Source organism: Arthrobacter sp. KNU-44, assembly GCF_051843155.1.
Classification (GTDB): Bacteria; Actinomycetota; Actinomycetes; order Actinomycetales; family Micrococcaceae; genus Arthrobacter.
Window position 1 is genome coordinate 2328487 of the sequence record NZ_JBPXNG010000002.1, and the last position, 110910, is coordinate 2439396.

Sequence of the window (110910 nt, forward strand, 5' to 3'; positions counted from 1 at the left end):
GCCCTGGTTCCGCTCGCCCTGCGCGGCGTCAAGTACCGCGCTGTCTCGGCAAACCAGGCGCTGGCCAGGAACCTGGCCATCTACGGCCTCGGCGGGCTCATAGCTCCCTTCATCGGGATCAAGCTCATCGACCTGCTCATTTCCCTCATCCCCGGCATCGGCTAGGAGCCACCATGAACACCCTTCCCGGCTATCTTCGGCAAGCAGGAACGGCCCTGCGGTTCCTGCTCCTCGCCACCGTTGTCCTCGGATTGATTTACCCACTGGCGATTTTCGGCATCGGGCAGGCCGTTGCGCCGTTCCAGGCCAACGGCTCCATCGTGAAAGACTCGGCTGGAAACCCGGCCGCCTCGGCGCTGATTGCGCAAGTTTCCGCCAACGACGCCGGCACCCAGAGCCCGCTGTGGTTCCACGCCCGCCCTTCGGCGGCCAAGTGGGACCCGGGGGCGTCAACCGCCAGCAACCTTGGACCTAACGATCCCAAACTGCTCGACGCCATCAAAGCCAACCGTGCCGCCGTGGCCGCCGCAGAGGGGGTCAAGGAGTCCGACGTCCCCACCGATGCCGTGACCGCGAGTGGCTCCGGGCTGGACCCGCAGATCTCGGTGGCCTACGCTCGGCTCCAGGTGCCGAGGGTGGCCAAGGCGCACGGGCTGAGTCCTGAGACGGTGCAGGCCATGGTGGACCGCCGCACGGTCACGGGACTCGAGGCCTTCCTGGCGCAGTCGTCCGTCAATGTTACGCAGTTGAACCTGGACGTAGCCGCAGCGGCCGCCAAGTGACGGAAACCGGGCAAGCGAGCGTGGCCTGCTCAGCGCGGGGAACCGCCGCGTTCAACAAGTGAAAGAATGACCACATGGCACGGGCAACGCTGCGCATTTTCCTCGGGGCAGCCCCGGGAGTAGGGAAGACCTACGCCATGCTTGAAGAGGCCCACCGGCTCCGCGGGCGCGGTGAAGATGTAGTGGTGGCCTTCGCCATGGATCATGGGCGCAGCGACACCCGGGCCTTGATGGATGGATTGGAAGTCATTCCACCGCACAGCATCGCGTACCGGGATACCAGCTTTGAAGAGATGGACGTCGACGCGGTCCTGGTACGTAAGCCGCGCACCGCCGTCGTCGATGAATACGCCCACTCGAATATCCCAGGAAGCCGAAATCCCAAGCGTTGGCAGGACGTCGAGGAACTGCTCGACGCCGGTATCAACGTCCTCTCCACCGTCAACGTGCAGCATCTGGCATCCCTCGGTGACGTCGTAAGTGCCATCACCGACGTCCGGCAGGCGGAGACAGTGCCCGACGACGTCGTGCGGCGTGCCGATCAAATACACCTTGTGGACATCTCCCCCGAGCTGCTGCGGCAACGGCTGGGCGACGGCAAAATCTACTCGGCGGACAAGATCGACGCAGCCCTTTCCAACTATTTCCGGATGGGCAACCTGACGGCATTACGGGAACTGGCCTTGCTGTGGCTGGCCGATCGCGTGGACGAAGGGCTCGCGAAGTACCGTTTGGAACAGGGGATCGAGGCGAGCTGGCCAGCCCGCGAACGCATAGTCGTCGGCCTCACAGGCGGCCCTGAAGGAGAAGTCCTCGTCCGCCGCGCCGCCCGGATCCTCAAGCGCGTCAACGGCGGCGACTTGCTCGCGGTGCATGTCCGCGCGGCCGATGGCGTGGCGTCGGAATCTCCGCAGGCGTTGGAATCCCAGCGCCTTTTGGTCCGGGATTTGGGCGGCAGTTACCACACGGTGGCGGGGGAGGATCCGGCAAAGGCCTTGCTGGACTTCGCCCGCAGCGTGAACGCGACGCAGATCGTCGTCGGGATTTCCCGACGCCGGAGCCTTGTCGCCCGGCTGACCGGCCGGGGGATCGGCAACCGGGTGGTCCGTGACTCCGGCGATATTGACGTGCACATGGTTTCGCATCCGCTGGGTGGCCGGGGCGTCGACCGTCGGCGGCAGCGGGACCTTGGCCGCACCAGGGTGATCGTCGGATTTGCCATGGCGGTGGTCCTTCCGGTTCTTTTGCAGCTCCTGCTGGCCGCGAGCCCTTCGCACAGCATTGCGACGGCCGTGCTCCTCCAGCTCACGGGCTCGGTTGCCGTGGCGCTGGTCGGCGGGTTGTGGCCTGCCCTGCTCGGTGCCCTGTGGAGCAGCCTGTTGGTGAACTTCTTCTCGATACCGCCCGTGGGAACCCTGACCATCAGCGACCCCGAGAACATCCTCGCGTTGCTCGTCTTCGTGGGTGTTTCAGCCGCAGTAGCCGCCGTCGTGGACGTATCGGCCAGGCGTTCCAAGGAGGCCGCCCGTGCCCGTGCAGAGGCCACCACCCTGGGTGACCTCACGCGGGGGGCATCGAGCGCCGAGGACACTGTCGAGGGACTCTTGAAGCAAGCGCTGGACGTGTTCCAGATGCGCGGTGCCGCGTTGTTCAGGGCGGGGGGCCCGGCTGGCGCGGCGACCGGCGGCTGGCGCCTCGTCGCCAAAGCGGGAGAGGCCGCACCACTACCGCCCGACGGCGGCGAAAACACCGAACAGATCGACGCCGGAACCCGGCTGGTCCTGTCCGGCCGCATCCTGCCGGCCAGCGACCGCCGGTTGCTCAGCGCCTTCGGCGCGCACCTTTCCGCCCAGCTCGAGCGGCGACAACTGGCAGCCAGCCGACGGGAGGTCATGCGCTTGGCCGAGAGCAACACCATGCGCACCTCCATCCTGCGCGCCGTCTCCCACGATTTGCGGACTCCGTTGGCCGGGATCAAGTTAGCCGTGGGCGGCTTGCGGCAAAGCAACGTCCATTACACACCCGAGGAGGAACAGGAACTGCTGGCAACCATCGAGGAATGCTCGGACAGGCTCGACGTCCTCGTGGGTAACCTTCTGGACATGTCCCGCATCACCTCGGACTCAGTGAACGCCCTCATTCGCCCGGTGCGCTGGTACGAGGTGATACCAACTGCGCTCCATGGCATACCGCCGGGACGGGTGCGCGTTGATCTGCCGGGAAACATGCCGGAGATCGACGCCGACTCCGGCATGCTGGAACGCGTCATTGCAAACATCGTGGAGAACGCCATCAAGTACGCTCCGGATTCCGATGTTGTGTTAGTGGGAGCCGCTGGTGGCTTCAGCTCGTCCACCCTGGACGGGAGGCCGTCGGGGGAACTGCGCATCATCGACCACGGCCAAGGCGTTCCCGCCGAAAGCGTGGTCAGGATGTTCCAGCCATTCCAGCGGCTCAACGACGTCCCTTCCACCACCGGAGTTGGCTTGGGGCTCGCAGTAGCGAAGGGATTCACGGAAGCGATGGGAGGAACGCTCACCGCGGAAGCGACTCCGGGCGGTGGCCTGACCATGGTCATTCGGCTTCCGCTGTCCACAGGGGTCGCGTTCCCGCACGAGGAAGCGCAAGCTCCCATGGAAGCGCAATCGGTGCTTTTGCAGCGCCGGCACGTGCCGCCGTCGGGCAGTCCGGATAGCGCCTCCGGGGAGGCGAGATGAGCAACGTCCTGGTAGTCGACGACGATCCCCATATCGTCAAGGCCCTGCGGATCACTCTCCAAGCCCACGGTTACACTGTGGCCACAGCGTCCGACGGCGAATCGGCCTTGCGCTCTGCAGCCCAGCACCCGGTGGGCGTCTTGATCCTCGACCTGGGCTTGCCGGACATCGACGGAACCACGGTCATCACCCGCTTGCGTGAGTGGAGCAGCGTGCCCATCCTGGTCCTCTCCGCCCGGCACGGCTCCGACGACAAGGTTGAAGCCCTGGACGCCGGCGCGGACGACTACATCACCAAGCCCTTCGGACTCGACGAGCTGCTGGCTCGTCTCCGGGCGATCCTGCGGCGGACGTCGGAACCGGGCGAAGAACAGCCGGTGCTGGTCACTGAATCATTCACTGCGGATTTGGCCATGAGACGCGTGACGCGCGACGGCGAAGACGTCCGGCTGACGCCGACAGAGTGGCGGATCCTGGATCTCTTCGTGCGGAATCCCGAGAAGCTGATCACCCAGCAGCAGCTCCTCAGCGAGGTCTGGGGCCCGGCCTACGCCAAGGAAGCCAATTACCTGCGTGTGTACATGGCGCAGCTCCGCCGGAAACTGGAACGGGAGCCCGGGAACCCGCGCCACCTGATCACCGAGGTAGGGATCGGGTACCGTTTCATGCCGTGAGGCGGGCCGCGGAGCCGGCAAACTCCACCGTCCCTCCGGCCTCGGTGAGCCGCGCATACGCGCCGCCGGCATTGCGAAGCTCGGCGGGCGTTCCGAGCTCCACGACCGCTCCGCCAGAGAGGACCGCCAGCTGATCGGCCTTCTCCACCGTCGAGAGCCTGTGGGCGATGGTCAGCGTAGTCCGGCCAACCGCCAGGCGGTCGAGCGCCGCCTGGACCTGGGCCTCCGTGGCGTTGTCCAGGGCGGAGGTGGCCTCGTCGAGGACCAGCACTTTGGGGTTGCGCAGGATGGTTCGGGCAATGGCCAGGCGCTGCTGTTCTCCGCCGGAGAACCGGTGGCCGCGGGCGCCGACCATGGTGTCCAGGCCGTCGGGCAAGCTCGCGATCAGGTCCGCGATCTGCGCGGAGGCCAGCGCGTTCCACAGCACCGCATCGTCCGCTCCGGGCGCCGCCAGCAGCAGGTTTTCCCGGATGGTGTCGTGAATCAAATACGTCTCCTGTGACACGACACCAACGATTTTCGTCAGGTCCTCCGGGGCGATGTCGCGGACGTCCACGCCGTCAACTGTGATCCTCCCGGCGGTGGCGTCATGCAGTCGCGGGACCAGCGAGCCCAGGGTCGATTTCCCGGAGCCCGTGGGTCCAACGATTGCGGTGCTGGTGCCGGCCGGAAGCGTAAGGTCGATGCCGTGCAGGACTTCAGCGCCGCCGTCGTACGCGAAACTGACACCCTCGAAGCGGACCTCGCCGCGTATTGCGGCCGGGTCCAGGGCAACGGGCTGCACCGGGGCAGTGATCTCGGGAGCCAAGTCCAGGTACTCAAAGATGCGGCTGAACAGGGCCATCGCGGTGACCCATTGGACGCCGAGGTCCAGCAGGCTCATGACGGGGCGGAAGATGGCGGACTGCAGGGCGGTGAACGCCACGAGCGTGCCGATGGTCATGCCTCCGCTGGTGACGGGCAATCCAGCGGCCAGGTAGATCAGCGCCGGAATGGCCGAGAAGATGATGCCCATGGTGGACATCCGCCAGCGGCCGGCCAACTGGGATCGCATCTCCAGGCCGATCAGCCGTTTGGAGCTTTCCGTGTAACGGCGGGCGTCGCGCTTGGTGGTCCCGAGGGTTTTGGAGAGCCGGACGCCGGAGACCGACAGGCCTTCCTCGACCTGGGTGTTCATGGTGGCCAGTTCACTCTGCAGCGTGGACGTGATGTTGCGCCGGAGCAAGGCCACGCGGCGGGTGAACCAGACCGCCGGCGGGATCACGATCAGGGACAGGAGCGAGAGCCCTGGCGAAATGGCCACCATGGCGATGGCGGTGGCAATGGCCGTGGTCAGATTGGACGCGACACCGGTGGCGGTGGAGGTGATGACTTGCTGCAGGCCGGAAATATCGTTGTTCAACCGCGACTGCACCTCGCCGCTGCGGGTCCGGGTAAAGAATCCGAGCGATTGCTTCTGCAAGTGGGTGAACAGTCGCGTGCGCAGGGTATGCATGATCTTCTGGCCCATGCCCGTGGTCATCCAGGTCTGTAGCACGCCAATGAGTGCGGTTGCGGCGGCCACCGCGATCAGTCCGGCGGCCAGCCACGCGAGAAGCGGCAGATCCTTTCCGGGCAGCGCGACGTCGATGATGTGGCGGACCAGGAACGGCTGCGCGAGGCCGATGATGCTGGAAGCGCTGATGAGAAGCACGACGGCGGCAATGGTCACTTTGTGCGGTGTGAACAGCCCCGCGATCCGTTTGAGGCGCACGGGATGCTGTTTCAGCTGGGTGCGGTCGGCAGGATTGAGGCGGGCGGGGCCGCGGCCGGGACTTCGGGCTCCAGCGCCCGGTCGATGGGGATTTTGGGTGAGGATGTTCTCCGTCATAAGCACCACCTCCAGTGGCGAGCGGGGCGCGGGAATCGCGCCTACTAATGCAGAGGTTACCTCACTATGTGGTTACTGGTCAAATTGCTAGACTGGCAGCATGCACTCACAGCCCCCTGATTCTGCCGACCTCGGGGATCTCTTCCATGCCGCTTTCCGGGGGCTGCGCCGGACCTGGGCCGAGCAGCTCTCGCCCTGGGAGCTGACGCCGCACCAGTGGCGGGCGCTCATGACACTGATGCGCCCGGCGCCCGGGGAGCCGATGCGACTGAAAGACCTGGCGGAACGGCTGCGCATTGCGCCGCGTTCGGCCACGGAAGTGGTGGATCAGCTGGAGGTCAAAGGCCTCGTCCGTCGTGATCCGGACCCCACAGACCGGCGGGCCACCCTTGTCGCCGCAACACAAACCGGGCAGCAGCTCTTCGCGAAGGTCAGCGCCGAACGGCGCGGCAAGTCCTCCGAGTACTTTGCCCGGCTGAGCGCAGAGGATCGCGCCGAGCTGGCCCGGATTCTGGGGCAGCTCGGGGATTGAGGCCAACGCCGCTTCCCTCCCAAGTTGCCGCGGAGTAGGTAGAGTCGAAGCCATGACTCGCCGGAAGGTTCCAGTTGCCCTCGTCGCGCTCCCTTTCGCGTTGTGCCTGATCGTACTTGCGCCGGCGGGGCCCGCAGGGGCCGCAAACTGCGATTCGCAAGGGCTTCTAGGGGTGGTCGGCATGTGCTCTCCCAGCAGCTCCCCGTCTCCTCGGCCGACGGGCAAAGCAACGCCGTCCGCCACGGCCAGCCCACCGGTCCAACCGCAACCCCTGCCGGATCCCGGCGTCGCAGTTCCTCCGGGTGGCGTTTCGACGCCCTCGCCGGCGGTGACGGCCGTACCGGCACCCACCCAGGTGGCGCCACCTGCCGCAACCGTCGCTGCAGGGCCTTCGCCGATCGTGTCCAGCCCGAGCCCCTCGACGCAAAATTCAGCCTCGGCGGTGGCCGCCGACCGGGTCGACTCCGGCTCGACCGCACAGAGCGACCATCCCGTCGCTCCAACCGTCTCAGTGGCTGGAATCCTGGTGGCCTTCGGTGGAACCCTGATCGCCGCGGGCGGAGTGGTGGGCCTCAGAAGATATCCGCCGCTCTGATCCCGGACCCCGGAGTTCATCGGGAAACAGGTAATAGCGGACCCTGCCTCATTCCGATGTGCGTTCCTAGGATTGAAAGCGAGTAGGCAAGCTTTCACGGAAGAGGGACACATCATGGGTACTGGACAAGGACGGGTTGCCGTCATTACTGGGGCGTCGTCGGGAATCGGGGCCGCCACGGCGCGGTCCCTCGCCGCAGACGGTTACCGTGTCGCCCTCCTCGCACGGAGGTCCGACCGGATCCAGGCGTTGGCTGATGAGCTCGGGGACGCTGCTATTGCCATTGAGGCAGATGTTACCGACCGCAGCTCCCTGGTGGCCGCCGCGGAGCGGGTCAAGGCAGAGTTCGGCGGGACCGACGTGTTGGTGAACAACGCGGGGATCATGCTGCTGGGTCCGTTCTCTTCGGATCAGCAGGAGGACTACCGCCAGATGATCGAAGTCAACCTGATCGGGGCGATCACAACGACGGAGGTCTTTTTGGACCAGCTCCGCGATGGTGGCGGGGACTTGGTCAACATCTCTTCTGTCGCCGGCAGGACGGCCAGGCCTGGCAATGGCGTCTACGCCGCGACGAAGTGGGGAATGAACGGTTGGTCCGAATCGCTCCGGCAGGAACTTCAGCCCGGGGTTCGGGTCACAGTCATCGAACCCGGGGCGGTTGCCACCGAGCTTCCGAGCCACATCACGCACGAGCAGACCCGGCAGGGCGCCGAGGCGTTGTACAGCCAGGTGACTGTAACGGCAGAGGACATCGCCGAAGTCATCGCGTTCGCCGTCAGCCGCCCGCGGCGCCTGACCATCAACGAGATCCTGCTCCGCCCCGCCGGCCAGGCCTGAATCAGCGGACCCGTGCGTCGCCGTCGTCGAAATTAAGGTAATGAAATGGACAACAGGACCGAGGTGCAGGACTTCCTGACGTCGCGTCGCGCCCGGGTTGCACCGGAACAAGCCGGGATTCCCGTCTATGGACGTAGCCGGCGCGTCAAGGGCCTTCGCCGGGAGGAAGTGGCGATGCTCGCCGGCGTGAGCGTTGACTACTATGTGCGCATGGAACGCGGCAACATCTCCGGTGTCTCTGAGAGTATTCTCGACGCAGTCGCGCGCACGCTCCAGCTGAGCGAGGTTGAGCACGCCCACCTCTACGATCTCGCCAACACAGCCAACAGCAGCGGGGCCCGCCGCGCACGTCCTGCGGCGCACCACGTACGTCCGGCTGTGCAGCGCATAATCGACTCGATCGCCGCACCGGCCTGGGTCAGAAACGGCAAAGCCGATTTCCTTGCCGGCAACCGTCTGGGACGGGCGCTCTACGCGCCGATCTTCGTCGATCCCCGACGGCCGGGAAACACCGCTCGATTCCTATTCCTGGACCCGCGCGCCGGAGACTTCTATCCCGATTGGCCGGAAATGGCCCGCGGCATGGTCGCAACCCTTCGCGCCGAGGCCGGCAAGCACCCCTACGACAAAGGCCTCACCGACCTCATCGGCGAACTCGCGACCCACAGCGAACCCTTCCGCCAGCTCTGGGCTTCACACGAAGTCCTCGTCCACCGAAACGGCACCAAGCGCCTTCGGCATCCCGTTGTTGGTGATTTGGAACTCACGTACGAGGCCATGCAACTGACCACGGATGAGGGCCTCACCCTCCTCATTTATGCCGCCGAACCGGGTTCCCGGTCCGAGGAAGGCCTCCGGCTGCTCAACAGCTGGGCACCCCAGGAGGACGCTGAGGAGGCTGAAGGCGGACCCTTCGCTCCCCTGAATGAACCACTAACAAGGAGAACCCAGTGACTGAACAATCCCGTGCCCAACAACTCGTCGGAGACATCTCGCCCAAACTTGCCTCCCTGACCGACGACGTTCTCTTCGCTGACGTCTGGGAACGGTCCGAACTGGCCAAGCGGGACCGGAGCCTCATTACCGTTGCCTGTCTCGTGACGAGCGGCAGCACCGAACAGCTTTTCGGGCACCTGCGTCTTGCGAAGGCCAACGGACTGAGCGAGGCCGAATTGAGCGAGGCGATTACGCACCTGGCGTTCTACGCGGGCTGGCCGAAAGCGATGTCCGCCATGGCAGTCGCCAAGCAGGTGTTTGCCGAGTAGCCAAGGTCTGAGGCGCTTGGCGCCCTTCTTTCCCTGTTGCTGCCGAAGTCAGGCCTCCGGGGCCTGCCCTTGGAGGGAGGCGATCTGTGCACGCGCGGCCGCGATGAGTTCCTCATTCGTGTTGGCGTGGCCCTTGAGGCCCCAGCCGCCGTCGGGGGCTTCCGTGAGGAGGACCCAGGTTCGATCGGGAAGTGTCGGATCAGCGGCCGCCGTCGCAACGAGCGCGGTGAGCTGTTCGACCAGAGCGAGCTGCTTTTCGCGGTTCAATGCGCCCGCGTTCGTGAGCACCTGGACGCGAACGTAGTTGCTGTCGCCGTCGACATTCGACAGATCCCCCTCGGGGAGTTCGTGGATGAATGCCGCAGTGTTCTTGCGGAACATCGGGATGTCCGGCACCTGCTCCACGCGCATCACCGTCGACGCCAGATCAATGGCGAGCTTGTGCTTGTCTGCAAAGGTCCCCGCCGTGGCGTAAACGTCGATCATGGGCATGATGCATCTCCTCTTCGGTGCAGGTCAATGGTCATTTGTTGTGCCATCCTCGCACCTTGCTGTCACCGTGTCTTCCTCTGGGCAATCATTTGCGGGTCGTCCGGCTTGACGTCCTTGGAAGTGCGGTTCTTCGGCCGGTGCGGCATGATCGGTTCGGACGCGAAGCGCCGTGGGCCACTCCACATTGATGGCGGGGCATCGATCGCGTAGGCAAGGGCGTATGCGACCTTTTCGTAGTTGACGCGCCAGCCCCTGAAATGAGGCCACGCTTGTTCGGCCGTCACCTCAACGGGGTAGTCGACTGTCCGCATGAGCTCCACGGCGGCTTGAAAGTCTTCGAATTTCACGTCGATTTCGGAATCGGGATCGGGGTCTTCATCGACCGGGATACGAATGGCCCGCGCCACCTGATTCAGGCAGGTGAACCCCATCCGGAGGGCCAACCGCGCGCGGGTGCTCGGGGCAGACCCCGGACTCAGGGATAGCTGCAACGCGGCCGCGTCCATGACGCTGAGGAGGGAGTTGAGCCAGTTGGATTGCGGCGAAGGTGAGCGGAACCACACCAAGGTGAGGTAGGTGCTGTGTGATTCGGCCACATCTGCGGCCCACCGCTCCCACGTGCGGTAGAGCTCGCTGAGTTCGCTGGTGCTGGTTTGGGCGGCCATACCAAACCGCGTGCGCACCAGAAGCTCCGGCCCCCATGAGGGCGAGCCTGCCCTCGAAACCAGGAGCGTTACCTCTGCTTCCCGCCTGTTGAAGGCTGCATAGAGCGTAGGCAAGTAACCGATCTGCAAAGCGATGACGATCAATCCGGTATACGCGGCAACGTAAACCAACACCGTGTTGCCGACATTCGACGGGGCAGCGTAGCCGAGGGTGAACATCGCGGAGCCGGCTTCGCTTGAGGCTTGCCAGAAGTCGCCGTCGACGAAGGGAAGGAGTAGGAGGCTGAACGACAAGTCGAACAGGATCACCCAAACCAGGAGGCGGACGAAGAGCGCCATCGGAGACTGCCAGGCAAGGATTCGATCACGCACTTCGTACGAGGTGACGGGTTTTGTGATGGCAAAGAAGATTTTCGCAGTGACCAAATGGGTCACCCGTGAAAGGTTGCTGTGCAGCGGACGTGGCACGATCAGCGTTCCGATCACACTCATCCAGTTCAGGAGCAACCCAAGCAACCCGACTGAAAAACACGCCCACACTATTACAGTCAATGCGCTCTTTCGACATTGTTGGACACCAATTCAGCTACTGACCACCGGTAGGGACAAAGCTGGTGAGGCTCGTATCATTCATTCCACCCTCGGATCTTGTCAAGGGTGACGAGCTGCGTCGTGTTTAAGTGCGACCCCACCAGCAAAGCATCGCCGAAGAGTTAAGGAGAAACCATCGTGGCACACCATCTCATCCTTGGCGCGGGACTCGTAGGCGGGACGCTCGCGAGGCAGCTCTCCGCCCGTGGAGACGAGGTAACACTCGGCACGCGCAGCGGCACTACGGTTCCTGGCGCGAGTCCAGTGAAGCTGGACGCCAGCAACCCGGCCGAGGTGACAAAGGCTGCGCGCGGAGCCGCCACGATCTTCGTTTGCACAAACCCGCCTTACACCAACTGGGTAGCCGACTGGCCGCCGATCTTCGACGCCGTGATCACTGCGGCCCGTGACTCCGGGTCCGCGCTTGTGCTCATGGGTAACCTCTATGCGTACGGGCAGCCGGCCGGCCCGATGACCGAGCACTCACAGCTCGCCACCACCGAGAAAAAGGGCCTGGTACGCAAGGCGGGTTGGGAGAAAGTGCTCGCCGCACACGAACGCGGTGAAATCCGGGCCGTGGAGGTTCGGGCCAGCGACTACTTCGGTCCTGGCGCTGCGGGGATGTCGACACACCTCGGCGGTGGTTTTTTCGAACCGCTCTTGGCCTCGAAGACGGCGCGCGTCGTTGGGGACCCGGCACTCGAGCACAGTTGGAGCTTCCTTCCCGATATCGCCGCGACGCTGATCGCTGCTGCAGACCACACGGGCGATTGGGGGCGTGCCTGGCATGTGCCGAGTGCGTCCGTCCCGCGCACGGAAATCGTGCGGCGGGTAAATGAGCGGTGGGGCGTGAATGGCCGGGTCGCCTCGATCCCGCAATGGTTTCTCAGCGCTCTCGGCGCAGTCGTTCCCATGATGCGCGAGATCTCAGCCTCAAGCTATCAATTCAGGATGCCATTCGTGGTCGACTCCACGGAGACGCAGAAGATGCTGGGTGTTACGGCAACGCCCTGGGACGAGGCTTTGGAGGCCACAGTGGACAGCTACCGAAAGCCCTCATCGAGACATTCAGCGCAATGACTAACCCCTCCGCTCAACCGCCGCAAGAATTGCTTTCCCGAGCTCTATCGGCTTGGTGAACTGGGGCCAGTGTCCGGTGGGCAGATCCATGAATTCGACGTCGTTGATGCGGGCGAGCTCGGCCACGAAGGGGTGGCCGGATTCGATCCATTCGCCGAGCAGGCTGGACGGGAACTCGCACGCGATGATGGTGGCGGGGACGTCGTAACGGCGAACATCGTGCAAGCGCTGCTTATCTGTGGTGACGTTCTTTGGTTCCGGGATGGCCCGTGCGCGGAAGGCGGCCCGCAGCTCCTCGTTGAGGTCCACGAGATCCTCATTTTCGAAAAGCTCCCATGGTGGCAAGGGCACGGCATCGCCCTCGACTGGCAGTTCGTCGTTGATGACACCGCCCTCGCCGAGCGGGCCGCTATCTACGTAGACCGCCCGGACCACGCGGTCCGGGCGGGCGTCGACGGCTCCGTGGATGATGGCACCTCCGCCGGAGTGGCCGACCAGTACTACGGGATTGCCAACGGCGTCGACCGCCGCCACTACTGCTTCGATGTGATCCCTGAGGCCGATCCCTGACCTCGGGGCGTCAACAGCTTCCAGCCCAGGCAGCGTGAGCGGGTGGACCGTATGCCCTGCAGCAACGAGCGGCGGGGTGACCTCCGACCATGAAGAAGCGTCCAACCAGAATCCGGGAACCATGATGATATCCATGCCGGTACCCTACGACGGGCCACCGACAGAATGAACCCTTGCGTTGGTCCCGCACGCCGGGACGCCAACAGCTCACACTGCCGCGGTCCGTCCCGATCGAAGGAGGGGCGCGAAGAACGCGGCGAGTTCCGCCGTCGCGGTCAAGGGCAACACGTTCGCCACGTACTGGTCCGGCCGCACCACCACCACGACGCCGCCGCGGTCGAGGCCGCGCAGCTCGAAGATGTCAGCCGAAGGATCGGTGCCGTAGACGTTCTCAAGGTACGTGAGCTTGAACGGTCCCACCTGCGGCTTGAATGCCTCCGGCACCGCCCCGATGTCGACGCTCGTGTGTTCCTGCTGGTAGATCACCTTCACGTCGAACCATGCGTCACGGTCGGCGCCCGACGGCGTTGCGGCCAGCGGCGAGTCCGGCGAGTTCGCGATCCACTCGGCAAAGTCGACGACCGGCGAGGTTCCCACTTTTGCCGTCCCGGCAGCTTCGCTTGCGTCCGCGAAGACGTAGATGCGCCACCGTCCGTCCGCCTTGGCCTGGTGACCGAGTTGCACCGGGTTGGTGTCGCAGACGCGCACTACCGGCGCGGACTTGAAGCGCTTGCCGATGGTGAATCCCGTGGCCAGGCCTTGGTGCGTGGGCTCGGCGATGAGCGGCGAGGGGGCGTAATGGGTCATGAAACCGGCAGGGAACTCTGCCGTGCTCACATAGAAGTTCTCGAGCTCAGTGGGATCCTCAAATTCCTCGGGCTTCTTCGCCATGAGCGTGGACCACTCTTTGTCGAAATCGATGAGGTTCTTGGCAACAACTTGGCGCTCGGCGGAGTATGTGGACAGCAAGCTCTCCGGGCTGCGGCCTTCGAGTACGTGCCCGAGCTTCCAGGCCAGGTTGAACCCGTCCTGCATGGAGACGTTCATGCCCTGGCCGGCCTTCGCGCTGTGGGTGTGGCAGGCATCGCCCGTAATGAAAACGCGTGGCGTGCGGGTGCCGCGCTCCTCCGGAAGGACGTCGTCGAACCTGTCCGTGAGGCGGTGGCCCACTTCGTACACGCTGTGCCAGGCGACGTTGCGCACATCGAGCGTGTAGGGGTGGAGGATGTCGTTGGCTTTGGCGATGATCTCCTCGATGGTGGTGTTGCGCACGGAGCGGTTGTCGTTCCGGTCCACCTCGCCGAGGTCGACGTACATGCGGAAAAGATGACCGCCTTCGCGCGGGATCAACAGGATGCTGCCACCGGTGCCGGACTGGATCGCGCACTTCGTGCGGATGTCGGGGAAGTCCGTGACGGCAAGGACGTCCATGACGCCCCACGCGTGGTTGGCCTGGTCGCCGGCGAGCGTGCAGCCGATCGACTCCCGCACCTTGCTCCGGGCGCCGTCCGCCCCCACGACGTACTTGGCCCGGACAACGCGCTCCTGGCCTTCGTTGGGTCCGGCGGTGTGGAGAAGGGTAACCGTGACGGGGTAGTCGCCCTCACCGCTGACCTCGAGGCCGCGGAATTCGTATCCGTAGTCGGGAGTCATGCGGGTAGGGGAGTTCGCCATGAATTCGGCGAAGTAGTCGAGCACGCGCGCCTGGTTGACGATGAGGTGCGGGAATTCGCTGATGTCTCCTGTCGGATCGTCGAGGGCGCGGGCGGTCCGGATGATTCGCGAGGGGTCCGCGGGGTCCGGCTTCCAGAACGCCATCTCGGTGATCCGGTACGCCTCGGCAATGATCCGCTCGGCGAATCCGAAGGCCTGGAAGGTCTCCACGCTTCGGGCCTGGATCCCGTCGGCCTGGCCGATCGCGAGCCGCCCGGGGCGGCGCTCCACGATACGGGTTGTGACGCCCGGGAACTGGGACAACTGCGCGGCGGCGAGCATGCCTGCCGGTCCGCTGCCCACGATGAGCACGTCGACCTCGTCGGGAAGTTCGGCGGGCCTGTCGATGCCGACGCCGGCGGCCGCTTGGACTCGGGGGTCACCGGACACATAACCGTGGTGGTGGAACTGCATGGGCTTTCCTCACTTCATCGTGTGGTTGTTCAATTATAGAACTGTGAATTCTTTATTTGAACCTTGAGTTTGGATTCACACTGTACGGCAGGCGTGGCGGGGGTTACAAGGTCGAGTGCGCCTAAAAAACAGGGGTTGACGTCCCGAAGCTCCGGGGCCATAGTTATCGTATACGATTTCGTACTCGATGAGGAGTGAAACTTGGAACAGGTCACCGACCACACCCTGGCCGCGGCCCGCAAGGTCATCGCGGTGCATATCAACTACCCCAGCCGGGCGGCCCAGCGCGGCCGTACGCCGGAGCAGCCGTCATACTTCCTGAAGCCACCGTCGTCCCTTGCTCTCAGCGGCTCGACAGTAGAACGTCCGGCAGGCTGTGAACTCCTCGGCTATGAGGGCGAGATCGCGCTTGTCATCGGCAAGGCTGCGCGCCGCGTCCGCATCGAGGACGCCTGGGACCACGTCGGGTGGGTCACGGCGAGCAACGACCTCGGCGTCTATGACCTGCGCTACGCGGACAAGGGCTCCAATCTCCGGTCCAAGGGCGGCGACGGCTTCACCCCGGTGGGCCCCGCGCTCATCCCGGCCGCCGACGTCGACCCTTCGGGACTGCGCATCCGCACGTGGCACAACGGCGAACTCGTCCAGGAGGACACCACCGAGGACCTGCTGTTTCCCTTCGCGCGCCTCGTTGCCGATCTTTCCCAGCTCCTCACGCTCGAAACCGGCGACATCATCCTGACCGGCACCCCGGCCGGCGCCTCCGTCGCCCAGCCCGGCGACGTCGTCGAGGTTGAAGTGACCGCCGGCGGGCTCAGCAGCGGCCGCCTGGCCACCACCGTGACGGAGGGTACGGCGCCGTTCGCGGACTTCGGTGCCCGGCCCAAGTCCGATGACACCCAGCGGGAGGAGGCATACGGTTCCCGTGAAGCGGCGGGCCTCGCCGTCGTCGTGCCTGTCCTGACCCCCGAGCTGAAGAAGAAGCTCGAAAGTGTCGCCACGGCCACCCTGTCCAGCCAGTTGCGCAAGCGCGGGCTGAACAACGTGAGCATCGACGGGTTGCAGGCCACGCGCCCGGACCGCCGCGTTGTCGGGCTCGCCCGGACGCTGCGTTATGTTCCCAACCGCGAGGACCTTTTCACGACCCACGGCGGCGGCTTCAACGCCCAGAAGCGGGCCATCGACTCCGTCAACGAAGGCGAGATCCTGGTCATGGAAGCCCGCGGCGAAAAGGGCACCGGGACGGTCGGGGACATCCTCGCACTACGTGCCCAGATGCGCGGCGCCGCGGCCATCATCACCGACGGCGGTGTCCGGGACTACTCCGCGGTGGCAGGACTGGACATGCCCACCTACTTCGCCAACCCGCACCCCGCCGTGCTGGGCCGGCGCCACATCCCGTGGGACACGGACATCACCATCGCTTGCGGCGGGGCCACTATCCAGCCCGGGGACATCATCGTGGCCGACTCGGACGGCATCCTGGTGATTCCGCCGGCGATCGCGGGGGAGCTCGTGGATGAGTGCATCGAGCAGGAGAAGGAAGAGGCCTTCATCTTCGAGATGGTCAAGCAGGGCAATAGCGTGGACGGTTTATACCCGATGAACGCGCAGTGGCGTGCCCGCTACGAACAGTGGGAAGGGGCCCAAGATGACTGAAACCGCCGTCGGGAGCAAGTCCGAGCAGGCCTATGCGGCCGTCAAGGCGCGGATCGTCGAAGGCACCTATTCGCCGGGTTACCGGCTGGTGCTGGCCAAGATCGCCGAGGACCTGGGCGTGAGCGTGGTCCCTGTCCGGGAGGCGATCCGCCGCCTGGAGGCCGAAGGGCTCGTGAAGTTCGAGCGCAACGTCGGCGCCACGGTCTCGGGGATCGATCCGACCGAGTACCTGTACACGATGCAGACTTTGAGCATCATCGAAGGAGCCGCGACGGCGTTGTCCGCACCGCTGATCGATTCCGTGGCGATTGCCCGGGCCCGTGCCGTGAATGGGGAGATGCGCGACTGCCTGGAGCATTTCGATCCGGTCCGCTTCACGGCGCTGAACCAGGATTTCCACAGCGTGCTCTTCGAACACTGCCCCAATCCGCACATCCTTGACCTCGTCCACCGGGGCTGGAACCGCCTCGCCTCGATCAGGGCCTCGACGTTCCGCTTCGTCCCCGGCCGCGCACAGGAATCCGTGAAAGAGCACGAGGCGCTGCTGCAGCTGATCGAAAGCAACGCCGACGCGGACACCATCGAACAAGCCGCCCGCCGGCACCGCAGCGCCACCCTCGACGCGTACCTCGCACAAAGCAACGCGGGGTCACTTAGCGCCCATTAGACGGCTCAACATGGGCCGTAAGTGACCCCGCGTTGCAATAGCAAAGGAGAAAACAATGACGTTCACTGCACCAGAAACCACCTCCCATTACGTCCCGGAGGACCTTCCGGCCCACATCCAGCACTTCATCAACGGCCGGTTCGTTGACTCGGTGGGCGGGAAGACCTTCGACGTACTGGACCCGGTATCAAACACCAACTACGCCACCGCCGCGGCCGGGCAGAAGGAAGACATCGACCTTGCCGTCGCCGCCGCCCGCGAAGCGTTCGTGAACGGCCCGTGGCCGAAGATGAAGCCGCGCGAACGTGCCCGCGTCCTGAACAAGATCGCCGACGCCGTTGAAGCCCAGGAAGAACGCCTCGCCGAGCTCGAAACCTTCGACACCGGCCTGCCGATCACCCAGGCCAAAGGCCAGGCGCTGCGTGCGGCGGAGAACTTCCGCTTCTTCGCGGACCTGATCGTGGCCCAGTTCGACGACGCCATGAAGGTCCCGGGCTCCCAGATCAACTACGTGAACCGTAAGCCGATCGGCGTCGCGGGCCTGATCACGCCGTGGAACACCCCGTTCATGCTCGAGTCCTGGAAGCTTGCCCCGGCCTTGGCCACCGGCAACACCGTGGTGCTCAAGCCGGCCGAGTTCACCCCGCTCTCTGCCTCGCTCTGGGCACAGATCTTCAAGGACGCAGGCCTGCCCGACGGCGTGTTCAACCTGGTCAACGGCCTCGGCGAAGAAGCCGGCGACGCGTTGGTCAAGCACCCGGACGTTCCCCTGATCTCCTTCACCGGGGAGACCACCACCGGCCAGACGATCTTCCGCAACGCCGCAGCCAACCTCAAGGGCCTGTCCATGGAGCTCGGCGGGAAGTCCCCGTGCGTCGTGTTCGCCGACGCCGACCTCGACGCCGCGATCGACTCGGCACTGTTCGGGGTCTTCTCCCTCAACGGAGAACGCTGCACCGCCGGCTCGCGGATCCTGGTAGAGCGCGCCATCTATGACGAGTTCTGCGAAAAGTACGCCGCCCGCGCGAAGAACATCGTCGTCGGCGACCCGCACGACCCCAAGACCCAGGTCGGCGCCCTCGTCCACCCCGAGCACTACGAAAAAGTCGCCTCCTACGTGGAAATCGGCAAGACCGAAGGCCGGCTGCTCGCCGGCGGCGGTCGCCCGGAAAACTTGCCCGCAGGGCTCAACAACAGCAACTACATCGCACCGACGGTGTTCGCCGACGTCGCGCCCGACGCGCGGATCTTCCAGGAGGAAATCTTCGGTCCCGTCGTCGCGATCACCCCGTTCGAGAACGACGACGAAGCCCTCGCCCTCGCGAACAACACCAAATACGGTCTGGCGGCCTACATCTGGACCCAGAACCTGACCCGCGCCCACAACTTCGCGCAGAACGTCGAAGCCGGCATGGTGTGGCTGAACAGCCACAACGTCCGGGACCTGCGCACCCCCTTCGGCGGCGTCAAAGCCTCCGGCCTGGGACACGAGGGCGGCTACCGCTCCATCGATTTCTACACCGACCAGCAAGCCGTCCACATCACCCTCGGCGCTGTTCATACTCCCAAGTTCGGCGCCTAAGCACCGGGCAGCCCAACCCGCCCCGCCCAGCCCAACTAACTCGCACTTGTTGTCGTTATGAGGCTCCAAAACGACACTTACTGCGAGTCAGTTGGGTGGCACTTTCAACACGGACACCCCTTTCAAAGAAGAGAGAACCCCATGACCAACTTCGTCCCCACCCCCACCGTCCCGGCCCCGGATATCGTCCGCTGCGCCTACCTCGAACTTGTCGTCACCGACCTCGCCAAGTCCCGCGAGTTCTACGTGGACCTGCTCGGCCTGCACGTGACCGAGGAAGACGAGGACACCATCTACCTGCGCTCCTTCGAGGAGTTCATCCACCACAACCTGGTCCTGCGCAAGGGACCGGTCGCCGCGGCCGCGGCGTTCGCGTACCGGGTGAAGTCCCCCGCCGAAGTCGACGCCGCCGAGGCCTACTACCGCGAGCTCGGCTGCCGGGTGGAGCGCCGCAAGGACGGCTTCACCAAGGGCGTCGGCGACTCCGTCCGCGTCGAGGACCCGCTGGGCTTCCCCTACGAATTCTTCTACGACGTCGAACACGTCGAACGCCTCACCCAGCGCTACGACCTCTACTCCGCCGGCGAACTGGTCCGCCTGGACCACTTCAACCAGGTCACCCCCGACGTCCCCCGGGGCCGGAAATACCTCGAGGACCTCGGCTTCCGCGTCTCGGAAGACATCAAGGACTCCGACGGCGTCACGTACGCCGCGTGGATGCACCGCAAGCAGACCGTGCACGACACCGCCCTGACCGGCGGCAACGGGCCCCGCCTGCACCACATCGCCTTCTCCACCCACGAGAAGCACAACATCATCCAGATCTGCGACAAGATGGGCGCCCTGCGCATCAGTGACCGGATCGAACGCGGCCCCGGCCGGCACGGCGTCTCCAACGCGTTCTACCTGTACATCCTGGACCCCGACGGGCACCGCATCGAGATCTACACCCAGGACTACTACACCGGGGACCCGGACAACCCCACCGTCACCTGGGACGTCCACGACAACCAGCGCCGCGACTGGTGGGGCAACCCCGTCGTCCCGTCCTGGTACACCGAGGCCTCCCTCGTCCTGGACTTGGACGGCAACCCCCAGCCCGTGATCATCCGCGAGGAAAAGAGCGAAATGGCCGTCACCGTCGGCGCCGACGGCTTCTCCTACACCCGCCAGCCCGACGGCGGCCCCGCAGGAGAAAAGATGGGTTTCAAGGTCGGCTCGCAGCTCTAGGCCCGCAGCCCTCAACGTATGCTGACCGCAGGATGGCCGAATGGAGTGTGGAGATGCTTGACCCGAAGACGATAGAAACCATTGCGGACGAACTGCTGGAAGCAGGCCGGTCCCGGACCCCGGTTCCACGCCTGACTGCCCGCTACCCCGGGATGACGGTGGAGGATTCCTACGCCGTCCAGCAATTGTGGCGCCGCCGTAACGAGGACGCCGGGCGCACGCTCGTGGGCCGCAAGATCGGGCTGACGTCCAAGGCCATGCAGGCTGCCACGGGCATCACCGAACCGGACTATGGCGCGATTTTCGATGACATGGTCCTGGACACCGGATGCTCCGTGCCGTGGGACCAGTACACCCACCCAAGGGTGGAGGTGGAACTGGCGTTCGTGCTCAAGAAGGATCTCTCCGGACCCGGTTGCACGATCTTCGACGTCCTGAACGCCACCGACTACGTGGTTCCGGCCCTTGAGATCTTGGATTCCCGGATCGAGATGGAGGGCCGGACCATCGTGGACACCATTTCGGACAACGCGGCGATGGGAGCCATGGTGGTGGGCGGGCGCCCGGTGCGCCCGGACGCCGTCGACCTCCGTTGGGTATCGGCGATCCTGTACAAAAACCAGACCGTGGAGGAGACCGGCGTCGCTGCCGGCGTCCTGGACCACCCGGCGAACGGCGTGCACTGGCTCGTTAACAAGATCGCCCCGCACGGTGACGGGCTGAAAGCCGGGGAGATCATCCTCGCCGGCTCCTTCACCCGACCGCTCTGGGTGTACAAAGGCGATACCGTCCACGCCGACTACGGACCCTTGGGAGTTGTCACATGCCGGTTCGAGTAGAACCAGACCGCACGTTCCGCGAAGCCTTGGCCATCGCGGACAGGCCCCTGGCCGGGATGTGGGTGTGCTCCGGCAGCCCGCTGATCGCCGAACTGTGCGCCGGGGCGGGTCTGGACTGGCTCCTGATCGACGCCGAACACAGCCCCAACGGCCTCGAATCCATCCTCGCCCAGCTCCAGGCCGTCCGCGGCTACCCCGTCCAGGCCGTGGTCCGACCGCCGGTCAACGACACCGTGCTCCTCAAGCAATACCTGGACCTGGGCGTGCAGGACCTGCTGATCCCCATGGTCAACTCCGCCGCGGAAGCCAAGGCCGCCGTCGCTGCGGTACGCTACCCGCCGCACGGCGTGCGGGGCGTAGGATCGGCCCTGGCCCGCGCCTCGCGCTGGAACCGCATCCCGGACTACCTCGCCCGGGCCTCGGAGACGGTCAGCGTCACGGTCCAGATCGAAACCGAGGCCGCCGTCGCCGCCGTGGAGGAGATCCTGGCGGTCGACGGCGTCGACGCCATCTTCCTCGGCCCCTCCGACCTCGCCGCGTCCATGGGCCTGCTCGGCGAGCAGGAACACCCCAAGGTGCGCGCCGCCGTCGAACACTGCCTCGCCGCGGCGAAGACCGCGGGCAAACCGGCCGGCGTCAACGCCTTCAACGAAGCCACAGCGCGTGCGTATCTGGACGCCGGGGCGAAGTTCGTGCTGGTCGGGGCGGATGTCGCACTCCTGGCGCGCGGCACGGAAGCCCTCGCGGACAAGTTCATTCCAACAGCCCCCGACGGCGGAACCCCCTTTGGCGGGACAGGTGACACGCCGTCGAGCTACTGAACTAGGTAGGTAGTCGGTACTCTTTCGGAGGTCCTTGGACGGAGCTACATTGGATATCCCGAGGCCACTCGGGGGCGGTCGAGGAGGGGGTCGACCGCAATTTCAATGGAGCATGCCGTGGTCCCGCAACCAGATCTCAATCCTCAACAAGCCGCAGCCATCGCCGAATCGCCGGCTGCAAGGCATCCAGGCCCCGTGGAGTACGATCTGCGGGCTGTTTACGTCCCGCAGTCCGGGCTGTTCCTGGATGACGAGGGGCGCGAATTCTTCGTAACCGCCGTGGAATTCTGGGAGCACGCGACGGTAGTCAGTCTGTGCTGGAAACGCAGGCCCATGGCAGGGCAGGGAAGTCCGCCCTTGGTTGCGACGGATGAGCATGACCGGGTGCTGGGCGTGAAGCGCATCTGGAACGTTGGCGCGCGGTCGATCCAACATTTTGAACCGATCTCTACGTCCGCCCGCGCATTGACGGTTCTCATCGCAAGGAAAACGGGAACACAGGAACTGTTTAGCTGCAGGACGCCCGCGGCCAAGAAAGAGCCAACGAAGTGAGCACTCCCAACTGACTCGCAGTTGTTGTCGTTTTGACGCCTCATAACGACAACAACTGTTAGTCAGTTGGGTTAGAGGCACCGTCTGGGCTGGCCCGCGGAGGCTAGGCGGAGCGTGCGGTCCCCCGCGTTGACCGGCGGATATGCTCGGGTGTGAGGCCGGTCAGCGAGGCAAGTTCAAGGTCATCGCAAGCTTGGGTGCGGAGCGCAGTGACAATCAACGCTTCCCGCTGATTAACGATCTGGTCGCGGTGCCTTTCGGCTGTTTTGAGTTGCTCGCTTTTCGCCCTCAGGCCATCCACATGTGCGCCTCGCGGAAGCCCACTCGGGTGAAGGTCGTCATAAGCCAAACCGATAGACCGGACGGCACGCATGTTCTCCCCGGTCACCGCGGAAATTGTGGCCAGGGTGAGCCCGTCTTCAAGGGCCTGGGCGATCATCTCGTTGCGGGCAGCGGTCAATGTCCGGATGGCGCTCGAAGCGTGGGACAGGAGTTGCCTGTGCGCCGCGAGGGCGTGCGTGAGCTTGGCACGCTCCCCTTTGGCCACGGTTTGGGGCCGGGCCGGAGCCTTGGCCCGGTAGGTGTACCTGTCGGTGGCTGACAGGCCCCCAAGGGAGCCGGATTGGGCTGGCAATGGATCCCTTTCTGACTCTTCGCGAACTTCTGATCTATGAAATCTAGGCGGCGTTCGCAGAGCTGCGGAAATACCAATACCGCGTGAACCCATAAGGAAAGTGCATAGAAGATTCCTATATAGCTTGGAAATGTCCCCAAACGAAGCCGGAGCTCCCAAATGGAGCAGGCGGTCATAAGGGTCTCTTATTGATCCACGCACATTAGGTCTTATCCACGGCGCCCGGCAGTGCCTAGTCTCGAAATTGGGGATTCGACACCCGAATCCTGAGTTTCACGATTCTGGAGAAGACAATGTCCGAGTACCTGCCGGCGTCGAGGGTCACACGCATCAAGTCCTCAGCGAGCGTTGCGGCCGCCGCCCGCGTCCGTGAACTACGAGCCGAAGGCATTCCGATCATCGACCTGACCGTCGGCGAGCCGGACTTCGACACCCCCGACCACATCAAGGCGGCCGCTATCGAAGCGATCAACGCCGGCCAGACCAAATACACCTCGGTGACGGGAACGCCCGAGCTGCAGACCGCCATCCTCCGCCGGATTGAAAGCCACACCGGCATGCACTACGAAGCGAACCAGTTGACCATCGGCGGCGGAGCCAAGCAAGTCATCTACGTCGCGCTCATGGCCTCGCTCAACGAGGGCGACGAGGTCATCGTCCCCGCACCGTACTGGGTCTCCTACCCGGACATGGTCCTCGCCAACGACGGCACGCCCGTGATCGTCGCTTGCGGCGAAGACACAGGCTTCAAGCTCACACCGGCCGCCCTCCGCGAAGCCATCACGCCCCAGACCAAATGGCTCATCCTCAACGCTCCGTCCAACCCGACGGGGGCCGTGTACTCCCGCGAAGAATTGCAGGCGCTGGGTGCCGTCCTTGAGGAATTCCCGCACGTCTTCACCCTCACCGACGAGATCTACGACGAAATCCACTTCGGCGACGGCCGGGTGACGAGCCTTGTCACGGCGGTTCCGTCCCTGCGCAGCCGCATCCTGCTGGTCAACGGCGTCTCCAAGGCCTACGCCATGACCGGTTGGCGCCTTGGCTACGGCGTGGGCCCGGCGCCTTTGATCGCAGCCATGAACAAGCTGCAGTCCCAGACGTCCTCCTGCCCGTCGTCGGTCAGCCAGGCAGCTGCGGCTGCCGCCCTGAACGGCGATCAGTCGTTCGTCCGGGACAGCGTGGAGGTGTACCGCAAGCGCCGTGACGTGGCCGTCGAAGGCCTCAACTTCATTGACGGACTGTCCGTCGCCCCGGCCGAGGGCGCCTTCTACGCCTACGTGAACTGCAGCGGCGTCATCGGCAAGACCGCTCCGGACGGCACCCTCATCGAAACCGACCAGGACTTCACGCTGTACCTCCTCAACGCGGCCGCTGTTGCCGTCATCCAGGGCTCGGCCTATGGCCTTGGCCCCTACTTCCGGATCTCCTTCGCCACGTCGCTGGAGACCATCAACGCCGGCGTGGACTCGATCCGCAAGGCAGTCAGCGCCCTCAACTAAGCCCACGGGCACCCCTAGCAGCCAGCCAAGAGAAAGATTCAGAAAATGATCCACGTCAAGACCAAGTTCCAGAGGCCGGACGCCGACGTCGTCAGCCGCCTCGCGGCGTTCTCCTCCGCGACCATCCACGAAGCCCAGGGCCGCCGCGGCGCCCTGAGCTCCAAGATCAAGCCTATCGATCGTTCGATGTCGTTCTGCGGCCCGGCCGTGACCGTGGCGTGCGCCCCGCAGGACAACCTCATGCTGCAGGTCGCCATCCACTACGCCCAAGCCGGCGACGTGGTCCTGGTCGGTGCGCAGGAATTCTCCGACGCCGGAACCTTCGGCGACGTCCTGGGCAACGCCATGAAAGCCAAGGGCATCGCGGCCATGGTGACGGACTCCGGTGTGCGCGACACCCAGGACCTCATCGAACTGGGTCTTCCGGTCTTCTCGGGCAGCGTCTGCATCAAGGGCACGGTCAAGGAAACCCTTGGGCCGATCAACCACCCGCTCGTCTTCGGCGATGAGATCATCTACCCCGGCGACATCCTCCGCGGTGACGCTGACGGCGTCGTGGTGGTCCGCCGTGAAGAAGCTGAAGAGGTCATTGCGCTCTCCCAGGCCCGGGACGACGCCGAACGCGAGCTCATCAAGGCCTACCACGCCGGCGGCACCACCATCGAGTTGTGCGGACTGACGGAAAAGCTGAAGGCCAAGGGACTCCTGGTCGAAGACTGAACCTGTTGCTGAGGGCCGGTCACCGAATGCGGTGACCGGCCCTTTGTGCGCCCGAGAACTCGTGCCCGTTTCCGGGCACGCAGAAGGCGCCTTGCCAGTGGCAGGGCGCCTTGAGTGGTGCGGTGGGATTGAGGAAGCCGACGACGGCGGGTTGCCCCCCAGCCGCTTCAGTCCAGCCCGGGGTGTCCTGACCGCGCGTCGACCAGGTACCACTCGATACTGTGTCCAGCGTGCGCCGGCATGAGGCTTCCTTCGAACACGAAGAGAGGTTCGCCCAGGCCGCCCAAAGGACGCCAGAAACCATTCCTCGGGCAGTGGAATCCGGTTCGCGCACTGATCGATCCACGAGTCGGATTCGAAATCCACTGGGTCTGGCTGATCTTTTTCACCGCTGTTCCTTTGATTGGGTTCACGGAATCCGCGAGCCGCTTTCGAATTACTTGCTAATTCGATAATAGGAAATAAAAATGCCGGTGAATAAGACCAAAGATGTCTGTCCGAATAAGGCAATGTTATGGATGGATCACGCTTCGGCTGGATCGGCCGCGTACTTGCTGATCAATTGTTGCTGGAGCATCTCCTTGACCAGGATGAGCACCGCGGAGGCGGCCTCGGACAGCGGCTCGTGGTCGGGGGTGCACAGGGCAATCTTGCTCTGCAGTGCCGGTTCGACGATCCGCAACACCTTGAAGTTCTCATCAGGGAAGAGCGCATCAGCGGCCGATTTCGGCAGCACGGTGGCGCCGAGGTTTGCGCGGATGAGTCGAACGAGTGACGGAACCGATTCCACTTCCCCTACAAGGCGCAGGGCCAACCCGTGGTCAGCCAGTCCCTTCTCGATGATCTGGCGCAGGGTGTGGTTTTTTTCGGGGAGGAATAGCCCAAGGCTGCTGGCTTCTTCGAGCGTGACCGTTGTTCGACCCTGGGCCACATCGGCGTCCTCATGGGTCACCAAGTGCAGGTCTTCCACGATCATGGTGGTGAACTGCACTCCGCGGATCTTCCCTGGCTCGTAGATCAGGGCCATGTCCAGGCGGCCGTTCTTGATTGCCTCGCTCAGCACGCCGCCGAAGATCTCCGTCAGGTGCACCACAATGTCCGGGTATCGCCTGCCGACCTCGCGGATGATCTGCGGCGTCAGGCTGGAAGCCATGCTGTACGGTGCGATGGCGATGGATACCCTGCCCGACGGCGCGGCCCCGGACGCCGCTACGTCCAGCCGGGCTTGTTCCACGAGCCGCAGGATGGTCTGGGCGTGGCGATAGAGGGTGTGTCCCGCGGCGGTCGGCTCGACTCCTTGCTTGCTGCGGATCAGCAGGCGCTGCTTCAAATCGGTCTCCAGCGCCGACACCTGCTGGCTGAGGGCAGGCTGGGCGACGTGGAGCGCTGCGGCGGCCTTGGTGATGCTCCCCGAATCGACGATCTTTACAAAATATGAGAGCTTCCGCGTATCCATGGGTCTGCCTTCCTCCAAGTCCTCATTGGGGCCTGGATGCCATAAGGAAATTCTATGTAGGGACACACAATCCGTCTTTGTGTGACCTGTCTCTCAGCGACTAATTTGAGATCCACATCCCCATGGTGGCGTTTCCCAACCATTTACTGACAGTTCGTTGACTCCCATCAACCAATTGTCCCGATACCCAAATATACCCCGCCACCAGCTTGTGTGCCGTAGGTCATAACCGGGAGCTATCCCGTGATAGCGAATAGGTCTTTGTGCCCGAACTTCTCTGGTGCGAGACTTCTATCACCAAAGAATTACCGACAGTTCGCCGGATTGAAGAATTTTAGCTAAACAGTTTCAATCGAAAAGGCGGCTGAGTTTACCGGATATTCCTGCCGTTCGTATGGAATATCCCGACCCTAATGCAGAACCGCGGAAAGAGAACCACGTGAACCCGATAATTGATCTTGTAGCGGATCTTGGAGAGGGATTCGGTGCCTACACCATAGGCAGCGACACCGATCTTCTGGAGATCGTTTCAAGCGCCAATATCGCTTGCGGGTTCCACTCGGGCGATCCCGACATCATGGACGCCACCGTCGCCGAATGCGTTCGCCGCGGGGTCGGTATTGGAGCCCACCCGAGCTTCCCGGACCTGCGTGGTTTCGGCCGCCGGGACATGGGCCTGACTGCCAACGAGGTGCGCGCCGATGTCCTGTACCAGCTGGGGGCCCTTAACGGTTTCGCAGCCTTCCACGGAACCAAAGTGACCCACATTGCGCCGCACGGCCGGCTGGGAAATCTCGTCGCCGTCCGTGCGGACTACGCTGCGGCCGTGGCTGAGGCCGCCGCCCGCGTGGACAACGAACTCATCGTGGTCGCACAGGAGGGCGAGTTGGCCTACGCGGCACGTTCGGCCGGTTTGGACGTGGCCATTGTGGGCATCGTCGACCGTGCCTACCAGGAGGATGGGACGCTGGTCCCGCGCAGCCAGCCGGGCGCCGTACTGCACGATCCCTCGGCCATTGTCGAGCGAACCGTCCGCATGGTGTGCGAGGGCAAGATCCGCTGCGCCAACGGCACTGACATTGACATCTCCACGGACACCGTCCTGCTTCACGGGGACAACCCTGGCGCCGTCGAACTCGCCCGGCTCATCCGCTCGGAGCTCATCTTGGCTGGCGTTCGCATCGCCCCGTTGGCAGAGGTCATGGATGCCAAGAGGAAGGCGGCCTGACATGTCCGTTCTCACTGCGGTTCCCACCGAGATCTACGAATCCGGAGACTCCGCATTGCGCGTTGTCGCACTTGCTGAAGCAAGCGAGGACAACTGGCTCACGGTCCACCGTCTTGCTGACTGGCTGGAGAGCTGTGGCGCCGAGGGCCTTCATGGCGCGGTCCCCACCTACGATTCCGTGCTGGTGGAATTCGACCCCGTCCTGGTGTCTGCCCGCCAGGTGCGCGCATTCGTCAAGCTGGGACTCCTCGAAATGGGCCGTTCCGCAGGCGCAGCAGCAGCACCCCTTGAGTTTGATGTCCCAGTGGTCTACGGCGGCGAATACGGTCCCGACCTGGAGAAAGTAGCCGAATACCAAGGCATCTCCGCCGAGGAAGTCATCCGCGTGCACACCGAGAAGACCTATACCGTCCGCTGCTTGGGTGCACCTGCCGGCTCGCCCATGATGGACGGTCCCGCGTTCCCCAAGCCGGTGCCGCGCCTCAAGGATCCCCGGCTCAGCGTTCCGGCGGGGGCAGTGGCAGTGGCCGGACGCCAAGCCGTCATCGCTCCCGCATCCGCGCCGGGTGGATGGTGCGTCATCGGTCAGACCCCTTTGACCGTCCTGAACATTCGTCGTGAACCACTGGTCCCTTACAAGCCAGGAGACATTCTCCGGTTCCATCGCATCGAGGCCGGAGAGTTCGACTCTTACGTCGGCAAGGAATTGGAACCAAGGCCATGAACGGGCACATCCTCATCCAGCAACCGGGCAACTCCGTGGTCACAGACCTTGGCCGTCTCCGCGGACCGCGCTTTGGACTGCCGGTCAACGGCGCCCTGGACCAGTATTCTGCCCGGGCCGCCAATATCCTGGCCGGCAACCTCGACAACGATCCCTTGGTGGAGATCACGGCACTCGACTTCAGGATGAAGGCGCAGTCCGACATCCTGATCGCAGTCACGGGAGCACCCCTGACACTCACCGTCGGAGGGCGTCCATGCAGCCAGTGGGAACCGGTTTCGGTCCGTGCGGGCGAGACGATTGCCATCCGGGGAATCAACCGGGGCCTCCGTGCCTACCTGGCCATCCACGGCTCCGTGGAGGCGCCGACGCTGCTGGGTAGTTGTGCTCCGGACACCGTTGTGGGCTTCGGCCTGCAGCTCAAGGAAGGAACCACGCTCCTCACCCGCCGCAGCGTGGGCCCTGTTCGCCAACCGTACTTCGACCTTCCGCTCTTCCGGCTTGGTCTTGAACGGCCGGACATGGGGCAGGAATTGATGGTCAATGTGACCGACGGTCCGGATGTCGCCGAGTTTGGCGATTCCGCCGAGTTGCTCTTCACTTCGGAATACGCCGTGAGTGGCCGGAGCAACCACATCGGCTTGAGGCTCGGCGGCGAGCTGCCGGAAAGAACCTCAAACGGTGAAGTGCTTTCACGCGGGGTCCCGGTGGGCGCCGTCGAAGTTCCCTCACGTGAAGAACTGCTGGTACTGCATCGGGGCCGCGGCGTTACCGCCGGATATCCAGTCCTCGCCGTCGTCACCAGTATTGGCCTGGATGTCCTTGCCCAAGCCCGCCCGGGCGACAAGGTCCGCTTCAGGAAATCGACGGTGGCAGAGGCAACCTCCGCCCATCGGCGCTCGCGGGCGCAACTTGAAACCCTCCGCGAATCCGTCAACACAGTCTTCGGACTCCTTGGCATTGGATGCCGACCCCAGTGGCAGGACTTACCAGTTGCAGTATGCAGCTAACGGCCTGTCGCCAATACCAGTAGCGGTTGCTACGCTCAACATCAAGAAGGAAATGTCATGACCGCAAACACCAACGCTGCGCAAGTGCAGCATGAACGGCTCACGGGCCGTCAAACGCGCAAGGTTGTCACCGCAGGCTGCGTTGGCATCTTCGTGGAACTCTATGACAACGGCATCTTCGCCTTTATGGCCGGAACGCTTGCCTTGGTGTTCCTTGCCCCGGGCAACCCGGACAACGCTCTGTTGTTCGTGTTCGCCGGCTACGCAGTGTCGTTCTTCGTCCGGCCCCTCGGCGCAGTTGTTTGTGGCTACTTGGGTGACCGGATAGGCAGGCAAAAACTACTGGTCTTCGTCATTCTGCTGATCAGCGTTGCCACTGCTGGTATCGGAATCCTGCCCACCTACGCGGCTATCGGCATCGCGGCGCCCATCCTGCTCGTCCTCCTGCGGCTCCTGCAGGGCTTCTCGGTTGGCGGCGAGGCCGCCGGCGCCATGACCTTCCTCGCTGAACACGCCCCCGAAGGCAAGCGCGGCATCATCACCTCCTACGCACAGATCGCTTCGTTCGCAGCACTGCTCACCGGCACCCTCGTGGCGTTCTCCATGTCTCCGTGGCTCACCCAGGCAGCCATCGACGGCGGTGGCTTCGGTTCCTTCGCATGGCGCATTCCTTTCCTGGTCGCCATTCCCATGGGCGTCATCGGTTGGTACATCCGAAAGGCCATCGCGGACACCCCCAACTTCACAAAGCTCAAGGAAGAGGGCGGCCTTTCCAAGAACCCGCTCAAGGAAGCCTTCCAGTCCGCTGAGCACCGCCGGGCCATGGTTCTGGCCCTCTTCATCCCGCTCATGAACGGTTCCGGCTACTACGTCCTGTTCTCCTACATGCCTACGTTCCTCAAGGGCAAGCAGCTCAACTTCACCATCGGCGAGGCACTGTTCATCACCGCCTGCAGCCTGGTTGTCATCTGCATCGCCATTCCTTTCATGGGTGCCCTGTCCGACCGCATCGGCCGCAAGAAGGTCATCGCCGGCTCCGCCATCGCCATGACCATCCTGGGTATCCCGTCCTACGCCCTCATCGCAACGGGAAACATGGGCTTGGCTATCCTTGGCGCCTCGATCATGGCCATCGTCTTCGCCGGCCACACGGCCGTCATCCACATCCTGATCGTTGAGCTCTTCCCCACCCGGGTTCGGTACTCCGCTTACGGCCTCGGCTACAACATCTCCTCCGCGCTCTTCGGCGGAACGGCCCCGTTGTTGATGACCTGGCTCATCAGCAGCACCGGCAACATCTACATGCCCGCCTTCTACGCAGTCATCACGGCACTTGGCACGCTTGCCGCCGTGAGCACGGTCAAGGACCGGGCCCACGAACCCCTGCGCGACGCTTAAGCGCCGCTGACCTCCGGCACACTTCGTGCCTTCCATTTCCACTCTTTGGAGAACCGATGTCTTTTTCCGACTACAACACCGCCCTCGTCACCGGAGCGTCAACCGGTATGGGTGCCGCGATCACGGAGCGACTGGCCAAAAGAGGCCTGACCGTTCACGCCGTGGCCCGCAACGAGGAACGCCTCAGCGAACTGGCCGATCGTACGGGTGCCATCCCGCACGTAGTTGACCTGACCGACACAGCGGCGCTGACCGCCGTCGTGAGCGAACTGAAGGTCGACGTCCTGGTCAACTGTGCCGGAGTTTCCCGGCCCGGCAACCTCCTGGACTCGTCCGAGCAGGACATCGACGAGCTCATCGACGTCAACCTTCGCGGCCTGCTTCAGCTCACGCGGCTGGTCCTGCCGGGCATGGTGGAGCGCGACCTCGGCCACATCATCAACATCAGCTCTATCGCAGGCGTGTACAACTTCTACGGCCACACGGTGTACCACGCCACCAAGGCAGCAGTGCACCAGATCTCCCGCCAGCTCAGGAATGACACGGTTGGCAAGCGCATCCGCGTAACGGAGATCTGCCCGGGCCGGGTGGAAACCGAGATCTTCGGCCGGAACATGGGCGGCACGCCTGAGGCCATGGAAGAAGCGTGGAAGACCTACTACGAAGGCTACGAGTCGCTGACCACTGATGACATCGTCAACGCCCTTGACTACGCCATCGAAACCCCACGCCACGTCAATGTGGGCATGCTGGAACTCATGCCGACGTTCCAGGTCCCCGGAGGCCTCACCTTCGACAGGCGCTGATCGCAGCAAGCTGGCGGCCGCGAAGTTCGCGGCCGCCAGCACCCGTTTCCGGGGGAAGGGTTTTGGACGGGCCCGCCAGTTAAGGCGGGCCCGACGCTTGCGGAGGGCCCGACGTCGGGCGCTCAGTCCTCGTGGAGTGCTTGCGTCAGGTGGTGCGTGGGGATGCGGTCACGGTCATAGGTGATTTCCGTGTAGCCGTGCGGTTCCGGCCGGCCGTCGTGCCCGAGATTGACGAACACGATTTCCTCGATGGTCAGGATGCTGTCGCGGGTGATCATGTTGCGCACCTCCGCGCGCATGGTCAGTGACGTCCGGCCGAAGCGGACTGCGGTCAGGCCCATCTCCACCAGATCGCCCTGGACGGCCGAGCTCACAAAGTTGATTTCGGAGATGTACTTGGTGACGGCGCGGCCGTTGCCAAGTTGGAGGATTGCGTAGATTGCCGCTTCCTCGTCGATCCATTTCAGCAGGCTTCCACCGAACAGCGTGCCGTTGGCGTTGAGGTCCTCCGGACGAATCCACTTGCGGGTCCGGAACGTGATGTCAGCCTTTTCCATAATGCGAGATTAGCCGAGGCTGGGCGCCTGCGTCTCCTGCGGCGTGCCATGCTCGGCGCGACTCCGTAACATGGATACGGTGCACCCGGTTCAGGGCACAACACGACACGCCGATTCGCGCACCATGCGGCACACCGGGGAACGCGCTGGAGGAACACCATGAAGATCGACAAAACCCACCGTAGCGCCGGGATGGGCGCCCGGCCTTCCGATATGGACCACTGACCATGCCACCCTTGAGCGCAGTGTTAGGCGCCTGGTCAATGAACTGGCCCGCCCTGATCATCCTAATTGCCGCGGTCGCCCTGTATTCAAGGGGCCTGATTGCCGCCAAGGGCCGGGATATCCGCTGGCCCTTGTGGAACTCGTTTGCCTTCTTCGTCCTTGGGCTTGGCAGTTTCGCGGCCCTGAGCTTTGGATTCCCGGGAACCTACAGCCACGATCTGCGGTGGGCATTCACCCTCAAAGTGACGTCCTACCTGTTTGTGGTCCCGCTGTTGATTGGCTTGGGCAAGCCGCTAACCCTTGCACGGCAGACCCTTGGCCCCGTGGGCGCCGCGAGGGTGGAAGCAGTCCTCGGGCACCGGCTCGTTCGCATGCTCAGCAACACGCTCGTGGCGGCACTTCTCGGACTCGCCATGTTCACACTGTTCCTGACCCCGTTCTTCTACGTACTCCGGACCAGTCCGGCCTCCGACGTCATCCTGACCTTGCTGGTGCCCGTCATGGGACTCCTCATGACCGTACCGATCATGGAAGACGGCGCAGGGCGCACCTCATCGCTCATCGTCGTCGAGTTCATCTTTGTATTTATCGAGTTGCTCGCCGATGCGGTGCCTGGGGTCCTGATGCGGCTCAGCCCGGGAATTCTCGACGGTGCCACGTCAGTCTTGGGCAATCAGCCAAGCTGGTTCCCCTCGCCGCTACGGGATCAGCAACTTGCGGGAGACCTGATGTGGTTCCTCGCGGAGATAGTAGATCTTCCCCTCATCATCCTGATGTTCGTCCGGTTCTCCCGGAGCGACAAGCACGAGGCCAAGAGCTTCGACGACTTGAGTGACGAAGAAATCGAAGCCCTGAACCGGGCACATCTGGGGCAGGGCGGACGCAGCCTGGAGTGATCCGGCTGGCGGCAGGTCTGGATTCGGAGGGTGGCCGGTGCTGCAGCCCGTCCTTAGGCCATCGCCGTGTGCGAGGCGCTGTGAGAATCGATCGGCTTGGCGTAGCACTGCGAGTGGCTGACACCAATGTAGGGGCCGAAGTTGGGCACTGCGGCGAAGCCGGCGCTCTCGTAGAAGCTGCGGCCGTCCGATTGGGCCGACCCCGCCTCCGCTGTGATCATGCTGAAACCGTGGGCATGCGCCTGCGCTTCGAGCGCGGCAAGGATGGAGCTGGCCACTCCTGAGCCCCTGGCGTACGGGACGACGTAAAGCCGCTTGATTTCCGCGGTTTCGGCGTCCAGAATCCTTAGCCCTCCGCAACCCAGGGGCTGGCCCGAGCACTTTTCGTAGGCAACGACGAAAACGGCAGTATCAGCTTCCGATGGCGCGGGTCCGGGCTCGTGGTCCGAGTTGCCGAAACGTGCGTCCAGTTCAGCCTGCTGCGCCGCGCGGAGGTCTGCACCCACCGGGTTGGCCCAGGTGACCTGTCTGATGTTGAGCCGCGGATTGGTCTGCATCGGAACCTCTTTCGCCGGAGGGGGTTATGCCTATCAAGCCTAAGAAGCGGGGGTTACCGCGGTGTTTCCTGCGCGTAAGCGTCCGGAGAAATACCGGCGCGTTGGGGTTGGCCACACGCTGCCGTCATTCGACGGCGTCACCTGTGGGGTCTTCGACCGTCCGGTCGGCCAAGGAAAGTCCGCCTACGGGGCTCTGGTCCCAGTGCAGTAGGTGCCAGCCCGTTTCCGGGTCGCCTTCGAGCGCCACAATGCCGGTGTTCTGTAGTTGGTGGGTGGCGGCGAACTCGCGGCCAACATCCACGGCTCGGCGACCTGCCCAGCAGCGGATTGCGGCACCATGGCTGACGACGACGGCGGTTTCGTCGCCGGCTGCTGCCACCTTGGCAATGGCGGCGTCGTAGCGGGCAAAGAACTCATGGCCATCACCCGCTCCCGGCATGCGAACGTCGAGTTTACCGTCGGTCCAGTCGAAAACGGTGCTCATGTACCGGTGGTGCGACTCGTGGTCGGTGCGCTTCTCCAACGCCCCGGCCTCAATCTCCTGCAGGCCGTGCAATACGATTGCCTCCAGCCCCAGCACTCTTGCGAGCGGGGCGGCCGTCAGCTGGGTGCGGACCAGGGTCGATGCGTAGATGGCCGTGATGTCCTCGTTGGCAAGGGACCCCGGGAGCGCAGCTGCCTGACGTTCGCCGAGTTCAGTAAGTCCGGGGCCGGGAAACGCTGTGTCCAATTGCCCCAGGACGTTTCCAGGGGTTTGCCCGTGGCGGATAAGCAAGAGCCTCATGCTGACACAGTTCCTTACATCGATTCGGAAACGCCGGGACCATGAACAGCGCCGCGTTCTACTTCAGGTGGTCCACCAACTGGTCCGCGATGCCGGTGTACTTGCCTGGAGTAAGTGCCAGGAGGCGTGCTTCGGCTTCGGGAGACAAGCCCAGGCTTGAGACGAACTCCTGCATGCGGACGGCATCGACGCGCTGACCGCGGGTGAGATCCTTGAGTCGCTCGTACGGGTTCTCCATGCCCTCAACGCCGGCGATCGCCTCGGCGCGCATGACCATCTGGATCGCCTCGCCCAGGACTTCCCAGTTGGTGTCGAGATCGGCTGCCAGTACTTCCTCGGCAACGTCCAGGGCCTTCAGTCCCTTGGCAACATTCGAGATTGCAAGCAGCGAGTGCCCGAATGCGACGCCGATGTTGCGTTGCGAGGAAGAGTCGGTGAGGTCTCGCTGCCAGCGGGAGGTAACGAGCGTGGCGCCCAGGGTGTCCAACAGTCCGTTGGAAATCTCCAGGTTGGCCTCGGCGTTTTCGAAGCGGATCGGGTTGACCTTGTGCGGCATGGTGGAGGAACCGGTGGCGCCGGCAACAGGGATCTGGCGGAAGTAGCCAATCGAGATGTAGCTCCAGATGTCCGTGCAGACGTTGTGCAGAATGCGGTTGAAGCGGGCGACGTCGGCATAGAGCTCCGCCTGCCAGTCGTGGCTCTCGATCTGGGTAGTCAACGGGTTCCACGTCAGTCCCAGGCCTTCAACGAAGGACTGGGCTACGGCCTCCCAATCAGCACCGGGAACGGATGCGACATGTGCGGCATACGTGCCGGTAGCGCCGTTGATCTTGCCCAGGTACTGGGTCTTCGAAACGCGGTCCAGCTGGCGGCTCAGGCGGTGCGTGATGACTGCCAGTTCCTTGCCAAGAGTGGTGGGGGTGGCCGGCTGGCCGTGCGTGCGGGAAAGCATCGGGACGGCGCGGTTCTCCTCGGCCATCGCTTCGATCTGCTTCACTAAGGCGCGGGCTGCAGGGAGCCAGACATCTTCCACTGCACCCTTGACGCCCAAGGCGTAGGAAAGGTTGTTGATGTCTTCCGATGTGCAGCCGAAGTGCACCATGGCGGTCAGGTTCTCGATACCGATCGCGGGGAGGCGGCGGCCTATGTAGTACTCAACGGCCTTGACGTCGTGGACCGTGACGGCCTCGATTTCAGCGAGTTCGGTGACCGAAGCGGCGTCGAACTCGGTGACGATGGCGCGCAGCTTCTCCTGCTGCTCGCTGGTCAGTGGGCCGGCGCCGGGAAGTACGTTGTTGCTGGTGAGGTGGATGAGCCACTCGACTTCGACGGCCACGCGGTCGCGGTTGAGAGCGGCCTCGGACAGGTAGTCGACGAGGGGAGCGACGGCGGACTGGTACCGGCCGTCCAGCGGGCCCAGGGCGATCGGCTCCGGCGACGCGGCGAGAGCCAGGCGTCCAGAGGGCGTACGGGTAACAGCGGCGGCGACGGTTTCAGGCATGAGGCAATTCTTTCATGAACTCGGCTCGCGCCATTAAGCCGGACTTCACTATGTGCATAACATCGCGGCATCCTCTTCCAGGCCGGGTTTCCGGCAGGTTATCCACATAGCCGATCACGGCGGTTCCGCGCCACCGGAGCACGACGTAGCGTCGCTGCCACGAGATCAATGGACATGGAGGAGGAAACGTCTTGAGCGGCATTCTTATGGCGGCCGGAGGAACGGATCTGGATTCGCACCAATGTATTTCACGGGGCGCGGAGATCCAGAAGCTTGGACGGCGGATGAGCGTCTGCGCCGACCAAGCCGACGCCGTTCTTGCCAAGCTGGCGCAGTTGCAACTCGAGCAATGGGAGTCGCCGGCCGGCCGTGCCTACCGGACCACACTGGCCTTGCAGGCTGCCTCTCTTCGAAGGGGGCGTGACGCTTTGCGCGAGGCCGCTGCGGTGACCCTCCGCCATGCCCAGAATGTGGCATCGAACCTCCAGCCTGGCTTCTGATGGCCGAGGTCGCTCCTGTCGGCGCGGGCGGAACTCCCCACCCTCGAACACCCGAGCCGGACGGCACCTTGCGGATACGCGGCGGAGTCGGCGGAATCCACTTCCAATTCGAAGAGCTGCTTGCTGGCGCGGCCGCGCTGGACGGACTTGTGCTCCAGCTGCAGGCCATTGAAGTGGAGGCTGAATCGGTGAGGGTGGCTCTCTTCCCGCACCAGGCCTCGGCCTACAAGAGTGGAAGCAACGCCATCATTGCCGTCGGTGAGAGCGGCCGGGACATCGGACGGGTCCGCGAACAGCTTCAGCGGATTGGCAACGATGTCAGGGCAAGCCATCGTGAATACGAGTTTGCAGAATCTCACGCGGCGATCAGGCTGCGGATGGGCATGGGAATGCCAGTCCTCGCGACTGGTCCGAATCCCCTGGACCTTGGCCAGAGGGGAGCCACGGAAGGAGCTGTCCGGGATCTGACCCGGATATTGGCGCTGATGATGGGGCTACCCCCGGCAGCGGCGAACCTTTCAGGGGCGACAGTCGGGCCCACTGATGTCGGTGCCGTCCTGCGAGCGATCGTGGCGGTGCCCGGATTGGCTTTCCTCAGGCCACGTCCTGTTTCGGTCAGCCGGGGAGAGACCGCGACCGAGAGCGTTGACCTGTCAGCAGCAGGAATGCTCAGGGAACTGGATCACGTCGGTGCCACTTCAGAGGGCGAAATAGAAGTCATGCAAGTAGATAAGGACGGAGCGCGGGCGTGGGTGGTCTTGATTCCGGGCACCCAGCCGGGCAATCCGCCAGGAGGCAGCAATCCATTGGACGAAGCCGGGATTGCCGAAGCGCTGGGTTACAACTCGATGGAAACCAGCAAGGCCATCCGTCAGGCGTTGCTCGAGGCAGGTGCCGCAGCCGGCGAGGCGGTGGTGGCAGTCGGCCACAGCCAAGGCGGAATCCATGCCATGAACTTGAGCAAGGACAAGGCGTTCCTCGCCGAGTATGACCTCAAGTTTGTGGTGACAGCTGGATCACCAGTCGGCGGGATCACCCCGCAGGCCGGCATCGGGAGCTTGCACTTGGAGCACGAACAGGATTGGGTTCCCGGTGCCGAAGGCAAAGCGAATCCGGACACCAAGGACAGGGTCACGGTGACCATGACCAACCCGGTGATCCTGGAACCCGGCGAAGACCAAGGCATCGGGCCGGCGCACAAGCTCTCACGCTATGAGGAAGGGGCGAAGCTGGTGCAGCTCAGTTCCGATCCTTCGCTGGCCGCTTCCACAGCCACCCTGGGCGGGATACTGGGCGCTGGTGGAGTGGCCAAGGTGAGCCGGTTCAAGCTGACCCGCGAAGCACCCCCGGCCCCACGGGGAAAGCGGTGACAAAAAGCGGTCGAACAAGGTGGCGGAAACCGGGCTGCCGCCTCTTGCGGCTCCTTACCGCCTGCCGCCGGGAATCCAGCTGGCGACCATGGAGATCAGGCTGATGATGATCGCTGCGAGAACTGCGGTCCAAAAGAAACGGTCGATGGTGAGGTGTACTGGCGTGTAGCTGCTGAGCCACGCTGTGAGGGACAACATGGCCGCGTTGATGACGATCGTGAACAGGCCGAGAGTGAGGATCGTGATCGGAAGGGAGAGCAGCTTGACCAAAGGCCGGACAAAGGCATTGACGATGCCAAAAATGAGCCCTACGAAGAGATAGGCAAGAACCACGCCCAATGTGTCGCCGCCTTGAGTGACGCCCGCGTTGCCTACTGCGTTGGTGGTTGCCGAAGTGGAGATATCCATCCCCGGCAGAATCCAGCTGGCAACCCAGAGGGCCAGCCCGTTGATCAGGACGCGCAGAATGAATGAACCCATACGCCCATGCTTTCACATGCGCCCGGTTTCACATGCGCTGGTTTTCGCACGCACAGGTTTTCACAGGCCGCTTTCACATGCACAGGCCAGAGGGCCTGCCAGCATGGCCCGAAGCCCTGCAAGTAGGCTGGTGCCATGAATTCTTCTGACAACGCACCGGAGGGCGTGCGTCCCCGCCCGGTTGTGGACAGGCTCCCCAAATATGCTGCAGGGAAGCCTCCCGTAGCAATAGAGGGCCTGACCAGTTACAAACTGTCGTCCAATGAAAACCCGCTACCCCCGATTCCCGCGGTGCTGCAGGCAATCGCTGATCAGTCGGACATCAACAGGTACCCGGACCCTTTGTCCACCAAGCTGCGCACAGCGCTCGCCGACTTCCTGGGAGTCCCCGCTGACGACGTCGTCACCGGAGCCGGAAGCCTCGGTGCACTGAACCAGATCCTTGCCACCTTCGCCGGCCAAAACCACGATGGCAAGGCCGATGAGGTTATCTATGCCTGGCGCTCCTTCGAGGCATACCCGATCTGTGTGGGGCTGGCCGGGGCCGAGAGCATCCAGATCCCGTTGCTTTCCGATGGACGCCACGATCTCGAGGCCATGGCGGCCGCCGTGACGGTCCGCACCAAGGTGATTCTGCTTTGCACGCCAAACAACCCTACGGGCCCCATCCTCACCGCCGAGGAAACCGAACGGTTCATCCAGTCAGTGCCGGCAGGCGTGGTCGTAGTTATCGATGAGGCCTACCAGGAGTTCGTCAGGAACGAGAAGGCCGTGGACGGCATCAAGCTGTACCGCAAATACCCCAACGTCGTTGTCCTCCGCACCTTTTCCAAGGCTCACGGCCTTGCGGGGCTGCGCGTTGGATACAGCGTTTCCGGTCCGGATCTCACCCAGCACCTGCGCGTCACTGCCACGCCGTTCGCCGTCTCGCAGATTGCCGAACGCGCCGCGATTACTTCGTTGGAGAATTTCGACCAAGTTGTGGAAAGGGTACAAAGCCTGGTTGACGAGCGGGACCGGGTTACCGCAGGACTCCGCGAGCTGGGATGGTTCGTGCCCGACGCCCAAGGCAACTTCGTGTGGCTGAATCTTGGAGAGAATAGCGCCGAGTTTGCCGCGCTTGCAGGCGAGCGGGCGTTGTCCGTGCGGGCCTTCGGCAACGAAGGCGTCAGGGTCAGCATCGGTGAAGTCGAGGCCAATACCCGATTCCTCGAGCTCTGTGCGTCCTATACAAAAGCGCCGCAGCCTTCCTAGCGGTTAACAAATGACCCTGCGTCCCTTACTGCGGATAAAGTAAGGGACGAAAGCCAAGATATGCCGATTCCGGAATGCATTCCGGAATCGGCATATATCAGCGAATATTGCTCAGCATCGGGCTGCGGCAGGCAAGGAGACGGAATGGGCGCAACTCAATTGCCCACCCCCGGGATCAACGGAACGGGACTGGATCAGCAGTCTCCTGCGGGAGGCGCTTCAAGCGATCCAGCTGCCGAGATGATCCAGCTGCTGGGGCCGGACGGCAAGCTAGGGACAGATCCCGTCTTTTCGGACTACGCGAAGCGCCTTGATCCTGAGCAGCTCCGCGGCTTCTACGCCGACATGGCAAAGGTCCGCCGCTTCGACCAGGAGGCCACGGCCCTCCAGCGCCAGGGCGAGCTGGCGCTTTGGGTTCCCCTGACCGGCCAGGAGGCGGCCCAGATCGGCTCCGGACGTGCCACCCAGCGTCAGGACTACATCTTCCCCACGTACCGGGAACATGGCGTTGCGTTGACCCGTGATGTGGACCTGGCGGAACTGCTGAAGCTGTTCCGCGGAATTTCGAATGGCGGCTGGGATCCCACCGAGAACAACTTCCACCTTTACACCCTCGTGCTTGCGGCGCAGACCCTGCATTCGGTTGGTTATGCCATGGGAATCCAACGGGACCAGAAGCTCGCCGAAGCCAATGGCTCCAATGACCCGAAGGCCGCCGTTGTGGCTTACTTCGGCGATGGTGCCAGCTCCGAAGGCGACGTCCACGAATCCATGGTCTTCGCGGCGTCCTACAACGCTCCCGTGGTGTTCTTCTGCCAGAACAACCACTGGGCCATCTCCGTCCCAACCGAGGTCCAGACCAAGGTTCCCCTGTTCAATCGGGCCAAGGGATACGGCTTCCCGGGCATCCGGGTGGACGGCAACGACGTCATCGCCGTCCATGCGGTCACCGAATGGGCACTTGAGCACGCACGCGAAGGCCGCGGTCCGGTACTCATTGAGGCATATACCTATCGCGTTGGAGCCCACACCACGGCGGACGATCCCACCAAGTACCGCGAATCCGCCGAAGAAACCGCCTGGCGGGGCAAGGATCCCTTGGATCGCTTGGAGAAGTACCTCCGCAACGAGGGCCTGGCCGACGAAGCTTTCTTTGAGCAAGTCAGAGCGGACGGCGACGAACTCGCTGCCCATGTCCGCCGCACCACCCAAAATTTGCAGGGCCCGAACTTCCGCGAGTCATTCGCCGGGGTCTATGCCGAACCGCACCCGCTGGTGGCTGAGGAACTTGCCTGGTTCGAGGAATACTCCGCCGGATTCGAAGGCGACGAGGAAGAGGGGACAGGCAACTGATGACCACCATGACCATAGCCAAGGCCATTAACGAAGGCCTGCGTGCTTCGCTCAACAACAACCCGAAGTCCTTGCTCATGGGCGAAGACATCGGGCCGCTCGGCGGTGTCTATCGCGTGACCGACGGACTGATCAGGGAGTTTGGTGCAGACCGGGTAGTTGATACCCCGCTGGCTGAGTCCGGCATCGTCGGCACCGCGATAGGCCTGGCCCTGCGCGGATACCGTCCCATCTGCGAGATCCAGTTCGATGGCTTTGTGTTCCCCGGCTTCAACCAGATCACTACGCAACTGGCCAAGATGCACTCGCGCAGCGGCGGCAAGCTGACTGTTCCCGTGGTCATCCGCATTCCTTACGGTGGCGGCATCGGCTCGATCGAACATCACTCGGAATCACCGGAAGCGCTGTTTGCCCACACCGCCGGCCTGCGCATTATCACCCCGTCCAATGCCCACGACGCCTACTGGATGATCCAGCAGGCCGTTGACTGCACGGACCCGGTCATCTTCTTCGAACCCAAACGCCGCTACTGGCTCAAGGGCGAGGTGGACACCGAAAACCCCGGACCGGCGTCGGACCCGTTCCAGGCGCACGTCCTGCGCGAAGGCTCCGACGCCACCATCGTGGCGTACGGTCCGCTGGTGCCGGTGGCGCTGGCCGCAGCAGCAGCGGCGGAAGAGGACGGGCGCAGCATCGAGGTGATCGACCTACGCTCGATTTCCCCTATCGACTTCGACGCCGTCACCGCTTCCGTCAAGAAGACCGGCCGCTTGATCGTTGCCCACGAAGCCCCGACATTCGGGGGGATCGGCGGCGAGATCGCTGCGCGGATCAGTGAGCGTGCCTTCTTGCACCTTGAGGCTCCGGTTATCCGCGTGGGCGGTTTCCACATGCCATATCCGGTGGCGAAGGTGGAAGAGGACTACTTGCCGGACATCGACAAGATCCTGGAAGCCCTGGACCGTTCCCTGGCCTACTAACCGCCCCTGATTGCACCCGCCGCCATGCGGACGGACCAGCCGAGATCGAGGACCCAAGTGACTGTTAAGAAATTCAACCTGCCGGATGTCGGCGAAGGACTGACCGAGGCGGAAATCGTCTCCTGGAAGGTCAAGCCCGGCGACACCGTGGCCATCAACGACGTCATCTGCGAGATCGAGACCGCCAAGTCCCTCGTGGAGTTGCCGTCCCCCTATGCCGGAACGGTGGCGGAATTGCTCGTTGCCGAAGGCATCACGGTTGAAGTAGGAACCGCGATTATCGGCATTTCGGACAATGCGCCGGGAGAACCGGAGCCCACCTCGGCGCCGTCGGCTCCGAGCGCCGTCGCGTCGCCCCTCGCCCCGCCTGCCGCGCCTGCAGCCGAACAGGCCTTCGAAGCCTCGATGTACGGCAAGTTGCCCGACGACGCCGGAACGTCCGACGGCGGTCCCGCCGGCGGTCCGCTGGTTGGCTCCGGTCCCAAGGCCGACGCCGTCAAGCGCCGCCCACGTAAGCGCCCGGAAGGCGCTACCGCTGTACCCGCGGCCGCCCCGAGCTCGGCACCCGCAGCCGTCGTCGAACCAGTCGTCGAGCCCACTGCTCCGGCCATGCCGCCCGTTGCCGCACAGCAGCCCGTGGCCACAAGCCAGGGAGCCGCAAGCCTGGCACCTGCAGGTCAGGCACCGGGTCTCACCGGCCTCGGCGCAACGGTCAGCGGCATCGTCAACCGGGTGTTGGCCAAGCCTCCCGTGCGCAAGATCGCCCGCGAACTAGGCATTGACCTGGCCGACGTCGTTCCCACGGGAGCCCGCGGCGAAGTGACCCGCGAGGACTTGGTGAGCTACCAGTCGCAGCGCGACGCCGAGGTGGACCAAGCAGACAAGTTCTGGGGTGCGTCCAAGAAGCCGCAGGATCAGCGGGTGGAACGGATCCCCGTCAAGGGCGTCCGCAAGGCCACCGCCAAGGCCATGGTGGAGTCTGCCTTCACCGCGCCGCATGTGAGTATCTTCGTTGACGTCGATGCCAGCCGCACGATGGAATTCGTCAAGCGGCTCAAGGCCTCCAGGGACTTTGAAGGCATCAAGGTATCGCCGCTGCTGATTCTCTCCAAAGCCGTGATTTGGGCCGCGGCACGCAACCCGAGCGTCAACGCGACCTGGGTGGAGAACGCCGACGGCAACGGAAACGCGGAGATCCTCGTCAAGCACTACATGAACCTGGGTATTGCTGCAGCTACGCCGCGCGGGCTCATGGTCCCGAACATCAAGGATGCCCAGGACCTTTCCCTCAAGGAGCTGGCCCTCGCCCTGAACGAGCTGGCCAGCACGGCACGCGCGGGCAAGACCCAGCCCGCGCAGATGCAGGGCGGCTCGCTGACCATCACCAACGTTGGCGCCCTCGGTATCGATACAGGAACGCCCATCATCAACCCCGGCGAGGTGGCAATCGTCGCTTTCGGCACCATCAAGCAAAAGCCTTGGGTGCTCGACGGAGAGGTCATCCCGCGCTGGATCACAACGCTTGGCGGTTCGTTCGATCACCGGGTGGTGGACGGGGACCTCTCCGCCCGCTTCATGGCCGACGTCGCGGCCATCCTCGAAGAGCCGGCCCTGCTGCTTGACTGAGCAGCGCGCCGGTGGGGGAGAGCAGCGCGGCGTTGGGGCCCGGCACCGTGTTGCCCGGGTCCTGACGGAAGTCTTCCAGCCGCCTGCCGTCGTATCCGTCTTGCTGCTCATCAGCCCGGCAGTGGACCCGGGTTTCCCGGGGACGATATGGTTCGGCGTCCTGGCGGCCCTCTTTGTGTGTGTGCTGCCGCTGGCCTACGTCTTGGCCCTGGTGAGGCTCGGCAGGCTCAGCGACCACCACGTCAGCGATCGCAGGGAGCGTGCGCCCTTGCTGATGCTTGCGCTCGTGTCCGTGGTCGTGGGGCTGGTGGTCCTGAACCTCATCCACGCCCCGACGAGCGTCTCAGCGATGATCCTTGCACTGATTGGCGGCATCACAGTGTTGGCCGCAGTCAGCCTCGTGTGGAAAATCAGCGGTCATGCCTCGGCAATCTCCGCGGCTGCAGTCATTGTGGCCCTTATGTTCGGGCCGGTGTGGTTGCCGCTACTGCTTCTGGTTCCGGCCGTCGGCTGGTCCCGCGTCGTCCTTCGGGACCATACCCGCGGCCAGGTCATCGCCGGTTCGTTGTTCGGCGGGGTGGTCATTGCGGGACTTTGGTGGGTCCTGCGCGGTTGGTTGAGCTAGTAGGACGTGTAGCTGAGCGCAAGGTCGCGCAGTTGCTGGTCGCTCATGCTGCCGATCATTCCAAATGACAGCACCATGGCCAGGGCTCCGACGGCGAGCATCGCGGAAGCAACCACGAGCAACAATTTCCAGTCGGAGCGAAGGATGCTGCGGAACGTTTCCGGCATCCGGAGCAGCGGAGAGATCATATTCGGAGCGCTGTCTACCGAGCCGTCGTCGAGAAGTGCCACGATGCGGTCATTTGCCCGGTCGAAGCGCATGGAGCTGATGTGGTTGCCGTGGCGGGCGAGCAGGATGTCGTGTCCGACGCGTTGGCGCGGCTGCAGAGTAAGCAAAAGGGATCCCCTACGGGTTGTTGTGATGGGCGGCTCGCGCCCTTGGGGCCACCTCAATTTTACCGGCGGCGTCCTAGCCGCACGGCCAAAATCGGGGTGAGACCGCCCACCACAACGCGTGATCCCGGTCAAAGTCCCGGGGGCGTGGAGTCGCTTAAGGTTCGTCCGTCTTGGCGATGTAGACGTCGCACGGCGCTTTGTGCGCCACCGTGTTGGCAACGCTGCCGAGAACCCTGGCCAGTCCCTGCATGCGGCGGTTGCCGACCACGATCACTTTGGCACCCACTCGCTCGGCTTCCTTGACCAGGGCCTCTCCCGCTTTACCGAAGACAGCTCCATAGCTTGTGGTCAACTGGTCGGAGGCGAGTTCAGCGGCCACTTTGCTGGCTACCTTCTCCGCTGCGTCGGCGTCCGAGAGAATCCATTTGTCGCCTCCGCTTTCGACGACCTCCACGTGGGCGCCTTCAAAGGCGGTGATGACGCGGAGTTCCGCGCCCAGTGCGGTTGCCAAATTCTTTGCCGAGTCGGCGGCCCGCCTTGCTGTTACGCTGCCGTCGACTCCGACGAGGACTATTCCGCTCATAAATCTGCTCCTTTGCTGATGACATCGATGGCTTCTTGCAAAACCGGCGCCAATCGGCGGACGCCTTCGGCGATGGACTCCGGTGGCACTGCGCTGAAAGCCAACCTCAGTTTGTTGGATGGTTCGTCAGAGTGCGTGAACGCCGCGCCGGGGATGAACACGACCCCTGCCTCGATTGCCTTCTTGAGCAGCGGATACGTGTCGACGCCGTCGGGCAGCGTGACCCAGACGAAGAAGCCGCCCTCGGGCTTGGTCCAACTGAGGCCGGACGGCATGTGCTCTTCCAGCGCCACCAGCAGGGCATTGCAGCGTTCCTCGTACAGGGCCCGGTAAGTGTCAATCTGCCCGCGCCAGTCGTAGTCCCGAAGATATGCCGAGATGATCATCTGGTTGAGGGTGGGAGGGCACAAGGTCACGGCTTCCGAAGCCAAGTAGAAGCGCCGCTGAAGGTGCTCGGGCACAAGCGCCCACCCGATCCGCAGTCCGGGGGCAAAGATCTTGGAGAAAGAGCCCATGTAGATGACGTCATGCTCGTTCGCCGCCCGCATTGGTTCCAGCGGGTTGCCGTCGAAGCGCAAAAGACCGTAGGGGTTGTCCTCGAGCACCAGGATATTCGCATTGCGGCATATATCGACGATGCGCTGGCGCCTCGCCGGAGCAAGTGTGATGCCGGAGGGGTTGTTGAAGTTGGGGATCGTGTAGAGGAATTTGATGTTCTTGCCTTGGGCCTGAAGCGCCGCGATCCTGGCTTCCAGGAGCTCCGGGACCAGGCCGTCCTTGTCCATGTCCACTGTCTCAACCTGGACCTGGTAGGCCTCGAAGGTGTTCAGTGCGCCCACGTAAGTGGGGTTTTCTACGAGGACGACGTCACCCGGATTGCAGAAGACCTTCGTGGCCACGTCCTGGGCCGATTGGGAACCGGCGGTGATCACCACGTTCTCCGGCCGGGCGTCCAGGATGCCCTCCGCCGCCATGATCTCGCAGATCTGGGTACGCAGTTCCTCGGTTCCTTGGCCGCCGCCATACTGCAGCGCGGTCATGCCTTCCTCCGCGATGATGCGGGCGGCGGTCTGTCCGAGCTTCTCGAGGGGCAGGGACTGCAGATAGGGGTTTCCGCCGGCAAGGGACACGAGTCCCGGCCGCATTGAAATGTCGAAGACGTCACGCACAGCGGACTGCTTGATGTTGGCGGCGCGCTCCGAGAAAAGTTCCTCGTGGCGGTGGGCGGCAGTTGCTGCTCGCTCTATTGCGTCGATTGCTTCCGCGGGCAACTCGGGCCCGGCATCCAATGTTTCGTGGGTCACATTGAAAGGATACTCCCCGGAGTTGCCAATTGAGCAACGGATGTTTCATCCCAATTTCTGGATTCGCGGTGCGAAGCGCTTTACGTCCTGCCTAAGGAAGGCTGGAATAGAGCCATGACGCATCCCGAACTCGAATCCAAGGCCCTCCGCTTCCACGAGCTCCATGCAGCGCCGCATGCGCCATTGGTGCTGGTGAACGCGTGGGATGCCGCATCTGCGCGAATGGTCGAGGAAGCAGGTGCGACTGCGGTGGCGACCTCCAGCTCGGCAGTCTCCTGGAGCCTGGGGTACCGGGACGGGGACCACCTTCCGCGGCAACTCGCGATGGAAGCGCTGGCGCGGATGGCAAAAGCCACCCGCTTGCCCGTGACTGCGGATATCGAGACCGGGTACGGGCGTACCGACGAGGAGCTTCAGGCCACCGTTCGAGCGGTGCTCGACGCGGGCGCCGTCGGGATTAACATCGAGGACTCGGCGGATCAACCGCTGAGCGAGATCGGAGAACAGTCCAGGCGCATCGCACTGATCAGGCAGACGGCCGAGGACGCGGGCGTTGGCTTGTTCATCAATGCGCGTACGGACACTTATTGGTCTGGAAAGTTTCCGGACACTGCGTATGAGGAAACGCAGCGCCGTGCGGACGCTTATCAGCAGGCCGGGGCAGACGGAATTTTCGTGCCGGGGTTGACCGATCTCCATGTCCTGCATGAACTTTCCCGGCGGATCAGCGTACCGCTCAACGCTTTGGCCGGCTTGGGTTCGCCGTCGCCCGGAGAACTGCACGACGTCGGCGTGCGGCGAATCAGCATAGGCGGCAGTACTGCCAGGGCGGCCTACGCGAAGGTGTCCAGGCTGGCAAGGGAAGTCCTTGGCGACGGAAACTGGTCAGGCCTCGCTGGATCCCGGAGCTACGCAGACATGGACGCGCTATTCGAGTGACCGGCCACCTCAGCGCAAACTCAGGACGTCCGCCAGGGTGTTCCCGTCGATGTAGATCGCGGCCTGGGATGCCCCGGTAGCCGCCACCGCTGTCTGCGCCAGCTGGGTTTCGACCCGCGGGTGGTCGCACACGCCTCCAGGACGAAGTGACCCGCTCAGGTTCACGACGGCGGTGGTGCCGTCGAGGTAGCCCGATACGTAGCGCAGCGCCGAGCCAGAGAGTGCGTTGTACAAACCTGCCCGTGACGCGGTTCCATCGGGTGCCAGTAGTTGACCCATTGCCACGGTCAGCGGGTCGCTGCCCGGAGGGGCGGCGACGTGCACAGCTACCAGGCTGTCGTCGCAGCCGAACCGCACGCCGCGGCTGCCGCCGTCGCCGATTGCCACGAAATACACAGTGGTTCCAGTCGATTCGCCGGCGGTTGGGAGGGGCGAAGGAACCGGAACGGCTGCGGGTGCCAGCGGGCTCGCCGTGGTTGGCCGCGGTGCCGCGGTAGGTGCGTTGATGTACGGGGGAGGAGCCGGAAGAGGCATGGGAATCGGCCCGGTAACAGGCTCCTGCGTCCCCTGGGCGAAGCCGGGTGAGCCTGTTTGTGCGGAGCGCGACCCGCCCGGATCGCCACCGTCTGGGGGCGCGCAGCCGGCCAGACTCAGCGCGAGGGACAGGCACAGCGCGGCGACAGTCGTCGTCGTGCATTCCACGCCGCGTCCGACCCGCATGACAGCCCCCCGCTCCTGCCCTGATCACCCCTGGTGCCTGTAACTCAACGTTACGGCTGGCCGCCCGGGTGTGGACCGCTCTGTCCATGACGGTTCGGCCTCAGCTCAGTCACGGAATGGTAGCGGTGCGGTGACGCCTTGCTTCCTTTTCGAAGGGCGTTCCGGGCTAGTCCGTTTCCTTGATCTTCCGCCAGCCGCCGCTGCGGTTGTTCGCAGCGATCTGCCGCAGCATTGTGGTGAGCGGTGCGCGGGGAATCTCGTCGTGCTGGTGGAAGGCGATCATGCGGGCGGTCTTGTTGTCGTGCCCCGATGTGATGATGTTGTCCGGGTCGGGGACAATCGCGCCGTCGTAAAGGAACAGGTTCACGTGGTCCTTGGCTGCGAGCAGCGCGCAAACGTTGCCATCAAGGACGAAATAAGGCCTCGTGCGGCGCTTGACCGTCTCGACGATTTCAGGCTCGGCTTCATGGATGAGGTCGCGTAGTTGCTCGGCGATCGCGCGTTGCCAATCCGGGAGGGCCTCAAGGTAGGCGTCGACGTCGGGATGGCGCTTGTACTCGGCCATGCCGCCATCGTACCGACAAAGAATGCCCCCGCCCACACCTCAAGGGCGGGGCAGGGGCACTCTCGCGGCGCGGGGCGAACCGGAGGGACTAGGCTGCTACTTCTTCCTGGACTGCGGTCAGCGGCTCGAAGATGCCCTTGATCTGCTCGACAACTTCGGCGTCGTCCTTCGGGTGCAGTTCAGCGAAGCGGATCATGGAGCCCGGAACGGCGAGCTTGACGTCCTCGAGGACCTTGGCGCCCGCGATGCCGGCTGCCTTACGGGCCTCGTCCTGCGCCCAGACGCCACCGAACTGGCCAAAAGCGGTACCGACGACGGCGGTCGGCTTGCCTGCCAGCGCACCGGCGCCGAACGGGCGGGACAGCCAGTCGATGGCGTTCTTGAGGGATGCCGGCATGGTGCCGTTGTGTTCCGGCGTGACAAGCAGGATGGCGTCGGCTGCGGCGGCAGCAGCGCGGAGGGCTGCGGCTTCGGCGGGAACCTGGCCCTCGACGTCGATGTCTTCGTTGTAGAACGGGATGTTGCCGAGGGAGCCGTGGATCTGTACTTCGACGTTTTCGGGGGCGTTGAGCTGGATGGCTTCGGCGAGCTTGCGGTTGTGGGAATCGGCGCGGAGGCTGCCAACGAGGGCGAGAACGGTGTTCTTGGACATGGGAACTCCTTGGGTCTGGCCGCGGACGGTGCCGCAGGCGCTCGGTTGTGGAGGCTTTTGCTGCCTTCGTAGATTCTAAACGGACTGCGGTCCGCTTAATATTCCCAAGGCTAGAATGTTTCTGTGAGCCTCATCCCCATCCGGCCCGGGTTGCCCCTCGGGACGCAGCCGGAGCGCAGTGACGCCGCGCGTAACCGCGAACGGCTCCTTCAAGCTGCGAGGGATCTCGTGGCTGAGCACGGCGTGGATGCTGTCACTATGGACATGCTCGCGTGCAGGGCCGACGTCGGGAAGGGGACCGTCTTCCGCCGTTTCGGCAGCAGGGCAGGACTCATGATGACTCTCCTGAGCGACGCGGAAGCCGAATTCCAGCGCGAGTTCATCTTCGGTCCGCCGCCGCTGGGTCCCGGAGCGCCCCCGCTTGAACGCCTCATTGCCTTCGGCGAAGCACGCATCAAATATGTCGAAGAATACGGCGAGCTGGCGCGCGCCGCGGCGGAGCATTCCCCGCAGAATCGGCACGACGCCCCACCGGTCGTGTTGTGGCACCGGCACATCGAGATGCTGCTGCGGGAGGCGGGCCTGGACCGCGATCCTTGGCTGCTGGCTCTTTCCCTCGGCGCCACCCTGGATCCTGAACGCATGCTCCATGCCCTTCGCTCTCACGGGGTCGCGCCGGAGCGCCTTGCGGCGTCGTGGCGCGAGCTCGTCACGCGCCTGCTGAAAGACTGCTGACATTACCTTCGCCGGGCCACCTTCGCCCGGTAGCGTAGCTGCATGACCCACACACCGATCCGCACCGCCGTCGTCGGCTTTGGCCTTTCCGGCAGTGTCTTTCACGCGCCGTTCATTGCAGCCAATCCCGCGTATTCCCTCGACGTCATCGCCACTTCGGACGCAGGCCGTAAGGCCAAAGCCGAGGAACAGTATCCGGGCACGAGGACCGTGGACAGCCCGGAAGACGTCCTGGCGCTTGCCGGGGAGCTGGACCTCGTGGTGCTCGGCACGCCGCCGGCGACCCATCACCCGCTCGCGAAGGCGGCGCTGGAAGCCGGGCTCGACGTCGTCGTGGACAAGCCATTCGCCGTGAGCAGCGCGCAGGGGCAGGAGCTGATCGAGCTGGCCGCGAGGCTGGGCCGCGTGCTGACGGTCTACCAAAACCGGCGCTGGGACGGCGACGCCCTCACGGTGAAGAAGCTGCTCGACGCCGGCACGCTGGGCGAAGTCATGCGCTGCGAAGCTTCAATGGAGCGGTGGGCGCCCGAAATCAGCAAGGCGTGGAAGGTCGGCGCCACGGCCAACGACGGCGGTGGGCTGCTCTTCGACCTGGGAACCCACCTGTTGGACCTGGCGCTGCAGATGTTCGGTCCCGGCGAAGTCATCCACGCAGAAATACTGGCGCGACGGCCCCAGGAAAAGGCTGACGACGATGTCTTCCTGGTCCTGAAGCACACCTCCGGAGTGCTCAGCCACGTCGCCATGAACGTCAACAGCCAGCTTCACGCTCCACGCTTCCGCATCCTGGGCAGCAAGGGTGGCTTCGTGAAGTACGGAATCGATCCGCAGGAACCATTCATCCTCGCGGGCGGCCGCCCCACGGATGGCAGCTACGGCGTCGACGATCCGCACCACTACGGCACACTGGAAATCGACGGCGTGCGGACCTCGGTGCCCACTGAGCGCGGCGCCTACCAGGAGTTCTACCGGATCCTTGCGGAGAAGATCGCCGACGGCGGTGCAGCCTCCGCTTTGCCGCTCCCCGTGGATCCGGCCGGGCCGGTCGAGGTACTCAAGCTGATTGAGCAGGCCAGAGCCCTCGCGTGAAAATTTTTTTGGATCGGGCGTAACCTCGCCGGGACCTCCAGCGATGTAAGGGGAGTGTGGACAACGTCCGCACTGATCATCCGGTAGCGACAAAGCCGCTGCCGGAGCAGTCCCAAAACGTTTGTCGGAGGGTTCCATGTCCTTGTTCACTGTCCTTGCCACCAGCAAAATCGCCGCCGGCGTCCTTGCCGCCGGAGCTGTAGCGGTTGGCGGAACCGGCGTCGCAGCCTTCAACGGAGCGCTTCCCAACGATCTGCAGAAGAGCGCACACGAGATGCTCGGAGCCCCGGCTCCGGCCGCATCCAAAGCAGCTGAGTCCGCAGAGTCCAAGACGGCCGAGGCGGCCAAGATGGCGACCTCCAAGGCCACTGACGCCGCCGCCGACGCGAAGTCCAAGGCCGCGGACGCCGTCGACGACGCAAAGTCCAAGGCCGCAGCAGCAGTCGCATCGGCCAAGGCCACCTCACCCGAGGCGTTCGGCCTCTGCACCGCCTTCCTCAACGGCGGCCTGAAGGCTGACACCAAGGTGCCCGGCTACTCCTCGCTGGTTGTTGCCGCTGGCGGCGAAGCCAACGTCAACGCACACTGCGCAACTGTAGTTAGCGAAGGCAAGGCTGCCGGCTTGAAGGCTGACGGTTCCGCTTCCGCCAAGGCGGACGCCGATGGAAACGCCGCACTGCCTGCTACGCCTGCCGTACCGGCGGTTCCCGCAGTGCCGTCCGCACCAGCCGTCCCCGCTGTGCCGTCCCAGGTGCCGACGGTGCCTGTGCACGTGCCGTCCGATTCTGTCCGCCCGTAACACTGCGGCTACGCTTGAACGGCGGGGCTCCTTGGCTAAATGACAAGGAGCCCCGCGACGCAACAGACTGCAGCAGTGGTCATTTCCCAGGCCAGGGACGATGACCGCGCTGCGTGGGATGGAGGGGTCGCGGGTGCTTGACCCTTTGGCTGATGAATATTTGCAGGCGGACGAGGAAGATCCCGCACTGCTCTTCACAGCTGCCTACAACGAGTTTTCCGGACCGGTGTTTGGATACCTACGCGCCCGCGGCGTAGACGATCCGGAAGCAGTTACCCAGGACGTGTTCCTGGCGCTTTATCCCAAACTGGATTCCCTCCGCGGAGGTCTCCAGGGGGCCAAGACCCTGCTCTTCTCCATAGCGCACGCGCGAATGGTGGATCACTATCGCAAACGGGAACGCACCCCTGATTCCGCGCCCTATGAATCCGATCTGGATTCGCGACGCGCCCCTTCAGCCGAGGACCAGGCATTCGGGCACGGGGAAGGCCTGGGTGTAACCGAGCTACTGGCCGACCTCAACCCCGACTACCGGGAGGTCCTGGCACTACGGGTCGTGGCGGACCTTTCGTTGGAAGAAACCGCGGACATCATGGGCAAATCCCAGGGAGCCGTGAAGCAGTTGCAGCGCAGGGCATTGAGTGCACTGAGAGAACGTGCACTACTAAGGAATGGCACATGATGAGCGAAAAATCCGCATCCTTCGGCGAGCAAGGCATTGACCGCCTGCTTGCTGATGCCGGGCTCGACGAAGCGTACGAGATCCGGACCGAGCTGCTGGAACTGCGCGCCCTTGCGAGCACCCGGCCACAGCCCTCGGCGGCTGTCCAAGCCTTGATGGCACCGGCCGGCGCGGCGATCGCGCCTGTTGAGACTGTTGCGCCTTTTGAAGCTGTTACCGCTGTGGAGGCGGCTTCCGGCGCCGCGGCTGCACCTGTTGATGAACTGGCCGCCCGTCGCAGCAAGAAGGCCCGGCTGACCTTCGCTGCTGTTGCCGTTGCGGCTTCGCTTGCTGCCGGTGCTACCGCTGCGGCCGCGTCCGACGGCGGCATTCCGGGAACGATTGAACACTTGGGTGCCGTGGTGGGATCGGTCGTCTCCCAGCTCACCCCTGGGTCTGGCGGCAACGCTCCGCAACAGCAGGGAACGCGCCCGGAGCTAGTTCCGATGCCCACCCAGGGGACCGGCAATCCCGCGTCGCCTTCGCCGGAGTCCTCCAGCCCCGGCGCCCAAAACAAGAACACGCGTCCGTCGCCGCACGCCACACCCGGCGCTACCGGGTCCGAGTCGGATCCGCGTAAAGAATTGCAGGACATCGCCAAGGGCCGCCCGGGACCGATTACGATCCCGACGCCCGCGTTCCCAACGCCCACGCTTCCCTTGCCTCAGCCCGTTCCCTCCGAGATCCTTCCGGGCAGCCCGATCAAGCCGTAACCGGTCCTGGAGTGTCCGGCGTCATGCTCGGCTGATTTGCTCAGGCGGCCGGGGGTACTCCATTAGACGCTCCTGCAGATATGGCCTATTTTCACCCGACGCTCGCTCACCAATACGCCTGATACCTTCAACGCTCGCTCAGAAGATCTGAGCGAGCGTCGGGCCAAAATGCCCTAAAAGTGAGCGAGCGTCGCTGAAAACCCCGACGGCGAGGTGCCTCTTCCCGTGGAAGCCGGACCCCGCCGTCGTGATCGTTAAGGGTGATCCGCTGCTCCGTAACTGTCGTTCTGAAGGCTCAAAAACGACAGTTACGTGGGCCCACGCCGGCGAGGGCCCCGGCCTGAGCTTGCGAAGGCAGGGAGCCGGTGGGGAGCAGTCGATGGAGAGAAACTACGCCGAAACCAGGTTGTGCCAGTCGGCGACGAGGGGCAGGTTGTGCGCCTCGGAAACCGAGTGGTGAGCCACGTGGCCTGCCGCGATGTTGAGGCCGGCTGCGAGGGCGGGGTCGCGGTCGAATGCGGCCCTGACGCCCAGGTTGGCCAGTGACACCGCGTAGCGCAGGGTGACGTTGGTCAGAGCGTAGGTGGACGTGTTCGGAACGGCGCCGGGCATGTTGGCGACGCAGTAGAAGATCGTGTTGTGGACCTTGTACGTGGGTTCCTGGTGCGTGGTGGGGTGTGTGTCCTCGAAGCAACCGCCCTGGTCCACCGCAATGTCCACCAGCACGGAGCCGGGCTTCATGCGGGAGACCAGCTCGTTGGTGACAAGCTTGGGGGCCTTGGCGCCTGGGATCAGCACGGAACCGATGACGAGGTCGGCGTCGACCACGGACTTCTCGATCTCGTACGCGTTGGACGCGACGGTCTTCAGGCGGCCCTGGTAGAGGGCATCCAGTTCGCGGAGGCGGTTGATGTTGATGTCCATGATGGTGACGTCGGCGCCCAGGCCCAGGGCCATGGCGGCGGCGTTGGTACCGGCAACACCGGCGCCGAGGACAACAACCTTGGCCGGGCGGACACCCGGGACGCCGCCCAGCAGCACGCCCTTGCCACCGGCCGGAGCCATGAGGGAGGAAGCGCCGACGACAACCGACAGGCGGCCTGCGACCTCGGACATCGGTGCCAGGAGGGGCAAGGCGCGGCCGTCCTGGACGGTTTCGTAGGCGATGGCCGTGACGCCGGAGTTGATGAGTTCCTGGGTCAGCTCGGGCTCGGCGGCCAAGTGCAGGTAGGTGAAGAGGATCAGGCCCTTGCGGAAGCGGTGGTACTCGGCGCTGATGGGTTCCTTGACCTTCATGACCATGTCGGCGCGGGCCCAGACGTCGTCGGCTTCAACCACGATCTCCGCACCGGCAACCGCGTATTCCTCGTCCGTGATACCGGAGCCCAGGCCTGCGCCCCGTTCCACCAGCACGGTGTGGCCGTGGGTGCGGAACTCGTGAACGCCCGCGGCCGTGATGGCAACGCGGAATTCGTTGTTCTTGATCTCTTTGGGGACACCGATGATCATTTTGGGCTCCATCTTCGAAAGGCTTCAACGGCCTTTTTCTCTGCGGGGGACTGTGATTCCAGAATAAATCCGCTGTGAGCCAGCCGACAGGAAAGGCGATCGCCGCCGTTGCTGGCTTCCCCGGAATTCCGGGGCTTTTGCCGCTCGCGGCTCGACATTTGTCGAACTTGGGAGCGTCAGGTGTCGCCTGATGTTCGTGGGGCAAAGTAGTGTTTTCTCCATGCAGCAAGACGTGGAGAAAATCGTCGAGGACGTAGCACTCAAGTTGGGCCGCGGCCTCTCCTTGGAAGACCTCGACGGCGTGCTGCTCGCCTACAGTTCCAACCAGTCCCACGCGGACCGCGTGCGCGTGAATTTCCTCCTGAGCAAGCGGGTTCCCGTGGACGTCAGTGCGTGGCAGCTCTCGCACGGCATCGCTACCGCGGTGCGTCCCGTCGTCGTGCCCGCCAATGAGGAACTCGGGATGGTGGGGCGTGTCTGCGTGCCGCTTCTGGTGCGCGGATTCCGCGTCGGGTACCTCTGGGTCCAGCAAGACCTTGACGAGCAGACCGCGACGGCGATACTCGCCGAGTTGCCGGGCGTCCGGGACGAGTTGGACCTCCTCGCGGGGTTGCTGCTCGATTCCAATACGGCCGAGTCTGAGTTCCGGCGCCGCCGTGAGCAGGAATTCCTGGCTGCATGCCAGGGCGAGTCCAATGCGGTGGCGGCCGTGGCGGGATGGAAGGAGATTCAAGGCCGGGGACCGTGGCAGCTGGTTACCGTGCTCGATGCGGAGGACAGCGGCGGCGTCTCGGATCCGATCGCGGCGACCCTGACGCACCGTTCCGCCGCGCTCCAGGCCACTATCGGGGTCGATTCCGTGCTTTTCAGCGCCGGCACGGAGACGCACTCGGTCTTGTTGTTCCGCGAAACCAGCGGACGGGCGGAGCATGCCCAGGTCTTGGTCCACTACCAGCTGGAACTCGCCAAGCGCGCCGGCCGGAAGGTGGACCGGGTCATTCTCGGCATCAGCGAGCCGTTTTCAGTCGTCCGCCAACTGGACAGGGCATACCGGCAATCGAAACTCGCGGCCCAGGCTGCCGCCGTTGATCCCCCGCTCGGCGAGCTTGTGGACAGTCGCTCGGCCGGGATCTACCAATTGTTCGAACGGCTACAAGCGCCCGGAGGCTGGGATGATTCGGGCTCGGCGCAATTTCAGGAGATCGAGGATGCGGACCGCAATGGCGAGCTGCTGCCCGTGCTCGAATTGCTTTACGACAGCGACGGTTCGGTCCAGGACGTGGCCACGAAGCTGCACTTGCACCGGAGCAGCATCTACAACCGGCTGGCCAGGGTCCGCCAGCTTATCGGTGCTGATCCCTTGAATGGCGCTGTCCGCCTCGAACTCCACGCAACGCTCAAAGCGCGTCGCTGGGCGGGCCGGCCGCGGATTTGAAGCGCTGGTAACGGAAGCCGCGTTGGCCTACTTGTTGAACTGCCTCAACTGAAGGCTGCAGCGCCAGCGGTCCGGGCGGTACTGAATCATCTGTGTCCGCGTGTGCCGGCAGCACCGCCCGTGCCATTCGACGGCGAATGTTCGATGCTGTCCCATCCTCATTGCAGGACCTTGGTTGCTGCGTCCAAAATCGACCCAAGATCAACGCCCGGCTGCGTGGGTTGTGGCGTGGGAGCAGGACTGGCCGGGGTCCGCGGCTTCCAAGAACCTGTGGGCGCGGGGGAGGGCGTGCTGGTCTGGGGTGGAGTCGGCGTGGGGGTCGTTGGCCCTGTTGGAACCGGGCTGGGAGACGGCGCGGGCTGGGACGGAACCGGACTGGAAGGAACAGGCACCGGAGTGAGGCTTGGGGGCAGCGCTGACGGGACGGCAGGAACCGGGACCGCAGGAACCTGGACGGAGATCGACGGCGCCGGGGCGCTCGACGGTACGACGGCGGCGGGTCCTTGCGGCGAATGTTGCGCCGGGTCCGCGGCGGTCTGGCCGGACTTGGCGCTGGGGGTAGCTGCCGTAGGTGATGCCGCAGCGCTGGGGGAAGTGCTTGGCGTCGTGGACGGAGCGCCGGATTGCGTGGAGCCTTGGCTGTCAGCGCTGGCAGCGTCCTGGGCGCGGGATTCCTGGCCGAAGAAGGGCAACTCGAGGGCTTGGCCCAAGGAACCGGCGGCCAACAAGATGCCTAACGCACCTGTCACCACTGCCATTCGGTTGCTCATGGTCCGGACGGCGGCGGCCTTCTTGAGGACGGCATGTGGTTCACGGCTGAAGGACGAACCGGTGAACGACGCCGGCCCGACGCCGGGACGGAGTGCCGCCGGGATTTCCGTTGCAGCTGCGTTCTCGGCTTTGGTCGATTCAGCTGTCGCGCGGGCCAGGGTCGCAGCAGACACCGTTGGAATGGCTGCGGTGGCGGGTTCTGACGGCGCGGGGACCATCGCTGGGGCGGCCACTGTCGGAATGGCCGCGGTCGCTGGTTCTGCTGGCTCGGCAGCCACCGTCGGAGCCGTCACCGTCGGAATGGCCGCGGTTTCGCTGGCTTGGGAAGCACGCTTCCGTTCGGCCGCGCGGGCGGCCGCCCGCGTGGTGGGCGCCGCCGTCGTCGGGGTTGCCGCGGGGGTGGGTGCCGCCGTCGAACTCAAAGGTTCGGAAGCCGGTGCAGCGATGAACGGTTCGCTGTCTTTGGCCCGACGGCGTCCGGTTGCTTTGGTGCTCTCGCCCGCCACTTGGGCACGGCGAGGCTGATCCATGGTTGGGGACATGGTGATTGCCTCTCAACGCCTTCGAGGTTAGCTGTCGGGTTCGGACGAGGCCGTCCGGCCGCGCATGGCGGCTTCACCCCAAGGGCCTGAAGTGGGCCCGGAGACTCTGGGTCCCCCGTCTCTGCCGCGGGTCTGGCGGATTCCGTGTTGCGGCAGAGCTCGGCGTCAACCCGGAAGCGGCCCGGTTGGGGACTGGGTCGCCCCTCGACGTTACAACAGCCGGCATGCAAAGTCACATTTGAGTAACGGGCGCGGCGACCCGTTTTTGCCCGGCCTGCCCGGCGATGAGTCCGGCGACGTGTTCGGCGTCGCGGCCGACCCCGCCAACGAGGCCAGAGGTCAGACCGTATTGGAAGGGCATGCCCACAAAGAATAGTCCCGGGAGCTGTTCAACGGCGCCCCGGCAAGTGAGCGGCCAGCCATCCGCATCCGTGGGAAGTCCCGGGATCCAGCCAAAGTCCGGTCGGTAACCTGTAGCCCAAATCACCGTGGTCACCGGGATCGCGTGGCCTTCGTCAGTCAGTGGTTGGCCATCGCGTGTCCCCGCCAGGCGTGGCAAGCGAGTGACTCCCGCGGCGTCGAGCTCTCGGATTGAGGCCCGGATCAGAGGCGCGCCGTGCTTCGTGAACCCGACCGCGACTTTGCGGCCGATAGGGGTGGACCTGTTCAGCACCTTGTGGATGAAGAGCCACCAAAGCCCGCCGGCGTATCGCGTCACCGGGGCCGGAATGTGGAACGGAGGGGTTCCGGCAATGTAGGTGCGGTGGGTAGGTGCGAGTTCCAAAGCGATTTCGACGCCGGAGGTGCCTGAGCCGACCACCAGGACATCTCCGGGCGGAACCGAGTCCGGGTTGGTGTATTCCGCTCCGTGCAGTTGGTGGATGCCGGGGATCAGATCATTAGCGAACGCCGGGATCCGTGGCTGCGTATTCGGGCCTGTGGCAACAACAACGTTCTTGGCCAGGATCGACCCGGAGCTCGACTGCACCCGGAACCGGCCGTCCTCCCGCTCGATGCCTACGACGTGGGCGCCATGGCGTACCGGGAGTTCCCAGTTCCTGGCGTACTCCTCGAGGTATTCGGCCATGGCGTCTTTTCCGGGGAAGCTCCCTCGGGCGGCGGGAAATGGCATGCCGGGAAGCGAATCGTGCTGCGCCGGGGTGAAGAGCCGCAAGGAATCCCATCGGTTCCGCCACACGTCGCCGACCCGGTCCTGCGAGTCCAGGATGAGGAAGTCTTGCCGGTGTTTCTTCAGGTGGAATCCGGTGGCGAGCCCTGCCTGCCCGGCGCCCACAACCACGGTGTCCACTGGCTCATTGCTGTTCATCGCGAAGCCTCCTGAGGTGTTCGAGGTCATTAGAATAGCATTCCAGTCACTAGAATGCTATTCTTTTTCCGTGGAAATCCGGCACAATGACAGACGGTTAGCTCAAGCTGTCGCAACCAAGGCTGCCGTGGTGGAGGCCGCCCGGCAGCTGTTTCTGAGCAGGGGATACGTGGCCACCACCATCGGGGCCGTTGCCGAGCAAGCAGGCGTGGCTATCCAGACCATCTACAACTCGGTCGGCAACAAGGCCGCGTTGCTCTCGGCCGTGGTCGACGCGACGGCCGCGGGTCCGGATGCTCCCCGCACCGTCCCGGAGACTATGCGCGAGCGGACAGCCGCAGCCGCCGACGCGGGGGCGGTTCTAGCGTTGTTGGCCGACTGGTTCGCCGAGGTGAATCCGCGAACCAGCCAATTGTTCAGCGTCATGAGGCAGGCATCCGCCGTCGACGCCGAAGCGGCAAAAGTGGAGCGGGACCGGGCCGAAACCCGGCTGCGGAACTATGCCGAAGCTGCAGCGGCGGTCAGGCGGCGCGGGGCACTGACCTCCGGCATGAGCGATGAGCAAGCCGCTGCCGTGATCTGGTCGGTGGGCCATCCGGACACCTACCGATCACTCGTGCTGGATTTCGCCTGGGGGCTGGAGCGCTACCGGGATTGGGTCCACGCGGCGCTCAAGGCGGCCCTCGCCTAGCTTTCCGCTATTTGCGGGTGGATTCCTCGTTGCCCGCGGCCGTCTTCTTCTGGTTTTCCAGCCAGGCCATGATGTCCGCGAGCCTGATGCGCCGGTGCGTGCCGCGGTATTCCACCGGAATTTCGCCGCGGTCGGTCATGTTCCGCAGGTAGGTGTGCGAGATTCCCGCGAGCTCGGCCGCCCTCGACGTCGTGAGCATTTCCTCCACGCTGCTCACGGTCACCGCTTCGCCCCGGCCCAGCCTGCCGAGGAGGTCGACGACGGCGTCCCTCGCCTCATCCGGCAGCCGGTGGACCGTGCCGTCGACGAAGACGGTGATGTCGTTGCTGTCCTGGAGTGAGCGCGCCAGGTTCCGGGCGTCGTCCGCGGCCAAGCCAGGCGTCACGCGGGGAGCTATCAATGCCATGGCAGAAGCCTAGCCGCGCTCGAGGCTGCGCGCTTACGCCGCCGTGTTAGATTCACGCCTATGGTCAACTACCCCGCCAACCGGGATCCAGGCCCTGCCGTGGCCGCGGCAATCGAGCTACTGGTCCGGCAAGGTTACGACGCGACCTCCGTGGACGACCTCGCCGATGCCGCCGGGATCAGCCGAAGCACGTTTTTCCGCAAGTTCGGTTCCAAAGAGGACATCGTTTTCGCCGACCACGACCGTATTCTGGCGCGGGTTCAGGAGTTCCTTGCGGGGACCACGGCGGATCCGTTACGTGCCGTCGTGGACGCGGCGCTCTTGGTCTTCGGCCACCACGTGGGCAACCGGAAGACTTCCGTTGCCCGCTACGAACTTCTGCATCAAGTGCCCGCCCTTCGTGATCGTGAACTGGTCATGACACATCGTTATCAGCGGGCATTTAGGAATCATCTCCTTTCTGCGCTGCCCGAGGGTGAGGGCCGGGAGGTTACGGCCGTGGCCTTTGCCGCCTCGGTAGTCGCCGTGCACAACAGCGTCCTGCGCAAATGGCTGCGGGCTGTTGCTGCTGGCGAACGCGTCGAGGGTATTGAGTTGGCCGAACGCGTCGAGCGCGGGGCGCGGGAAGCTGAAGCCCATGAGTTGGCCGCCCGACTTGAGCGCGAATTGGGCGCCTTGGCCGATACCTTTGCCCCTGTTTCAGCCGGGCCGGCGGGTAGCGAGGCGGCCGGTGGGCCGTCCGCGGAAAGCGGCCGTCCCGCCGTCGTGGTTGCCGTCCTGGATCGGGCGGCGGGCACAGAACAGATCCTTCAAGCGGTCCGGGACGCTTTGGCTTAGCTCTTGATCCCGCAGAATTCTTTACTGACATTGAGTTCCTTGACATGAAACTGAGTGTCAGCGCATGCTGGGAGTCGTAGATCGAGACCCCAGAGCGAGGATTTCCCCATGCCGACGACGTCCGATAGCACTTCCGAAGAACTGGATGCCGTTTTTCCGCACGGCGCGGCTTTCCCGGCCGGCACCATGGAGCCCGAATACGTCCTGAACGAATCCCTGGACCCGGATCCGGCCTCCGTTTTCAAGGACATCAGCCGCGAAGACCGCGCTTACTGGGACCGGGCGCGGGCCTTCGTCCAGGACGAAGTGCTTCCGGTCATCACGGGGTACTGGGAGCGCGCGGAGTATCCGCTGCCGCTGGTGAAGCGCCTGGGTGAACTTGATCTGCTTCGCGACGGAATCAACATCGACGGGTTCCCGGCCATGAGTAAAACCGCCGCCGGACTGGTCACGATGGAACTGAGCCGCGGGGACGGCTCCATCGGCACGGTTGTTGCTGTCCAGGGCGGTTTGGCTCTGCGATCCGTGGCCGAATGCGGTTCCCCCGAGCAGCAGGCCCATTGGCTTCCAGCACTTGCCCGGGCCGAGGAATACGGCGCCTTCGCCTTGACCGAGCCGGCGCACGGCTCCGACTCCGTGGGACTCGAGACTACAGCGACGCCCGTCGAGGGCGGTTGTGTGCTCAACGGCGAAAAGAAATGGATCGGCAACGGCTCGATCGGCGGCCTGACCGTCGTCTGGGCCCGCGGCGACGACGGGCAAGTTCACGGATACCTTGTCCCGCAGGATTCGCCCGGATACTCGGCCACGACCATCGAAGGCAAGCTCTCACTCCGGGCCATCTGGCAGGCACACATCCGCCTTGAGAATGTCTTCGTCCCGGCGGAAAACGTGCTCCCGGGTGCCCGGACTTTCAAGGACACGGCCCGGGTGCTCTTGGCGACCAGGCTGGGAGTTGCCTGGTCCGCCGTCGGGCATGCCACTGCCTGCTACGAAACTGCTGTGCAGTACGCCGCCCAACGCCGGCAGTTCGGCCGCCCGCTGGCTGCCTCGCAAATTGTGCAGGAGCGTCTTGCCCGCATGCATTCAGAGCTCGCGATCATGCAGCTCATGGTCATGCAGATGACCAAGCTGGACGAAGAGGGCGCGCTGACTCCCGCCCAGGCGGCCCTCGCGAAGTTCACGTGCACCCGCACTGCCCGCAGTATCGCCTCGAACGCGCGCGACCTGCTCGGTGGCAACGGGATCCTGTTGGCCAACCGCGTGGCCCGGCACTTCGCCGACATAGAAGGCATCCATACCTATGAAGGCACAGAGACTGTCCAAGCGTTGATCATCGGACGCTCAATCACGGGTATCTCCGCCTTCGTCTAAGCGGCGTCCCCCGCACCACAGCCGCCCCCGGCTCCCGCGCCCCCCGCGACGCTCGCTCACTTATACGGCCAAAATCTCGGACGCTCGAAAGTTGTCAAGCTGTGTGGAGTCACTGGGCTAGTTTTTGGGGTGTTTTGGTCTGGGGGAGGTTGATCCCGGCGTATGTGGCGGGGGCCGGTGTGGTGGGTCGGCGGCGGAATCTTCCCGGGTGTCGTTCGTAGTAGTCCTGGTGGACTTTGTCTCGCTTGGTCCAGAGTTCTTTCCACGACCCGTCGTGGACCTGTGATGGTGAGAACAGTGCGATGCCGGAGTGTTTGTGATCGGTGCTGTACCAGTGCACGTAGCAGGTGAGGTACTCCCTGGCGGCCTCGAGATCGTTAAAGATCCGGGGGTAGCCGGGCCGGTATTTCATCGTGCGAAAGCCTGACTCCGAGAAGGGATTGTCGTTGGAGACGTACGGGCGGTTATGGCTGAGTTCCACGCCGTGGGCGGTGAGGGTGTCACGGAGCAGGGTTGATCTCATGGCCGGGCCTGAATCGGCATGCACGATGCGCGGGGCGCCGTGCCGGGCGATGGCTGTCTTGAACATCTGCGCGGCGAGGTGGTCGGACTCGCGTTCCTCCACCCGCAAGCCGACGATTTCCCGGGAGAAGATGTCCATGATGGAGTACACCTTGAAAACCTTGCCCTGCCACTTGGCATAGATGTCGGTGATGTCCCAGGACCAGACCTGGCAGGGTCCGGTGGCCTTGACCACCGGCTTTTCAGAGGAACCACGCGTGCCCCAACGCTTGCGCGGGATGGTTGGGCGGGCCTGCTGGTCCTCGTAGTCTGCCGCGATCCGCCACCACGAGCGGTTGGAGGCGAGCAGCTCGCCGTTGTCCCAGGCTGTGGCGAAGGCATGGTCAACGGAGTTGCCCTTCTCCCAGCTGGCCAGGATGAGCCCCAGGATCCGGTCCTGATGCGCGGAGCTGATCCGGGATTCGTAGGCCCGGTCGCTCTGGTGGATCGGGTGCTGCACCGCCGGACGGGGATTGGACCGGTAATGCCAGGTCCCGCGCGAGAGGCCCGCCAGCTTGAGCGCTGTCCGCTGGGAGCCGATGATCACATGCAGTTCCAGGACCAGAGTGTTCTCGGCCGCTATGAATCGTTGTGAGCGCTCGTCGGGGTTGTATCGGGCTCTGGCACGCTCAACTCGTGCAAGAGCCCGATAGCTTTTCCCAGCGCGGAATTCGTGTCCTCCAGCTCCTGCACCCGCTTCTGGAGTTTTTCGACTTCGGCACGGTGGGCAGCCATTTCCTTCGCGCGTGCTTTTTCGAACGCGGAGAGTTCACGATTCGTCGGGACCATGCCTCCATGCTCCCGCGGAATCAGGCCACGGTCGATATCGCCCTGGACCATCATCTTGCGCCACCGGCGGAACGTCCATTCCGAAACGGACGTCGAGGCCATCCATTCCTTCCTCGACCCGTGCGGCTGCAAATAGTACTCATGCATGAACTCACGGATCTCTTCACGCGTAAAACCCTTGTTATCAACGGCCATCGCCGGCTCCTTCAATCAAAAGGTAATGAATGACTCACAACCAGCTTGACGATGAGGGGCTCGCTCAGATATGAACCCAATCGACGTAACGCTCGCTCAGATATGTGCGGACGCTGGGGCCATGAAGCGTCACTCCACCATGGCTATCGCGAAGCCACCCCACGCACGTTTCTTCTTGGTCTCGCGACCAAGCCCACGCTGTTCGAGGAGCGCCAACCCGACGGATCGGAGAAGTTCCGCTAGGCGATCCCGCGATGGCGGCGTCCTGTCCACGCCGAACTTCAACGGTTCGCCCGCCGCTTTGGCCGCCGCCCTCCCGAATCGCCAGTACGGTGTGCTCGACTCAAGGGTCTCGGTTGTGAAGTAGTCGAAGGCGAGCAAACTCCCTTTGGCACAACTCGCGACCTTCCGCAGCGTGTCCTCGATCGCTTCACGGTCGAGGTACATCGTGACGCCCTCCCACAGGAAAAGCGACGGACGCCCGACGTCGAACCCGGCGTCCACGAGTTTGGCGAGCCAGTCATCCTTCTCGAAGTCCGCGGGCACGAACGCGACCTTGCGTACGTCGATTCCCGCCTTGTCGAGTATTTCGCGCTTGACCGCTTGCGTATTTGGGGCATCTACCTCGAAGGAGCTGAGCGGCGTGTCCCGCGGGAGGCGATACGGGCGCGTATCGAAGCCGGCGCCAAGGATGACCAACTGGTCGATCCCGGGAAGTGCGCGGTCCAGGGCGCCGTCGAAGAAGGTGACCCTCGCCGATGCCTCGGCCCGTGGAGGTATCTCGCCCTCGAAGGGGTACCGGAAGGTCTTCGGGACGAAACCGGTGACGCGGTGCGCGAAGACCGTCGGCAAGAATGCCAAACGCATGCCCAGCCACGGAACGCCGGGCAGCAGGGGCAACAACCGATTCGCGGCCTGGTCTTCGCGCACGCCAAAATTGTGCATCGCCCACCTCGCGGAGAGCGGAGCCTGCGCGCTCGTCGAAACCCCGGAAGGTTTCGAGGACAGAAGCTTCCCCACCCAGATCACATAGCCGAGTAGCGAGACCGGAAGCAGCACAATGCTGAGCGCATAGAACGCGACGGCGCCATCCGGCTTGCGCATTTCCGGCTCCTTTCGGCTAATCAACTGTGAGCGAGCGTCGGCGGGAAGCCACCATATGTGAGCGAGCGTCGGAAAATAGGCGCTCATATCCGAGCGAGCGTTGGGTGGGTAAACCCAGGGACGCCTACTCCGCGTCGAGGTCCGTTTCCAGCAGTGTCACCAGGGAATCGAGGGCAGCGTCGGCGCCGTCGCCATCCGCGCGAAGCACGACGACGTCGCCCTTCGCGGCGCCGAGAGTCATGAGCGAAAGGATGCTGGCGGCGTCGAGCGCGTCGTCGGCAGGCGAACCGGCCATCGCGATGGACACCTCAACCGGGGATTCCACCGCAGCCTCGGCAAAAATCGCAGCCGGGCGGGCGTGCAATCCGGAGCGGCTGGCGATGGTGGCGGTGCGTTCGGGCATGGTTTCTCCTTGTATTCAGGTAAGACAGTACGGCTGGGCTCAGAGCCCGAGTTCCTCGAGGATCGGCAGCTTCGCGCGGACCCAGGCCTTTGCGTCGAGCGCATCGGGTGCACTGAGCGCCAGCCGCGCCAGCTCTTGGGCCTGTTCCAACGTCACCGTCTTGAGCACGGTTCCGACGGCGGCCAGCGAGCGGGCGGTCATGGACAGAGTGGACACGCCCAGGCCAACGAGCACGACGGCGAGGGCCGGGTCCGCGGCCGCTTCACCGCAGACGCCAACGGGTTTGCCGTTGCCCTCTTCCGCCGAGCCCGCGACGGTCAGCTGAACGAGTCGCAGAACCGCGGGCTGCCACGGGGTGTTGAGTTCGGCAAGGGGACCGAGTTGCCGGTCGGCGGCCATGGCGTACTGCGTGAGGTCGTTGGTGCCGAGGGACGCGAAGCCCACGTGGCGCAGGACCGACGCCGAGGTCAATGCCGCGGAGGGAACTTCCACCATCACGCCGGGCGTCTTGATTCCCGCGGCATCGCACATCGACGCGAAGTGGGCAGCCTCGGCCGCAGTCGAGATCATGGGTGCCATGACCCACACCTCGGCTTCTGATTCGTCGGCAGCGATGGCGATGGCCTCGAGCTGGCGGTCCAAAACACCGGGCGTGGTGAAGTCGGTGCGGTAGCCGCGCACACCCAGGGCCGGGTTGGGTTCGGTGGCGTCGGTGAGGAAGGGAAGGGGCTTGTCGGCGCCTGCGTCGAGGGTCCGGAGCACCACTTTCTTGCCCGGGAACGCGTCGAACACGCCCCTGTACGCGGCAGCCTGTTCCAGCACGGTCGGTTCCGTGTCGCGTTCCAGGAAGCAGAATTCGGTGCGGAAAAGGCCCACGCCTTGGGCACCCAGCGCAGCGGCCGCGGCAGCGTCCTTGGCCCCGCCGACGTTGGCGAGGAGGGGCACCAAGTGGCCGTCCGCCGTCGTGCCGTTTCCGTCAAAAACCGCCAGTGTAGCGGAATTTTCGACCCACGCGATGGCGGCCGCGCGTTGCTCTTCGGTGGGTTCGAGGGAGAGTGAGCCGGCAGCTCCGTCCACGAAGACTTCGGCGCCGTCAGGAATTTCGTCCACTCCGCGGGCCGCGACGACGGCGGGCAGGCCGAGCGAGCGCGCGATGATCGCGGTGTGTGACTGCGGTCCGCCGCCCGAGGTGACCAGTGCTGTCACGATCGCGGGGTCCAGCGTTGCGGTGTCGGCGGGAGCGAGGTCTTCAGCCACCAGGATGAACGGAGTGTCCGACGCCGGGATCCCCGGGGCGGGGACTCCGCGAAGTTCGGCGACGATCCGAGCGCGGACGTCCAGGACGTCAGTAGCGCGCTCGGCCATGTATCCGCCCAGGTTGTGGAGCATTTCGGACACGGAGGCGCCGGCTTCCCAGATGGCGCGTTCGGCGGAGCTGCCGTTGTTGTTGATGAGTTTGGTGGCCGACTTCAGGAGCATGGTGTCCTTGGCCATGAGCGCGGTGGCTTCCAGCACGGCCTTACCGTCTCCGCTGGCTTTGTCCGCGCGTGCTTTGAGTTCGTCGTGGACCGATTGGGCCGCCGCTTTCAGGCCCGCGACGGCGTCTTCCGCCGTGGTCGATGCGGCTAGCTGCTCGCCCGACGGCGGTTCGCTGACTGGTTTGGGCATCTGACGGATAGTGCCAATGACGCGGCCCGGGCTAACGCCTATTCCTTGGAAATTCTGCACTGAAATCCTCTGTTCCTGCTCTCGGATCGGACCCACCGGCTGCGGCGCCTCGGGGTCCGAAAAAATCTCCTGTGACTCACTTCATATAGCGTTGCTATAGGTGCTAGGGTAGCGGCTATGAGTTTCGATGACCAGCTTCCGCCCAAAACTCGGCTGCTCCGTGCAGCCGCCGAGTTGCTGGCGAATTCGGACGGGTCGCCGGTCTCTACGCGCCAAATCACCAAACTTGCCGGCGTCACGGCGCCTACGCTTTACCACCACTTCGGCGACAAGGAGGGGTTGTTCGACGCCGTCGTTGCAGCCGGCTTCGAGGAGTACGTGGCGGGAGAGCGGGACTTCGCACCCTCTGGGGAACCCCTGGAGGATGTCCGCCGGATGTGGGACAACCACGTCCAGTTCGGACTTACCCAACCGCACCTTTACCTGGTGATGTTCGGCAACATCCGTCCGGAAAGCAGGCCGGCCATCGTGGCTGATGCCGAGTCGCTTCTGGAGGAGATGCTGAGCAAGGCAGCCATTGCCGGGCAGATCAACGTACCCCCGCGCGAGGCGGCCAGGAGCATCCTGGCGGCCAACGTCGGCGTCACGCTCATGCTCATTGCAGAGCCTTTGGAAGACCGGAACCTCGAGCTCTCCACCATGACCCGGGATTCCATGATTTTCGCCGTGTCCACGGAAACAGCCCGTGGCGCCGCAGCGGACGACTCCGGCAAGTCGTCGGTTGTTGTTGCGGCAATCGCGCTGAATGCGGCACTCCAAGCCTCACATTCAGACCAGCTATCCAGTTCGGAACTGAAGCTTTTCCTTGAATGGCTTCACCGAATCTCCAGCAGCTCCTAGAGCTGTCCTCCTTCGATAGATATCGACTGATCCCGCACTGATGCGGGACTCACGTTAGGAATTCACACAATGGCAACAGCGTCAGTTGCGAAACAGCGCACCAGCGTGCGCGTTGGTGTCCAAAAGTTCGGAACCTTCCTTTCGGGCATGATCATGCCCAATATCGGGGCCTTTATTGCATGGGGCATCATCACCGCTCTGTTCATCCCGGCAGGGTTCTTCCCCAATGCGGACCTGGCCAAACTCGTGGGCCCCATGATCACGTACCTGTTGCCGCTACTGATCGGTTACACCGGCGGCCGGGCGGTCCATGGCATCCGCGGCGGCGTGGTTGGAGCCGCCGCCACCATGGGCGTGATTGTCGGTACGGATATCCCGATGTTCATCGGTGCCATGCTTATGGGCCCGCTCACGGCCTGGATCATGAAGAAGCTCGACAAGGTATGGGAAGGCCGGGTCAAGCCGGGCTTCGAGATGCTGATCGACAACTTCTCAGCAGGCATCGTCGGCGCCGCACTGGCCATCTTCGGCATGCTGGTGATCGGCCCGGTGGTGAAGGCCTTCAGTAACGGCGCGAGCGCCGTCGTCGAATTCCTGGTCCACAACGGACTTCTGCCGCTGACCAGCATCTTCATCGAACCCGCCAAGGTCCTGTTCCTCAACAACGCAGTCAACCACGGCATCCTCACGCCGCTCGGCACGGAACAAGCGCTGCAAAACGGCAAGTCCATCCTGTTCCTGCTTGAAGCCAACCCGGGCCCGGGCGTCGGCGTCCTGCTCGCCTACATGTTCTTCGGCAAGGGCCTGGCACGGGCATCCGCTCCCGGCGCCGCGCTCATCCAGTTTGTCGGCGGCATCCACGAGATCTACTTCCCGTACATTCTCATGAAGCCGATCCTCATCCTCGCCACGATCGCAGGCGGCATGACCGGCATCTTCACCCTGGTAGTCACCGGCGCGGGCTTGCGTTCGCCGGCGGCCCCTGGCAGCATCATCGCCGTCTTTGCCGCGACAGCGAAGGACAGCTATTTCGGTGTTGCCCTGTCCGTGCTTCTTGCAGCCACAGTGTCCTTCCTGATTGCCTCCGTGATCCTGCGCGCCAGCAAGACCACCGACGTGGACGCGCTGGGTCAGGCAACATCCAGGATGGAAGAGCTCAAGGGCAAGAAGAGTTCCGTTTCCTCCGCACTCCTGGGCGCCGGTGGCGGTACCGCCGTCCTGACCCGCCCTATCCAGAACATCGTGTTCGCGTGCGACGCCGGCATGGGCTCCAGCGCCATGGGCGCCTCGGTGCTCCGCAACAAGATCAAGGCAGCCGGTTTCCCGGACGTCAAGGTCACCAATTCGGCCATCGCAAACCTCAGTGACACCTACGACGTCGTGGTAACGCACCAGGACCTGACAGAACGCGCCCGGCCGGTCACCTCCAGCGCCGTGCACGTCTCCGTGGACAACTTCATGAACAGTCCCCGCTACGAGGAGATCGTGGAACTGGTCAAGAGCAGCAACGCGGCTCCCGGCGCTCAGGGTTCGACTATGGTTGCTGAACCGGCCGCCGGTGCCCGCGCTGCCCAGCCCGCCGCCGTCGGGGGCAAGGATGTCCTGCTCCCCGAAAGCGTGATCCTCAATGGTTCCGCGACGGACCGTGACTCGGCCATCGACGAAGCGGGCAAGCTCCTGCTGGACCGGGGTTCAGTGGACATGGGCTACATTCACGCCATGCATGAGCGCGAGGAATCCGTATCCACCTACATGGGCAGCTTCCTTGCCATCCCGCACGGCACGAACGCTGCCAAGAACCACATCCTGCACTCCGGTGTGTCGATCGTCCGCTACCCCGAGGGCATCGACTGGGGTGGCAAGCAGGTCAAGTTCGTCGTCGGCGTCGCCGGCATCAACAACGAGCACCTCCACATCCTGTCCTCCATCGCCAAGATCTTCACGGACAAGGCGCAAGTGGCCCAGCTTGAGCAGGCCACGTCGGTTCAGGAAGTGCTGGATCTGTTCGGAAAGGTCAACGCATAGTGAAGGCAGTCCATTTTGGGGCAGGGAACATCGGACGAGGATTCGTCGGCTTGCTGCTGCACGAGGCTGGATATGAGGTGGTCTTCGCCGATGTCGCGGATGCCTTGATCAGCCAGCTCGCCTCCGCGACCTCCTATGAGGTCCACGAGGTCGGCGAAAACGCGGCGGTCAAGACCGTGTCCGGTTTCCGGGCCCTGAATTCGGGCACCGAAGAGGTTGCCGTCGTCGCGGAAATCGCGACGGCGGACCTCGTCACCACGGCGGTGGGGCCGCACATCCTCAAGTTCGTGGCGCCCGTGATCGCGCGGGGCATCGCCGGCCGCTCGCCGTCGTTGGCTCCGCTCCAGGTCATGGCCTGCGAGAACGCGATCAACGCCACGGACCTCCTGCGATCCGAAGTGGAAGCGGCGTGGGACGGTGCCGCGGGTGACCTTTCTTCCGCTGCTGTGTTTGCGAACACGGCGGTTGACAGGATCGTCCCCAACCAGGCGCCGGGCCAAGGCCTGGACGTCACTGTGGAGACTTTTTACGAGTGGGTCATCGACCGCACGCCTTTCGCGGGGGAGGCGCCGGTGATTCCCGGTGCGACCTTCGTGGACGAACTAGGCCCGTACATCGAACGGAAGCTATTCACGGTCAACACCGGACACGCCTCGGCAGCATACTTCGGCTATGGCGCCGGCTTGGAGAAGATCTCCGAGGCGATGGCCGATGCCTCCGTTGCGGCCCGGGTTCGGGCCGTATTGGAGGAGACCAAGCAGCTTCTCGTGGCCAAACACGGCTTCGTCGAGGCTGAGCAGGAAGCGTACGTGCAGAAGATCCTGTCCCGCTTCACCAACCCGTACTTGCCGGACACGGTGAACCGGGTGGGCCGCGCGCCGCTCCGCAAACTTGGGCGGCACGAACGCTTCATCGGCCCGGCCGCTGAACTCGCCGAGCGCGGAGTCACGCCCGTTGCCTTGTTAGACGCGATGTCCGCCGCCCTGCGTTTCGACGACGGAGCAGACGACGAAGCCGTGGAACTCGCCCGGATGCTTGCCGAGATGGACGCGGCCGAGGCGGTCGAGCGCATCACTGAACTTCCGCCGTCGCACCCGTTGTTCCCGCAGGTGTTGAAGCTGATCGAAGAACGGAAGGCCGAGGCCTAAACACCGCTTCCTGCCGCCACGCCGGCCGGCTTCCCTGTGCCGACCGGCGACGCTCGCTCATATATGCGGGCTTTTTCCCGAACGCTCGCTCACCCTCCTTCACGTGATGTGGAGGAGGGTGAGCGCTTTGGGCCGTAAAAGTAAGCGAGCGTCAACTAGTTGCCGAGTTCTTCCGACGCCGTCCGTCCGGCCGCCTGGACGCGCCGCAGGAAGTCGGTAATGACGGCGATTTCAGCGTCGTCGTAGTCTGCGCAGATGGTGTCCATGAGGCTGTTCATTCCCGAGTAAAGGCGGAACATCTCTGCGTTTCTATCGGGCAGAACCCGGATGACCACGGCGCGCCGGTCGGACGGATCGCGGTCCCGGACAATCCAGCCTCCGCGTTCAAGCCGGTCGAGGATCCCGGTCATGGTGGCTGGGTGCAGGCCGGCGTGTTTGGCTAACATGCTTGGGCTGAGCGGCCCCCGGCTCGAGATCAGGTCAAGACAATCAAGGTCAACATCCTTCAGCTCGGCCTGGGTGCCGACCTGGTGATTGAGCACGGATAGTTGCACGCGTACGCTGCGAAGCTCGGCTTTGAGCGCAGCAACAGCGCGCCGCCGAAGACTAGGGGTCGCGGCCTCTTGATTTGATATGGAACTCATATGATATCGTTTCTGTATTGTATGGTTTTCCTAGAATAAGACTACCGGAGGCCGCATCACATGAAGATCGCAGTATTCGGGGCAAATGGCCCCACCGGAAGGATTCTCACCGGGCAAGCGCTCGACGCCGGACACGCCGTCACCGCTGTTACGCGCAGGCCACACGAATTCCCCCTTTCGGCCCCCGGTCTAAGCATCGTCGGTGCCGATGTGTATAACTTCGAGGACGTAAGTGCCGTCGTTGAAGGAAGCGATGCTGTCCTCTCAACCCTCGGTGTTCCATACAGCCGCCAGCCGATTACGGTCTACTCGGTGGGCACGGGGAACATCATCCGGGCGATGGGCGACCACGGCGTCCGTCGGCTGGTCTGCGTGAGCTCCAGCGCCACCGACATTTCGGCCGGCCCGCATGGCGGGTTTCTCTTCGAGAAAGTGCTGCAGCCCCTCGTTACCAAGCTGCTCGGTAAGACACTGTACGAGGACATGCGGCGGATGGAGTCCGCCGTCGCCGCGAGCGGCCTGGACTGGACAATCATGCGGCCCTCCGGTCTTTTCGAGACCGAATCCGTCACCGAATACAAGATGGCCGTTGACTACATAAACGGCACTTTCACGTCGCGGGCCGACCTTGCGGACTCCATGCTGTGGCAACTCACCTCGGACGAGTTCGTGCGCAAGAACGTCGCGGTTGCAACCTTTTCGCAGAAGCCGAGCCTCATCCAGCTCCTTTTGCGCGAGGCCAACAGCAAGAAGTCCGCGCCGGATAGCGTCCCTGAGGGCAACCGGTCATGAACCTCGGTGGGAAACCCGAAACCCTCCTTCTCGTGAATGACGTGAAGGAGGGTTTCGGGTTTCGCCGTTATAGGTGAGCGGGCGTTACTGCGGCCGTATGGTTTTGTGAGACAGCTTGATGGGAGCCTCAGTTTCAGATGACCACCCGCAGAAAGACATACGACGCCGCGTTCCGGGAGGAATCGGTTCGACTGGTTTTGTCTTCGGACCGGCCGGTGAAGCAGATCGCGCAGGAGATCGGGGTGAAGGAAAGCACGCTGGGAAACTGGGTACACAAGTCCCGGGACAAGCAACCGGACACCCCTGCCCAGCCCGAGGACCGGGGGCCGGTGGCGTGGGATGAACACCAGAAAGCGCTGGCCGAAAACGCCAGGGTGAAGGCCGAGGTCGAGTTCCTGGGAAAAGTCAGCGCCTTCTTTGCCGCGAAGCAAAAGTAGAGGATTTCTACGAGTTCATCGAAGCGGAGAAGGCCAACCATCCCGTGGTGTGGCTATGCCGGAAATTGAACGTCTCCCGGGCCTCCTATTACCGGTGGCGCAAACCTGCCGGCCCTTCACCGCGCACCGTGCGGCACGGGGAGCTGGTCACCGCGGTCACCAAGCTCTACACGAAGGAGTCCGGGCGTGCCGGGCGGGACCAGCTGACCCGGCTCCTGAACGCGGCCGGGACCAAGGTCTCCGCCCCGACCGTGGGGGCCATCATGCGCGAGCACGGCCTGCGGGCCATCCGCACCCAGGCCTGGAAAAAGACCACGCTCCAGGACCCGCAGGCCAAGACCGCCCACATCCAGAACCACATGCTCGATGACCAGGGCAGGCGCGACTTCACCTCCGCGGTGCCCGGGACCCGGCTGGTCGGGGACATCACCTACCTGCGCACCGGCGAGGGCTGGCTCTACCTGGCCACGGTCATCGACCTGTTCTCCGGGATGGTCATCGGCTGGGCCATGGCCGAACACATGCGCGCCAGCCTGTGCACCGCGGCCCTGCGGATGGCCCGGAACCACGGCCACCTCATCGGCGGCCCAGTCGTCTTCCACTCCGACCGGGGCACCCAGTACACCTCGGAGGAATTCCAACGATGGTGCGCCCAGAACGAGGTCACCCAGTCCATGGGCAAGGTGGGGGTGTGCTGGGACAACGCGGTCGCCGAGAACTTCTTCTCACACCTCAAGACCGAGTTCTACCACCACCACCGCTTCGGTTCCAGGCTCACCGCACGGACCGCCGTGATGGACTACATCGAGGGCTGGTACAACCGCCGCCGACCCAACCGACGGGCCGGCGGCATCCCGCCAGCCACCGCCCACGCAAACCACCACACCAGCGTCCAGGAACCCCTGGCCGCCTAACCAAAACAAACAACGAAAATGTCTCAAAAACTTGACGACCGCATACGTCGAAAAGGCTCGTTTGTGAGCGAGCGTCGGAAGAATGGCCGCTATATGTGAGCGGGCGTCCTAGCGGGCGGCGGTTTCGACGGCCGCTGTCTCGGTTTCGGCCATGGCTTTCCACTCTGCCACCCGCGCCTGGTGCAGCGGCGACTTCCGGACCAAGGCGTAGGCCACGGCGAGGACCGCGAACCAGATGGGCGTTACGAGCAGGGCCGTGAGGGTGTCCGGCTGCGTCGTCAAAGCCCAGACCAGGAACGCGAAGAAGGCGAAGACCACCCACACCATCACGGTGCCGCCGGGCATCTTGAACGTCGAGGCCTCGTGCAAGTGGGGCCGGCGCTTCCGGAAAACAAGGTAGCTGGCCAGGATGATGGACCAAACGAACATGAAGCAGACGGCGGACACGGTGGTGACCATGTCGAAGGCTGCTCCGATGTCCTTGCCCGCATAAAGAAGTGCGACGCCGCCGAGGAGCAGCACGCAGGACAGGAACAGGGCGTTCTGCGGAACTTTCCGGCTGGAGAGGCGGCCGAACATCTTGGGGGCATCGCCGTCGTTCGCCAGGCCGAACACCATGCGCGACGTCGAGTAGATACCCGAGTTGGCAGAGGACATGGCGGAGGTCAGGACCACGAGGTTCACCACGGTTGCAGCGATACCCAGGCCGGCCAGGGAGAACATGGCGATGAACGGGCTGTGGCCGGCCTTGAACTCGGTCCACGGGATGACGGACATCAGGATGATGAGCGCGCCGACATAGAACAGCATGACGCGGACCGGGATGGCGTTGATGGCGCGGGGCAGGTTGTGCTCCGGGTTCTTTGTCTCGGCCGCGGCTGTGCCTACCAGTTCGATACCCACGAAGGCGAAGACCGCGATCTGGAAGCCGGCAACGAAGCCCATGAATTCCTTGGGGAAGAAGCCGCCGTGGCTCCAGAGATTGGTCAAGCTCGCGGCTCCGGCGTCGGACTTGAAGCCGGTCGAGATCATGACGATACCCACGATGATCAAAGCGGCGATGGCAACGATCTTGATGAGGGCGAACCAGAACTCAGTCTCGCCGAAGGCCTTCACTGTGGGGAGGTTGAGCAACAGCAAGATGGCGATGGTCGCGAGGCCCGGAATCCAGAGCGGCACACCCGGCCAGAGCTCATTGGCATAGCCCGCGATCGCGATGACATCGGCCACTCCGGTTACTACCCAGCAGAACCAGTAGGTCCAGCCGGTGAAGAAGCCCGCCCAGGGACCAAGGAGGTCCCCGGCGAAGTCGCTGAAGGACTTGTAGTTCAGGTTGGACAGCAGGAGCTGGCCCATGGCGCGCATGACGAAGAACAGCATGAAGCCGATGATCATGTACACGAAGATCACGGACGGGCCGGCTACGGAGATGGTCTTTCCGGAGCCCATGAAGAGGCCTGTGCCGATGGCGCCGCCGATCGCAAGCAACTGGATGTGGCGGTTGCTCAGTGAGCGCGCCAGATGCGGCTCGCTGTCTTTGCTGGAGGCAGTGCGTTGCCCTGTTGTTGTCTGGTGAGACATATCTGCATCCTTCGGGGTGATTCGCCGCATGGTGACGTGGCTAACAAATCTGCTAGTCCAAACTAACTCGAACCATCCGAGAATTTGTGATTGATCGTTTCACCCAGAATTCATGAACGCTCGTAAAACGAAGCCGCCAGCTTGTGTCAGGCTGGTGCTATGAGTCACATAAATCCAGGCGTGAAGCCGCTGTTGAGCATGGTTCTGGACGAAGGAGTCTTCACGCTCCGCCGGGCCCACTGGGAGGACTTGCCCGCCATTCTGAGATTGCTCGCCGCGGATCAGTTGGGCAGTTCCCGCGAAAACGCCGAGGACGTCGGCCCCTATCTGCAGGCGTTTCAGCAGATCAACGAGGATCCGGCCCAACTGTTGGTGGTAGGCCACTTGAACGGCGCTTGTGTCGCAACTTTCCAGCTGAGTTTCATCCCGGGCTTGGCCCGGAAAGGCTCGCTGCGTTGCCAGATCGAGGCCGTGCGCGTCGCCGCAGAGTTGCGGGATCATGGCGTCGGTGCGGCAATGATGCAATGGGCCATCGACGAGGCGCGGAACCGGGGCTGCACCCTGGTCCAGCTCACCAGCGACAAGTCCCGCAAGGACGCCCACCGCTTCTATGAGCGCCTGGGCTTCGTAGCCAGTCACGAGGGAATGAAGCTGGCCCTGTAGCGACGGCATCCTCGAGGAGTCCCAAGACAAAGTCCCGCACCCCTTGATATTTAGGCAACCTAACTGTTAGGATACCTAAATATGAATACCAATCAGGCTGACGACGCGCTCCTCGCCCTCGCCCAATCATTCCGGGAAGCCTTGCGGCAGAGCGTCTACGTGATGCGCCGCCTCGATTCCGAGGAGCAGCTCAGCTCGGCCCAGCTTGGCGTCCTCAAGATGGCGCTCGACGGCGGTGCCCGCGTCGGGGGGATCGCCCGGAACCTTGGGGTCAAGGTCCCCAGTGCCACAGAGCAGATCATCAAGCTGGAGCGCGCGGGCCTGGTCAAACGAGAATCAGATCCGGACGACTCCCGTGCCGTCCGCGTCGCCGCGACCGCGGCGGGACGTGCCGCCGTCGAGAACGCGGACCGCCGCCGCAACGAATTCATCGCCGGGATCCTCGGAACGCTGAGCCAGGCAGAACGCGACGCCGTCGAAGCCGCCCTTCCGGTGTTCGACAAGATCAACCATTCAGTCCAGAACTGAACAAGCCAGAACTGAACAAGCCAAGAAACTAGGAGAGCAGTCCATGAAAGGCCAGCTCACAGAGCAACTGCAGCCAGCGGAAGACACACTCGAGGCCGAGAAAGCCTCGTTCCTCAAGCAGCCCAAGGCTGTGTGGGCCACGGCGATTGCCGCCGTCTTCGCCTTCATGGGTATCGGCCTGGTGGACCCGATCCTGCCAGCCATCGCCAAGAACCTCCAGGCGAGCCCCAGCCAAGTGTCGCTGCTTTTCACGAGCTACTTCCTGGTGACCGCCGTCGCGATGCTCGTGACCGGCTTCGTCTCTTCGCGGATCGGTGGCAAAAAGACGCTCATGATCGGCCTGGCCCTGATTGTCGTGTTCGCCTCGTTGTCAGGCATGTCCGGAAGCGTGGGTGAGCTGGTCGGATTCCGCGCGGGTTGGGGACTAGGCAACGCCCTCTTCGTGGCTACCGCCCTTGCCGTGATTGTCGGCGTCGCGAGCGGCGGAACCGGAACTGCGATCATTCTCTACGAAGCCGCCCTTGGCTTGGGCATTTCCCTCGGCCCGTTGCTCGGCGCGCTTCTCGGTGGCTGGCAATGGCGCGCACCGTTCTTCGGCACCGCGGTCCTCATGGCCATTTCCTTCATCGCCTTGCTGGCCCTGCTGCCTAAGACCCCGACGCCGGCCACGAAGGCCCGTTTGCGTGACCCGCTCCTTGCCCTGGGCCACAAGGGCCTTCGCACCACCGCCGCCAGCGCCTTGTTCTACAACTACGGCTTCTTCACGATCCTGGCCTTCACGCCGTTCATTCTGGGAATGGACGCCTACGGGATTGGTGCGGTGTTCTTTGGTTGGGGCGTGGCCGTGGCCGTGTTCTCGGTCTTTGTGGCACCCGTGCTGCAGCGTCGCTTCGGCACCACCAACGTCCTGGTCGGCACCCTCGCGGCCCTTTTGCTGGACCTCGTCGGGCTGGGACTGGCCGCGGGGCACTCGGTGACTGCCGTCGTCGTGCTTGTCATTGTGGCGGGCGCACTGCTGGGCATCAACAACACGCTCTACACAGAACTGGCCATGGAAGTCTCCGATTCGCCGCGTCCGGTGGCTTCGGCCGGCTACAACTTCGTGCGGTGGATGGGTGGCGCGCTCGCCCCGTTTGTCGCGGCACAACTGGGTGAGCACTTCGGCCCGCAGGTCCCGTTCTTCGCCGCGGCCCTTGCCCTCGCGTTCGCAATCCTCGTGGCCGCCGGCGGCCGCCGCTACCTGAAGTCACACGAACCGCACCTCGTGTAGAAGGGCCCAACTGACTCGCAGTTGTTGTCGTTATGAGGGCTCATAACGACAACAACTGCGAGTTACTTGGGTGTGAGTCACTTGGGTGTGACCTCGAGCTCCGCAGGCTTGGAGCCTTTCGGGACAAACAAGGTGTCGGCCTGCTCAAGGGACATGCCGTTGGTTTCCGGCACCTTGAACATGACGAAGAAGAACGACGCCGCGGCGAACAGCGCATACATGCCGTAAGTCAGCGGCAACGAACCGGCCGCCATGATGGGGAAGCTCAAGGTGATGGCGAAGTTGGCGATCCACTGGGCTGCGGCGGCCAGCCCGAGCGCGCGGGCACGGATCCGCGAGGGGAAGATCTCGCCCAGGAGCACCCACACCAACGGTCCCCACGAAGCGCCGAAGCTCACCACGAACACGTTGGCGGCCACCAGGGCCACCGGACCCCAGGCGCCGGTCAAGGACACCGAAGAACCCGACCCGCTGGCGGAAGAAAAGGCCAGCGCCATGGCACCCAGGGACACAGCCATACCGATGGAGCCCGTCAGCAGGATGGGCCTGCGGCCAATGCGGTCCACTAGGGCGATGGCCACGAGCGTGACCAGGATGTTGGTGACGGACGTTGCCACCGAGATGGCCAGGGAGTCTTGCTCGTGGAAGCCGACTGCCTTCCAAAGGGTGGTGGAGTAGTAGAAGATCACGTTGATGCCGACGAATTGCTGCAGCACCGACAAGATGATGCCGATCCACACCACGGGCTGCAGGCCAAAAGCCTTGCCGCGGAGCGAGCCCTTCTTGGTGGAGAGCTCGTCCTGTTTGATGGAGTCACGGATTTCGCGGATGTGGCGTTCGGTATCGTCGCCGGGCATCAGCGTGTCGAAGATCTTGCGTGCGGTGTCTTCCTTGCCGCTAAGGACCAGGAAATGCGGCGACTCCGGCAGTCGGAAGGCGATCAGGCCGTAGATCGCGGCAGGCACGGCGCACGCGATGAACATCCAGCGCCACGCCTCGACTCCGAGCCACAAGGCATGGTGGGCGCTTCCCGCGGATGTTGCCAGCACGGCGTCGGACAGAAGGGCCGCGAAAATACCAGTGGTGATCGCCAGCTGCTGCAGCGACGCGAGTCTGCCGCGGACTTGGCGCGGTGAGATTTCCGAGATGTAGGCCGGCGCGATCACCGATGCGAGGCCGATGCCCAGGCCGCCGACCAAGCGCCAGAAGACGAGGTCCCAGATGCTGAAAGCAAAGCCCGTCCCGATGGAGCTGACCAGGAAGAGGGCGGCACCCAGCTTCATGGCGGGGATGCGGCCGTGGCGGTCCGCCACCTTGCCCGCGAGATACGCCCCTGCCGCACAGCCGAGCAACGCGACCGCCACAGCGAAGCCCGTGACGGCTTCGCTCAGCATGAATTCGTCCTTCATCGCATCGACGGCGCCGTTGACCACGGAGGAATCGAACCCGAAGAGGAAACCGCCCACAGCTCCGGCAACGGCCAGGCCAATTACCTTGCGTGGGACGCCGGAACGGCTGTCGGAGCTGGAATTGGGCATGGCTCTCCCTTGAGGAAATGTGGTGGATTGTGCGGCGCGGTCGTCGTCGGCAGCTGGTTCCGACGGGGACGCCGGTGCACTCGCGCTACACAGTGTGGCACGGTGCCAGCGTGACTTCCAGTCAACCGGGCCAGCCACACCGGACGTGTCACGCCACGCAAACTTTCGCGCCGTCGTCGGGCACACCACCGCGCGAACACTGGAAACGACAACGGCAGGCAGTCCAAAAGACTGCCTGCCGTGACGCTGTTCGAGATTTTAGTGGGCGGAAACGGATTCCTTCGCCGCCGCCTTCGGATCCGTCAGTTTCTTGTTCGGCAAGGCGAAGCTGATGAGGAACGCGAGGCCGGTCAGCGCTGCGGCAGTCAGCATCACGGTGTCGATCGACTGCGCGAAGCCTTCAACGATAGGTCGCGTGAGCGCCGGGTTGGCGTGGTGCAACCAGCTGGTGTCGTTCAGCGAATCGTTTGTGGCGCCGTTCTTGAAGAAGTCGTACAGCTTGGCGTTGGCTGGATCCGCGGCAACTGCAGGATCCTTGAGCACCTTGAGGTAGTCCGCGCTGCCCATGGCATCCTTCATGCCCGAGGCGATCTTGTCGGCGGCGAGGCTGAAGAGCATCGAGATGAACACCGCGGTACCCACGGCGCCGCCCATGGAACGGAAGAATGCCGCGGTGGACGTGCCCACGCCCATGTCCTTCGGCGGTACGGAGACCTGCATCGCCAAAGTGAGCGGCTGCATGCAGAAGCCCAGGCCCATGCCGAAGAATACGGCGATCAGGCCCGGTACCCAGAGACCGGTGTCGACGCCGAGGGACAGGCCCATGACGATTGCGGCGGCCGTCAGGATGCCCGTACCGAGAATCGGGAAGATCCGGAAAACGCCGGACGCCGAGATGGTCCGTCCCGCTGTAATGGAACCGAAGAGGATGCCCACCGTGAAGGTGATCATCATGAGGCCTGCTTCGGTGGGGGTGAGGCCCTTGACCAGCTGCAGGTACATCGGGAGCATCGCGATGGCCCCGAACATGCCGATACCGATGATGAAGTTCAGCAGGGAAGACAAACCGAAGGTGATGTTCCTGAAGAGCCGCAGGGGGATTAGCGCGTAGTCGCCAGCACGCCGCTCAACCAGCAAGAACGCGATGATGCCGATGACGCCAAGCCCGTAGCAGATCCACGAGTTTCCGGAGGTCCAGCCCCAGCTGCGTCCCTGTTCGGCCACAAGCAGCAGCGGGACGATTGCCAGCGTGATGGCTCCAGCGCCCCAGTAGTCGATCTTCTGCTTGACGTGCTTCGCGGGCAGGTGCAGGTAGAAGAACACCACGGCCAGTGCGGCCAGGCCTATGGGCAGGTTGATGAAGAAGACCCAGCGCCAGCCGTCGAAGCCAAGGATGTTGGCCGAGCCAGCGAAAGCACCGCCGACGACGGGACCGAGGACCGAGGAAACACCAAAGACGGACATGAAGTAGCCCTGGTACTTGGCACGATCCTTCAGGGCAACAATGTCGCCGATGATCGTCAATGCGAGGGCCAGTAGACCGCCGGCGCCCATACCCTGGATGCCGCGGGCGATGGCGAGCTCGGTCATGGAGTGCACGGAACCGGCGTACAGGGAACCAGCGAGGAAGATCAGGATCGCGGCCAGGTACAGCGGGCGGCGGCCGAAGATGTCGCTGAGCTTGCCGTACAGCGGGGTGGTAACCGTGGATGTGATGAGGTAGGCCGTAGTGGCCCACGCCTGCAGGGACAGGCCGTCCAAGTCATTGGCGATGGTGTAAATGGACGTGGACACGATGGTCTGGTCCAGGGAGGAAAGGAACATGCCGAGCATGAGGCCCACCATGACGGTGAGCGTCTGACGGTGTGTCAGGACCTCTCCGGCGGCCCGCACAGGCGTGGCGTTGGACATTGCTTCTCCAAAGGTGGATGAAAAGGGGACTAAGCAGGATAGTTGCTTTCAGTAACTATCCTAATCGCTCCTGTATTCCCTGTCCTACCCGATTGGCGAGAAATATGTCACCGCTCCACGAGAATCCCGTCAGGATCGCAGTAGATCAGGTGCCCGGGTTCGATGTGCACTCCGTCAATCACCAGGGGGATGTCCACTTCGCCACGGCCCACTTTGGAGCTTTTCTTGGGATTGCTCCCAAGGGCTTTGACGCCCAAAGGCAGCTTCGCGATCGCCACGCGATCGCGGATCGCCCCATTGATCACGACGCCGGCCCAGCCGTTCGCGACGGCGCTCTCGGCGATCATGTCCCCCATGAGGGCTGTGCGCAGCGAGCCGTAGCCGTCCACCACCAGCACGGCGCCTTCGCCGGGGGTTGCCAGAACCGTCTTCACCAGGGCATTGTCCTCAAAGCATTTGACGGTGCGAACGGGGCCGCTGAAGTGCGAGACGCCGCCGAGGTCCTGGAACTGCAGTGATATCGACTCAAGATCCTCGGCACGTTCGTCGTAGAGATCGGCGGTGTTGATGGGGTTCGCTGGGCTGTTCATCGTTGATCCTCCTCGGTCCGTTGGATTTACCCTAACGCGTGCAGACGTGCCTTGGCGCTAGGCTGAATCCACACGTCCAGACGCTAGGGAGCACCGTCATGAGCCTGTCCGATCTGCCCGGTTCATTGCCTGAAAGACCGGTGACGGATCCCGTGGAGATGCAGGCAGGCCCGACGACGGCGCTCGCCGAGCCCGTGGAGCGCGTCCGCTCACTGTGGGTCACCGGAGTGGTGCTCGTCAATGTGGGCATCAACGCTGCCTTCTTCGGCCCTATCCAGGTTTTGCTCGGGCAGCAAGCCATCCACTTTGACGAAGGCCAGAAGGAAGCCATCCTTGCGTTGGTTACGGGATGCGGCGCTGCAGTGTCCCTCGTGGCGAACCCCCTCTTCGGTGCATTCAGCGACCGCACTACGTCCCGCCTTGGACGACGCGTTCCGTGGGTGCTCTTCGGCGCCATCCTGGGCGCCGTGGCGTTGGTGGCCCTGGCAGGTGCTCCCAACGTGGCAGTTATGGCCATTTTGTGGTGCCTGGTCCAGGCTGGTTGCAATGGAGCCTATGCCGCCATCACGGCGGCTATTCCGGATCGAGTGCCAGTGCCTCAACGCGGCGCGGTCGGAGGTCTTGCAGCCATGGGCCAGACCGTCGGCATCCTCGCGGGTGCCGTGATCGCGTCCGTGGTTTCCGGGAACTTTGCCCTCGGCTACATCGTGTGCGCTGCTGCCCTGCTGGCCGGCGTCGTGCTTTATCTTTTCAAGAACGACGACGTGCCTCTCGTTCCGGAGGCCAGGCCACCATTCAAACTCTGGACATTCGTCAAGGGCTTTTGGATCTCGCCCGTCAAATACCCGGACTTCGCGTGGGCCTGGCTGACGAGGTTCCTGGTCAATGTCGGAAACCACATGGTCACGTTGTATTTGCTGTTCTTCCTCAAGGATGCCGTGCACCTTGAGGACGCGCAGGGGATCAAGCCAGAGTTCGGCGTCCTTATCCTGACGGGCCTGTATGCCGTCATGGTGATCATCACCAGCGTGGTGGGCGGTGCCATCAGCGACCGCATGGGCAAACGCAAACCCCTCGTCATTGTCTCGTCCGTCGTCATTTCGATAGCTGCCCTGATCCTTGGGTTCGAACCCACGTGGACGGGGGCCCTTGCGGGCGCAGCGGTGCTCGGTATCGGCTTTGGTGCGTACTTGGCGGTCGACTTCGCCCTTATTACCCAAGTGCTGCCCACGGCGTTGGACCGGGGCAGGGACCTTGGGGTCATCAACGTGGCCAACTCTTTGCCGCAAGTGATCGCGCCGCTTATTGCTTACCCCTTCGTGGCGTTCTGGGGTGGCTACGTCTCGCTTTATGCGGCCGCAGCTGTCATAGGTTTGCTGGGCGCCGTATTCGTCGTGAAGATCAAGGGCGTCGCGTAGCCCTGCGAATCCGTTCTCAGGGAACTGACAACTTGCTGCCGTATCATTGTCAGGACGCGCTCGGTCTTTGGGGGGCCGCGCAATCTCCCAGAACGAAGCCCAAACCAACAGAACGCCGGAAATGTCCGAACCGAACTCCTTGGAACCGTATTCGCTGGATCTGGCCGCGGGGTTGCCCCAAATGGCGGCCGCTCCCACCACCCCGAGACAGCTATTGCGCTACGCCCGGATACTGAAGACTGCCGCGGGATTCGCCCAGCGGCAGTTCGATACCGTGAGCCTTTCGGACGTATCCACCAGAGCCCATGTTCCGCTTGGGACGCTCTACCGCTACTTTCCGTCCACGGTCCATCTGATGCTCGCGGTCTACCGGCAGCAACTGCGGGAGCTCAACGACTCAAAGCCGGCGTCTTCGAGGTGCAGCCAGCAAGAGCTTACCGGTCTCGGGATGGAGATTTTCCATATGCGGGTCATGCAGCCCGCCGTCGAACACTGTCTGTCCCGCACATGGGATACCCGCGATGGTGACATCCCCGTACTCTTGCGCGATATCGAAGCGCTCTCCGCCGAGATGGTCGCGGCTGCGATCGGCGACGCCGGGAGGGCCAGGATTCTGCTCCACCTCATAAGTGGTCTGGTCCAGTCCGTCAACTGCCGCCGGATCTCACTTTTCGACGCAGAGAAGGACCTCAAGAACGCCTGCAAGTTGATTGCGGACGCGTAGCTTTTCCGGGAATCACCGTAATTGGTCTAGACCACTACGACCAAAAGTATGAGTTTATGACTGGATGTCTCTAGTCTTCCTATCAGGCACCTGTCTACGAAGACAGGACCCAAGCGGCTAGCAGCCCATATCCGCAGGAGTTTCACCGCACGGACCAGCCACCCTTGGTCCGGCACCGAAGCCTCTATACCTGCCCGAATTGTGCCGTGGGTTCACGGCTAGCCTGAGGAGACAACGACGTGTCCGTCGAGACCATCACCCCTGAACAGAATCTGACTGCCCTGGCGCTGAGTGAAGAGGAAATCTTCACCGCCCACGAAGGCGGCAAGCTCTCCATTTCCAGCACCGTACCGCTCTTGAACAAGCGGGACCTTTCTATCGCCTACACTCCGGGTGTCGCCGAAGTGAGCCGCGCAATCCACGCCAACCCGGAGCTTGCACGCACGCACACCTGGGCTCAGCGCCTCGTGGTGGTCGTCAGCGATGGGACCGCGGTCCTCGGCCTGGGCGACATCGGGCCCAGCGCCTCCCTCCCGGTCATGGAAGGAAAGTCCGCGCTCTTCAAGGCCTTCGGCGACCTCGACTCCATCCCCTTGGTCCTCAACACCACCAACGTGGACGAAATCATCGAGACGCTGGTCCGCCTGCGTCCGAGTTTCGGCGCGGTCAACCTCGAAGACATCTCCGCGCCCCGCTGCTTCGAACTCGAAGAGCGTCTGATCGAAGCCCTCGACTGCCCCGTCATGCACGATGACCAGCACGGCACCGCCGTCGTGGTTCTCGCAGCGTTGACGAACGCCGCCAAGGTGACCGGCCGCGAACTTGAGGGACTGAAAGTTGTGGTCTCCGGTGCGGGTGCCGCGGGCATCGCAGTCTCCGAGATCCTGCTGACCGCGGGCGTCAAGGACGTCGTCCTCCTGGATTCCAAGGGGATCATCAACTCCGAGCGCGCCGACCTGGTGGCCGATTCGGGCAGCGTCAAGGCCCGCTTCGCCCAGCGCACCAACCCCCGCGCCCTTTCCGGCGGACCTGCGGAGGCCCTGCAAGGCGCTGACGTGTTCATCGGCGTTTCCTCGTCCAAGCTGGCCGAGGAACACTTGAAGCTCATGAACCAGGATTCGATCGTGTTCGCCCTGTCCAACCCGGACCCGGAAGTCCTGCCCGAGGTCGCCGTCAAGTACGCGGCCGTCGTGGCTACGGGTCGCAGCGACTTCCCGAACCAGATCAACAACGTCCTGGCTTTCCCCGGAATTTTCCGCGGAGCCTTGGACGCCGGTGCACGCCGCATCACCCCGGCCATGAAGATCGCCGCCGCCCGTGCGATCGCTGCACTGGCCGAGGACGAACTCTCCGCCGATTACATCGTGCCCAGTCCGCTGGATCCCCGTGTTGCTCCCGCGGTCACGGCGGCGGTTGCCGCTGCGGCCGAATAAGGCCGCGCACCCAACCCGAAATAGCTGACGACGGCGACGCTCCCGTGCTGGGGACCGTCGCCGTCGTTCTTTGTTCCGAAGTTCGGGATATGTGAGCGAGGGTTTGGGATTTGGGCGGGATATGTGAGCGAGGGTTTGGGACGACAAACGCTCGCTCACATATGCTGGCGTTTTTGCCGACGCGCGCTCACATCTGACGCACTTTTGACAAACGCTCGCTCACTTCTCGCGTTGGCTCCAGGGATGAATCCGCTGGCTTCCGGGTGGAGATCGGACGCTGGAGGGCAGAATCGGCGCCACCGGGTCCTTGGCCGTGGATAGGGTGGCTGACATGGAACAGACACTGAAATTTGCACGGCATTGGGGCGCCCCTGCGGCGGCCGTCATTTTCTTCACGCTGTGGTGCGTGGCGGAGGCCGGAAGGATCGGGACGTGGTGGCTGAGCTATTGGCCGGGAACCTGGATGATCATCCTAATGACCTTTGCCATAGGAGTAGCGACGTGGAAGCCTTATTTGTCACTCGGGTTTACGGCCACCCTCTTGCTCGGTCAATTGACCTATGTCATCCCTCCGCCTTGGGACGATCATTGGGCAATCTACATCGGTTCATTCATTGCGCTGGCATTCATACTGTGGACCGGATCAGGCAAGCAACGAGTCATTGCTGGAGCATCCAATGTTGCGTTTGCTGCCGGTATGACTTTCTTGATCGTGTCATGGCGATACGGCTGGGGCGTTGGTTGGTTCCCGCGATTGCCCTTCGGCGACCGCTTCAATTTCAGCCATTATGGCGGGCAGCTCTTCTCCCTGCTGATCCTCATTGCCGCTGGCTGTGCGGCCGTCGGAATTGCCCTGCGCCTCTACGAAGAACGCGGAAGCCTCTTCAAAGCCCGGAACCTCGTCCAAGCGAACCTCAAGGAGACCGAGGTCGAGCTCGTCGTGGAGCAGGAGCGCACCCGGATCGCCCGCGACCTCCATGATGTCTTGGCGCACTCGCTCGCAGTGATCGCCGCGCAAGCCGATGGCACCCGTTATCTCAGCCAGGACCAGCCCAAGGCGGTGCTCGACGCCTTGGAGAACATCGCGGTATCCGCCCGCCATGCCCTCGTGGACGCCCAGCGCGTCATTGAGGGAGTGCGCGACGACGGCCTGGTGGCCCCGCAGCCCCGGCTCACCGACGTCGGGCCACTTGTCGAGCGGATGCGTCAGGGGAGCCTCAAGGTCCAGCAGAGCGAAACCGGAACTCCGGTCGAGCTTGGCGCTGGCCAGCAACTCGCAGTATTCCGGATTGTGCAGGAGTGCCTCACGAACGCGCTCAAGCACGGTGGACGCGGCACGGCCGTGCGACTTCACTTCGACTGGAGCGGCCCGGGGTTGACCATGCACGTTGCGTCGGAACTTCCGGAGTCCGTTTCGATTGGGGGGACGGACGACGGTGGCGCCGGGCGAGTGGCGCGTGGCATTCCCGGAATGCGTGAGCGCGCGCACCTTGCCGGCGGCTGGCTCAGTTCCGGGCCCGACGGCGAGCAGTTCCGCGTGACGGTCTTCATCCCATACGGCTCGCGTCCGGTAGCGCTCCTTCCGGAAAATTGTACTGAAGACGAAGTTGTTCCGTCCGCCAAGGGGCTGGAGCGGGAGCCGGCGCTGGCTCTGGAAGACGCCGCGCCGTCGTCGGGCCCTGAGCGGGAAAGCGTCGGACGTGGCTGAAACACCCATCATGGTTGCCTTGGTGGACGACCAACCACTGTTCCGCTCCGGCATCCGCATGCTGGTGCAGAGCCAAGCGGACATGGACATGGCCTGGGAGGCCGACGACGGCGAACAAGCCGTGGCGCTGGCGGCCAAGCAGCGGCCGGACGTCATGCTGATGGATCTTCGGATGCCCGTCCTGGATGGAGTCGAGGCCACGCGGCGCATCACGGAGGAAGCCGATGCGGCCGGAGTGGACAAGCCAAAGATCATCGCCCTGACCACCTTCAACAGGGATCAAGCCGTGGTTGAAGCCGTGCAGGCAGGCGCCAGTGGCTACCTGCTCAAGAGCGCCGAGCCCGAATTCCTGCTGGCTGCCATCCGAACGGTGTATTCGGGATACTCGGTGATCGCGCCCGGTTCGGTTCACGAACTCTTCCAGCACGCGGCTAGGACGGTGCCTGTGGCCGGGCCGGACCTCGCCGTGATGGACGAGCTGTCTCCGCGCGAACGGGATGTGTTCCTCCTGGCAGCCAAAGGCTTGGGGAACGCCGAGATGGCGCAAAGCCTGTTTGTCTCCGAGGCCACAGTGAAATCCCATCTGCGCAGTGTGCTCAGCAAACTGGGGCTGCGCACGAGGCTTCAACTGGTGGCCTTTGCCTACGAACGCAGGCTCCTCGGGTAGGGCCGGACGCAAAGGCGGCGGCCGCCCGAAAGGACGGTCGCCGTCGTGCAACTGCAGAGTGCTGCAGAGTCAGGGTGCGCTACATGGCGCGGCCCTTCGACTCCTCTCTTGCATCGCGTCCAAGCCATAGGCCAACGGCAACCATGACAACACCGAGAACCAGGTGCAGCCAGTCGTCCGCAGCGTTCATGGGCACGAAGTCAGCGCTCATGTTCGACATGGTGATCAGGCCGTAGATCCACAAGACGAGGTAGATTGCGCCGCCACCGATGAGGTAACCGCGCGCCATCCTTCCGGTCCTTGCGAAGTACAGGCCTGCTGCGCCGAACAGCAAATGGACAATATTGTGCAGGACGGATACTTGGAAGACTCCAAGAAGCATGGCGCCCGAGTCATGTCCTGCGAAGGTCATGGCGCCGTAATTGCTGGTGATGCCCGGGATAAATCCCAAGACGCCAACAGCCAGGAAAGCCCAGCCCAAAATCAGTGCTGAGTTGTGGAGCGTCAGCCCCATCGCGTGGTGCTGCGCGGGGTGTGAAGCAGTAGTCATAGCTCCTCCCGATCACGATTTCCATCGGCCCTTCAAATGGAGGGCCGTATCGCGGCAAGGAGTCGGAAACCCTGCCGACGAGGATATCTTACTCCCGAAAACCCCGGAAATAGAGGGGAGGGGTGGGGGCAAGCGCAGCTAGCATGGTTCTGTGATGCCCAATTCTGCGACGCTTTATCCTGCGATGGCACGGCAACCGTGAGTGAGCCGTCGGCTTCCGGAGTCCGCGGAGCGATTTTCGGGGACACCAGGGACATCACGCCGTTCCGGAACGGACATGTCCGCACTTCGGTAGGTGGACTGGCAGAGGGCTTGAGCGATGCAATTTGGGGCGTGCTGAAAGGAAAGGCCGCCGGGCGGATCGACGTCGTCGGGGATGCTCCCAGGCTCAAACGCCTGTCCGGTAAGACGGCCAAATCGGTGTACGACGCCGTCTTCACCAGCACGGAACCGGACCGGCTCATCACCTTGGCGCGCGCCTACCCCGGCTGGGCAGGCCTCTGCTATGTGATCGCCGGGCTGCTTGTGTACAAACACGGCGGATATCTCCGGGCGTCCGAGCTTCTGCAGCGGGGTTTGTCCATACGGATCGACGACGCCGCCAGCCAGTTCTCCTCAAGCTACCTCCGCAGGGTGGTCACGCGAGTCGAGGTAGCGGAACGGATTGACGTTCCGGTCCTGTTCAGCGAGGAATCCGTGTACCTGGCCCTCTCGCATTGCTTCCGGGAGACAGGCCAGACGGCGGAGGCGCTGGACATCCTGGCCGGCTTGCCGCCGTCGTTGCCCTCTGCTTTGGCCCGCTGCACCGCGGCGGCGGCGCTCGAGCGGCACGCCGACGTCGTCGCCTGGACTGAGGGGCTCCGCAACACGGACGACCTCTCGGCGGCGCTGCTGCTGATTCGGGCACAGTCGCTCAGGATGTTGGGGGAGCGGGAGGCGGCCCAGGCCGCTCTCGTGGAGGTATTGCGGAGGAAGAAGACCAGCTTGGCCTTGCGCAATGACGCGCTCACTGACCGGGCGCTGTCGAAGCTTGAAGTCAGGCGGAGGCCAAACTCGCGGCCGCTCGTTCCGCGTGTGGTTGCGCGCCGGGGGCTCAGCAAGCCGGAGGAGGCTGAACTGGATGCGGTCGATGGGATCCGCAAGGACATCGAGGTGCGTCGGATGTGGAACAAGGACTTCGGGGAACCTGGCGACTAGGGCGGCGAGCCGGACGGTTAAGCGCGAAGCGCGCGGACGACTCCCCTAATGGAGACCCCGGCGGCAGCGACAAGCGGGAGCAGCATCGCCAGGACAACCACCGTGTTCGGCTGGAATGTCACGCGTCCGCCGGCGTTGTGGCCATAGACCCCGACGGGGAGCACGAAACCGCCACCACCGCCCCCGGCAGCATGGCCTCCATCGCTGCCTCCTCCGAACCCAAAGGACACCAGGGCCACTGGGATCAGTTCCTCGCCGCCGATCTGAAGTGGAGGGCCGTACGCCCTCGAAACATCGACCTTCTTGAAGGCCTCCACGAGAGCTGAAAAGTCATCGGACATGAAGCCGACGATAGGCCGCCCCGCCGAAGAACGCCAGAGATCTCGCCCGACCGCCGCGTTACCGGAGCATCGGAAGCAGCTGTTCGCCCAAAAGAACAGCCCCGAGCCCCACCATGATGATGCCGCTCGCGAGGGTCACCACGCGTGCGGCGGAAGGCCGGGATTGCAGCAGCTTTCGCGAGGTCAGCGCCACCGCCGTGTAGATGATGCCCGCAAACAGGACGAAAGTGAGGCCCAGCACGCCTGACTGCACCGGCACCGGCAGCGACGCCTCGGGGCTTACGAATTGCGGCACCAGCGCCAGGAAGAACAGGAGGCCCTTTGGGTTGATGCCACTCGTGCCCATGCCTTGCAGGAAAGTGCGCAACTGGTTTCGGGACTGCCCGACGGCGTCATCCGCACTGAAGCTCGCGCCGCGCCACGAGCGCATGGTGCTCACGCCGAGCCAGAGCAAATAGGCTGCGCCCGCGATCGTCAGCCAGCCAAGAAGCCCCGGAACGCCCGTCAAAAGGGCCGCGAGTCCGGCCACCAGGAGGGCCGTGTGCAACACGTAGCCGCTGCACAGACCGGCCACGGCGGGGAGGAAGCTGCGCTGCCGCAGGCCTGCGGCAATCGAATATGCCCAATCGACGCCCGGGGTGCACGCCAAGGTGACGGCGACAATGACGAAGGCGATGAAAAGCTGGGGATTCATGGTGGCTCCTGGCTGGCGGTTACACCATGAACTTTATGGAAAATCGGCCCATAAGTGTTCCCATTTTTAGCCAGACTTGCCGGGATTTGGGTAAGATATTTGCGTGATTGACGGAATAGATAGAACTATTTTGCGCCACCTCAAAGAGGATGGCCGAATGACTGCCACCGCGCTCGCCGCCAAGGTGGGATTGACCGTGGCTCCGTGCCATCGAAGGCTGCGGGATCTCGAGGCTTCCGGCGTCATCCGGGGGTACAGGGCAGACATCGATCCGGGTGCGATCGGCCTGGGATTCGAGGCGATAGTCTTCGTGACCCTGCGCCAGGCTGACCGCGCCACGATGTCGGAGTTCGAAGACCGCGTGGCGGCCATTCCGAATATTGTCGAGGCTCAGCGGCTCTTCGGCTCGCCGGACTACCTGCTCCGCGTGATCGCCGCCGATCTCCCGGCCTACCAGCGCTTCTACGACGACCAGCTCTCGGCACTTCCCTCCGTCGAGCGACTCAACTCGACGTTGGTGATGAAGAACCTGAAGCCGAACGCCGGGCCGCCGGTCTGAGTTCGGTTAAATGTCGTACCCTCCTGGCAGAGTGTTTCCATGGAAGCGATCGGATACTTCGATACCCGGCAGGGCCTTGAGTCCCCTGGGCCTTTCGGAGTGTCCGGCAGTTCCCGTGTTCCACACCCCCTGGTCCTCGTCTTGCCGCGTCCCTCGCCGGGGTGCCGAGCGGGCTGGCGTTGGTGGATCCGCGCGGTCGGGGCGGTCGGCAGGGCGCCCTTGACGGGGCCGTGGCGGCATTGCGGGAGCTGGCCGAAAGGGCGGCCGACGACGTCGGAGTCACGGCTTTGCAGGAGGCCGTCGCGTTCGCGTCCGGGGTGGAGGAACTCTCCCGCACCCTGGATTACCTCCAACTGGCCGCCGCTGCCGGGCTGGACAGGGCCCGGAACGAAGAATCCGCCGCCCGGCCGGACTGGACAACGGGCTGGGCCGCCGATGCGGATCCAGGTCCCGGCACGGGCTGGACCTCCGGGGCCGCGGCGGGCCCCGCGGACGTGCAGGGCGGTGCGGCTTCTTCCATGGGAACGGGGAGCGCCCGGGGCGGGGAGTTCAGGTCTACGGCCGAGCATCTGCGTTCGTTGCTGAGGATCAGTGCCGCCGACGCCAGGCGCCGGCTCGCCCTGGCCCGGGAGCTGCTGCCCGGCCGGAGCCTCACCGGACAACTGGTCCCTGCCCGGCACGGGGAAACCGCCGAGGCGCTGGCCTCCGGAATGATCGGATCCGGTGCGGCCGGGATCATCACGATGGCCGTGGCGAAGGCACGCCCGCTCTGCAGCCCGGAGAAAGCCACGGACATGGAACACGCCCTGGCCCGCACCGCGGAGGAAAACGACCAGGACTTCCTGGCCAGGGTGGCCCGGCGCTGGATCGACGCGATCGACCAGGACGGCCCGGAACCGTCCGAAGAATCCCTCCGCCACCACCAAGGCGCGTTCCTGCGCCGCCCCAAGCACGGCCTCGCGCACGTGGAGATCTTCGCCACCGCCGAGCAATACGAACAGCTTCTCACGGTCATGAACACCGCCACCAACCCCCGCACACCCCAAGGCGCGGCAGCCCAGGATTCGGTTCAGGCCTGCACGGAAGCTTCGGGCGGGTCGACCGGCGATGCCTGCGCCGATTCCTCCGCCTCCGCCGATTCCTGCCGCGAGGCACCGGAGAATGCCGGGGCGCCGGATCGGCGTTCGAAGGCGCAGAAGCTCCTGGACGGCCTGGTCGGCGCCTGCCGGCTCGCCCTGGCCACAGGGTCCTTACCCGCCACTGGCGGCCACCGCCCGCAGATCCTGGCCACCATCGACCACCGCGACCTCTTCCCCCAGGACGATCGACATTCAGAGCCCAGGCAGTCCGCCCTATTCGACCGCCCCCGGCGGGGCGGCGGCACCGGGTCCTTCACGTTCACCGGGCCCGTCCCGGCAGCCACGTTGCGCAAACTCGCCTGCGATGCGGACATCATCCCGGTGGTCCTGGGCGGCGAGGGCCAGGTCCTGGACATCGGCCGGGCCTCAAGGGTCTTCCCGCCGCAGATCCGCAAAGCCATCACGGCGCGGGACAAGGGCTGCGCGTTCCCCGGATGCACCATGCCGGCACCGTGGTGCGAGGCCCACCACGTCGAGTACTGGTCCCGCGGCGGACCCACGAGCGCCGCGAACGGGACGCTGCTGTGCAGCCACCACCATCACCTGATCCACAAGGAAGAGTGGCGCATCCAGGTCCAAGCAGGCGTTCCGTGGTTCATCCCGCCACCCCACACCGACCCGCACCGGACACCCCGAAGAAACCACTACTTCCAGATATGAACTCAGCCTTTCAGCAACCCCGTCGTCCGGTACGGGATCACCTCGCGCAGGAACATGCTGGTTGACGTGCGTACGATTCCGGGGCACAGCCTGATCTCTTCCGAGACCCGGTATAGATCGTCCGGGCTCGTTGCGACCACGCGGATGATGAGGTCGGTGTCCCCGGCTGGCGCATGGCATTCAAGCACCTCTGGGATGTTACGCAGGGCCGCGATCGCCTCGTTCAGTCGGCTCTGATCCAGCTCCGCACTGACCGCCGCCGCAACGCCGCGGCCCAGCGCGGAAGGCAACACGCGGCTGCTGTTCGGACGCAAAGCGCCCGACGCCGACATGCGCTCCAGGCGCGACTGCACTGTGCCGCGCGCCAAGCCCAAGCGCTGGGCGAGGACCATGATCGGCACCCGGGGGTCGTCGTCGAGCGCGGCAAGGATGCGCTTGTCTGTTGAATCCAATTCCTGCATCGCTACTGCTTTCTGCCTAGTCGCCGTAGGTCTGACTGGTCAGAATGTCCAGTCGTAGCTATTCTCCCGCACAATCACTGCCGAGCGGTCCGCCATCAGAACCAGGACGCGTGCGAGCCATGGTTGCGAATCATTTACATGCCCGTAGCGGGAAACCCTTGACGGCATGAATTTAAAACGCGAAACTATTCTCATATGTGATTGACGTCTCAAGACGATCGGCGCCCACAGCGCCGGCTCTTGGGAAGAAACCAAAGGCGAAGAAAATGGCAACAACACTGGAATTGACCGTCCGCACCGCGTCCTGGACCCGGCCGCCCCGCGAACTGGTCCGCGCGTTCGAAGCGTTCCCCGTGGCAAACATCGGTGACGCGATGGAGCGGCTCGGAATTGTCGACGGCGGAATCAGCCCGGTCTGGGAAGGTGCCCGTTGCGTCGGCTCGGCCCTTCCCGTCCTGGGTGCCGCCGGAGACAACGCGGCCGTCATCGAAGCGCTGAACTATATCCGGCCCGGTGACGTGGTGGTGATCAATGGCTTCGGCCACGAACACCGTGCGCTGGTGGGCGAGCAGCTGTCCCAGCGCTTCGAGGCCGCGGGCGCCACCGGAGCCGTCATTGACGGCTACATCCGCGACCGCGCCACCATCACCGAAATCAAGTTCCCCGTCTTTGCCCGCGGCGTCACACCTGCCGGTCCGTTCAAGAACGGCCCGGGAGTCATCGGCGAACCCGTGGCAATCGGCGGCATCGTCTGCTCTGGGGGCGACATTGTCGCCGCCGATGACGACGGAGTGGTCATCATCCCCCAGGCCCGTGCCGCGGAAATCCTGGAACGAGTCATTGCCGTGGCCGCGCACGAGGCCGAGATGACCGCGGAAATCACCCGCGAATACAGCTAGCGCTTTCTCCCATCCCAGCCCCCTCATAGACTGAAAGCACCCACCATGACAAAGCAATCGACGGACTCAGTGGAACTGAACACCGCTCAAATCAAAGTCGTAACCGCTGACGGCAGGATGGTGCGCAAGGCAACCTTTGCCGGCACCATGGGTTCCTTCGTGGAATGGTACGACTACGGCATCTACGGCCTGCTGACGACGTACCTGGCCATGAACATCATGGGTTCCAAGGACGTCGGCTCCTTGCTCCTGACCAACGTCGGCTTCCTGGTGAGCTTCCTGGCCCGCCCTTTCGGCAGCGTCATCTGTGGTTTCCTGGGTGACCGGCTGGGCCGCAAGAACCTCCTCGCCGTCCTTCTGCTCCTCATCTCCGGGGCCACCGCCTGCATCGGCCTCATCCCGTCGTACTCGGTCATCTTCTGGGCCGCTCCGGCCTTGCTGATCCTGTTCCGCATCCTTCAGGGTTTCTCCGCCGGCGGCGAAGTGGCAGGCGCCATGGCCTTCGTGGGCGAGTACGCCCACAACAAGCACCGCAACTACTCGATGAGCTTCATCGCGGTCGGTTCCTTCTGCGCACTGCTTTTCGGCAGCGCCCTCTCCGCCGGCCTTATCACCACCCTCGGCGACTCGACCATGCAGGCCTGGGCGTGGCGCATCCCGTTCCTCTTCGCCCTGCCCCTGGGCTACGTCGGCTTCTACATCCGCTCCAAAATGGAAGACACCCCGCACTTCGCGGCACTGCGTGAGCGCAACGAGGTGGAACGCAACCCGCTGCGCACCGTCTTCACGTCCAAGCGCCACCTCAAGGCCATCGCCCTGACCATCTTCCTGCCCGCGCTGAACGGCCCCGGCTACTACCTGCTGTTCGCCTACATGCCCACGTACTTGAAGACCCAGCTCGGCTCGGGCCACAACTTCACCATGCTTCAGGCCCTCCTCGTGACTGCGGTCAGCCTGGTGGCCATCACCATCTCGATCCCGCTGATGGCTCGCTTGTCCGACCGGATCGGCCGCAAGCCGGTGTTGGCGCTCTCCGCCGTGCTCATGGCCGGTGTTTCGTACCCGATGTTTGCCATGATCACCACCGGCAACATGCCGCTGGCCTGCGTTGCCACGGTCGTGATGGCCATCGCGTTCTCCGGCCACGCCGCCGTCGTCCACACTGTGCTGACGGAAATGTTCCCCACCACCGTCCGCTACAGCGCGTACAGCATCGGCTTCAGCATCAGCACCATCATCTTCGGCGGCAGCGCCCCGCTGGTCATGACGGAACTCATCAAGGCCACAGGCAACAGCATGGTTCCCGCCTACGCCTCGATCGGCACGGCCATCATCACGCTCGTCTCGGTCTACTTCCTGAAGGAAACCAAGGGCCAGCCCCTGCAGACGCACTAGTAACGGACCACCAGAACCCCGACGGCGGCGGCCGCCAGCCACCGAAACGGCAGCCGCCGCCGTCGAACCCTTAGCTTTCGAACCTAAGTAACGAACAGAACCAGCGGGAGTCACCTTGAGCATCAATTCAGTCGCCGTCGTCGCAGACCTCGGCGAAAGCTACGGCAACTACACGATCGGCGACGACGACGCCCTCCTGGGCCTCGTCACCGCTTCCAACATCGCCTGCGGTTTCCACGCCGGCGATCCGCGGGTCATGGATGCCACGGTCAAGGCCTGCGTGGAGCGCGGCATCGAACTCGGCGCACACCCTGGCTACCCGGACCTGGTGGGCTTCGGCCGCCGCCTCATCGAAGCCAGCGAAGAAGAAATCCGCACCGACGTGCTCTACCAGATCGGTGCCCTGGACGCGTTCGCGCGCATCCACGGCGGCAAGATCAGCCATGTGGCACCGCATGGCCGCATGGGCAGCATCGCCCAGACCGATGCCAAGCACGCCCGCGCCATCACGGATGCCATCAAGGCCTACGACCCCTCCTACATCGTGATCTGCCAGAACGGACTCCTGGCCGATGAGTCCCGCAAGCGCGGCCTCCAGGTGGGCTACGTCTTCCTCGCGGACCGCGGCTATGGCGAAGACGGCATGCCCGTCTCGCGCAACAGCGAAGGCGCACTCCTGCACGACCCCGAGGAAATCGGCCGCCGCGTGGTCCAGGTGGTCACCGAGGGGACGGTCCGGGCCGTCACCGGCAAGGTCGTCCCGCTCGGCCACGATGCCGACGTCGTGCTCCTCCATGGCGACCACCCGCAAGTCCTGCAGAACGGTACGGCCCTCCGTGCGGCGCTGGACAAGGCGGGGATCAAAGCCACGGGACTCCAGGAAGTCCTCGCCGAAAAGGCCCGGCTCGCCACGGTCTGAAGCTGAGCAGCAACCCGGATCCATCACCCGTACCACCGAGCAGGACTCATGACCACGCACACAGCACCCGCGGAGCGGCTGCACCACCCGCCCGAACTGGAAGCCGAGCCGTTCGGCGACTCGGCCCTCATGCTCCGGGTCAAGAACGACGACGGCGACCTCCGCCGGGCGGGGGCCAGCCGGCTCCGCGACGTGCTGCTGGAGGTGCGGCCGTACGGGGTGCTGGACATCGTGGCCGGCGTCGAGTCCTTGTTGGTCGAGTTCGATTGCCTGGCAGTGACCCACGAACAATTGGCCCAGACCATCCGCTTGGCGGTTGCCGGCAACGGCCTGGCACCGGGAGCACCCAGTGCTTCGCAGTCACTTTTTGTCATCCCGATGGTCGTGAGCGAGGAATTCTCCCCGGACCTTCCGGGTGTTGCCGAGGAGTTGGGCCTAAGCCCGGAGGCCGTGCTGCAGCGGTTCCAGTCCTCGGTTCTGACCATCAACCTGTTGGCCGCGGCCATGGCCCCCATGATGGGCGGCGTCCGATTCCCGGGCCAGGTCAGCCGCTGCGTCGAGCCGCGGACCAACGTGGAACCCGGGTCGGTCATGGTGGCCGGTACCAACGCCATCATCCAGCCGTTTCCCGGGCCGAGCGGCTGGAAAGTGATCGGCAGGACTCCGCTCACCGTTTGCGACATCCGGGAAGATCCCGCCACTTCCTACAAACCGGGGGATCTGGTGCGTTTCGAGGTGGTGCCGGAGAGCGAATGGGTGCGGCTTGAGGGTAAGTTCCTGCGGGGTTCGGGCGGCGCTGGCTCGAACAGCCCTGCCTCGGACGGCACGGAAGAAGGCGAACGTGACCTTCCCTGAACGCGCGATCGGCATCAAAGTAAGTGAGGCGGGCTGGCTTTCCACCTTCCAGGACCTGGGCCGCGAGAATTCCGAGTTCATGGGCGTCCCTTGCGGCGGCGCCGCGGACCAGCACTCCGCGGCCGCGGCCAACATCCTGGTCGGCAACAGCCGCAAGGCCACCTGCCTGGAAATCATGGGTGGACGGTTTGCGTTCACCGCCACTCACGACGTCATGTGCGCCGTGACCGGGGTCCCTGCCGAAGTCACAGTCAACGGGGATCCTGTTGCCATGTGGGAGCCCCTTTGTGTCCCTGCCGGAGCCCGGGTTGTTATTGCCAAGGCCAGCGGCGGCATGCGGAACTATCTGGCCTTCAGCGGGGAATTGGAAACCGCCCGCTTCATGGGCAGCGCCGCGCCGGAATCGCGCATGGGCTTCCCGCAACAGCTCGCTCCCGGTCAGACACTTAGCCTCCACAGCCGATACCGCGGATTCACGCACCCGTTCCTGACCCAGCCACTGTTCCGGCTGCCTGTTCCCGTGCCGGACTTCAGCCCCGAGGTATGGACCATCGACGTCGTCGACGGTCCCGAAACGAACCGGACGCCCGGCATCCGGAAACTGCTCAGCTCCAGCCACTACACCGTCGGCGCCAAATCCAACCATGTGGGCCTGCGATTGGACGGGCCCGTGGTGCATCCGGAGGGGCTCGGGGAAATCGTGTCCCATGGCGTGCCGATCGGGGCGTTCGAAATCCCGCATGGCGATGAGCTCATCATCCTGGGCCGCTCAAGGACGCTGACCGCCGGCTACCCGATTGTGGCGGTCGCAGCCAAAGCTTCCCTGTCCATGCTGGGCCAGGCCAGCCCCGGCCGGAAGATGACCTTCCGCTGGATCAGCAACGCCCAGGCAGTGGAGCGCTACCGGGAACAGCAGCGCCGCTTGGCACATCTGGAAGAGCGCGTGCACTCCTTGTTTGCCGCCGTCGGGCTCCCCCTCTTCGCAAGGTCCGCGGCTCCCTCGCCGAGCCCCGCCGCAGCGTGACCCGCGGTCCCCGAAGAAAACACTTGACCAGCATCTTCTGAAATGCGAAACTCTTCTCATATGTGATCGTCATCTCAAATGATTCACACCAAAACGCAAGGAACTGAAACCATGGGACTTCTGGACGGCAAGCTCGCGATCATCACCGGCGCCGGTACCGGCATGGGACGCTCGACGGCGGCCCTGCTGGCAACCGAGGGTGCCGCGGTGGTGCTGGTGGGGCGGCGTGAAGACGTCCTGCAGGAACTCGCCGCGGAAATCGTCGCCGACGGCGGCCGCGCCGTTGCCCGGGCCGCGGACATCACCTCCAAAGACGATGTAGACGCGCTCCTGGACTGGGTCCACCAGAATCTGGGCCAGGTGGACATCCTCGTCAACAATGCAGGCAGCGCCAGCAAGGTCCTCAACGTCCGCTGGATCAGCCAGCAGGAATGGAATGACGTCCTGGACGTCAACCTCAACGCCGTCTACCTGCTCAGCCAGGCAGTCCTTCCGGACATGCTGGCCCGCCAGACCGGAACCATCATCACCGTCTCCTCGCTCGCCGCAGTGAACCCGAACCTCCTGGGCGGCGCCGCGTACGGCGCGGCCAAGGCCGCGGTCCGGAATTTCATGACGTATCTCCACAACACCTTCCGCAACGACGGACTGCGCGCGGTGACCATCCTGCCCGGTGAAACCGCCACGCCCATCCTGGACAACCGCGCCCGCCCGCCCCGCGCAGAGGAGCGCGATGCCATGGTGCAGCCCGAGGACGTCGCCCGGGCCATTCACCTCGTGGCCACGCTGCCCCAGCGCACCGTGGTCCAGGAACTCATCATCGCCCCGACGATCCAGAGGGACACCTCCGGCGACCTCGAGATCAGCCGCTGGGCCGGAGCCCCCGCCGACGAGGCGCCGAAACGATGAAACCCCGCAGGCTCTACGCGCCGTCCTCCCGGGCCGGGACCAAGCCGCCCGCCCCGAAAACAACCTCAGCCACGAACCAGATCAGGACCCTCATGACACTCGAGCCAGCCACCGCCGTCGCCGACTTCCAGCCCTCCGAAGCGGTGCAGCGCATCCAGCGCACATCGCTGCGGGTGCAGCAGCCCCAATCCAAGGGAGACCTTGTCTCCTTGGCCATGGGCGAGCCGGACTTCGACACCCCGGCCCAGGTTCGAGCAGCAGCAGCCCGTGCCCTCGAGGACGGCTTCACCCACTACTCGCCGTTGCTCGGCGAGCTGGTGCTTCGCGAGGAGCTGGCCGCCCGTATCGGCCAGCTCCTCGGCGGAGTGGCCAGCCCCGGCGACGTGCTCATCACGCAGGGCGGCACGGCCGGCCTGTCCGCGGCGATCCTTGGCATCGTCAACCCGGGCGACAAAGTGGTCATTCCAGACCCCACTTATTCCCTGTACGCGGACCTCGTCAGCATGGCCGGGGGCATCACCGTTCCGGTTCCGCTGGCCGATGACCTGCACTGGGACCTCGAGGCGCTGGCCACCGCGCTTGAAGGCGCCAGGATGTTCGTCTTCTGCAACCCCTCCAACCCGACCGGCATCGTGCACTCCCGCCGCGAACTCGAAGCCCTCGCCGACATGGTGGCCGGAACCGACACCTTGATCCTCTCGGACGAGGCGTACAGCGATCTTGTCTACACGCCCGAACCCTTCACTTCGGCGCTGGAAATCGAAGCCCTGGCCGGCCGGACCATCTACTGCCAGACCTTCTCCAAGAGCTATGCCATGACCGGCTGGCGGGTGGGTTACCTCTGGGGCCCGTCCGACGTCATCGCCTCAGCTGCCCGGGTCCACAACACCTTCAACGGCTCCATGAACCAGGCCGTGCAATACGCGGCGTTGACCGCCCTGAAGACATGCCGACCGGACATCGAACGCATGCACGCCTCCTATGCGTTGCGCAGGGAGCTTATGGCCAACGGGCTCCAGCGGATTCCGGGTCTTACGGTCAGCTCGCCGGAAGGTGCGTTCTACCTTTTCCCCAAGTACGACGTCGAGCTGCCGGCGGCCGCTATGGTGGCCCATCTTCGCAACCACGGCGTGGCCGTCCGTCCCGGCAGCGAGTTCGGCCGAAACGGCGAGTTCCACTTGCGCCTGTCCTACGCCGCCAGCTCCGAGGCGATAACCACCGGCGTGGAGCGGCTGGCTGCCGGACTTGCCGAGCTCCGGTGAGTGCCACGGACGTGGCCAGCGTAGCGTCTGCCGCTCAGGCGCTACGCTGGAATCTGACACGGAAGGGGGCGCCCATGCGCAGCGACACCCAACGCAATCGCCGCCAGCTGGTGCGGGCTGCCGGGAAGCTCTTCGCCAAGGCCAAGGGCCCGGTGAGCATGACGGACATCGCCCGTGAAGCCGAGATCTCTCCTGCAACTGCATACCGGCATTTCGCCTCGGTGGAAGATGTCCTGGCCGCGTTCCGCTTTGGTGTTGGCGAGAAGCTGCGCGATTTCAGCGTTGCCCAGACCACCTCCGGCGTGGAACTGCTGGAAGACGTCAGTAGGCACTGGGTGGGTCTTGTCATCAAGCATGGCGGTTCCATGGTCCACACCCGCTCGGGCGAGGGGTACCTGGCCCGCCTCCGCTCCGGTGCTTACTACCTGACCATCCAGGCCGAGGCTTTGGAACGGCCACTCCGCGAGGCCTGCGAGGAACTCGGGCTCCCGCCCCTGGGGGACGAAGCCATGTTCCTGTGGAACATCCTCTTCGACCCCCGGGAAATTTTCGATCTGCTCAACACTGTCGGCCTGGACAAGGACCAAGTGTCCACCAAGCTTTGTGCTGCGCTCCGTGGCGCGATGGCTGCATGGGCCGCGGCCGAGCCAACTTCGGCAAAGTGACCATCTCCTGCTCGCCTTCCGTCGAGGAATTGGTCAGATTGACCAGTGACGGTTGAGTCCGTTGCGCCAGTTGTAGTGTTCCTGTTCAAATAGTGGCAACGAAGGGAAAGGCTACCGCCGGACCCCACAGGCTACGGATCCTCCGGTACACCACCCGGCCCCCCCGAAACACCGTCCCGCAAAGACGCAGCCGCTGATTGACTCTTGTTCACGCATCGTCTTTCCGCACCCTCCGGCCCAGCGCCGGCACCACCATAAGAGCCCCTGAGCCACCGAACTCGTTGCGGTAGCTGAGGGGCTCTTGTGCTGCTCGGGTTGTGCTCTCAAAGAGGCTGAATCAACACCGCGACAAAGTCGTATTCATCTTGGGAGGCGGCGGTCCATTCGACCTCCACCAGATCGCCTGCATTGAGGGATCTGTATCCGCCTGATTGCTCGATGACCGAGAAATGTCCGAAGCATTTCTTCCCGTCGGGAAGAATAAGTTCCCCCCAGCCTTCTTCGGCTTTCCAGAAGGAAACCGTCGCCTTGACTCGAGCTGAGCTCAATGTTGGTCCTCTCGTTGGAAACTAAAGGTACCCAATTCTCCCCAGCGGCCCGCACCCGTGCTTGCATCCTGCAGGCGCGCCCGGCGCCGCATAGTCTTGTGCCATGACTTCCGCTGGCCGCTTCGCTCCGAGCCCCTCCGGCGAGCTTCACGTGGGCAATCTGCGCACAGCCATGCTCGCGTGGCTCTTCGCGCGTTCCACGGGCCGGAGCTTCCTGCTGCGTGTGGAGGATCTCGACCGTGCGCGGGCCGGCGCTGAGGAAGTCCAACTCCGCGACTTGGAAGCCATCGGCGTGACGTGGGACGGCGCCGTCGTTCGCCAGACGGACCGTGCCGGGCTGTACAACGACGCGATCGAGCAGCTCACCGACGCTGGGATGACGTATGAATGCTTCTGCACGCGGCGTGAGATCCAGGACGCGCCGTCCGCCCCGCACGCGCCTCAAGGCGCCTACCCGGGCACGTGCAGGAACCTTTCCACGGCGGAGCTTGAGATCCGGCGGGCCTCCCGCCCGGCCGCCATCCGGCTCCGCGCCGAGACTCATGAATGGACTGTGGAGGACGGGCTGCATGGGCCATACACGGGCGTCGTGGACGACTTTGTGCTCCGACGGAACGACGGCGTCACTGCCTACAATTTGGCCGTCGTGGTGGATGATGCGGAACAGGGCGTGGACCAAGTGGTCCGCGGAGACGACCTCCTGTCCTCCACACCCCGCCAGGCCTATTTGGCCTCCTTGTTGGGCATTGCCGTTCCGGAATACGCCCATGTCCCCTTGGTACTGAATCGCGACGGCGCCCGCCTGGCCAAGCGCGACGGTGCAGTAACGCTCGGCGCCCTTGCCGCCGTCGGGCTCTCTGCCGGGGAGGTGCGGGACGTGATCCTGGAATCGCTCGGCTTGCCGGGAGCGCCGCTTGGCGAAGCTTTGGATAGATTTGATCCGGCCCGATTGCCACGCGGGCCATGGATATGGAATGGCATTCAGCAATCAACCCTCCGGAAAGGGGCCTAAGTGCTCGCCTATGTGCTGACCCGCTACGGCGGCGCCGACGCAATGGAGCTGCAGGACGTCCCCAGGCCGATTGCCGGTCCGGGCGAGGTCCTGGTCAGGGTGTTTGCCGCGGGGCTCAATCCCGTGGACTACAAGCAGCGCGAAGGTGCAGTCCGGGTGATCACCAGGCCAAGACTTCCCTTGGTGGCCGGAAGCGAACTGGCAGGGATCGTCGAAGCCGTAGGGCCGGGCGTCAGCCGCTTCGCGACGGGAGACCGGGTGTTTGCCCGCGTGGACAAGACCCTGCTGGGAGCCTTTGCCGAGCACGCCGCCGTCCACGAGGATCTCGTGGCGCTCATGCCAAGGTCGCTCAGCTACATCGAGGCCGCGAGCCTCCCCTTGGCGGGCCTCACCGCGTTGCAGGCACTGCGCGACGAACTCAAGGTCAAGCCCGGGACCAAGCTGTTCATCTCCGGAGGCGCGGGCGGAGTGGGAACCCTCGCCATCCAACTGGCCAAATACTTTGGCGCCGAAGTGACCACCACTGCGTCTCCCCGCGGAGAAGAGTTGGTCCGGCGGCTTGGGGCGGACGCCGTCGTCGACTACACGAAGGAAAACCTGGCGGAAGTGCTCAGCGGCTTCGACGCCGCGCTCGACCTCGTAGGCGGGGAGACGTTGGACCAGACGTTCAAGATCCTCAAGCCGGGCTCGAAAGTGGTCAGCATCGCCGGGATGCCCGAACCGCAGACGGCCCTGAAGGACCTTGCGGCCCCGGCCTGGATGACCGCGCTGTTCTGGGCAATCAGCCTCGGAATCCGGAGCCGCGCCCGTGAAGCCAAAGTCCGGTACCGCTACCTTTTCATGCACCCCAGCGGCGAGGACTTGAAATTCCTGGCACGCCTGGTTTCCGACGGGAAGCTGCAACCCGTGGTGGACAGCAGCTATCCGCTCGAAAAGATCGGCGACGCTTTCGCCGCGTTGGAGCAGGGACGCGCCAAGGGCAAGATCGTGGTGACCATGGACACTCGCGGCTGGGCCCACTTTGCCGGGTTCCCTGGCTGAGCGTAGCGAGGTTAGGGGGCAGAAGGTGGGCCCATTTTGCCGGGTTCCCTGGCTGAGCGTAGCGAGGTTAGGGGGCAGAAGGTGGGCCCATTTTGCCGGGTTCCCTGGCTGAGCGTAGCGAGGTTAGGGGGCAGAAGGGATTAGGCTGTCCGGGTGGATGCACAGACGATTGCCCCTGGATTCGAATCAGTCGCCGAACTCTTTGGCCGATTCCTCAATGAGGACCCGGAATATTCGGCCCAGCTCGCGGCCTACCACCGCGGCGTCAAGGTATTGGACATCAGCGGCGGGCCGTACCGCCGCCCGGATTCCGTAACCGGCGTTTTCTCCTGCTCCAAGGGAGTATCAGGGCTGGTCATCGCACTCCTGGTCCAGGACGGCTTCCTGGACCTCGACGCCGAAGTGGTCAAGTACTGGCCGGAATTCGGCGCCGAAGGAAAGGCCACGATCACCGTGGCCCAGCTGCTGTCCCATCAGGCCGGCCTTCTGGGAGTCGAAGGTGGACTTACCCTGACGGAATACAACAACTCCGAGCTGGCCGCCGCCAAACTCGCGCAGATGCGGCCGCTCTGGAAGCCCGGGGCCGCCTTCGGGTATCACGCCCTGACCATCGGCGTCTTCATGGAGGAGCTTTGCCGCAGGATCACCGGGTCAACCCTCCAGGAAATCTACGAGCAGCGCATCCGCTCGGTCACGGGCGCACACTTCTTCCTGGGACTGCCTGAGTCCGAGGAGCCCCGCTATGCCACCCTCCGTTGGACCGAGGACCCTTCCCAGCCGTGGATTGATCCCGCGAGCCATTTCGGCATTTCGGCAAACTCCGCCGTCGGGGACATCCTTGACCTGCCCAACATCCGGGAGGTCCGCGCAGCCGGCCTGAGTTCAGCCGCCGGAGTCGCCAGCGCCGAAGGCATGGCCCGCGTCTACGCTGCGGCACTCACCGGACTTGCCCCCGACGGCGACCGTCCCGCCGTCGCGCCCCTCCTGAGCGAAGAGACCATCCAGGCTGTCTCGGCCGAGCAGGTCTTCGGCATCGACCGCGTGTTCGGCGAGACCAGCTGCTTTGGGACCGTGTTCATGAAGTCGCACGCCCGCTCGCCATACGGCAGCTACCGTGCATTCGGGCACGACGGCGCCAGCGCATCTTTGGGGTTCGCTGACCCCGTGTATGAACTCGCCTTCGGGTACGTGCCCCAGCAGGCCGAGCCGGGTGGAGCGGGATGCCGCAACCTCGAACTGAGCGCCGCCGTGCGGAAGGCGGTCGCCGAACTGGCTCAGTAGGATGAAGCCATGACCGAACCGAGATTCACCGTTGAAACAGCCATGGTCCTTGCCGAAGTGGCGCACAACCGCCAGAAGGACAAGCTGAAGCGGCCGTACCGCGAGCACGTGCTGGCGGTGGGGGATGCGCTCGCCGATTTCGACGACGACATCCGGATCGCGGGCTACCTGCACGACATCGCCAAGGACACACCTATTACCAAGCAGGCGCTGCTCGACATGGGTGTTTCCGAGCGTGCCGTGGGCATCATCGAACGAGTGACGCGCCGATTCCAGGACGACTCGGACAACGATGAAGCCGTCGTCCTGCATATCGCACAGGACCATGACGCCACGTTGGTCAAGATCGCCTGCAACGCCCACAACTCCGTGCCGGAGCGCGTGCGGGCGCTCACCGAGAAATGGCCGGACAAGGCACCCACCAGGCGCTACGCAGACGCCCGTGAAGTGCTTTACAAGGCGGTGCCACGAGGCGAAATCCACCTGGTCCTGCAGCGCATCAACCCGGATCTGCTGTCCGAGATGGACCGATTGGCCGACTAGCGGTTCGACTCGGCAGGTCCCGCCTGGCTAGGGTTTCGTCGGGTCATCCTGCATCGGGTTGGCTGCGGCCGCCGCCTCCCGGCTAGTGGATGCGGTGACTTCCGCCAAGACCCGCTGGTGGATCTGCGCGGTGAGCTCATGAATCGCACGCGTGAGGTCGGTGTTCTCTTCGAGCAGATGCTCCTGAGCGTTGTAGTCATGGTCCGCCTTCACCTGTTGGAAAGCCGCCTGACGGTTCTGTCCGATCATGACGAAGGTCGAGAGGAAGATCGCTTCGAGCGAGACGATCAGCGTCAATGTCGGCCACGGACTCTGCTCGAACACGAGCATCCACACGGCGAAAAGCAATATGTGCAGGTAGACGAAGTTCATCGATCCGGCGAAGGCCGTGATTGCATCCGCGACTCGAAGCTGAATGCTTGCTGCCCGGCGCTCAGCCTCCGCCAGGACCGATGGATGGAGCTTTTCCCGCTCGCTTTGAGAGAGCAACCGTGTAGGTCTCAGATAAGAGCGTGAATGCGGAAGAGTGCCCGCAGTGGATGTCGATTGGTGTCCGGCCTGCTGTGCCATACGTTCAATCCCTTGGCTCGCGGCGAGCCCATCTCGCCTCTGAGAGCGAGCCTAGCGTCGCCATGCGAGCGAACCTAGGATCGAACGCCCGGTACTTACGCGCGGGATCTTCCGCGGAGGAAGTGGAAGATCAGGACGATCACGGCGATGACCAAAAGCAGGTGAATGAACCCGCCGCCGATATTGCCGATAAAACCGAGAAGCCAGAGAACAGCGATAATGATGGCTATCCAAAGCAACATGAGGGTCTCCCTTTTGTGTACGAATGGAAATGCTGATTCCGCGCTCCGCTGGTCTGCGGCCTGCGCAGATACCGTTTGGTGCCCTCACTTTATGTCAGGATGGGGTTCCTGTTAACGGGTAGTCAGTAAGCGATAGCCTGGTTCCGTTTTGGCGGCTGGTGCATAGAAATCTACCCGCCCATCAACCTTCGCCGATGCTTGAGCTCCTTGACCCAGTCCCTCGTCTGCAGCGGCCCGAAAGGTGAGGCGCCGGCGTCGAGCTCTACGATGAGCGGGCCTGAGGCCTTGAGCGCGAGTCCCAAAACTCCTTCCGCCGCGCGCTCCGTGAGCCCGAGCTTGCCGGCCCAGGCAAGGAAGTGCTTCCGGGAGATTCCGCTCTTCTTGCCGCCGATGCCCAGCGCGAGCGTCTTGTCCCCGTAGACCACGGTGGAGGGGATGTCGTAGACCGGAGCGATGGTGTATTCGCCCTGCGGCGACTGAACCCCTGCCTTTGACTGAACTATTGACACGTTCTTGGCGTGGAGGTCGCCGTTGCCGCTGAGCCAGGCGAAAGCCAGCTGGATGGCGAGGTTCCGCAAGGCCGGGAGAGGCGCGGAACAGTGCGCCGCCAAAGCTGCGCATACCTCGCCGAACGGCACGCTGTACTTGTCCGCGGGGTAGAGGCCCAGCACTTGGGCTCCGTCCTCGACGGCGAGACGCACGGGGGTGCCGTCGGCTCCGGTGAGGCGATCGAAACGCTCGACGAGCAGCCCGGCCCGCCCGCCGACGTCGTGCACCAACTGAACGCTACTCACTGGGATCCGGAGCTTGCGCGCATAGCGGAACATGAGGAATTCGTTTTCCACCACGAACGGGAACTCGGGTGCGTTGAGTTTGAGGATGAAGCGCTTGCCCGCTTGCGCCACCGGGAGCGAAATCATCCCGGCCGACAACTTGTCCTGCACCCCCGCCAGTGCCACAGGATCGATGAGGCCTGAATCGCCGAGCAGCGCGTCGAAGTCGAGGGGCAGTTTCGAATCGAGCACGACGGCGGAGCCTCCTTCCGTGGGCGGCTCGCCGTGGGGAACCGTCTGGACATCGCCCACGGCGTCCCCGCCCGCGCCCATGAGGAGCGCGAGCTCGTCGTCGGCGCTGGCTTTGACCGCCCGGCGCAGTGAATTCAGGCGGCGGCCTTCCGGGAGGAGGCCCGTGAAGTAGGGCGGAACCGCGCCGCTCGGGGTGAACACTGCTTCGCGCGTCAGCGGGAGCGTTGTGGCGACGGCCGGGCCGCCCGATTCGAGGTACCGCGGCAGGTAGCTGAACTTGGTGCCGCCTTCATGCCGCTCGATCCGCGCAGCCAGGATGCCCTGCTTGTAGACGTCGGCGATGCGGTGGAATGTCATGACTGGCTGGATTGGCTGCCCGCGGCTTGGACATTGAGCTCGAGGCCCAGTGTGCCGAGGACCGCGAGGAGTGGTTCCAATTGGACGGTGGTCTTCCCCTGCTCAACGAAGCGGACGAACCGTTCCGAGACTCCTGCGAGGTCTGCGAGGTCGGACTGGCTGAGGCTGAGGGAGGCTCGGCGGGCACGGACCTTGGCCCCGAGTGACTCAGTGAATTCCTTGGGGGACATGTCCATCCTTCCGAGCCTTTTGTGGGCATGCGCGTTGCGCGCGTTCGGTACGTTCGTGCCGGTTTAACCATTTTCCGCCTCCCTGGGAGGCGAATCAAGGGTTGGCGGCCGGGAATCGGTACGTTCGTGCCGGTGTGCCGACGTCGACGTCGTAGGTGCGGGCCGTTCGCTGCGTTCCGGTACAGCGATTTGGGGCCCAGACCCACGAGTTCGCCTAGGTGGACGGCTCCGTCTGATGCTGGGCCCAGGCGCGAGACGGCTGCCTGTTGACGTGTGGCTGTTTTGCTCCTGGGACTTACGGATTAGTTCGTCCCACACCTCAAGTTAACCCCTTCCTCCCAAGCGCTGGCTGATCCCAATGCCCTGGTCGGGAACGTCCCGGTGCTGCGGACGAACATCCTGAATGTCGTTTCGCGAAGGTCCGCGCACACTACCTCAGGAGATGTCTGGGTCAAGGATGCCATACGGCTTCCTTGGACGTCTTGTTCTTGGGCGTCTCTTCCGTGAAGGTCTCCGAGCTCTGCCCGAGTGATGCCGCCTCGGCCCAGGTCAGATCGCCAGGTTTCGGGGCCGGGATGTTTGGATCATATGCCGGAGCGTTGGCCGGTGCGTCCGGCGCCTTTGGCGAGTTTTCAGTTGCCTTTGATGGCCCTGCTGTGAACAACGAGACCAGCAATAGGGCTGACGTGGCAAGTGCGGATATTTTATTCATTGCGTCCCCTTGCTATTTGTTGTGCGAAAGGTGGCCCGCGGAAGACCATCGAGTCTTATTAGGAAGGCCAAAGCGCTCAAGTTTTCGGGTACCGTGTCAGCATGGCTGCGGTGTGGATCGTCCAACATGATGAAGAGGAATCCTTCAATGCCGTGCTTGGCGTCTTCGCATCTCAAGACGAAGCGGAAGAGTTCGCCGAGGAAATCAAATTCGAGTATGCCAGGGGTGTTATTTACTCACGTTATGAGATTGGATTCCGCTACAACAGGGGACCCGGACACGTGAGTTTCGGCCCCGGCGACCGATAACCTCGTCAATCCCCCGGTCTGAGTCACCGCCGTTGACCGTGCTGGCAACGACTTCCGCATTGTGGCGGCGCGAACTGTGCTGACCCTCTTCAAGGTTCTTGATTCTAGATTCACGCTGTCCTCGTGCGAGTGATATCGGGCGGGTGCACGTTTAGGCAAGTACTTCACGATCAAATTATGCAAGAAAGGCAAATTAAGCAAGATCTTTTAATAAACAGGTCAGAGGACTTTATTGTGAAATTCTAAGATCGGAACCCTGCTAATTATTGGCCACGGATATGCGCCTCAATACTCAATCCGCATCCCGATTACCACTCAATTCACGGCTTTCGAGTACTCAATTTCGCGTGTCCACCACTCAACAGAAGCAAAACACTTGACGCTGATGTATGAGGTGCGCTAACGGACGCCAATGACTCTTGTCCCCGTTCCAGCGGAGCGATGTCTCCGGCACGCTCTCGCTGATCTCCCAAGACCGGTCGACATCGTGGGTGCGGGCCGTTCGTTGCGTTCCGGTACAGCGATTTGGGGCCCGGACCCAGGAATTCGCCTAGGTGGCCGGACGTTCCCTCAGCCTTTCCAGCGCTGCCTCCCGGCGTGCGGCCCCGCGCCGTTCGTCGATCACGATCGAGATAGCCAAGGCCGCCACGATCACCATCATGCAGACAGGAACAGAGACGTCCAGGGCAGCCAAGCCCACACTGCCGCAAATCAGCACGACCACGAGGGCCGTGACCCCGAGGAGCGCGCGGTCGAAACCTAGCAGGTAGCCGTACAGCGAGCTCAGGGCTACCTTGAACAGTGCCACCGGGATGGCGATGGTGGCTACTACAACGGTGGCGCTGATGTGGGCCGAATGATCGATGAAGAGGGCGGCCACATGAAGTCCGCCACCAGTAGCGGCGATCGACCCGAAGATGAACATGTGACCGTATCCGAAAGCGAATGCCCGGTGCCGCTGGTGATGCAGGGCGTGGCCGGACGGGAGGATGAAGTAGATCCACCACATTCCAAAGGCCAGCCCGGTACCGCCGAGACCCACGAGGGCGGCGTCAACGGACCAGCCGTGAAGGGCCACGATCGCCCGAAGGGATTCGATGGCACCGATCAGGCACTCGCCCAGGGCAATAATGGCCAAGAGTCCGTAGCGTTCCGCGATGTGGTGCGCGTGCCAAGGCGTCTTGGCTTTGCGCTCGGCGATGGTCGGTGTCGCCATTTCCAGCAGGAAGAGCGGGGCAGCCATGAGGAAATTCGTCAGGATGTCGGCTTGGACAATCAGCACCACCACCCAGCCGAGCTGCGCCACCACCAGGAACTTCGCGTAGGTGAGGCAAGCGCTGCGGCGCTCCGGATCCTACTTTGCGGCGCGTAGCCACTGAAAAACCAACGCCAACCGCATGATGATGTAACCCAGCACCATGGTGGAGTTGTCCACGCGGTGCCCCTCGTCGAGCGATTGGAACATCGGCTCGATGCCCATGGCAAGGATGAGCACACCCACCATCTGAACCATGGTGA

At 64.0% G+C, this 110910-nt stretch carries 114 protein-coding genes, 1 pseudogene and 1 riboswitch (2 of these 116 cut by a window edge); of the genes and pseudogenes, 72 read left to right on the forward strand and 43 right to left on the reverse strand.

Annotated features, from left to right (window positions below; translation table 11 throughout):
• The 4 genes from kdpB to ACSVHC_RS11835 form a co-directional block, all read left to right on the forward strand.
• Window positions 1-165, forward strand: partial view of a potassium-transporting ATPase subunit KdpB gene (kdpB, locus tag ACSVHC_RS11820; RefSeq protein WP_437771832.1) — the 3' end only. The gene continues 1974 nt to the left of window position 1, outside the view; only the last 165 of its 2139 coding nucleotides appear in the window; its start codon lies off the left edge, out of view; its stop codon occupies window positions 163-165.
• A gap of 8 nt (window positions 166-173) precedes the next feature.
• On the forward strand, window positions 174-782 hold the full coding sequence (gene kdpC, locus ACSVHC_RS11825) for a K(+)-transporting ATPase subunit C (RefSeq protein ID WP_437771831.1): 609 nt from the start codon (window positions 174-176) through the stop codon (window positions 780-782).
• A gap of 74 nt (window positions 783-856) precedes the next feature.
• On the forward strand, window positions 857-3499 hold the full coding sequence (locus ACSVHC_RS11830) for an ATP-binding protein (RefSeq protein ID WP_437771830.1): 2643 nt from the start codon (window positions 857-859) through the stop codon (window positions 3497-3499).
• Window positions 3496-4173 (forward strand): response regulator, encoded by a 678-nt coding sequence (locus tag ACSVHC_RS11835; RefSeq protein ID WP_437771829.1) that lies wholly within the window; start codon window positions 3496-3498, stop codon window positions 4171-4173. Before ACSVHC_RS11830 ends, ACSVHC_RS11835 begins: the two co-directional genes overlap by 4 nt.
• Here the strand turns inward: ACSVHC_RS11835 and ACSVHC_RS11840 are convergent.
• A complete protein-coding gene (locus ACSVHC_RS11840) occupies window positions 4163-6043 on the reverse strand; it encodes an ABC transporter ATP-binding protein (RefSeq protein ID WP_437771828.1) in 1881 nt (626 codons plus the stop codon). The genes ACSVHC_RS11835 and ACSVHC_RS11840 overlap by 11 nt on opposite strands.
• Before the next feature lie 100 nt (window positions 6044-6143).
• On the opposite strand from ACSVHC_RS11840, the gene ACSVHC_RS11845 reads away from it, so the two are divergent.
• From ACSVHC_RS11845 to ACSVHC_RS11865, 5 genes are all read left to right on the forward strand, one after another.
• Entirely contained in the window at window positions 6144-6575 is a 432-nt protein-coding gene (locus ACSVHC_RS11845; RefSeq protein ID WP_437771827.1) for a MarR family winged helix-turn-helix transcriptional regulator, read from the forward strand.
• Window positions 6576-6627: 52 nt separating this feature from the next.
• On the forward strand, window positions 6628-7170 hold the full coding sequence (locus tag ACSVHC_RS11850) for a hypothetical protein (protein WP_437771826.1): 543 nt from the start codon (window positions 6628-6630) through the stop codon (window positions 7168-7170).
• A 114-nt stretch (window positions 7171-7284) separates the two neighbouring features.
• The gene (locus ACSVHC_RS11855) at window positions 7285-8010 is read left to right on the forward strand and encodes an SDR family oxidoreductase (RefSeq protein ID WP_437771825.1); all 726 of its coding nucleotides are present in this window, start codon (window positions 7285-7287) and stop codon (window positions 8008-8010) included.
• Between the two features lie 45 nt (window positions 8011-8055).
• A complete protein-coding gene (locus tag ACSVHC_RS11860; protein WP_439180958.1) occupies window positions 8056-8964 on the forward strand; it encodes a helix-turn-helix transcriptional regulator in 909 nt (302 codons plus the stop codon).
• Window positions 8961-9275: a carboxymuconolactone decarboxylase family protein gene (locus ACSVHC_RS11865; RefSeq protein ID WP_345448124.1), complete on the forward strand. Its 315-nt coding sequence runs from the start codon at window positions 8961-8963 to the stop codon at window positions 9273-9275. Before ACSVHC_RS11860 ends, ACSVHC_RS11865 begins: the two co-directional genes overlap by 4 nt.
• Window positions 9276-9323: 48 nt before the next feature.
• Here the strand turns inward: ACSVHC_RS11865 and ACSVHC_RS11870 are convergent, their stop codons facing one another.
• Both ACSVHC_RS11870 and ACSVHC_RS11875 read right to left on the reverse strand, forming a co-directional pair.
• Window positions 9324-9767 carry a hypothetical protein gene (locus ACSVHC_RS11870; protein WP_437771823.1) on the reverse strand — a complete coding sequence of 148 codons (444 nt, stop codon included), beginning with the start codon at window positions 9765-9767 and terminating at the stop codon, window positions 9324-9326.
• 62 nt (window positions 9768-9829) lie between these two features.
• Window positions 9830-10924 carry a hypothetical protein gene (locus tag ACSVHC_RS11875; protein WP_439180959.1) on the reverse strand — a complete coding sequence of 365 codons (1095 nt, stop codon included), beginning with the start codon at window positions 10922-10924 and terminating at the stop codon, window positions 9830-9832.
• A gap of 237 nt (window positions 10925-11161) precedes the next feature.
• Between ACSVHC_RS11875 and ACSVHC_RS11880 the strand changes: the two genes are divergently transcribed.
• Window positions 11162-12103: an NAD-dependent epimerase/dehydratase family protein gene (locus tag ACSVHC_RS11880; RefSeq protein ID WP_437771821.1), complete on the forward strand. Its 942-nt coding sequence runs from the start codon at window positions 11162-11164 to the stop codon at window positions 12101-12103.
• Here the strand turns inward: ACSVHC_RS11880 and ACSVHC_RS11885 are convergent, their stop codons facing one another.
• Window positions 12104-12808, reverse strand: a complete 705-nt coding sequence (locus tag ACSVHC_RS11885) for an alpha/beta fold hydrolase (protein ID WP_437771820.1) — start codon at window positions 12806-12808, stop codon at window positions 12104-12106.
• 72 nt (window positions 12809-12880) lie between these two features.
• Complete coding sequence (locus ACSVHC_RS11890; protein ID WP_437771819.1) at window positions 12881-14800, reverse strand: FAD-binding monooxygenase; 1920 nt, start codon at window positions 14798-14800, stop codon at window positions 12881-12883.
• 201 nt (window positions 14801-15001) lie between these two features.
• Here ACSVHC_RS11890 and ACSVHC_RS11895 point away from each other — a divergent pair, with 201 nt between their 5' ends.
• The 7 genes from ACSVHC_RS11895 (at window position 15002) to ACSVHC_RS11925 (ending at window position 22150) form a co-directional block, all read left to right on the forward strand.
• Complete coding sequence (locus ACSVHC_RS11895) at window positions 15002-16459, forward strand: fumarylacetoacetate hydrolase family protein (RefSeq protein ID WP_437771818.1); 1458 nt, start codon at window positions 15002-15004, stop codon at window positions 16457-16459.
• Window positions 16452-17126, forward strand: a complete 675-nt coding sequence (locus ACSVHC_RS11900) for a GntR family transcriptional regulator (protein ID WP_437771817.1) — start codon at window positions 16452-16454, stop codon at window positions 17124-17126. Before ACSVHC_RS11895 ends, ACSVHC_RS11900 begins: the two co-directional genes overlap by 8 nt.
• Before the next feature lie 55 nt (window positions 17127-17181).
• Complete coding sequence (gene hpaE, locus ACSVHC_RS11905) at window positions 17182-18708, forward strand: 5-carboxymethyl-2-hydroxymuconate semialdehyde dehydrogenase (RefSeq protein WP_437771816.1); 1527 nt, start codon at window positions 17182-17184, stop codon at window positions 18706-18708.
• 141 nt (window positions 18709-18849) lie between these two features.
• The gene (gene hpaD / locus ACSVHC_RS11910; RefSeq protein ID WP_437771815.1) at window positions 18850-19938 is read left to right on the forward strand and encodes a 3,4-dihydroxyphenylacetate 2,3-dioxygenase; all 1089 of its coding nucleotides are present in this window, start codon (window positions 18850-18852) and stop codon (window positions 19936-19938) included.
• A gap of 53 nt (window positions 19939-19991) precedes the next feature.
• Window positions 19992-20777, forward strand: coding sequence for a 2-oxo-hept-4-ene-1,7-dioate hydratase (hpaH, locus tag ACSVHC_RS11915; protein WP_437771814.1), 786 nt, complete (start codon window positions 19992-19994; stop codon window positions 20775-20777).
• A complete protein-coding gene (locus tag ACSVHC_RS11920) occupies window positions 20762-21598 on the forward strand; it encodes an HpcH/HpaI aldolase family protein (protein WP_437771813.1) in 837 nt (278 codons plus the stop codon). The genes hpaH and ACSVHC_RS11920 overlap by 16 nt, the downstream gene beginning before the upstream one ends.
• Before the next feature lie 117 nt (window positions 21599-21715).
• Window positions 21716-22150, forward strand: a complete 435-nt coding sequence (locus ACSVHC_RS11925) for a hypothetical protein (RefSeq protein WP_437771812.1) — start codon at window positions 21716-21718, stop codon at window positions 22148-22150.
• A gap of 103 nt (window positions 22151-22253) precedes the next feature.
• Here the strand turns inward: ACSVHC_RS11925 and ACSVHC_RS11930 are convergent, their stop codons facing one another.
• The gene (locus ACSVHC_RS11930) at window positions 22254-22784 is read right to left on the reverse strand and encodes a hypothetical protein (protein ID WP_437771811.1); all 531 of its coding nucleotides are present in this window, start codon (window positions 22782-22784) and stop codon (window positions 22254-22256) included.
• Window positions 22785-23077: 293 nt separating this feature from the next.
• Between ACSVHC_RS11930 and ACSVHC_RS11935 the strand changes: the two genes are divergently transcribed.
• A complete protein-coding gene (locus tag ACSVHC_RS11935; RefSeq protein ID WP_437771810.1) occupies window positions 23078-24286 on the forward strand; it encodes an aspartate transaminase in 1209 nt (402 codons plus the stop codon).
• Window positions 24287-24331: 45 nt separating this feature from the next.
• The gene (locus tag ACSVHC_RS11940) at window positions 24332-25006 is read left to right on the forward strand and encodes a 4-carboxy-4-hydroxy-2-oxoadipate aldolase/oxaloacetate decarboxylase (protein WP_059388748.1); all 675 of its coding nucleotides are present in this window, start codon (window positions 24332-24334) and stop codon (window positions 25004-25006) included.
• Window positions 25007-25173: 167 nt separating this feature from the next.
• Here ACSVHC_RS11940 and ACSVHC_RS11945 read toward each other — a convergent pair whose 3' ends face one another.
• Together ACSVHC_RS11945 and ACSVHC_RS11950 are read right to left on the reverse strand one after the other, a co-directional pair.
• Entirely contained in the window at window positions 25174-25395 is a 222-nt protein-coding gene (locus ACSVHC_RS11945; RefSeq protein ID WP_437771809.1) for a hypothetical protein, read from the reverse strand.
• Window positions 25396-25529: 134 nt separating this feature from the next.
• Complete coding sequence (locus tag ACSVHC_RS11950) at window positions 25530-26462, reverse strand: LysR substrate-binding domain-containing protein (protein ID WP_437771808.1); 933 nt, start codon at window positions 26460-26462, stop codon at window positions 25530-25532.
• Between the two features lie 439 nt (window positions 26463-26901).
• On the opposite strand from ACSVHC_RS11950, the gene ACSVHC_RS11955 reads away from it, so the two are divergent.
• From ACSVHC_RS11955 to ACSVHC_RS11975, 5 genes are read left to right on the forward strand one after another with little or no spacing between them, the layout of a single operon-like run.
• Window positions 26902-27690: a LamB/YcsF family protein gene (locus ACSVHC_RS11955; RefSeq protein ID WP_437771807.1), complete on the forward strand. Its 789-nt coding sequence runs from the start codon at window positions 26902-26904 to the stop codon at window positions 27688-27690.
• 1 nt (window position 27691) lies between these two features.
• Window positions 27692-28414, forward strand: coding sequence for a 5-oxoprolinase subunit B family protein (locus ACSVHC_RS11960; RefSeq protein ID WP_437771806.1), 723 nt, complete (start codon window positions 27692-27694; stop codon window positions 28412-28414).
• On the forward strand, window positions 28411-29424 hold the full coding sequence (locus ACSVHC_RS11965; RefSeq protein WP_439180960.1) for a 5-oxoprolinase subunit C family protein: 1014 nt from the start codon (window positions 28411-28413) through the stop codon (window positions 29422-29424). Before ACSVHC_RS11960 ends, ACSVHC_RS11965 begins: the two co-directional genes overlap by 4 nt.
• 57 nt (window positions 29425-29481) lie before the next feature.
• Window positions 29482-30822, forward strand: a complete 1341-nt coding sequence (locus ACSVHC_RS11970; RefSeq protein ID WP_059388742.1) for an MFS transporter — start codon at window positions 29482-29484, stop codon at window positions 30820-30822.
• A 56-nt stretch (window positions 30823-30878) separates the two neighbouring features.
• Window positions 30879-31628, forward strand: a complete 750-nt coding sequence (locus ACSVHC_RS11975) for an SDR family oxidoreductase (protein ID WP_078107213.1) — start codon at window positions 30879-30881, stop codon at window positions 31626-31628.
• A gap of 122 nt (window positions 31629-31750) precedes the next feature.
• Here the strand turns inward: ACSVHC_RS11975 and ACSVHC_RS11980 are convergent, their stop codons facing one another.
• The gene (locus tag ACSVHC_RS11980) at window positions 31751-32185 is read right to left on the reverse strand and encodes an acyl-CoA thioesterase (RefSeq protein WP_084784486.1); all 435 of its coding nucleotides are present in this window, start codon (window positions 32183-32185) and stop codon (window positions 31751-31753) included.
• A 263-nt stretch (window positions 32186-32448) separates the two neighbouring features.
• Here ACSVHC_RS11980 and ACSVHC_RS11985 point away from each other — a divergent pair, with 263 nt between their 5' ends.
• On the forward strand, window positions 32449-33306 hold the full coding sequence (locus tag ACSVHC_RS11985; RefSeq protein WP_437771804.1) for a cytochrome c oxidase assembly protein: 858 nt from the start codon (window positions 32449-32451) through the stop codon (window positions 33304-33306).
• 53 nt (window positions 33307-33359) lie between these two features.
• On the opposite strand, the gene ACSVHC_RS11990 is transcribed toward ACSVHC_RS11985, so the two are convergent.
• The 3 genes from ACSVHC_RS11990 to purB form a co-directional block, all read right to left on the reverse strand.
• Entirely contained in the window at window positions 33360-33863 is a 504-nt protein-coding gene (locus ACSVHC_RS11990) for a GNAT family N-acetyltransferase (RefSeq protein WP_234751783.1), read from the reverse strand.
• Between the two features lie 124 nt (window positions 33864-33987).
• A complete protein-coding gene (locus ACSVHC_RS11995) occupies window positions 33988-34647 on the reverse strand; it encodes a histidine phosphatase family protein (protein WP_437771802.1) in 660 nt (219 codons plus the stop codon).
• Window positions 34648-34705: 58 nt separating this feature from the next.
• Window positions 34706-36148 carry an adenylosuccinate lyase gene (gene purB / locus ACSVHC_RS12000; RefSeq protein ID WP_345448099.1) on the reverse strand — a complete coding sequence of 481 codons (1443 nt, stop codon included), beginning with the start codon at window positions 36146-36148 and terminating at the stop codon, window positions 34706-34708.
• A 191-nt stretch (window positions 36149-36339) separates the two neighbouring features.
• Between purB and ACSVHC_RS12005 the strand changes: the two genes are divergently transcribed.
• On the forward strand, window positions 36340-36648 hold the full coding sequence (locus tag ACSVHC_RS12005) for a hypothetical protein (RefSeq protein WP_437771801.1): 309 nt from the start codon (window positions 36340-36342) through the stop codon (window positions 36646-36648).
• The gene (locus tag ACSVHC_RS12010) at window positions 36648-38018 is read left to right on the forward strand and encodes a hypothetical protein (protein ID WP_437771800.1); all 1371 of its coding nucleotides are present in this window, start codon (window positions 36648-36650) and stop codon (window positions 38016-38018) included. Before ACSVHC_RS12005 ends, ACSVHC_RS12010 begins: the two co-directional genes overlap by 1 nt.
• 54 nt (window positions 38019-38072) lie before the next feature.
• On the opposite strand, the gene ACSVHC_RS12015 is transcribed toward ACSVHC_RS12010, so the two are convergent.
• On the reverse strand, window positions 38073-38498 hold the full coding sequence (locus tag ACSVHC_RS12015; RefSeq protein WP_437771799.1) for a phage holin family protein: 426 nt from the start codon (window positions 38496-38498) through the stop codon (window positions 38073-38075).
• 135 nt (window positions 38499-38633) lie between these two features.
• Here ACSVHC_RS12015 and ACSVHC_RS12020 point away from each other — a divergent pair, with 135 nt between their 5' ends.
• The 5 genes from ACSVHC_RS12020 to ACSVHC_RS12040 all read left to right on the forward strand — a co-directional run bounded on the left by ACSVHC_RS12020 (window position 38634) and on the right by ACSVHC_RS12040 (window position 44336).
• Window positions 38634-39752, forward strand: coding sequence for a histidinol-phosphate transaminase (locus ACSVHC_RS12020; protein ID WP_437771798.1), 1119 nt, complete (start codon window positions 38634-38636; stop codon window positions 39750-39752).
• A 144-nt stretch (window positions 39753-39896) separates the two neighbouring features.
• Window positions 39897-41105: a pyruvate dehydrogenase (acetyl-transferring) E1 component subunit alpha gene (pdhA, locus tag ACSVHC_RS12025; protein WP_437771797.1), complete on the forward strand. Its 1209-nt coding sequence runs from the start codon at window positions 39897-39899 to the stop codon at window positions 41103-41105.
• Window positions 41105-42085, forward strand: coding sequence for an alpha-ketoacid dehydrogenase subunit beta (locus ACSVHC_RS12030; protein ID WP_437771796.1), 981 nt, complete (start codon window positions 41105-41107; stop codon window positions 42083-42085). The genes pdhA and ACSVHC_RS12030 overlap by 1 nt, the downstream gene beginning before the upstream one ends.
• A gap of 57 nt (window positions 42086-42142) precedes the next feature.
• Window positions 42143-43711 carry a dihydrolipoamide acetyltransferase family protein gene (locus ACSVHC_RS12035; protein ID WP_437771795.1) on the forward strand — a complete coding sequence of 523 codons (1569 nt, stop codon included), beginning with the start codon at window positions 42143-42145 and terminating at the stop codon, window positions 43709-43711.
• Entirely contained in the window at window positions 43704-44336 is a 633-nt protein-coding gene (locus ACSVHC_RS12040; RefSeq protein WP_437771794.1) for a phosphatase PAP2 family protein, read from the forward strand. Before ACSVHC_RS12035 ends, ACSVHC_RS12040 begins: the two co-directional genes overlap by 8 nt.
• Here the strand turns inward: ACSVHC_RS12040 and ACSVHC_RS12045 are convergent.
• From ACSVHC_RS12045 to ACSVHC_RS12055, 3 genes are all read right to left on the reverse strand, one after another.
• Window positions 44333-44671, reverse strand: a complete 339-nt coding sequence (locus ACSVHC_RS12045) for a hypothetical protein (protein WP_437771793.1) — start codon at window positions 44669-44671, stop codon at window positions 44333-44335. The two genes, ACSVHC_RS12040 and ACSVHC_RS12045, sit on opposite strands and share 4 nt — an antisense overlap.
• A 154-nt stretch (window positions 44672-44825) precedes the next feature.
• Window positions 44826-45254, reverse strand: a complete 429-nt coding sequence (locus ACSVHC_RS12050) for a universal stress protein (protein ID WP_437771792.1) — start codon at window positions 45252-45254, stop codon at window positions 44826-44828.
• Window positions 45251-46558 (reverse strand): aminotransferase-like domain-containing protein, encoded by a 1308-nt coding sequence (locus tag ACSVHC_RS12055; protein WP_437771791.1) that lies wholly within the window; start codon window positions 46556-46558, stop codon window positions 45251-45253. The genes ACSVHC_RS12050 and ACSVHC_RS12055 overlap by 4 nt, the downstream gene beginning before the upstream one ends.
• 114 nt (window positions 46559-46672) lie before the next feature.
• Between ACSVHC_RS12055 and ACSVHC_RS12060 the strand changes: the two genes are divergently transcribed.
• The gene (locus ACSVHC_RS12060; protein WP_437771790.1) at window positions 46673-47497 is read left to right on the forward strand and encodes an isocitrate lyase/PEP mutase family protein; all 825 of its coding nucleotides are present in this window, start codon (window positions 46673-46675) and stop codon (window positions 47495-47497) included.
• A gap of 9 nt (window positions 47498-47506) precedes the next feature.
• Here the strand turns inward: ACSVHC_RS12060 and ACSVHC_RS12065 are convergent, their stop codons facing one another.
• The 3 genes from ACSVHC_RS12065 to ACSVHC_RS12075 form a co-directional block, all read right to left on the reverse strand.
• Entirely contained in the window at window positions 47507-48217 is a 711-nt protein-coding gene (locus ACSVHC_RS12065; RefSeq protein ID WP_437771789.1) for a GerMN domain-containing protein, read from the reverse strand.
• A 166-nt stretch (window positions 48218-48383) separates the two neighbouring features.
• A complete protein-coding gene (locus ACSVHC_RS12070) occupies window positions 48384-48782 on the reverse strand; it encodes a DUF1801 domain-containing protein (RefSeq protein WP_437771788.1) in 399 nt (132 codons plus the stop codon).
• Between the two features lie 88 nt (window positions 48783-48870).
• Entirely contained in the window at window positions 48871-49434 is a 564-nt protein-coding gene (locus ACSVHC_RS12075) for an NAD(P)H-dependent oxidoreductase (protein WP_437771787.1), read from the reverse strand.
• A 123-nt stretch (window positions 49435-49557) separates the two neighbouring features.
• Between ACSVHC_RS12075 and ACSVHC_RS12080 the strand changes: the two genes are divergently transcribed.
• The 5 genes from ACSVHC_RS12080 (at window position 49558) to ACSVHC_RS12100 (ending at window position 53491) form a co-directional block, all read left to right on the forward strand.
• Window positions 49558-50169 carry a TetR/AcrR family transcriptional regulator gene (locus ACSVHC_RS12080; RefSeq protein WP_437771786.1) on the forward strand — a complete coding sequence of 204 codons (612 nt, stop codon included), beginning with the start codon at window positions 49558-49560 and terminating at the stop codon, window positions 50167-50169.
• Between the two features lie 42 nt (window positions 50170-50211).
• Entirely contained in the window at window positions 50212-51258 is a 1047-nt protein-coding gene (locus tag ACSVHC_RS12085) for a Gfo/Idh/MocA family protein (protein ID WP_437771785.1), read from the forward strand.
• Window positions 51259-51394: 136 nt separating this feature from the next.
• Complete coding sequence (locus ACSVHC_RS12090) at window positions 51395-52057, forward strand: hypothetical protein (RefSeq protein ID WP_437771784.1); 663 nt, start codon at window positions 51395-51397, stop codon at window positions 52055-52057.
• A 133-nt stretch (window positions 52058-52190) separates the two neighbouring features.
• On the forward strand, window positions 52191-52739 hold the full coding sequence (locus ACSVHC_RS12095; RefSeq protein WP_437771783.1) for an RNA polymerase sigma factor: 549 nt from the start codon (window positions 52191-52193) through the stop codon (window positions 52737-52739).
• The gene (locus ACSVHC_RS12100; protein WP_437771782.1) at window positions 52736-53491 is read left to right on the forward strand and encodes a hypothetical protein; all 756 of its coding nucleotides are present in this window, start codon (window positions 52736-52738) and stop codon (window positions 53489-53491) included. The genes ACSVHC_RS12095 and ACSVHC_RS12100 overlap by 4 nt, the downstream gene beginning before the upstream one ends.
• Before the next feature lie 390 nt (window positions 53492-53881).
• Here the strand turns inward: ACSVHC_RS12100 and ald are convergent, their stop codons facing one another.
• Window positions 53882-55000: an alanine dehydrogenase gene (gene ald, locus ACSVHC_RS12105; RefSeq protein WP_437771781.1), complete on the reverse strand. Its 1119-nt coding sequence runs from the start codon at window positions 54998-55000 to the stop codon at window positions 53882-53884.
• Window positions 55001-55220: 220 nt separating this feature from the next.
• Between ald and ACSVHC_RS12110 the strand changes: the two genes are divergently transcribed.
• Together ACSVHC_RS12110 and ACSVHC_RS12115 are read left to right on the forward strand one after the other, a co-directional pair.
• The gene (locus ACSVHC_RS12110) at window positions 55221-56435 is read left to right on the forward strand and encodes a PucR family transcriptional regulator (RefSeq protein WP_437771780.1); all 1215 of its coding nucleotides are present in this window, start codon (window positions 55221-55223) and stop codon (window positions 56433-56435) included.
• A gap of 228 nt (window positions 56436-56663) precedes the next feature.
• Window positions 56664-57731, forward strand: a complete 1068-nt coding sequence (locus ACSVHC_RS12115; protein WP_439180961.1) for a hypothetical protein — start codon at window positions 56664-56666, stop codon at window positions 57729-57731.
• Between the two features lie 19 nt (window positions 57732-57750).
• A riboswitch (cyclic di-AMP (ydaO/yuaA leader) is annotated at window positions 57751-57896 on the reverse strand.
• An 84-nt stretch (window positions 57897-57980) separates the two neighbouring features.
• On the opposite strand, the gene ACSVHC_RS12120 is transcribed toward ACSVHC_RS12115, so the two are convergent.
• Window positions 57981-59105, reverse strand: coding sequence for a flavin-containing monooxygenase (locus ACSVHC_RS12120; RefSeq protein ID WP_437771778.1), 1125 nt, complete (start codon window positions 59103-59105; stop codon window positions 57981-57983).
• A 40-nt stretch (window positions 59106-59145) separates the two neighbouring features.
• On the opposite strand from ACSVHC_RS12120, the gene ACSVHC_RS12125 reads away from it, so the two are divergent.
• On the forward strand, window positions 59146-59766 hold the full coding sequence (locus ACSVHC_RS12125) for a TetR/AcrR family transcriptional regulator (RefSeq protein WP_437771777.1): 621 nt from the start codon (window positions 59146-59148) through the stop codon (window positions 59764-59766).
• 7 nt (window positions 59767-59773) lie between these two features.
• Here the strand turns inward: ACSVHC_RS12125 and ACSVHC_RS12130 are convergent, their stop codons facing one another.
• Entirely contained in the window at window positions 59774-60172 is a 399-nt protein-coding gene (locus tag ACSVHC_RS12130; protein WP_437771776.1) for a helix-turn-helix domain-containing protein, read from the reverse strand.
• Window positions 60173-60232: 60 nt separating this feature from the next.
• Between ACSVHC_RS12130 and ACSVHC_RS12135 the strand changes: the two genes are divergently transcribed.
• Entirely contained in the window at window positions 60233-61009 is a 777-nt protein-coding gene (locus tag ACSVHC_RS12135) for a TetR/AcrR family transcriptional regulator (protein WP_437771775.1), read from the forward strand.
• Between the two features lie 108 nt (window positions 61010-61117).
• A complete protein-coding gene (locus ACSVHC_RS12140; RefSeq protein ID WP_439180962.1) occupies window positions 61118-62383 on the forward strand; it encodes an acyl-CoA dehydrogenase family protein in 1266 nt (421 codons plus the stop codon).
• A 109-nt stretch (window positions 62384-62492) separates the two neighbouring features.
• On the opposite strand, the gene ACSVHC_RS12145 is transcribed toward ACSVHC_RS12140, so the two are convergent.
• The 5 genes from ACSVHC_RS12145 to ptsP form a co-directional block, all read right to left on the reverse strand.
• Window positions 62493-63491, reverse strand: coding sequence for a transposase (locus ACSVHC_RS12145; RefSeq protein ID WP_439180963.1), 999 nt, complete (start codon window positions 63489-63491; stop codon window positions 62493-62495).
• 32 nt (window positions 63492-63523) lie between these two features.
• Entirely contained in the window at window positions 63524-63928 is a 405-nt protein-coding gene (locus ACSVHC_RS12150) for a hypothetical protein (RefSeq protein WP_437771023.1), read from the reverse strand.
• A 129-nt stretch (window positions 63929-64057) separates the two neighbouring features.
• Entirely contained in the window at window positions 64058-65032 is a 975-nt protein-coding gene (locus ACSVHC_RS12155) for a class I SAM-dependent methyltransferase (protein ID WP_437771773.1), read from the reverse strand.
• 124 nt (window positions 65033-65156) lie between these two features.
• Entirely contained in the window at window positions 65157-65435 is a 279-nt protein-coding gene (locus ACSVHC_RS12160) for an HPr family phosphocarrier protein (RefSeq protein WP_437771772.1), read from the reverse strand.
• Between the two features lie 39 nt (window positions 65436-65474).
• Complete coding sequence (gene ptsP, locus ACSVHC_RS12165) at window positions 65475-67163, reverse strand: phosphoenolpyruvate--protein phosphotransferase (protein ID WP_439180964.1); 1689 nt, start codon at window positions 67161-67163, stop codon at window positions 65475-65477.
• A 117-nt stretch (window positions 67164-67280) separates the two neighbouring features.
• On the opposite strand from ptsP, the gene ACSVHC_RS12170 reads away from it, so the two are divergent.
• From ACSVHC_RS12170 to ACSVHC_RS12180, 3 genes are all read left to right on the forward strand, one after another.
• Window positions 67281-68003, forward strand: coding sequence for a TetR/AcrR family transcriptional regulator (locus ACSVHC_RS12170; RefSeq protein ID WP_234751842.1), 723 nt, complete (start codon window positions 67281-67283; stop codon window positions 68001-68003).
• 69 nt (window positions 68004-68072) lie between these two features.
• On the forward strand, window positions 68073-70028 hold the full coding sequence (locus ACSVHC_RS12175) for a PTS mannitol transporter subunit IICBA (protein WP_437771770.1): 1956 nt from the start codon (window positions 68073-68075) through the stop codon (window positions 70026-70028).
• Window positions 70028-71176 (forward strand): mannitol-1-phosphate 5-dehydrogenase, encoded by a 1149-nt coding sequence (locus tag ACSVHC_RS12180; RefSeq protein WP_439180965.1) that lies wholly within the window; start codon window positions 70028-70030, stop codon window positions 71174-71176. The genes ACSVHC_RS12175 and ACSVHC_RS12180 overlap by 1 nt, the downstream gene beginning before the upstream one ends.
• Window positions 71177-71331: 155 nt before the next feature.
• Here the strand turns inward: ACSVHC_RS12180 and ACSVHC_RS12185 are convergent, their stop codons facing one another.
• A complete protein-coding gene (locus ACSVHC_RS12185; RefSeq protein ID WP_437771768.1) occupies window positions 71332-71820 on the reverse strand; it encodes a MarR family winged helix-turn-helix transcriptional regulator in 489 nt (162 codons plus the stop codon).
• Between the two features lie 60 nt (window positions 71821-71880).
• Here ACSVHC_RS12185 and ACSVHC_RS12190 point away from each other — a divergent pair, with 60 nt between their 5' ends.
• Together ACSVHC_RS12190 and ACSVHC_RS12195 are read left to right on the forward strand one after the other, a co-directional pair.
• Entirely contained in the window at window positions 71881-72612 is a 732-nt protein-coding gene (locus ACSVHC_RS12190; protein ID WP_439180966.1) for an NAD(P)-dependent oxidoreductase, read from the forward strand.
• A gap of 137 nt (window positions 72613-72749) precedes the next feature.
• Window positions 72750-73963, forward strand: a protein-coding gene (locus ACSVHC_RS12195) for an IS3 family transposase (protein WP_439180967.1) whose coding sequence is annotated in 2 segments (ribosomal slippage) — window positions 72750-73011 and window positions 73011-73963 — 1215 coding nt in all. Because the reading frame shifts where the segments join, the coding sequence is not laid out codon by codon here.
• 108 nt (window positions 73964-74071) lie between these two features.
• On the opposite strand, the gene cycA is transcribed toward ACSVHC_RS12195, so the two are convergent.
• The gene (gene cycA / locus ACSVHC_RS12200) at window positions 74072-75544 is read right to left on the reverse strand and encodes a D-serine/D-alanine/glycine transporter (protein ID WP_439180968.1); all 1473 of its coding nucleotides are present in this window, start codon (window positions 75542-75544) and stop codon (window positions 74072-74074) included.
• Between the two features lie 159 nt (window positions 75545-75703).
• Here cycA and ACSVHC_RS12205 point away from each other — a divergent pair, with 159 nt between their 5' ends.
• From ACSVHC_RS12205 to ACSVHC_RS12215, 3 genes are all read left to right on the forward strand, one after another.
• Window positions 75704-76207 (forward strand): GNAT family N-acetyltransferase, encoded by a 504-nt coding sequence (locus ACSVHC_RS12205; protein WP_437771765.1) that lies wholly within the window; start codon window positions 75704-75706, stop codon window positions 76205-76207.
• Between the two features lie 81 nt (window positions 76208-76288).
• Entirely contained in the window at window positions 76289-76735 is a 447-nt protein-coding gene (locus tag ACSVHC_RS12210; protein WP_437771764.1) for a MarR family winged helix-turn-helix transcriptional regulator, read from the forward strand.
• 43 nt (window positions 76736-76778) lie between these two features.
• Window positions 76779-78005 (forward strand): MFS transporter, encoded by a 1227-nt coding sequence (locus ACSVHC_RS12215; RefSeq protein WP_437771763.1) that lies wholly within the window; start codon window positions 76779-76781, stop codon window positions 78003-78005.
• 77 nt (window positions 78006-78082) lie between these two features.
• Here ACSVHC_RS12215 and ACSVHC_RS12220 read toward each other — a convergent pair whose 3' ends face one another.
• The 3 genes from ACSVHC_RS12220 to rraA form a co-directional block, all read right to left on the reverse strand.
• Window positions 78083-79543, reverse strand: coding sequence for a sugar porter family MFS transporter (locus ACSVHC_RS12220; protein ID WP_437771762.1), 1461 nt, complete (start codon window positions 79541-79543; stop codon window positions 78083-78085).
• 258 nt (window positions 79544-79801) lie between these two features.
• Window positions 79802-81454: an MDR family MFS transporter gene (locus ACSVHC_RS12225; protein WP_437771761.1), complete on the reverse strand. Its 1653-nt coding sequence runs from the start codon at window positions 81452-81454 to the stop codon at window positions 79802-79804.
• 107 nt (window positions 81455-81561) lie between these two features.
• Window positions 81562-82044, reverse strand: a complete 483-nt coding sequence (gene rraA / locus ACSVHC_RS12230) for a ribonuclease E activity regulator RraA (protein ID WP_437771760.1) — start codon at window positions 82042-82044, stop codon at window positions 81562-81564.
• Between the two features lie 98 nt (window positions 82045-82142).
• On the opposite strand from rraA, the gene ACSVHC_RS12235 reads away from it, so the two are divergent.
• The 5 genes from ACSVHC_RS12235 (at window position 82143) to ACSVHC_RS12255 (ending at window position 87994) form a co-directional block, all read left to right on the forward strand.
• The gene (locus tag ACSVHC_RS12235) at window positions 82143-83462 is read left to right on the forward strand and encodes an MFS transporter (RefSeq protein WP_439180969.1); all 1320 of its coding nucleotides are present in this window, start codon (window positions 82143-82145) and stop codon (window positions 83460-83462) included.
• Window positions 83463-83583: 121 nt separating this feature from the next.
• Window positions 83584-84186 (forward strand): TetR/AcrR family transcriptional regulator, encoded by a 603-nt coding sequence (locus ACSVHC_RS12240; protein WP_439180970.1) that lies wholly within the window; start codon window positions 83584-83586, stop codon window positions 84184-84186.
• Between the two features lie 239 nt (window positions 84187-84425).
• Window positions 84426-85619: an NAD(P)-dependent malic enzyme gene (locus tag ACSVHC_RS12245; RefSeq protein ID WP_437771757.1), complete on the forward strand. Its 1194-nt coding sequence runs from the start codon at window positions 84426-84428 to the stop codon at window positions 85617-85619.
• A 331-nt stretch (window positions 85620-85950) separates the two neighbouring features.
• The gene (locus ACSVHC_RS12250; protein WP_439180971.1) at window positions 85951-87327 is read left to right on the forward strand and encodes a sensor histidine kinase; all 1377 of its coding nucleotides are present in this window, start codon (window positions 85951-85953) and stop codon (window positions 87325-87327) included.
• Window positions 87320-87994, forward strand: a complete 675-nt coding sequence (locus ACSVHC_RS12255; RefSeq protein ID WP_437771755.1) for a response regulator — start codon at window positions 87320-87322, stop codon at window positions 87992-87994. Before ACSVHC_RS12250 ends, ACSVHC_RS12255 begins: the two co-directional genes overlap by 8 nt.
• A gap of 79 nt (window positions 87995-88073) precedes the next feature.
• On the opposite strand, the gene ACSVHC_RS12260 is transcribed toward ACSVHC_RS12255, so the two are convergent.
• Window positions 88074-88544, reverse strand: coding sequence for a DUF4383 domain-containing protein (locus ACSVHC_RS12260; protein ID WP_437771754.1), 471 nt, complete (start codon window positions 88542-88544; stop codon window positions 88074-88076).
• A 198-nt stretch (window positions 88545-88742) separates the two neighbouring features.
• Here ACSVHC_RS12260 and ACSVHC_RS12265 point away from each other — a divergent pair, with 198 nt between their 5' ends.
• Window positions 88743-89741, forward strand: coding sequence for a hypothetical protein (locus ACSVHC_RS12265; protein WP_437771753.1), 999 nt, complete (start codon window positions 88743-88745; stop codon window positions 89739-89741).
• A gap of 17 nt (window positions 89742-89758) precedes the next feature.
• Here ACSVHC_RS12265 and ACSVHC_RS12270 read toward each other — a convergent pair whose 3' ends face one another.
• A complete protein-coding gene (locus ACSVHC_RS12270; RefSeq protein WP_437771752.1) occupies window positions 89759-90082 on the reverse strand; it encodes a hypothetical protein in 324 nt (107 codons plus the stop codon).
• Between the two features lie 58 nt (window positions 90083-90140).
• Window positions 90141-90776, reverse strand: a complete 636-nt coding sequence (locus ACSVHC_RS12275; RefSeq protein WP_437771751.1) for a LysE family translocator — start codon at window positions 90774-90776, stop codon at window positions 90141-90143.
• Between the two features lie 103 nt (window positions 90777-90879).
• On the opposite strand from ACSVHC_RS12275, the gene ACSVHC_RS12280 reads away from it, so the two are divergent.
• Window positions 90880-91335 (forward strand): Lrp/AsnC family transcriptional regulator, encoded by a 456-nt coding sequence (locus ACSVHC_RS12280; RefSeq protein ID WP_437771750.1) that lies wholly within the window; start codon window positions 90880-90882, stop codon window positions 91333-91335.
• 161 nt (window positions 91336-91496) lie between these two features.
• Window positions 91497-93134, forward strand: coding sequence for an HNH endonuclease signature motif containing protein (locus ACSVHC_RS12285; RefSeq protein WP_439180972.1), 1638 nt, complete (start codon window positions 91497-91499; stop codon window positions 93132-93134).
• A gap of 2 nt (window positions 93135-93136) precedes the next feature.
• On the opposite strand, the gene ACSVHC_RS12290 is transcribed toward ACSVHC_RS12285, so the two are convergent.
• The gene (locus ACSVHC_RS12290; RefSeq protein ID WP_437771748.1) at window positions 93137-93595 is read right to left on the reverse strand and encodes an Lrp/AsnC family transcriptional regulator; all 459 of its coding nucleotides are present in this window, start codon (window positions 93593-93595) and stop codon (window positions 93137-93139) included.
• A gap of 266 nt (window positions 93596-93861) precedes the next feature.
• Between ACSVHC_RS12290 and ACSVHC_RS12295 the strand changes: the two genes are divergently transcribed.
• The 8 genes from ACSVHC_RS12295 (at window position 93862) to ACSVHC_RS12330 (ending at window position 101523) form a co-directional block, all read left to right on the forward strand.
• A complete protein-coding gene (locus ACSVHC_RS12295) occupies window positions 93862-94494 on the forward strand; it encodes an RraA family protein (protein ID WP_437771747.1) in 633 nt (210 codons plus the stop codon).
• A gap of 45 nt (window positions 94495-94539) precedes the next feature.
• The gene (locus tag ACSVHC_RS12300) at window positions 94540-95889 is read left to right on the forward strand and encodes an MFS transporter (protein WP_437771746.1); all 1350 of its coding nucleotides are present in this window, start codon (window positions 94540-94542) and stop codon (window positions 95887-95889) included.
• A 115-nt stretch (window positions 95890-96004) separates the two neighbouring features.
• Complete coding sequence (locus tag ACSVHC_RS12305; RefSeq protein ID WP_364536525.1) at window positions 96005-96808, forward strand: LamB/YcsF family protein; 804 nt, start codon at window positions 96005-96007, stop codon at window positions 96806-96808.
• A 48-nt stretch (window positions 96809-96856) separates the two neighbouring features.
• On the forward strand, window positions 96857-97663 hold the full coding sequence (locus ACSVHC_RS12310; protein ID WP_437771745.1) for a carboxyltransferase domain-containing protein: 807 nt from the start codon (window positions 96857-96859) through the stop codon (window positions 97661-97663).
• The gene (locus ACSVHC_RS12315) at window positions 97650-98687 is read left to right on the forward strand and encodes a 5-oxoprolinase subunit C family protein (protein WP_437771744.1); all 1038 of its coding nucleotides are present in this window, start codon (window positions 97650-97652) and stop codon (window positions 98685-98687) included. Before ACSVHC_RS12310 ends, ACSVHC_RS12315 begins: the two co-directional genes overlap by 14 nt.
• Window positions 98688-98798: 111 nt before the next feature.
• A complete protein-coding gene (locus tag ACSVHC_RS12320) occupies window positions 98799-99596 on the forward strand; it encodes an SDR family oxidoreductase (RefSeq protein ID WP_437771743.1) in 798 nt (265 codons plus the stop codon).
• 92 nt (window positions 99597-99688) lie between these two features.
• A complete protein-coding gene (locus tag ACSVHC_RS12325; protein ID WP_437771742.1) occupies window positions 99689-100858 on the forward strand; it encodes a pyridoxal phosphate-dependent aminotransferase in 1170 nt (389 codons plus the stop codon).
• Window positions 100859-100932: 74 nt separating this feature from the next.
• Window positions 100933-101523: a TetR/AcrR family transcriptional regulator gene (locus ACSVHC_RS12330; protein ID WP_437771741.1), complete on the forward strand. Its 591-nt coding sequence runs from the start codon at window positions 100933-100935 to the stop codon at window positions 101521-101523.
• Between the two features lie 323 nt (window positions 101524-101846).
• Here the strand turns inward: ACSVHC_RS12330 and ACSVHC_RS12335 are convergent, their stop codons facing one another.
• Entirely contained in the window at window positions 101847-102071 is a 225-nt protein-coding gene (locus tag ACSVHC_RS12335) for a hypothetical protein (RefSeq protein ID WP_437771740.1), read from the reverse strand.
• A gap of 103 nt (window positions 102072-102174) precedes the next feature.
• Between ACSVHC_RS12335 and gluQRS the strand changes: the two genes are divergently transcribed.
• The 4 genes from gluQRS (at window position 102175) to ACSVHC_RS12355 (ending at window position 105948) form a co-directional block, all read left to right on the forward strand.
• On the forward strand, window positions 102175-103083 hold the full coding sequence (gluQRS, locus tag ACSVHC_RS12340) for a tRNA glutamyl-Q(34) synthetase GluQRS (RefSeq protein WP_437771739.1): 909 nt from the start codon (window positions 102175-102177) through the stop codon (window positions 103081-103083).
• Complete coding sequence (locus ACSVHC_RS12345) at window positions 103084-104124, forward strand: NADP-dependent oxidoreductase (protein ID WP_437771738.1); 1041 nt, start codon at window positions 103084-103086, stop codon at window positions 104122-104124.
• Between the two features lie 153 nt (window positions 104125-104277).
• Window positions 104278-105405: a serine hydrolase domain-containing protein gene (locus tag ACSVHC_RS12350; RefSeq protein ID WP_437771737.1), complete on the forward strand. Its 1128-nt coding sequence runs from the start codon at window positions 104278-104280 to the stop codon at window positions 105403-105405.
• Between the two features lie 9 nt (window positions 105406-105414).
• Window positions 105415-105948, forward strand: a complete 534-nt coding sequence (locus ACSVHC_RS12355; RefSeq protein ID WP_437771736.1) for an HD domain-containing protein — start codon at window positions 105415-105417, stop codon at window positions 105946-105948.
• A gap of 27 nt (window positions 105949-105975) precedes the next feature.
• Here ACSVHC_RS12355 and ACSVHC_RS12360 read toward each other — a convergent pair whose 3' ends face one another.
• The 5 genes from ACSVHC_RS12360 to ACSVHC_RS12380 all read right to left on the reverse strand — a co-directional run bounded on the left by ACSVHC_RS12360 (window position 105976) and on the right by ACSVHC_RS12380 (window position 109084).
• Entirely contained in the window at window positions 105976-106518 is a 543-nt protein-coding gene (locus ACSVHC_RS12360; protein ID WP_439180973.1) for a DUF1003 domain-containing protein, read from the reverse strand.
• A gap of 95 nt (window positions 106519-106613) precedes the next feature.
• Window positions 106614-106760, reverse strand: coding sequence for a lmo0937 family membrane protein (locus ACSVHC_RS12365; protein ID WP_113990647.1), 147 nt, complete (start codon window positions 106758-106760; stop codon window positions 106614-106616).
• A gap of 170 nt (window positions 106761-106930) precedes the next feature.
• Complete coding sequence (locus tag ACSVHC_RS12370) at window positions 106931-108142, reverse strand: type II toxin-antitoxin system HipA family toxin (RefSeq protein ID WP_437771734.1); 1212 nt, start codon at window positions 108140-108142, stop codon at window positions 106931-106933.
• A complete protein-coding gene (locus tag ACSVHC_RS12375; RefSeq protein WP_437771733.1) occupies window positions 108139-108372 on the reverse strand; it encodes a helix-turn-helix transcriptional regulator in 234 nt (77 codons plus the stop codon). The genes ACSVHC_RS12370 and ACSVHC_RS12375 overlap by 4 nt, the downstream gene beginning before the upstream one ends.
• A gap of 451 nt (window positions 108373-108823) precedes the next feature.
• Window positions 108824-109084, reverse strand: a complete 261-nt coding sequence (locus ACSVHC_RS12380; RefSeq protein WP_437771732.1) for a hypothetical protein — start codon at window positions 109082-109084, stop codon at window positions 108824-108826.
• A gap of 101 nt (window positions 109085-109185) precedes the next feature.
• Between ACSVHC_RS12380 and ACSVHC_RS12385 the strand changes: the two genes are divergently transcribed.
• A complete protein-coding gene (locus ACSVHC_RS12385) occupies window positions 109186-109392 on the forward strand; it encodes a DUF7336 domain-containing protein (RefSeq protein ID WP_437771731.1) in 207 nt (68 codons plus the stop codon).
• A gap of 550 nt (window positions 109393-109942) precedes the next feature.
• Here the strand turns inward: ACSVHC_RS12385 and ACSVHC_RS12390 are convergent.
• Window positions 109943-110910 (reverse strand): annotated as a pseudogene (locus ACSVHC_RS12390) (low temperature requirement protein A); it runs 280 nt beyond the window's last position.

Coding starts and splice junctions, on each gene's coding strand:
- ACSVHC_RS12210 (WP_437771764.1), top strand. CDS start 76,289: ATGAATACCAATCAGGCTGACGACGCGCTCCTCGCCCTCGCCCAATCA.
- ACSVHC_RS12175 (WP_437771770.1), top strand. CDS start 68,073: ATGGCAACAGCGTCAGTTGCGAAACAGCGCACCAGCGTGCGCGTTGGT.
- ACSVHC_RS12375 (WP_437771733.1), bottom strand. CDS start 108,372: ATGTCCCCCAAGGAATTCACTGAGTCACTCGGGGCCAAGGTCCGTGCC.
- ACSVHC_RS12275 (WP_437771751.1), bottom strand. CDS start 90,776: ATGAATCCCCAGCTTTTCATCGCCTTCGTCATTGTCGCCGTCACCTTG.
- ACSVHC_RS12215 (WP_437771763.1), top strand. CDS start 76,779: ATGAAAGGCCAGCTCACAGAGCAACTGCAGCCAGCGGAAGACACACTC.
- ACSVHC_RS11995 (WP_437771802.1), bottom strand. CDS start 34,647: ATGAGGCTCTTGCTTATCCGCCACGGGCAAACCCCTGGAAACGTCCTG.
- ACSVHC_RS12100 (WP_437771782.1), top strand. CDS start 52,736: ATGATGAGCGAAAAATCCGCATCCTTCGGCGAGCAAGGCATTGACCGC.
- rraA (WP_437771760.1), bottom strand. CDS start 82,044: ATGAACAGCCCAGCGAACCCCATCAACACCGCCGATCTCTACGACGAA.
- ACSVHC_RS12110 (WP_437771780.1), top strand. CDS start 55,221: ATGCAGCAAGACGTGGAGAAAATCGTCGAGGACGTAGCACTCAAGTTG.
- ACSVHC_RS12295 (WP_437771747.1), top strand. CDS start 93,862: ATGGCAACAACACTGGAATTGACCGTCCGCACCGCGTCCTGGACCCGG.
- ACSVHC_RS12160 (WP_437771772.1), bottom strand. CDS start 65,435: ATGCCCGAACGCACCGCCACCATCGCCAGCCGCTCCGGATTGCACGCC.
- ACSVHC_RS12290 (WP_437771748.1), bottom strand. CDS start 93,595: ATGCAGGAATTGGATTCAACAGACAAGCGCATCCTTGCCGCGCTCGAC.
- gluQRS (WP_437771739.1), top strand. CDS start 102,175: ATGACTTCCGCTGGCCGCTTCGCTCCGAGCCCCTCCGGCGAGCTTCAC.
- hpaD (WP_437771815.1), top strand. CDS start 18,850: ATGACCAACTTCGTCCCCACCCCCACCGTCCCGGCCCCGGATATCGTC.
- ACSVHC_RS12020 (WP_437771798.1), top strand. CDS start 38,634: ATGAATTCTTCTGACAACGCACCGGAGGGCGTGCGTCCCCGCCCGGTT.
- pdhA (WP_437771797.1), top strand. CDS start 39,897: ATGGGCGCAACTCAATTGCCCACCCCCGGGATCAACGGAACGGGACTG.
- ACSVHC_RS11840 (WP_437771828.1), bottom strand. CDS start 6,043: ATGACGGAGAACATCCTCACCCAAAATCCCCATCGACCGGGCGCTGGA.
- ACSVHC_RS12120 (WP_437771778.1), bottom strand. CDS start 59,105: ATGACCTCGAACACCTCAGGAGGCTTCGCGATGAACAGCAATGAGCCA.
- ACSVHC_RS12270 (WP_437771752.1), bottom strand. CDS start 90,082: ATGTCCGATGACTTTTCAGCTCTCGTGGAGGCCTTCAAGAAGGTCGAT.
- ACSVHC_RS12360 (WP_439180973.1), bottom strand. CDS start 106,518: ATGGCACAGCAGGCCGGACACCAATCGACATCCACTGCGGGCACTCTT.
- ACSVHC_RS11985 (WP_437771804.1), top strand. CDS start 32,449: ATGAACTGGCCCGCCCTGATCATCCTAATTGCCGCGGTCGCCCTGTAT.
- ACSVHC_RS12190 (WP_439180966.1), top strand. CDS start 71,881: ATGAAGATCGCAGTATTCGGGGCAAATGGCCCCACCGGAAGGATTCTC.
- ACSVHC_RS11990 (WP_234751783.1), bottom strand. CDS start 33,863: ATGCAGACCAATCCGCGGCTCAACATCAGACAGGTCACCTGGGCCAAC.
- ACSVHC_RS12130 (WP_437771776.1), bottom strand. CDS start 60,172: ATGGCATTGATAGCTCCCCGCGTGACGCCTGGCTTGGCCGCGGACGAC.
- ACSVHC_RS12075 (WP_437771787.1), bottom strand. CDS start 49,434: ATGTCCAAGAACACCGTTCTCGCCCTCGTTGGCAGCCTCCGCGCCGAT.
- ACSVHC_RS12085 (WP_437771785.1), top strand. CDS start 50,212: ATGACCCACACACCGATCCGCACCGCCGTCGTCGGCTTTGGCCTTTCC.
- ACSVHC_RS12070 (WP_437771788.1), bottom strand. CDS start 48,782: ATGGCCGAGTACAAGCGCCATCCCGACGTCGACGCCTACCTTGAGGCC.
- ACSVHC_RS11845 (WP_437771827.1), top strand. CDS start 6,144: ATGCACTCACAGCCCCCTGATTCTGCCGACCTCGGGGATCTCTTCCAT.
- ACSVHC_RS11890 (WP_437771819.1), bottom strand. CDS start 14,800: ATGCAGTTCCACCACCACGGTTATGTGTCCGGTGACCCCCGAGTCCAA.
- ACSVHC_RS12325 (WP_437771742.1), top strand. CDS start 99,689: ATGACACTCGAGCCAGCCACCGCCGTCGCCGACTTCCAGCCCTCCGAA.
- ACSVHC_RS11950 (WP_437771808.1), bottom strand. CDS start 26,462: ATGGATACGCGGAAGCTCTCATATTTTGTAAAGATCGTCGATTCGGGG.
- ACSVHC_RS12385 (WP_437771731.1), top strand. CDS start 109,186: ATGGCTGCGGTGTGGATCGTCCAACATGATGAAGAGGAATCCTTCAAT.
- ACSVHC_RS12205 (WP_437771765.1), top strand. CDS start 75,704: ATGAGTCACATAAATCCAGGCGTGAAGCCGCTGTTGAGCATGGTTCTG.
- ACSVHC_RS12380 (WP_437771732.1), bottom strand. CDS start 109,084: ATGAATAAAATATCCGCACTTGCCACGTCAGCCCTATTGCTGGTCTCG.
- ACSVHC_RS11885 (WP_437771820.1), bottom strand. CDS start 12,808: ATGGATATCATCATGGTTCCCGGATTCTGGTTGGACGCTTCTTCATGG.
- ald (WP_437771781.1), bottom strand. CDS start 55,000: ATGATCATCGGTGTCCCCAAAGAGATCAAGAACAACGAATTCCGCGTT.
- ACSVHC_RS12330 (WP_437771741.1), top strand. CDS start 100,933: ATGCGCAGCGACACCCAACGCAATCGCCGCCAGCTGGTGCGGGCTGCC.
- ACSVHC_RS12370 (WP_437771734.1), bottom strand. CDS start 108,142: ATGACATTCCACCGCATCGCCGACGTCTACAAGCAGGGCATCCTGGCT.
- ACSVHC_RS12140 (WP_439180962.1), top strand. CDS start 61,118: ATGCCGACGACGTCCGATAGCACTTCCGAAGAACTGGATGCCGTTTTT.
- ACSVHC_RS11860 (WP_439180958.1), top strand. CDS start 8,056: ATGGACAACAGGACCGAGGTGCAGGACTTCCTGACGTCGCGTCGCGCC.
- ACSVHC_RS12260 (WP_437771754.1), bottom strand. CDS start 88,544: ATGACTACTGCTTCACACCCCGCGCAGCACCACGCGATGGGGCTGACG.
- kdpC (WP_437771831.1), top strand. CDS start 174: ATGAACACCCTTCCCGGCTATCTTCGGCAAGCAGGAACGGCCCTGCGG.
- ACSVHC_RS12310 (WP_437771745.1), top strand. CDS start 96,857: ATGACCACGCACACAGCACCCGCGGAGCGGCTGCACCACCCGCCCGAA.
- ACSVHC_RS12170 (WP_234751842.1), top strand. CDS start 67,281: ATGAGTTTCGATGACCAGCTTCCGCCCAAAACTCGGCTGCTCCGTGCA.
- ACSVHC_RS11980 (WP_084784486.1), bottom strand. CDS start 32,185: ATGGAAAAGGCTGACATCACGTTCCGGACCCGCAAGTGGATTCGTCCG.
- hpaE (WP_437771816.1), top strand. CDS start 17,182: ATGACGTTCACTGCACCAGAAACCACCTCCCATTACGTCCCGGAGGAC.
- ACSVHC_RS12090 (WP_437771784.1), top strand. CDS start 51,395: ATGTCCTTGTTCACTGTCCTTGCCACCAGCAAAATCGCCGCCGGCGTC.
- ACSVHC_RS12300 (WP_437771746.1), top strand. CDS start 94,540: ATGACAAAGCAATCGACGGACTCAGTGGAACTGAACACCGCTCAAATC.
- ACSVHC_RS12135 (WP_437771775.1), top strand. CDS start 60,233: ATGGTCAACTACCCCGCCAACCGGGATCCAGGCCCTGCCGTGGCCGCG.
- ACSVHC_RS12240 (WP_439180970.1), top strand. CDS start 83,584: ATGTCCGAACCGAACTCCTTGGAACCGTATTCGCTGGATCTGGCCGCG.
- ACSVHC_RS11940 (WP_059388748.1), top strand. CDS start 24,332: ATGATCCACGTCAAGACCAAGTTCCAGAGGCCGGACGCCGACGTCGTC.
- ACSVHC_RS12250 (WP_439180971.1), top strand. CDS start 85,951: ATGGAACAGACACTGAAATTTGCACGGCATTGGGGCGCCCCTGCGGCG.
- ACSVHC_RS12065 (WP_437771789.1), bottom strand. CDS start 48,217: ATGCGGGTCGGACGCGGCGTGGAATGCACGACGACGACTGTCGCCGCG.
- ACSVHC_RS12235 (WP_439180969.1), top strand. CDS start 82,143: ATGAGCCTGTCCGATCTGCCCGGTTCATTGCCTGAAAGACCGGTGACG.
- ACSVHC_RS11855 (WP_437771825.1), top strand. CDS start 7,285: ATGGGTACTGGACAAGGACGGGTTGCCGTCATTACTGGGGCGTCGTCG.
- ACSVHC_RS11970 (WP_059388742.1), top strand. CDS start 29,482: ATGACCGCAAACACCAACGCTGCGCAAGTGCAGCATGAACGGCTCACG.
- ACSVHC_RS11830 (WP_437771830.1), top strand. CDS start 857: ATGGCACGGGCAACGCTGCGCATTTTCCTCGGGGCAGCCCCGGGAGTA.
- ACSVHC_RS11935 (WP_437771810.1), top strand. CDS start 23,078: ATGTCCGAGTACCTGCCGGCGTCGAGGGTCACACGCATCAAGTCCTCA.
- ACSVHC_RS12150 (WP_437771023.1), bottom strand. CDS start 63,928: ATGGCCGTTGATAACAAGGGTTTTACGCGTGAAGAGATCCGTGAGTTC.
- ACSVHC_RS12010 (WP_437771800.1), top strand. CDS start 36,648: ATGGCCGAGGTCGCTCCTGTCGGCGCGGGCGGAACTCCCCACCCTCGA.
- purB (WP_345448099.1), bottom strand. CDS start 36,148: ATGCCTGAAACCGTCGCCGCCGCTGTTACCCGTACGCCCTCTGGACGC.
- ACSVHC_RS12225 (WP_437771761.1), bottom strand. CDS start 81,454: ATGTCCAACGCCACGCCTGTGCGGGCCGCCGGAGAGGTCCTGACACAC.
- ACSVHC_RS12050 (WP_437771792.1), bottom strand. CDS start 45,254: ATGAGCGGAATAGTCCTCGTCGGAGTCGACGGCAGCGTAACAGCAAGG.
- ACSVHC_RS12220 (WP_437771762.1), bottom strand. CDS start 79,543: ATGCCCAATTCCAGCTCCGACAGCCGTTCCGGCGTCCCACGCAAGGTA.
- ACSVHC_RS11870 (WP_437771823.1), bottom strand. CDS start 9,767: ATGCCCATGATCGACGTTTACGCCACGGCGGGGACCTTTGCAGACAAG.
- ACSVHC_RS12355 (WP_437771736.1), top strand. CDS start 105,415: ATGACCGAACCGAGATTCACCGTTGAAACAGCCATGGTCCTTGCCGAA.
- ACSVHC_RS11960 (WP_437771806.1), top strand. CDS start 27,692: ATGTCCGTTCTCACTGCGGTTCCCACCGAGATCTACGAATCCGGAGAC.
- ACSVHC_RS12185 (WP_437771768.1), bottom strand. CDS start 71,820: ATGAGTTCCATATCAAATCAAGAGGCCGCGACCCCTAGTCTTCGGCGG.
- ACSVHC_RS12030 (WP_437771796.1), top strand. CDS start 41,105: ATGACCACCATGACCATAGCCAAGGCCATTAACGAAGGCCTGCGTGCT.
- ACSVHC_RS12365 (WP_113990647.1), bottom strand. CDS start 106,760: ATGTTGCTTTGGATAGCCATCATTATCGCTGTTCTCTGGCTTCTCGGT.
- ACSVHC_RS11900 (WP_437771817.1), top strand. CDS start 16,452: ATGACTGAAACCGCCGTCGGGAGCAAGTCCGAGCAGGCCTATGCGGCC.
- ACSVHC_RS12015 (WP_437771799.1), bottom strand. CDS start 38,498: ATGGGTTCATTCATTCTGCGCGTCCTGATCAACGGGCTGGCCCTCTGG.
- ACSVHC_RS11835 (WP_437771829.1), top strand. CDS start 3,496: ATGAGCAACGTCCTGGTAGTCGACGACGATCCCCATATCGTCAAGGCC.
- cycA (WP_439180968.1), bottom strand. CDS start 75,544: ATGTCTCACCAGACAACAACAGGGCAACGCACTGCCTCCAGCAAAGAC.
- ACSVHC_RS12320 (WP_437771743.1), top strand. CDS start 98,799: ATGGGACTTCTGGACGGCAAGCTCGCGATCATCACCGGCGCCGGTACC.
- ACSVHC_RS11875 (WP_439180959.1), bottom strand. CDS start 10,924: ATGAGTGTGATCGGAACGCTGATCGTGCCACGTCCGCTGCACAGCAAC.
- ACSVHC_RS12060 (WP_437771790.1), top strand. CDS start 46,673: ATGACGCATCCCGAACTCGAATCCAAGGCCCTCCGCTTCCACGAGCTC.
- ACSVHC_RS11965 (WP_439180960.1), top strand. CDS start 28,411: ATGAACGGGCACATCCTCATCCAGCAACCGGGCAACTCCGTGGTCACA.
- hpaH (WP_437771814.1), top strand. CDS start 19,992: ATGCTTGACCCGAAGACGATAGAAACCATTGCGGACGAACTGCTGGAA.
- ACSVHC_RS11850 (WP_437771826.1), top strand. CDS start 6,628: ATGACTCGCCGGAAGGTTCCAGTTGCCCTCGTCGCGCTCCCTTTCGCG.
- ACSVHC_RS12155 (WP_437771773.1), bottom strand. CDS start 65,032: ATGCGCAAGCCGGATGGCGCCGTCGCGTTCTATGCGCTCAGCATTGTG.
- ACSVHC_RS11920 (WP_437771813.1), top strand. CDS start 20,762: ATGCCGGTTCGAGTAGAACCAGACCGCACGTTCCGCGAAGCCTTGGCC.
- ACSVHC_RS11975 (WP_078107213.1), top strand. CDS start 30,879: ATGTCTTTTTCCGACTACAACACCGCCCTCGTCACCGGAGCGTCAACC.